Raw genomic sequence first — 115,343 nt, forward strand, 5'->3', positions numbered from 1 at the left:
TGGAAGCAGATGAAATATTATTGGCGAGATTTTCAAGTCATGACAGCTGATAAAATAGAGCAATGGGTGGAGAAAGTATCAAACCAATTCGGAAAAGAATACATGTTTACTTTTTAATGACAACTTAGATATTTCAGAATTAACATTATTAGCGCCTTGATAATCCCTTACATTAGATTCAAATATGTGTTTTACCAAAATTTTATTTTCATCTGTAATAAAACTAAAAAGTTCTTTAATATTTACAAGGCAAATATAGGAGCTCGTATTATTTGAAATAGTGTTTTCAACAAGATTTAGCTCAAAATCAGTATCTGGAATCTTTTGATATAGATCTATTAGTCTTTGTGCACCGATGAAATTTAAATCTGCTTTAGTATTAGTAATCTTTGATTCGATGATAGTTTTTAATTCATTAGCCTGTGCCTGAACATTAGGGTGAACATCAGATCCTTTTGAAGTGTAAAAAATATTAAATAAAACTTCACATCTTCTTGAAATTAAATTCAAAAAAATAGTTCTAAATACAGAAAATGCTTCGAGAATAGGAGAATTGTATCTATGTTTAAAATCATCAAGGTTATTATCAAGGTTAAGTAAATTACTTAAGGAGTCTTTTAGCTTTGTGATTGCTGCTTCATTGAATGAATTTTCCAATTTAGACTGAATGAGTACAACCTCTATTTCTATATTTTTCTTATATTTTTCCTTTATATACTTAACATTGATAGCAGATTCTTGACCTTCAGCATCTTCATTTTGTGATTCTGATATATCAAAAGAGTTCCAATCAATAAGATCTCCATTAATGAAAATATAAAAATTATCAATCCCCCCATCTAATGTACCATCAACATCACCCCTTTCTATTTCTTCATAACTTAACTCGTGATTTTTCAATAATTGGAGAGCTGAAAAATTCCCAAAAAATTTATTCAAACTCTGATCTATTTCTAAATCTTGTTTTTGATCTTCAATAATTTGTTGAAGAATGATATGAGCATTATTTGACATTTTTTAACCTTTTACGAAGATTCAAATTTATACTATATTGAAAACATTATACGAATTTTAAATTATTTATATATATTAGTCAGATAATATAATCTATAAAATATTTAGATTATTAAAAATTTTGCTTTTTTCAATGTTATTACTAACTCAATAATTCACTATACTATTCACGTAGACTATAAAAATCTTCTCTTTTAAAGAAATCCCTTCACATCATAGCCACCGCTCCCTAAATTTTGTAGAATAGCGTTTTTACCCCATGGTGCTTTTCTATGACCGCTTGGACTGCTCACGTCACTGTTGCGACAGTCGTTGAAAAAGACGGAAAATTCCTATTTGTTGAAGAACATACAGAAGGTGTGACCCATACTGTATTTAATCAACCTGCAGGTCATGTCGAAGCTGGCGAAACCATCATTGAAGCAGCCATTCGAGAAACCATGGAAGAAACCGGTCACGATGTAGAAATCACGAACCTTCTAGGCATGTACACTTATACTCCCCCGATGTTCCCTGATCGTACTTATTTCCGTTTCTGTTTCTTAGCTAAAGACATTCAGCACCATGCCGATGCACAGTTAGACACAGGTATTGTCGGTGCAGTATGGATGACGCTTGATGAACTCATTGAGTCTGCCCGTGCGCGCAGTCCATTAGTCATCAAAGCTGTGCAAGATGCTCTTTCAGGTCAAAAATTTCCTTTATCGCTCATTTACGAGCACCAAAATTCTCCCTTAATTTCAAATTTGGATGCTTAATCCTATGCAACAACGTGTCATCGTCGGTATGTCTGGTGGTGTAGATTCTTCTGTATCTGCAGCACTTTTACTTCAACAAGGTTATCAAGTTGAAGGTCTTTTCATGAAAAACTGGGAAGAAGATGACGGCACGGAATACTGTACGGCAATGGAAGATCTTGCCGATGCTCAAGCCGTTTGTGACAAAATTGGTATCAAACTTCATACCGCAAACTTTGCGATGGAATATTGGGACCGTGTCTTTGAGCATTTCTTAGAAGAATATGCCGCAGGTCGTACACCAAACCCAGATATTCTCTGCAACAAAGAAATTAAATTCCGCGCATTTCTAGACCATGCTGTCAACTTAGGTGCTGACTTTATTGCGACAGGCCACTATTGCCGCCGTGGTGAAACGCTAAAAAATTCACGTGGTGAAGAGTATGCACCTCTACTGCGTGGTCTAGACAACAACAAAGACCAAACCTATTTCCTACATGCAGTGCATGGTCGTGAAATTAACAAAACTTTGTTCCCTGTGGGTGAAATTGAAAAACCACAAGTGCGTAAAATCGCTGAAGAATTAGGTCTAATCACCGCGAAGAAAAAAGATTCAACAGGAATTTGCTTTATTGGCGAACGTCGATTTAATGACTTCTTAAAGCAATATTTACCTGCTCAACCCGGAAAAATCGTCCTAGACACGGGTAAAGAGGTTGGTGAACATCACGGCTTAATGTACTATACGCTCGGCCAACGTGGTGGCATCGGTCTTGGTGGTCTAAAAGGTGCTGAAGAAGGCGCTTGGTTTGTACTGCATAAAGATATCGAAGGTAATCGCCTAGTCGTTGGTCAAGGTCATGAACATCCACTCATGCAAAGCACCATTTTATGGTCTGAAGCGATTGATTGGGTGGCTGGTGAACAAGAGATTCCTGAATCAGGCTTCCGCTGCACAGCGAAAACTCGTTATCGTCAGCCTGACCAAGACTGTACAATATTTAAAGACCCTACAGCGCCAAATGGTGTGCGTGTCGAATTCGATGAGCCACAACGTGCTGTTACACCGGGTCAAAGTGTGGTGTTCTACACCGGTGAAGTTTGTTTAGGGGGTGGTGTGATTCATCATACCAATGCGCCTAAACCGGATTTTATTTCATAAGGATTGTTTCGGATGACAGAGTTACCGTTTCAACAGCCTCAAACTCTGAATACTCGCCAAAATCGCGCATTGGCGTTAGCTGCTGTTTTTCAAGCGACGCAGCTAACCCATATGACCGCATTGACGGGTACGCAAAGTATTGGTGAAAGCGGTAATTTTTATTTTGAACATCTCATCAAAGCCAGTTTGAATATCCGTCCTAAGTCGAATCAGTCTAGTCAGACGCTTGATTTTTTTAGTGGCTTGGCGGATATTTCGCTGGGATTAAAAACCTTAGAAAGTAGCATTACTCAACCCTTCAATACATCTCCCAAATCTAGACTTCCTAAACTTGCCAATACTAAGCTACCCATGACGTATGCGATGGCGTTATTGCAGTTAGAAAAGAAAGTCTATAGCAATCCTAAATTTGTCGAAATCATCGAACAATCCCAACAAAAAATTCTAAGACAGCTTTCCTTTTTTGATAATAATTATTTACATCCAAGTATCATTGCCAATTTAGCGCAAACCTATATTGAAACTGCAGGCCAAATTAATCCACGTATTATGGTTCGTGGTAATGCCGAAGCATTTAAAGACACTTCTCATACCAATCGCATTCGCGCCACCTTATTTACCGGCTTACAAATGGCACATTTATGGCGTCAGCACGGTGGTAGCTCATGGGGTATGATTTTCAGTAAGCGCAAGCTACTACAAGATATTCAAGATCTTGCCCGTTTACAGTATCAGGTGGTTTAACTGATGCAGTACGGGCTTTTTGTTTTACGTTTAATTCCAAAATTTAAGGAATCGCTATGAACGCTTTAACCGCACTTTCTCCATTAGATGGACGTTACGCAAGCAAATGTGATGCTCTACGTCCCTTCCTCTCTGAGTTTGGTTTAATCCATGCTCGTGTGACTGTTGAAGTGCGTTGGTTACAAGCGCTTGCAAACCGTCCTGAAATCACTGAAGTTCCAGCGTTCAGTGCTGAAACGAATGCTGCACTTGACGCAATCGTTGCAAATTTCTCTGAAGAAAATGCAAACCGCATTAAAGAAATTGAACGTACGACAAACCATGACGTTAAAGCGGTTGAGTATTTCCTGAAAGAACAAATTGCACATATTGATGAGCTTAAAAATGCAGGTGAATTCATTCACTTTGCATGTACATCTGAAGACATCAACAACTTGTCTCATGCTTTAATGCTTAAAAATGGCCGTGAAGTTTTAGTTGCAGCAATGCAGCAAATCATCGATTCAATCGTTGCTTTGGCTGAACAACACGCTGAACAACCAATGTTGTCTCGTACACACGGTCAAACTGCAAGCCCAACAACTTTGGGTAAAGAAATGGCGAACGTGGCTTACCGCCTTGCACGTCAAATCAAACAATTCAAACAAGTTGAATTACTTGGTAAAATCAATGGTGCAGTAGGTAACTACAACGCGCACTACTCTGCTTACCCTGAAATTAACTGGCCTGCTCATTCACAAGCATTTGTTGAATCACTAGGTTTAGAATTTAACCCGTACACCACTCAAATCGAACCACATGACTACATGGCGGAACTTTTTGATGCGCTACGTCGTTTCAACACTATTTTGATCGACTTTAACCGTGACGTTTGGGGCTACATTTCACTTGGGTTCTTCAAACAACGTTTGAAAGAAGGTGAAGTTGGTTCTTCAACTATGCCGCATAAAGTAAACCCAATTGACTTCGAAAACTCTGAAGGTAACTTGGGTATTGCAAATGCAGTACTTGCGCATTTAGGCGAAAAACTTCCTGTATCTCGCTGGCAGCGTGACTTAACTGACTCTACTGTTCTACGTAACATGGGCGTTGGTTTTGCACAAAGCTTGATCGCTTTTGAAGCTTGCTCTAAAGGTATTGGTAAACTTGAATTGAATGCTCAACGTATTCTTGAAGACCTTGACCATGCACAAGAAGTGCTTGCAGAACCGATTCAAACTGTTATGCGTCGTTATGCAGTTGAAAAACCTTACGAAAAACTTAAAGCCCTTACTCGTGGTCAAGCAATGACTCGCGACATGATGGTTGATTTCGTCAATGGTAATGAGCTTGAAGCTGTTCCTGCTGCTGACCGTGCACGTCTTGCAGAAATGACACCTGCAACTTATACAGGTAATGCATCAACTCAAGCAAAACAAGTTGCTGATTTAATTTCTAAGATCTGATTTCTAAAATCTAATTTTAGATAGATCAAAAAAACGAGGCTTCATGCCTCGTTTTTTATTTCCACCTATATACTTTATCTCTTTGGGATGAGGAACTTGCTCCGCAAGGAGATGTGGCTATCCATCTATCCCTTGCGAACTCAGAATATATTCTGAGGATTCTCATCTCCTATAAGGATAGAGGAAATTTAGAAGTAATTTATTCTGCAGGGCAATATTTCGCCCAATCATCTTTCATTCGTTGTAATTCACAACCCGTTAAAATATCTGAGTAATAAACATAATATGTGGCATTGGGATACTGAATTTCATGGCGAAACATCATGCCGCGCAAAGATACAGAGAGCTCTTCTGGAAAATCATCTGTTAAATTAAGTTCTTCAAACTCATAGTTAAAATAACAATTTTGAGTCGCAATAAATGCCTCAACAACGGCCATAGTTACTTCCAAATACTTAAACATCGATATTCATCTGAGTTTAATACAATCTTTTTAAAAATACATATCCCCAGCCGCAAACTAAAGACATTTGAAAAAATAATGCACAAATTCTAGCACCGTCTAACTAACACTTTTCATCGCATTATGGCTATACTTGCCGCGAATTATAAACATTGCACACCGATAAAAAATTTGAGCTTTGCCTTTTCATGATTGATTTCAAATTAAAACTTAAGCACATCTTAGCTTTTGCGTTATTAACTCTTGCCATTGTGATCGCCAGTATCCAACCTTTAGAAATGGAAGCATATATCCTCCATCAAATCGGCACAGCGTTTATGCTGATCGTGCTGCTCGTTTTCCTCTATAAAATAGGACTAACTTTCAGAACAGTTTGTCTGTATCTTGGCTTTTTACTGATTCATGTCATCGGTGCCCATTATTTATATTCTTATGTACCTTATTCTGAATGGACACAAGCTCTCTTCGGTTTCAACCTTGATCAAAGCATGGGATGGACCCGGAACATGTATGATCGGCTTGTACATCTTGCCTATGGATTGCTGCTCTACCCGTTCTTTTATCGCATATTTCAAATCTGGCTACCGCAGTTAAAAGCCGGAACACTCTTTTTATTGGTCGTACAATTCGTCATGGCGACCAGTTTATTTTATGAATGGATCGAATGGCTGATCGCCATTGGCTTATCACCAGAGGAAGCTGAAAATTATAATGGGCAACAAGGTGATATTTGGGATGCACATAAAGATATGCTGCTCGCAACACTTGGTGCGATGATCACTGGTGGTATTTGTTTAATGACATCAAATTTGTTGAATAACGCTAAACAAAAGCCTGAATATTTTTTATCTTAAATACTGATGTTACGCACCTAGAAGTAATTTCTCATTTTAAAAATGATTTTTAAGTCTATTCGACGGAGTCTTACATCTAGGAATTGAATAACGGGATTAGCCTTCGGCTGGAGGTACTTTTACGAAACGATGTTTCTCATTCGGCAAAATGAGAAGCGAAGCTTCGCAAGGAAACCATCTTGCGAAGCAATGCTCCTCACCGCAAAACTCGTTCGCTCGCGTCTACGTATTCAAAGTATCGCAAAAACATTTTTGATTAGAAGCAGCCCTGTCTCAAACACTTGCGGATGACGTTACCGCGTATCGTTGTTTTATTTGAATCAAATTGCACTTCTGGTGTTACTGCGTAACATCAGTTAAATATTTAAGCAGTCCATTGAATTAAGATTGAATCTGACATTTGCGGATTCAATTTTCGGTCATAATACTGAAAGCACGCTTTTGCTCCCGCTGGCATTTTTTGTAGATCATCATCTGTACGAAAATGCCGTGTATATTTTGTATGATTCACTAAAATTTCAACCCGCTCAAAAGGCTGTCTTTTATTTATATTTCCGCTACTCATATAACTCTGATAGGCCACAACAGTGCCGCAGGCTTCAGAGCGAACATCTACCTGTAGTGATGAACAATAAATATAGCCTGCCAACAGTGTTGCTGCTGGGCCAAACAGCGCAGCATACTGTTTCAGCACAGATTTTTTCACACTTTGAAAATGCAGCAAATATAGCCAAGGCCAAACCATTAGGCAAATGACACCACCTAAAATAAACAGAAAATTAGACATCATTATCATCAATATCTATGTACGCAACGCAATCTATCACAACAGCATCGTTTAGCATAAAAAAAGCTCACCGAACTGAGCTTTAAATACTTTATAAGCATAAAGATTTTAAAATTTTAGATCTTTTAATTGAACGATATTTGCATTAGCTTTGCTCAATGATTCCATCACTTTTGACATGACAGCAGGAACCAATGAATCCGCAATTTGTGCTGCTTGTAAGCCTAACTTCTCACCCAGTGTTGGTTTTTTGCGGGTTTCAATCATATATACATCATGTTGTGGCATAAGACTTAATAGATATTCATCTGACGTTTGGAGTTTATCGACCAAATTGAGATCCATTGCATCTTGACCATACCAATGCTCACCTGTGGCAACTTTATCGACATTGAGCTGAGGACGGTATTTTTCAACAAAGTGTTTAAACAAGTTATGGGTTTGCTGTAACTCTTCTTCAAATTTGGCTTTACCTTCAGCAGTATTTTCACCAAACATAGTTACGGTACGTTTGAACTGACCCGCGGTATACAGTTCAAAATCGATATGTTTTTCTTTCAATAAACGGTTAAAGTTCGGCACTTGTGCAACCACACCAATCGAACCCACCACAGCAAATGGTGCTGAAACGATTTCATTTGCAATGCAAGCCATCATATAGCCACCGCTTGCAGCAACCTTGTCCACGCAAATAGTTAAGTTAAATCCAGCATCGCGTAAACGTACCAATTGTGCAGCAGCTAGACCATAGCCATGCACCATCCCGCCTGGACTTTCTAAACGTAAAACTACGCGGTCGCGCCCAGCTTTTGCTGTCGCTAAGATTAGGGTAATTTCTTCACGTAGACTTGTCACCGCAGATGCAGCAGTATCACCATTAAAATCGATTACATAAATTTTTTGGTTATTCTTTTTACGTGCGCGCGCTTCTTTTGATAATTGTTGGCTTAGTTGCAGCAGCTCAAGTTTAGATGCAGTCGTTTGCGCAATTTTTTTTCGTTGTTCATTAATACGTGCATTTAAGTGACTTACACGAATTTCCGCAGGCAACTTAGGATTATGAAATAGCATAAAATTGAAACTCATTTAATTCATATTTATGTTGTATAACATGTGGGTTGCATCACAAAAATTCAATCTATTTTTTGAAAATAATTCTCATTGAGCCAAATTGAGCATTTTATTTCTATCAAGACGTCTCTACCTAATTATTAACTTCATAAAAAAAGAGCCTTTAGGCTCTATTTTTAAACAGACCAGTTTAACCAAAACGTCCGGTGATATACGCTTCTGTCAGCTGATGATCCGGTTGGGTAAAGACTTTTTCAGTGGAATTCACTTCAATCAAATCTCCCAAATGGAAATATGCGGTACGGTCAGATACACGCGCTGCTTGCTGCATCGAGTGTGTCACAATCGCAATGGTATATTGCGCTGAAAGTTCAGTGATGAGCTCTTCTACTTTTGCTGTTGCAATTGGATCGAGTGCTGAACAAGGTTCATCCATTAAAATCACTTCAGGACTGACAGCAATGGTTCGCGCAATACATAGACGTTGCTGCTGACCACCTGAAAGTCCTGTACCCGGTTGGTTCAAACGGTCTTTCACTTCATCCCAAAGGCCTGCTTTACGCAGACTATTTTCAACAATTTCTTCCATGTCGTATTTGTCACGTGCCAAACCATGCAATTTTGGACCATAAGCGACATTGTCAAAAATAGACTTTGGGAATGGGTTCGGCTTTTGGAAAACCATACCCACTTGGGCACGCAGTAACACCACATCGAGATTTGGATCATAGATATCTTGATTATCCATAAGCACTTGCCCTGTCACACGACAAGAATCAATCGTGTCATTCATACGATTGAGCGTACGCAGGAAAGTTGACTTACCACATCCAGACGGCCCAATAAAAGCGATCACTTCATTTTCATAAATGTTCAGATCAATGCCTTTGATCGCTTCAGATTCGCCATAGTACACATGCACATCATTGGTACTGATTTTCACATTGGTCGATTTCGCATCTTTTTTCACGCTAGATTGCGTATCGAATTGTGACACAAACGCAGTATTGGTTTGCTTTTGGCTGCCCTGTGCAGAGGTAAATTGTGTTTGTTCTGGATTCACGGACTTATCCTGATCTAAGGAATTCTTTTCTTTTGTAACGACGCTATTCATATAATGCCCTCAATTACCAGCGTACTTCAAATTTCTTACGTAACCAGATCGCTAAACTGTTTAAGCCGATCATGAGAGCAAGAAGTACAATGATTGCTGCTGCGGTACGCCCTTCAAAGAAGTTACGTAGTTCGTTACCTTGCCAAAGGAAAATTTGTACAGGTAATGCAGTGGATTGATCTAAAGGAGTGGCTGGTACACTTGCCACAAAGGCACTCATACCAATCAATAATAATGGAGCAGTTTCACCAAGGGCTTGCGCAACACCAATGATGGCACCGGTTAAGATACCCGGTAATGCCAGTGGCAAGACATGGTGAAATACAGTTTGTAAACGTGATGCACCCAAACCTAAAGCGGCTTGACGAATCGATGGCGGTACAGCTTTGAGTGAAGCACGTGTGGTAATAATGACCGTTGGTAGTGTCATCAAACTTAAGACTAAACCACCAACCACAGGTGCCGAAAGCGGCATGTGCATCCAACCAATAAAGATCGCAGCACCAAGTAAACCAAAGACAATCGAAGGAACCGCTGCTAGGTTGTTAATGTTGACTTCGACAACATCGGTAATCCAGTTTTTAGGTGCAAATTCTTCTAAGTAAATTGCGGATGCTACACCGATTGGAATCGAAATAATGATCACGATCAGCATCATGAAGAGTGAACCCATAAACGCCCCTGCTAAACCTGAAGTTGCAGGTGAGCTACGAGAGTCTGGATTTTTAAATATTTCAGTATTAAATGAGTTGGTGATAACACCGTCAGCCTTGAGTTTATCTGCGAGTTGGCGTACTTCTGGGCTCAATTGTTGCTGTTCATCAGGCAAGCTGCGGTCAATATTACCCGCTAACCAGACATCGACATTGGCATCTGCAAGGATTTTCAAATCTTGCTTTTGGCCAATCAATGATGGATCTGCCATAACCATGTCACGTAAGCGATATGCTTCTGAACTGGTATATAAACTGTTGAGATCATCACGTTGAGAGGCAATCGCTGGATCTTTTGCAATGATCCCATTCACAATCAGCGCATCCCAATCCACCATGCCCATTTCAGTTTGCCAAGCAATATAACGCTCTTGGAACTGTGCAGGAGATTCACCTTCTTTTTGAACCGGTTTCGCACCTATATTGACAATGCTTGGATCAAAAAACACAGGCACCGTCATCGAGCTTTGCCAGAATGCTGGTAAGCCTTTGGCTAAAATACTGCCAAACAATAGCACGACGAACAATAAGCCAGTCACTACTGCACTAAAGCCCAAGACACGGAAGGTATTTTCTTTACGGTGTCTTTTCGCCAATGAGTTTTCAATGATTTTCTTACGTTTTTCACGAAGCTCAGCGGCTGCATGTGAATCAAATTTTTGATCCATGTTTGATGTATTCGTAGTACTCATTCGTATTGCTCACGGTATTTACGCACAATGTACAGTGCAACAATATTCAGCCCTAAGGTAATCACAAACAGTGTTAAACCGAGTGCAAAAGCGACCAATGCTTGAGGACTCGCAAAGTCTGTATCACCTGTTAATTGGTTTACGATGGTAATAGTGACGGTAGACACCGCTTCGAGTGGGTTGATATGCAGTAAAGGACTGTTCCCTGCTGCAAGCACCACAATCATGGTTTCACCAATTGCACGAGATGCTGCCAATAAGAATGCACCGATAATGCCCGGCAATGCAGCTGGAATCACCACTTGACGAATGGTTTCTGATTTTGTCGCACCCAAACCAAGTGAACCATCACGAAGCGCGCGAGGCACTTGAGTAATGATGTCGTCAGATAATGATGAAACGAATGGGATAATCATAATCCCCATCACAAAGCCTGCTGTTAAAGCACTGGTTGCATTAATATCGAGTCCGATATATGCGCCGAGCTGTTTTGCAAAGGGTCCAATAATCATTAAGGCAAATACACCATAAACGATGGTTGGAATACCTGCGAGAACTTCAATAGCCGGTTTTGCCCAGGCGCGAAAACTTGGCTTGGCATATTCAGCTAAATAAATGGCAATCATCAAACCAACTGGAACAGCAACCAATAGCGCAATACCACTGACCATGAGTGTGCCCCAAAGGAGTGGCAGCAAACCATAACTACCTTCAGCATTCCCTGATGTACTAAAGCCGGGGTTCCATTCAGTGCCTAAGAAGAAATCTAGTGGACTAACAAAACTAAAGAAACGCATGGCTTCACTGAACATCGACATCACAATGCCAACTGTTGTCAGGATTGCGACACCCGAACACAGTGCCAATGCAATATTAATGACTTTTTCGACTTGGTTACGTGCACGATATTTTTCTGCGATGCGGCGTTTAGCCATGACTAAACCAATCAATCCCGCACAAATCACAATGGCCAATTTTGCATATGAGCCAATGTTTTCAATTTTCTTTAATTGTTCTGCTGCTGCAAGTTCATATGCAGCTGGCGTATCACTCACCCCAAAACCAGAAGCAATCGCTTGAACGCGGTCAACCATTACGCTCGTGCTTGCAGGATCTAAACTTAAACGAATATTTTCAGGGACATTATTTAAAATAACATGTTGAAAAATACTCGGTTCAACCAAGTTCCAAACAATCAAGATTAAAAAAGCGGGAATCCCACACCATAAAGCGACCAAAACACCATAGTAGCCCGGTCGTGAATGCAACATTGCTGAGTTATTGCCTTTACCTGCAAGTTTGCGACTTTTGGTCAGTCCAACTTGATAAGCGATTGCAATAATTGCGAGCAACACACCAATAAGTAGCAGATTCATGTAATCTCCACTGTTTTTTCAAAAGCCCTTCTTGAAAAAACTGTTTCTTTGCAAAAAGCCAATGGCAGGTCAATCCTGCCATTGGCTGTTTCAATCCAATTATTTAACTGCTTTACCCGCTTTAAAGTTTGCAAGAACTGCAGCGCGTTCTTTATCAGACATTGAAATTAAGCCTGCTTTTTCTAGCTTAGAACCTTTACCTGATACTTTTTTGCTAAGGAAGAATTCTGTGAACTCTTTTAAGCCTTTAATTGATTTTAAGTGCTCACCTTTTACGTAGAAGAACAATGGACGAGATACTGGGTATGAACCATTCAGAATTGTTTTCTCAGATGGCGCTACATTATTCACTGTCGCTACACGTAATTTGTCACGGTTTTGATCATAGAAACCTAAACCAAAAACACCGACTGCATTTGGAGATGTTTTTAAACGTGCGAGTGTTTCAGTGTAGTCACCAGCAATTTCAATTACACGGCCATCTTTACGGAATGTAGAACATGCCTTTTTCTTTGCATCTTTATCTAGCTTCGCAAATGCTTGGTAAGTTTCACAGCCAGCATCTACCATTTTCTCTTGGAACACTTCACGTGTACCATGGTTTGATGCAGGAATAACTAAAGTGATTGCTTCATTTGGTAAAGTTGGGTCGATTTGATTCCAACGAGTGTATGGGTTTGGAACCAATTTACCTTTTGATGGTAGTTCCGCAGCGAGTGCAGCAAATACATGCTGTGGGCGAAGTTTAAAAGCCGCTTTTTTCGCATTTGACGCAAATACGATACCGTCATATCCAACTTTAATTTCTAAGATTTGGTTAACGCCGGCTTTTTTACATGCAGCCAATTCAGTATCTTTAATTTTACGAGATGCATTTGCAACGTCAATTGTGTTGTCGCCAACACCATTACAGAATTGTTTCAAACCACCCGAAGTACCGCCTGAACCAACGACAGGTGCTTTAAATTGTGGGAATGTATTACCAAACTCTTCTGCAACAATACTTGCATAAGGCAGTACAGTTGAAGAACCAGCAATTTGGATCGTGTCACGAGCTGCATTTGCAGTTGTAGCGACTGTTGCCCCAGTAGTGAGTACCATAGCAAGTGCGATATGATTTAAGCGCATTCTCATCTCTCTTAATTGATGCATTTATTGGAGTACGCCACTTTTGTTTTTAAAGTCTTGTACTTTTTCGATATACGCATTTTGATTTTAGAGTATGACAGTTAGGTTACATCTTTATGACGCTTTTATGATAATTGATGATTGCACATTGATTTAAATATAATTCTTTATTTTTCAACATGTAATGAAATTTATCAAAGTATTGGTCTTATTTATTTCTACTTTGATATTCGTAAGAATTCATGTCCTTGTCATATTTTGTCTTATTTTCTTTTTTCAAATTCCCCTCTTTTTCTGAATGATGCAGATTTGCATGTTCTATTTTTTATTTCCTCGTATTCCAATAATTGAAATTTCATTACATTTTTAGTTCGCTCAATATGCAAGTTTACATAAAAACAGAGCCTAAAATGACCAGTAAAGCCATTGCGACATTTAATCCGGACTTGCCTGTGCATATGACTTTTGAAGAACATGACTGGCACTTACTTGCAGAATATTGGTATCCGATTGCATTAGCACGTGAAATCAGCGAACAACCTTATGGCACCATGCTTTTAGATATGCCGCTCGTCATCTATAAAATGGGAGAAGAACTGATTGTCGCTAAAGATGCCTGCCCACACCGCGGCGTACCCCTAAGTTTAGGTAAAAATGATGGTCTAGGCGTGGTCTGCCGCTATCATGGTTTACGCTTTGGTGAACACGGTCATTGCAATCGCATCCCTGCACATCCTGAGCACAAAATTTCACCTCGTTTCAACTTGCGTACTTATGCCGCTGTTGAGCGTTATGGACTGATATGGTGCTCGCTCACTGCACCTAAAGATGCTGCGCCAAACATTCCCGTCATGCCGAATTGGGATGAAGCCGAGTTTCAGCAATTGGTGTGCCCAACGGTCGATTTTCAGTGTTTTGCTGGCCGACAACTTGAAGGTTTTATTGATGTGGCTCATTTTGCATGGGTACATCCCGATACCTTTGGCGACCCTGAAAATGTAGAAGTGCCTGACTATAAAACCACAGAAACAGCAACTGGCTTTAATGCAAACTATTGGAGCAGTGTTGGGCGCTATCCAATTGGTTTAGAACAGCGCGGACAAGAGGGTTTCCAATGGCTGCGCCATTTTGAAATTCATCTGCCGTTTACCGCAACGCTGACGATTCATTTTCCAAATAACAGCAAGCAAGTGATTATGAATGCTGCTTCACCGATGACTGCTCGTTCTACCCGTCTATTTGCACCGATTTGCCGTAACTATGACAAAGACCTGCCTGTAGAAGATGCTTACGACTTTAACCTGAAAATATTTGAGGAAGACCGTTTAGTCTCTGAATCGCAAAAGCCTGAATATTTGCCTTTGGATTTAAGCATTGAAGCACATTTCCCAGCTGACCGTAGTTCGAGTATGTACCGCAAACTGCTGCGTAAGAAAGGTTTTAGTCCATTGTTTGCAGCATAACATCAATATCGTATTGCATTCACCTCACCCTAACCCTCTCCTACAAGGAGAGGGAAACTCCTTTACAAGCCTTATATTGGTTATAAATATTGTGGTATCTCACTCATCAAATGATAAACATCAATGACTATCGCGACTGGAGACAGGGATGTCACTATAAGGTAATGGTCACATGGATGTACCTTTTGCCTGAGAAGGATTTTAGTTACTTTGATCCCTCAAAGTAACAATCTGCCTACGCAGTAAACTATCATCTCTCAATGAAAAATTGCGGCCATGTAATAAATTAAGCGCCTTTTCATTTAAAACAAAAAAAAGGAGCTCAAATGAGCTCCTTCTTCTACAACTACAAAATGACAATTAGTCAATTGCAGGTATATATGTACCGTCAGCGATTGGGCCTTTGATACGGTCAGCTTCTGCAAGCACCAGAGCAAGCAAATTCTTCACGTTGTCTAAAGTCGCTACTGGGCTTAAAGTGGTCATTTTCAATGATTGAACTTGACCTACTTTAGTTACACCAATATTCGCTTCACCACGTGCAAATAATTCATCTGCTACGTTTTGGTTCAATGTATCTAACAATTCAGCTGGGTAACCTTCAGGGATCACACGGAACAATACCGATGCAAATTGCGGATCAACCAGCATTTCTAGACCGTCAGTTGCATTGATATAATCTGCAACATCACGTGTAAGACCTACACCATGATCGATCATCGAACCATAAAGCTCTTCACCTAGCGCCTCAACTGTCATCCACAATTTCAACGCATCAAAACGGCGAGTGGTTTGCAGTGACTTAGACACTAAGTTAGGTACACCATGCTCTTCATCATAAGCAGAGTTTAAGTACTCAGCTTCATAATGCATGAAACGATAGTTCGCTTCATCTTTAAGCAAGAATGCGCCACATGAAATCGTTTGGAAGTAATGCTTATGGAAATCAAGCGTTACTGAGTCAGACAGTTCAATACCGTCTAACATTGAACGATAGTCATTTGAAAGAATCAGTGCACCGCCCCATGCTGCGTCGATATGCATCCACGCGCCATATTTATTGGTGATTGCACGCACTTCTTTCAATGGGTCAATCGCGCCCGCATCAGTTGTACCCGCAGTTGCAACTACACATGCCACGATTTTGCCTTCAGCTTGAAGGTGCGCCATGGTTTTCTCAAGTGCATCCATGTCCATGCGTGCATTTGCATCTACAGGAACAGTGACAACAGATTGGAAACCCATACCCATCATGGCCATGTTCTTTTGCACAGAGAAGTGTGCATTTTCAGAACAGATCACTTTGACGTTACGCATTGCTTCTGCAGGTACGCCATCACGCTGAACAGACCATGGGTTACCGTTTTCGTCTTTCCAGTTTTTAGCAATACATGCATCACGTGCAAGCAAAACACCCATTAAGTTAGACTGCGTACCGCCAGAGGTGAATACACCTGCTTGACCTGCACCATAACCAACTTTTTGGCGAAGCCAGTCAATTAACTGAACTTCCATCAATGAACCGGCAGGGCTTTGATCCCATGAGTCCATAGATTGGTTTGTCGCGTTAATGAGCACTTCAGCGATTTGGCTTGTTACCATTGTTGGGCAATGCAAATGCGCTAAAGAATGTGGGTGATGTACTTTTAAGCTTTTGTTTAAGAACAGCTCAACCATACGGTCTAGGGATTTTTGTACACCCATACCTTCTTTTGAAGGATTGAATGCAATTGCACTACGAAGCTCTTTAATGCTACCGCCGGTGTACATTTTGTCATTTTGCAACCATGCAGAAACGGCTTTTACCGCTTCGCCCATTGCTGACTGATAGTCAGCAATGGATTGTGCATCATTGCAGAATAACGCTTTACGATGTTCTGCAAAATCTACCATGACTTATGCGCCTCGAGTTGCAACAAGTGCTTCAGCAAGTGCTTTCTTGAAGCGAACGATCACCTCAATACATTCAGCTTGGTTAATGATCAATGGGCAAAGTAAACGAATGACTGTACCGTTACGACCACCTTTTTCTAACAACAATTTGTTGTTGAAACATGCTGCTTGAATTGCTGCTGCCAATTGAGAATCACCTGGTAAAGACCCCATGTGATCTGCTTTTTGACGTTCATCAACAATTTCAACACCAATCATCAAACCACGGCCACGTACGTTGCCGATACATGGGAATTCTACCGCTAATTTTTTAATTTCAGCTTGTAAGAAGTCGCCACGCTCTTGTGCGTTTTGAGCCAAGTTTTGTTCTTTGATGGTTTTGATTGTTGCAAGACCAGTACCCATAGCAAGTTGGTTTCCACGGAATGTACCCGTGTGACCTGCTGGTTGCCATGCGTCAAACTTACGTTTAATACCCAATACTGCAAGTGGTAAGCTACCACCAACTGCTTTAGACATTACAACGACGTCTGGCTCAATACCTGCATGTTCAAAGGCAAACATTTTACCTGAACGTGCAAAGCCCGCTTGTACTTCATCAAGAATCAACACGATGTTGTGCTTTTCAGTCACTTCTCGGATTTTCTTTAACCATTTTACAGGTGCAGTCACCACACCGCCTTCACCTTGGATTGCTTCCAAGATTACAGCTGCAGGTTTTGTTACACCGCTTTCTACGTCTTCAATGAAGTTTTCGAAATAATACGTTAATGCGTCTACACCCGCTTCACCACCAATGCCTAATGGGCAACGGTATTCATGCGGATACGGCATAAATTGAACACCCGGCATTAAGCCGTTCACAGCATTTTTAGCAGACAAGTTACCTGTCATTGCTAAAGAACCGTGAGTCATACCATGGTAACCACCTGAGAAGCTGATTACTGAACTACGACCAGTGTAAGTTTTTGCTAATTTAATTGCTGCTTCTGTACCATCTGCACCAGACGGGCCACAGAACTGTAGACAATACTCTTCTTTACCACCAGGTAATTGCTCAAGTAGTGCTTCAGTAAAAGCATCTTTTAAAGGCGTTGTTAAATCCAAAGTATGCAATGGGAGGCCACTTGCAAGTGTATCTTGGATACTTTGAATTACCGCAGGATGATTATGGCCTAATGCCAATGTTCCTGCCCCAGCTAAACAATCGAGGTACTCTGTACCTTCAACATCGGTAACCCAACAACCTAAAGCTTTTGCTATCGCAAGTGGAAGTTTACGCGGATAGCTACGAACATTGGATTCCATCTGGCTTTGGCGAGTCAAATAGTATTCGTTAGTAGAATTAGTGGCAGGGTTTACAGAAGAAACGCTCATATCGAATTACCATCTCTGATATGGGTTGAAAGAAATAAGTCGGGTGACTTGCGGTCCTTTGACTCGGTGCTTTATGAGTTTCTAGTTAGTTTTAAGAGCTCTTTGTGTAATGGCTAACTAGACGGCGGATGATACAGACTTTTTCAATAAAATAAATCACTTTTATGATCAAATAAAAAGATAATTTAGAGAAAAAACAGATCTATGCCATGGATAACCTGAATTATCATCTTACAGTGTGACAAAACAAAGAAAACCTTTTTATTTTATGCTTTTTTACAATTTATGAATGATTATTGTAATCTTCAAACATTTACGCAATTAAGTATTGATTATTTGAAGCAATATTCATCAAGCACTGCATTTATTTTTCTTGAAAGATTTACAATCCCACCACAGATTTTCCTTTAATCCATCACAATCCCCTTTTAAGATAAGAGCATAAGCTAAATTAGTCATTCTGAAAGAAGAATAGGTCATAACAATGCGTAAAATTATCTTATCTACTGTTTTATTAGCATCCGGTCTAGGTTTGGCAGCAGCAACTCAAGCAGCCGACCCACTCAATTACAACATCGTGAACATTCAGGCGGATGCTACTCGCCAAGTGTCGAACGACCAAATGTATGCCGTTTTATATATTGAAAAATCAAATAAACAGCCGGCTGAACTTGCTACCCAAATCAACCAATTGATGACCCAAGCGGTGAACACAGCCCGTAAATACCCTGCGGTAAAAATCGAAACGGGATCTCAAAGCACCTACCCGATTTATGACAATGACAGTCGTAAATTGAAAGAATGGCGTGGTCGTGCCGAAGTGCGTTTAGAAAGTACAGACTTTAAAGCAGCTAGCCAATTGGTGAGCGAGTTACAACAAAATTTCCAAACTCAATCCATCAGCTTTAGTGTGTCAGATGCACAGCGTAAAAAAGTAGAAAATGAGTTGATGGTTGAAGCCTCTAAAAACTTTCAACAACGTGCCCAAGCGCTCGCTCAAGCATGGAATAAATCAGGCTACAACTTAGTTAATATTAATTTAAATACTAGCAATTATGGTGGACAGCCAGTACCGCGTATGGCGATGATGAAAGCTGCAAGTGCTGATGCTATTCCTGAACAAGAAATGGCAGGTGGTGAATCTAAAATCACGGTCAGTGCAAATGGCTCTATCCAGTTCAAATAATTAAATTCATTTTAAGAAACCGTGCTTTAGCGCGGTTTTTTAATTATAAAACCCACCTATTCTTTATTTAAATTAAAAAGTCTATTAGCTTAGTCAAATTCATAGTTTTAAATGATAATCATCCTTATTTAAATTTATCACACTCAAGATTATGATACGCACACTCTCTCCATTGCTCACACTTTTATGTATAGTTCAAGCAAAAAAGCTTCAAAACTTCCCTTTATTACCGCTGAGTATTGCCGTTGGTATAAGTATGGTTGCCACTATGGCTTCTGCTGCTGAAAATACAGATACCGCGCAGGCTAATGTTTTACCGACCATCACCATTGAAACTCAAGGGAACTGGCTGGAAAACGCCAATGAAAAAAAGGTGCAAAAGCATGCCGGTGCGCGGACCATTATTGACCGTAAACGCTTAAACGAAAGCGCAGCAACATCTCTAAAAAATGCGTTACGCCAAGTTTCTGGTGTTCAGGTTCAAGAAAATAATGGTACTGGCGGTAGCGATGTTTCATTAAATATTGGCGTTCGTGGATTAACTTCTCGCCTCTCTCCACGTTCAACTGTGTTGATCGATGGCATACCAATGTCATTTGCACCGTATGGCCAACCACAGCTTTCGATGGCGCCTGTCTCTTTAGGAAATATAGAATCTGTTGATGTAGTCCGTGGTGCAGGTTCTGTCCGTTTTGGGCCACAAAATGTCGGCGGTATTATCAACTTTGCCACACGTAGCATTCCTGAAGACTTTAAAGGTGCCGTGGCATTAAACTCTGAATATGCAACTGGTACGGATCAGGTAAAATTAAGTCCTAGTCTGTTTGTTGGTGGAACATTTGATAATGGTTTAGGTCTTGCCTTGCTTTATTCAGGTACTAAAGGCAACGGTTATCGTGAAGCGAACAATAAAAATGACATTGATGATGTCATGTTAAAAACCGCTTATGACATAACAGATCAAGATAAAATAGCGTTAAATTTCCATCACTACGATGGTACAGGTGAAATGCCTGAAGGTTTAAGTGCTGCTGAATTCGAAGTAAATCCATATCAAACGTCGCATTATCGTGACTTTTTCACTGGCCGTCGTTCAGATGTATCCCTACGTTATACACATAAAGATGACACGAACAACTTTGAACTTTTAAGTTATTACATCGATTCATTCCGTACCAGCAACCTTGAATCTACTTTAGCCAACGGCAATCATCGCTTAGATGCCTCACCGCGTGATTATAAAGTCTTTGCCATTGAGCCACGTTATTCACGTAGCTATAGTTTAGGTAGCACGCTGAATGAAGTGACTGTCGGCTACCGTTATATGGACGAAGAGAGCACCGAGTTCGCAGGCCGTACTGAATACGCAGCAGATGCAGAACCCGGTCAGTTTATAGCACGTACCCGTAGTGCGGGTGGCACCAAAGCGCATGCTGCTTATATCGATAACCGTATAGAACTGGGTAAATGGAATATTACACCCGGCGTTCGTTTTGAATCGATTGATACGCAAAACAGTTTTAGTGCCTATAAAAATGGCGTATTACAAAATACTGTTCATCCATCGATCCAATCAGATGAATTTTTGCCAAGTTTAGCTATCCTGTATAAAGCAACAGACCATTGGAATTTCTTTGCCAATGCCGGTGTCTCTTTTGGTCCACAGCAATATAACCAGTTAGCAACAACGCAAGGTACTACAGCGGTCACCACCTTAGATGGCTTACATCCTGAAAAGTCTAATAACTATGAAATTGGTACCAAATATTTAGGCAATGGTTTGAGTGCTGAATTGACTGCGTTTTATCTAGATTTTGACAAAGAACTGATTTTAGAACGTGATGCTGCAAACAATGGCATTTGGACTGACCTCGGTGCTACAAGTCATAAAGGGATCGAAACCGGTTTTAGCTATGACTTTGGACATTTAGCTGACAAGCTCAAAGGCTTAAAAGCCTATGGTAATTACACCTATACCAAAGCGGTTGCTGAAGCAGGTAACTTTAAAGGTAAAGATTTGCCCTTCTATTCACAAAATGTCGCAAACTTTGGCTTAGGCTATAAATATGATGCTTGGTCCATCAATGCTGACATGTACGCACAATCTAAGCAACGTGCTCCAGGTAACCAAGATTCGGGGATCTATCAAACTGAAGAAACTGCAAACGGTAAACTGAGCGATATTCCTGGCTATTCAACTTTCGCTGTACGTACAGGCTATGACTTTAGCGGTTCGCTGCAAGGGGTTAAAGTTGCCGCTGGCATCAAGAATGTATTTGATAAACAGTATTTCACCCGTTCATCAGATGCAACCGGTGGTAAATATATTGGTCAGCCACGAACCTTCTTCTTACAAATTTCATTCGACTTTTAAACTGGTCTAAATATAAAGATCCCACCATGTGTGGGATCTTTATTGAATAATATATATGGACATCCATATATTCATATGTAAAGATATATGAAAATCCATATATGCAGATAAACATGGAACAGACTGAATTTTTCAAATTACTTGCAGATGAGACTCGTCTGAACATCATCATGCTGTTGGCTTGTAAAGGTGAACTCTGCGTCTGCGAACTCACTGAGTCCCTTGAATTGAGCCAACCTAAAATTTCGCGTCATTTGGCATTACTGCGTTCATCAGGTGTGCTGAGTGATCAACGTAAAGGTCAATGGGTCTATTACTCCATTCACCCTGCACTGCCTACTTGGTGTACACAAATACTCGATGTCATGCGTCACCAAGAACGATTTAAACTCCCCGAAAGGCACTACCACATTGTGTGAAACGCTATGAATTTTTTATTTCTATGTACTGGCAATAGCTGCCGCAGCATTTTATCCGAAGTACTTTTTAACCAGCGTGCCCCTGAAGGTTTCCGTGCTTATAGCGCAGGCAGTAAACCTTCAGGACAAGTCCACCCATTTACCTTAAAAACCCTACATAACCTCAATCTACCGACTGAGGGCTTGTCGAGTAAAACCATCACAGCATGTGAACAATACCAACCCGATGTGGTAATTACTGTCTGTGGTTCTGCAGCTCAAGAAGCTTGCCCAATTTACTTAGGCTCTGCCATCAAAGCACACTGGGGTTTAGAAGACCCTTCCCATTTAGAGCTTGCAGATGACGTAAAACTTGCAGCTTTTCTTGATACCGTGGCGCATATTAACCGCCGTTTAGATGCTTTATTTGCGCTCGATTTTACGCAATTAAGTCGCGAAGAACTCAACCAAGAAATCCAAAATATTTCAGAGATCCAATAATGGCTGCTGCAAAACTGTCATTTCTAGACCGCAATCTAACGCTATGGATTTTTATCGCAATGGGGCTAGGCATTGCGATTGGCGTGTATATTCCAAGTGCTTCAAGGGCTTTAAATCAAATCAATATCGGTGATGTCAATATTGCGATTGCCATTGGTTTAATCCTGATGATGTATCCGCCTTTGGCGAAAGTGGATTACAAAGCACTGCCTGAAGTGTTTAAAGACAAACGCACCCTATACCTTTCACTGCTTCAAAATTGGTTAATCGCGCCTTGCCTGATGTTTATTTTGGCTATCGTGTTTTTACAACACTACCCTGAATACATGACCGGTTTGATTCTGATTGGTTTAGCACGTTGTATTGCAATGGTTCTGGTTTGGAATGATCTCGCTTGTGGGGATAACCAATACGTTGCAGCTTTAGTGGCATTTAACAGTATTTTCCAAATTGCATTTTTTAGTACCTACGCATGGTTCTTTTTGAGTTTTTTACCGCCTTATTTTGGTATAGAAGCACAAGTGATCCAAGTCAGCTTTTGGACCATCACACATGCAGTATTGGTGTATCTAGGCATTCCCTTCCTGCTCGGTTTCCTAACGCGTGCCATATTGGTAAAACAAAAAGGTCTGGATTGGTATAAAAATCAATTTATACCCAAAATCAGCCCCATCAGTTTAATCGCATTACTCTTTACTATTGTGGTGATGTTTAGCCTCAAAGGTGCAGATGTCGTGAGCCTTCCGATGGATGTACTGCGTATTGCCATCCCCCTCACGATCTACTTTGTGGTGATGTTTTTCATTAGCTTTTTGATGAGCAAATGGATGGGCAATAACTACGCCAAAACCACTGCGATATCCTTTACAGCAGCAGGTAATAATTTTGAACTTGCCCTCGCTGTTGCCATCGCCACCTTTGGCATTGCATCTCCGATTGCATTTACCACGATTATTGGCCCATTGGTTGAAGTGCCTGTGCTTATTGCATTAGTCAGTGTATCGCTATGGTTAAAACGCAAATGGTATAAAGAGAACTAAAATGAAGCTCCCCAATATTCAACTAGATCTACTTGAAACACCGCGTTTTGAACAAGTTCAAGCTAAAGCACTTGAACATCCGCCACGCATTCTGCTGCTATATGGCTCTAACCGTGAACGCTCATTTAGCCGCCTAACGGTATTGGAGGCGGGTCGAATCCTTGAACATTTTGGTGCAGAAGTCAAAATCTTTCATCCTAAAGGTCTTCCTCTGCCTGAAGATGCTGAAACATCACATCCCAAAGTTCAGGAATTACATGAATTGCTTACATGGTCAGAAGGCATGGTTTGGTGTTCGCCAGAACGACATGGTGCGATGAGCTCTATATTGAAAGCACAAATTGATTGGATTCCTTTAGCGGCAGGTGCCATTCGTGCTACTCAAGGTAAAACGCTGGCGTTAATGCAAGTCAGTGGTGGTTCGCAATCTTTTAATGCTGTTAACCAAATGCGCATCCTTGGGCGTTGGATGCGGATGATCACGATTCCAAATCAATCTTCCGTTGCAAAAGCATTTTTAGAGTTTGATGAAAATGATCGCATGAAACCTTCCTCCTATTACATTCGCATTGTCGATGTGATGGAGGAATTATACAAATTTACCCTACTCACACGTGGTCAATCTGCCTACCTCACAGATCGCTATTCTGAACGAGTTGAAAGTGCGGAAGAACTCTCTAAACGAGTTAATCAAAAGAACCTTTAATGAAAAACTCCTGCATCTGTGCAGGAGTTTTGGTCTAAAATATCCATCCGTTTCAACTTAAACTAATAATTTATAAAATAATGTCGTTGAATCTATTGTACCTGTATGGCTCAATGCAAATTGCGGAATGATCCCAGCTTTTATAAAGTTAAATTTTTCATATAGCTTTTCAGAGGCATCGCCTGTACGCGTATCAAGTACAAGTAATTTCAAGTTCAAGTGTTTTGCTTTATCTTCTGCAAGTGTGAATAGTTGGTGAGCAATGCCTTGCTGACGTACCTTTGGATGCACCATAAGTTTTTCAATCTCAGCACGATGCAGTGCATTGGCTTTGGTGGCACGAACCAATTGTACTGTGCCCACAATTTCACCGCTTTGTAGCGCCGTCCACAAAAAGGTTTTATGCTTTTGAATATCCTTTGTCACAGCAGACCAATATTCATCATAGTGCGACTTAGATTCTTTAGCTAAAAAAACCCAGTGATGCACCATCTTGCACACATTGTGCCAATAATTCACACAGTTGAGCCTGCTCATCTTTTAGATCTTGAATGTTTAAATATTGAATTTCGCTCATATTCTTCTCGTCTTATTACTATTTTTATCGTTATATTCAAATGGCATGCCATAAAAAATCCCGCTCGGAAGCAGGATTTTGATTTTCAATTTAGTAAATCGCCATATGATTGCGATGGATCATTTCAAGTGATCGGGCTTCCCCTAAAACTTGATGAACTTTATCGGAGGCCAAACCTTTGACGATTTCTGCCGAACGTGAACTGAAGTTTACACGACCGACGGCAACACGATGACCTTGTGTATCGACACATTCCACCACATCACCACGTTCGAAATGCCCTTCAACAGCTTTCACACCGACAGGTAATAAACTGCGGTGATTATCACGAATGGCTTTGACTGCGCCATCATCAATCACCAAACGTCCAGCTGTTTGTAAATGTGCAGCTAACCATTGCTGATGTGCAGTCACACGGTCATTATCAGTAATAAATAATGTACCGAGTAATTCACCTGCCATTACACGTGACAGCACATTATCACTATCACCGCTCGCAATCACGGTTGGACAACCTGACTTAGCAGCCAAACGTGCTGCACGAACTTTGGTTAACATGCCACCACGGCCAAATTTACCGCCGCCGCCAGCCATATCGAATAATGATTCATCCATTGCACGTACTGTATGGAACAGTTTTGCGTCTGGATTGGAACGAGGGTCAGAGTCGAACATACCTTCTTGGTCAGTTAAAATCACCAATAAGTCTGCATGTACCTGACCCGCCACCATAGCTGCCAAAGTATCGTTATCACCAAAGCGAATTTCATCTGTCGAAACAGTGTCATTCTCATTGATGACTGGAATGACACGCCAGTCGATCAAGTGTTGCAACGCATCACATGAGTTTAAATAGCGACGACGGTCTGCCAAGTCATCATGCGTTAACAACACTTGCGCTGTGCGTATCGAACGTTGTTCTAATACGCTAGACCAAGTATGAATTAAGCCCATCTGACCAATGGCAGCACAAGCCTGTAGACTGGGTAGATCTGTGGGTCGGTTGTCCAAATTCATACGAACCATCCCTTCAGCCACAGCACCGGAAGACACAAGAATGATCTCGTGTCCTGCATTGTGTAGTTCTGCAATTTGTCCCGCCCAATGCGAGATTGCATCCAGATCTAACCCTTTTCCGTTTGCTGTGAGTAGTGATGATCCGATTTTAACAACGATACGTTTACAACCCTTGAGCTGACGTTGCCCATCTACCACTTCTATCATCTTGTCCTCAGACTTGTTTGCTTTGACACTTATTCAGCAATTAACGTACGTAGTACGATTCTGCCTCATCATCACCGTCTTCAAATTCATCATCAAAGTCTTCACCTTGACCTGCCAGACGTTGTTGACGACGCATTTCACGATATGCTTCTTTCGCAGCAAGCGTTTGCTCACGTGTTTCAGCTTCAAGCTGATCACGGAATGCTTTAACTTCTGCAGCATATTCAGGATCTTCAGTTTCGCGTTCGCGCTGCTCTTCAATTTGATCCATCAGGTAATACACAACGTCTTTAGTACCTTCAAACGTTAAACCTGAAGTTTTGAATACAGGGCCTTTCCACTGCAACTCTTCGAGAATGTGATCACACCATTCATCACGCGTTTCAGCCGCCAATTGGTCTACTTTATTGAGTACCAATACAACAGGTAATTTTGAAAGTGTTGGGGAGAATTTTTTCAATTCTTCCAAAATTGCTTTTGCATTGTACGCAGGGTCAGAACCATCAATCGGTTGAACATCTACGATGTGCAATAAAATACGTGTACGCGCCAAGTGTTTCAGGAATCGAATACCTAGACCAGCACCTTCTGCAGCCCCTTCGATTAGACCCGGAATATCCGCCATTACAAATGAACGGTGACTATCGGCATCAACCACACCTAGGTTTGGCACCATTGTGGTAAATGGATAATCTGCAACTTTTGGTTTTGCTGCTGAAACTGCACGGATAAAGGTTGATTTACCCGCATTTGGCATACCCAACAAACCAACGTCTGCGAGTACTTTTAATTCAAGACGAATTTCACGATATTCGCCTTTTGAGCCGTGTGTACATTTACGTGGAGAACGGTTGGTTGAAGATTTGAAGTGAGTATTACCCAAACCACCTTCACCACCTGCTGCCACTAACACACGCTGACCGTCAGCCACTAAGTCGCCGATGATATCGCCAGATTCTGTATCTACAATTGTTGTGCCCACTGGAACGAGCAATACGGTATCTTCACCGCCACGGCCTGAGCAGTTCGCTCCACGACCATTTTTAGCACGTTCTGCACGGAATTTACGTGTATAACGATAATCTACTAGGGTACTTGTGTCGTTGTCGGCTTGAACGTATACGTTACCGCCACGACCACCATCACCACCATCTGGACCACCAAATGGTACGAATTTTTCACGGCGAAAACTGGCTACGCCATTGCCACCGTCGCCAGCCTCTACGGTAATGACTGCTTCATCAACAAAGCGCATGTTTGCCAATCCTCTAAAAACTTTAAAACCGCTTATTCTGCCATATTTTAAAGAATTTCTCGAACAATATTATTCAGCAATACTATAAATTTCATTCATCTTGGTGCTGATGCAAATTTTTAGGAAAATCCGCACCTAGCTCGAAAATCTTTAGCTCATCATCAAAATACCTTTGATAAATGGCAAACGAATTTCAATCCCCATTTCTGAAAGCTATTTACGTGCATTTTCCTTGGCTTCAATAATTTCAGGCAAGGTTCGTTCAACCCAACAAATCAGATGCATTAACTTTTCTGCAGCCTGCGAGCCCATTAAAGTCAGTTGATATTCAACTTTGGGTGGCACAACTGGATAGACTGTCCTTAAGATAAAACCATCTTGCTCGAGCATTTTCAGCGTTTGAGCCAGCATCTTTTCGCTTACCCCTTCGATCCGCTGCTTAAGTTCACTAAAACGGTGTACCCCTTCAGTCAAACAACGCAAAACTAATACTGACCATTTATTGGTGAGATGTTCCAATATTTCTCTAGATGGACAGTCCGTGGATAAAACTTGACCTAATAATTTACTTGTAGCGTATGTGTTCATTAAATCTTTCCTCAAAGTCACTAACTTACTTTTTGGTACGTACTTACATTTAGTAAGTTAACAGATTAAGATTCAACCATCAAGATCATTGATTCAACAATCAGAGGGTTTAAATATGAAAATCGCAATTACAGGTGCAACAGGTCAACTAGGCCAATTGGTCCTTCAATTTTTATTGAAAGAAACCGCGGCCGAAAACATCATCGCTTTAGTTCGATCACCAGAAAAAGCAGCATCTCTACAAGCTCAAGGCATCGAACTTCGTCATTTTGACTATGATCAACCAGATACACTTGTTCCTGCACTACAAGGTGTCGATAAATTATTACTCATTTCTGCCAATGAAATTGGTCGTCGTACTCCACAACACAAAGCCGTAATTGATGCTGCTGTAGAAGCAAAAGTTCCATATATTGCTTATACCAGCCTGTTACGTGCCGATACATCGCCATTGGGTTTATCTCAAGAGCATCGTGAAACAGAAAGTCTGATTCAAGCTAGTGGTTTAACCTATACCTTCTTACGAAATAACTGGTATGTCGAAAACTATCTTGCTGCTGCTGGGCATGTGGTTGAAACAGGTACCTTATTTGGTGCAGCAAAGGATGGAAAAATTAATGCAGCGACCCGTGCTGACTATGCCGAAGCAGCTGCAAAAGTACTTACAAGCGCTGGTCATGAGAATAAAACCTATGAACTTGCAAGCTCAGACAGTTTCACATTGGCACAGCTTGCTGAAACCCTACAGCAAGTTTCAGGTCAAAATGTTCACTATCAAAATTTAACTGCAGAAGACTACACGCAAGGCCTATTACAAGCGGGCTTACCCGCTGGTCTTGTAGATGTGATCGTCGATGCCGATATCAATAGCATTGACGGTGCAATGCAAAGTGATCGTAAAGACTTGGAACAGTTACTCGGTCACCCAACCACTTCTCTACGTAGTGCTGTTGAAGCTGCTTTAAAATAAGATCAAACCAACAAAAAAGCCCGAATTGATTCGGGCTTTTTTTTGAGTTAAATCTAACTTATGGATGTACATTTTTTATCGGCAAATCCATATTCATATCTAAATTTGCCTTGGTATTACGCTCTGCGTTATACATCGTGGCATTAAAGGTTGCGATTTTTCGCATGGTCATCGGGTCATTGAGTTTGAGTTGTGGTGCAAACTGATGTACCACATGCAAATCGACTTTTTCATTAAACTCAAAATACACTGGACCATTAAAATTTATTCGAATAGGAATGTTATAGGTTCTTTTCAAATGAAAAGGCACATCTAACTTGACAGGAATATCCATTTTTAAGGGAAATTTCGGCACTAGTTTATTTTTAATCACCAAATCTGTGGTCGCCTCAAGCGGCATCGTCTGGTTAATTTGAATATTGGTGGAATAATCAATATCAACAGAAATGGGAACCTCTACACTAAACTGCAAATCTGCCAGATATTTTCCCTTCAAGGGTAGTTGCAGCTTCCGATCTAAAGCAATCTGCGTATCCAACGTCCCGATGGACTGCGTTTGCAAATAATTACCAACGAAAATTTTGGTGGGTAGTGAATGCGACAATTGAATATCAGCATTTTTTGCACGCACTTGCATCGACGCATAAATATTTAAATACAACCAAAATAGCACCGCAACCAATAACGCAACTGCGATAAAACTTAAAATGATGCGCTTCGCCGATTGAAATATCCACATGGCTTACTCCTGAGCTTTCGCTTCAGTTTTGGCATGCTCTCTGTTGAGTCGCATTGTTTTTAGTGGAATCACCAATTCACCCTTTTTAATTTGAACGGGCAACGTATTTTGTACGTCCACTGTCGCTTTCAATGCCGTTTTAATTGGAACATTCAAATTACCTTCAATAGGAATGTTGGTTTTTAAATTTGCATTGAGTGGAATATGCAGGTTTTCTTTCAGCACGGTTTTGACTGGCGCATCAAATTTTAAATGTACTTTTTGCTCCAAAGGCACATTCATATTTACTGAAATATCCAATTGTATCGGGATATCACCTTTGAGTGGCAATGTCACATCCTGCCCCATGACTCTGACTTTCACTTTGGTATTCACAGGAAGGTTTTGATTCACTTTCAAAGTTTCACGCACTGGAATCGTGGTCTTGATCGGGACTTGATTATCAAAATACACCCGTGGTGTCAGCGTTTGAGTTAAGGGAATATTTAAATTTTCATGTATCGGAATTTCAGCATTCACCCGCCCTGTCACGTCCACATCCAAGGCATCATGAATTTTGACTTCGGCTTGTAATGGCTCTTGCAGGTCGATATTGACGTTTTGATTTTCTAGTGGGATATAAATATTAAAGTGCTTAAACACCCAAATGGCGATGAGTACACCACAGAGTGCAGCAAACACAATAAATGCCAATCCACTGAGCATGTGCTTTGCTTGCAAACTAAATTCCTTTTGCTTTTTATTTTTTACAGTCTCATTTTGAACACATTATACAAACCAGTTTGCAATTTTTTTGTATTTAATTCTTTAATAATTTCATTAACTTAAAACTTGAACATTTTAGTCAGCTTTTCATTATAAACGACTCACACTCATCTAACAGTGGCAGAAAAAACAAGAACTTTTGATGCTTATGATCAATCCATTCGTCATCTATGCCTTAAGTTTTTAACCCATACTCTTTAGATAAAAAAAGAGCCTCAAAAGAGGCTCTTTTTTTAGATGACTTCTACAAATTATGCATTTGTTTCAGCAGGAACTTTTGGATAGCTTACGCCGCCCATTTGTTCAGCAATGCGAAGTACCTGGCAGCTATAACCTACTTCGTTATCATACCAAACGTAGCAAGTTAAACGGTTGCCTGAAGTGATGGTCGCTTGAGCGTCGAATACACCTGCAGTACGTGAACCGATAAAGTCAGAGGATACAACTTCAGTTGAGTTTGTATAACCAATTTGACCTTGAAGGTTAGAGTTGATTGAAATTTGGCGAATGTATTCATTCACTTCTTCACGATCAACATCTTGACCTAAAGTAAGGTTCAAAATTGCAAGAGATACGTTTGGAGTAGGTACACGTACTGAGTTACCAGTCAATTTACCTTGAAGAGCAGGAAGCGCTTTAGCAACAGCTTTAGCAGCACCTGTTTCAGTAATAACCATGTTCAATGTTGCAGCACGGCCACGACGGTCAGCTTTATGATAGTTGTCGATTAAGTTTTGGTCGTTCGTGAACGAGTGAACTGTTTCAACATGACCATTGATCACTGTGTACTTGTCGTTTAACACTTTAAGTGTTGGTGTGATCGCGTTTGTTGTACAGCTTGCAGCAGAGATGATTGTATCTTCATCAAGGATGTCAGCTTGGTTCACACCGTATACAACGTTCTTCATGTCACCTTTACCAGGTGCAGTTAGAATTACACGTGCAGCGCCAGCGCATTTAAGGTGCTGTGCAAGACCTTCAGAATCACGCCATTTACCTGTGTTATCGATTACAAGTGCATTGTTAATACCGTAAGCAGTGTAATCAACTTCAGATGGGTTAGACGCATAGATCACTTTGATGAAGTTACCGTTTGCAATGATTGCTTCGTTTTCTTCATCAACAGAAATCGTACCTGCGAATGGACCATGAATAGAGTCACGACGTAACAAAGACGCACGTTTTTCTAAGTCACCGTCAGATGATTTACGAACAACGATTGCTTTAAGGTTAAGACCACGGCCTAGACCAGATTGGCTGATCATCAAACGTGCAAGGATACGACCAATACGACCGAAACCGTAAAGTACAACATCACGGTTTTCAACGTTAGTTGCATTGCCTTCAAGTGATTTAACAGCGTCAGCAACGAATGCGTCAACATCACCGCCTTTTTCTTTGAACTCAACAGCAAGTTTGCCAAGATCAATTTCAGCAGTACCGATGTTTTCGATTTTTGCCAAAGCTTCAAGAATTGGGAAAGTGTTCACAACTGAAAGTTCAACGTCAAGTACGCGAGTACGACGATGCGCTTTAAGAATTTGGATAACCGAACGGTTAATTAAAGAACGACCGTATACTGTAGCTACGATGTTTTTTTCACGATATAACTGACCCACTAGGGCAATCATACGTTCCGCGATTTCTTCACGGTTTTTCCAGCGACCTTGGTGCTCTGCATGTAGGGCAACGATAGTGTCTTTGCTCACAGATACGTCCTCTAATTAATTGTAAATCTAAGCATAAATTTCAAAACCCCACAATTGTAATGGAAAACTGAAAATTAATGAATCTAAAAGCAGATTTCGACAAGGTTATTTTGTTATATATTCACTATCAATTTTCAAAATAATCATGATTAGTATTATGATTTTATAGCCGAAAGTTGAAAAACCGGCTTTTTCGCAGATTTTTGTCACAAAATTTCAAATGTAGTTTTATCAACCAGATCTCTGCATATTTAGCTCAAAGATTAACGAATATTTATATTTTTCAAATTGCGGTGTTTTTTTATTTTGCTCAATTTATAGTATTTTTACTAATGTTAAGCTCGTAATAATAATTTCACATTTTTAAATGATTTTTATGACTATTCGACGGAGTCTTACATCGAAGGTTTGAATAAAGGGTTTAGCCTTCAGTTGGAGGTACTCTTACGAAACGTTGTGTCTCATTTGGCAAAATGAGAAGCGTGCTTCGTAAGGAAACCATCTTGCGGAGCAATGCACCTCACCGACAAAACTCGTTCACTACCGTCAATTTATTCAAAGTATCGCAAAAACATTTTTTATTAGAAGTAACCCTGTCTCAGACAATTGCGGATGACATTACCGCGTATCGTTCTTTTATTTGAATCAAATTACGCCTCTAATGTTACTGCCTAAAATTATTTAAAGTCAGATCTATATTTAAAATTCAGTTAATTTTTCAGATTCTCAGCAAATTTTTCCAGATTAAAATCAAAGAAATTTACACTCAGCTCAAATACTTTCGGTAGTGCATTTAAACCATTCTCTCCAGCACTAATCGCAAAATATCTCCGATCACTAAAAGACTGCACCTTTAAGGCATTTTCACATGGCTCAAAATCGAGATTGACGAGCTGTGACGCATGTTCCTTTAGCAACATTAAAACCTGCATATAAGTTTGTCGCTTTTTTTGCTGCTGCGCTTTTAAAGCATCGGCTTCAAGGCTTTCATAATCCCCTGTTTTCGTCATGCGTTTGGAAAATCCAACATGCGCGCCATGGGTACCCATATTTTCTACAGTTGCGTCTGTAGCAAAGATCTTCTGTTGATCATCGACCGGCTGCAAGAGCGCTTTCAACGCCGTATGAATTTGCTGTGACTGCTGATGATGTAACTCCCAATCATCTTCATTTTGAACATGAAAAATGTGCGTACGCCGTTTCAACAAAAGCACCTGCCAAGCCTGTAGTTGAAGTCGCAGTCGCTTTAACTCCAAACTTGCCTCAAACTTAGGGCAACTACTCAAGACGTTTAGACTCGTGATGAGCTTCTGAGATATTTGCATGCTATGGAAAAAGACAAAATCATGCTGTATCTGCTCACTCAGTTGATATTGAACAGTCTGATGTAAGGGCTTCAATATCAATGTATTGAACTGCTGCTCAAAAGCAGGTAAAGCCGTCGCTAATTGAGTAGCATCCTCTACATGCAGCATTAAAAGTAGATGCTTATCTAACCGTGTATAAAGTTGCTGCATTAAATTTTGCAGATTTAAATGTATAAAACCTGCAATAGATGCCAGCTTAGAGACTTGAATTTTTAATTGTTCTATCTGCTGATTTTCTAAAGCAGTAGTTAAATCTATGGCCACCCCATCAAAAACGTCGTCTGCTAAGGCCTCATTATGCTTTGTCGATAAAAACCGAGTTGCTGAATACTGCGTCGTCCAATCTAAATCAGGCGACAAAATATAAATAAACTCAGATGTTTGTACAATTTGTAAATATCGCGTTTTTTGTTCACGCTTTAAATAGTATTTAAAAATCGGATGTTGCCAAACCTCAGACGATTTCGGGATAGTGGCATCAAAAAATTGCCCCAACATATGTGACTTTAAGAAAATTTCGATCAAGAAAATTTTGACTTGCTGGGCAGTGAGTTCACGTGCATCACTCGGCGCAATCAAATCCATTTTACGGATGATTTGTGCAGCATTTAAAATGAAATGCCGATGTAATACGTTTTTTTCATGCTGTAATTCAAAATCTTCTTCGGCATCTATTTTATTGATATAGGCTAGGTTTTCTTCTAATTTTTGCGCAACTTGAATACTCATTGTCAATGTTCGAAGTTCTTCGAGCTGTGTTGCCAAATACTGTGCATGCTCACGCATGACATCATATTTTAATACTTTCATCAACATGCCCAAATTCATCGGCACATCAAGTTGATACGACCGTGATGAAGACTCCCAACGAATACCTTTTTGCGATAACACCTGCTGTATCTGCGCTAAATTGGATTGATCAAGATCAGTGCATACTTCAGACACAATACTCCGCCAATGCTGATCCAACACAGGCTCTAGCTGTAAAAGTTTAGCGCTTAGATGAAATGGGACAACCACTGACTGCTTCCTGTATCTTGGTTTTTTAATCAATCTTTTATCGATTTCAGTTTATTTTTATCTAAAATAAATATTTTTGTACACCATCATTCAATGCTGTTCTTCCTAAACAATGAATTGAATCATGGTGTGTTTTAGTTTTATAAGTTTAAGATTTTCTTAAAAAACAGCAAGCGTTAATTGTGAACTGATCAATTTATCGTACCAATATTTTCAGTCTAAGAATCGATTCGATCATTTAACGCTTTTACATTTTTAGCTAACGCACGTTCATTTTGCTTTTGTTTAAACAGATGCAAGATGCCTTCTATCACCAATAACAAAACGGCACCCCAAATTGGAATATAGGTCAGCCATTCTTCTGCTTCTACTCGCTCTCCCAATGCGATCGATGCAAATGCTAACAACACAGGTTCTAAATAACTCAACAAACCAAAAATCACAAATGGCAGATAGCGACTCGCCAACATATAGCTACCTAAGCCAAGCGCACTCAGAAAACCAAGTCCTAAAACCGCCAAAATCAGATGCGGGAATAACGACATCAGCGCTAAACTATCGCTATGAATAAATCCTAAATAAAATGCTACAGGCAGAATTAAGCAAAGATCCCACCAAAAACCACCCAAATGATCAGTTTTAAAGGTACGACGTAAAAAGAAATAAATTGGATAAGCCACAGCGACATAAACAGTTTCCCACGCGATACTGCCAATACGCCAAATTTCATGGCCGACACCTAAAATTGCCAGTGCCACGGCAGCCATCTGCCATTTAGAAAGTTTTTCTTTATACAGCACACATCCGACCAGAACCATCACTAAAGGCAGTAGAAAATATCCCAAAGAAACTTCTAGTCCACGGCCATTAATCGGCCCCCACAAAAACAACCAAAGCTGTGTAGTACATAAAAAAGAACTGATGATTAACCAAATCAGAAAGATCGGCTGTTTAACCACTCGCCAAAAAATTTCACTGACTTTGTTTAAATCTTTCATCCACCACATAAATAAGGTTAAAAATGGTAAGGTCGCCAACATGCGCCATGCAAAAGTTTGCTCGCTATCTAGAGGTTTTAAAAAGATGGTAAAGAAATACAAAATACCAAAAGTGACCGATGCCAATACAGACAATGCAACGCCTTTATACATCTTTCACTCCAGTCCAAATGACTACATAATCTTGATATTTTGCTTGATCAATCAAGCTTTTCGCATGGACATTCTAGCAAATAAAAAACCATGCACAGGCATGGTTTTTTAGCATTTGTTCAAATATTTAGGTTTATGGTTTTACTGTCTGCTTGGTATGAATAATATCTGATAAGTCATAACCGACAGATTGAGCATAATTCAGATATTCCTGAATCACTTCCTGATCTGGATGAGCCGAACGAGAAAGAACCCACATATATTTACGACGTGGCTCACCCACCAAAACTGTTTGATAGTCTTCATCGGCTTTGAGTACCCAATAATCACCACGCCCCACAGGCAACCAACGAATGGCTTCTGGTAAGAAACTAACTTTTAATTTCGAGTTAAACGGTGCATTTTGTACAAATGCCTCGCCTATTGATTGCTTCTTGGTACCATCTTTAGATACACAGCGATTATTTACATTAATGTTGCCATTTTCATTTAGCGTGTAAACCGCAATCACATCACGGTCACAGCTTTTTTGAAAAACCATAGGCTTACGAGCTACTTCATACCACATACCTAAATAACGATCGAGCTCGACTTTTTCCACAGTCTGTAACGGTTTCGTCTGTGCATAGGCCATTGTGGCTGCACCCAAACCAATTAACACTGCTGCACCAAGTGCAATTTTTGCGAGTTTAAAACCAGCTTTCGGAAGATTCGTTGTTGTCATTTTTATGCCTCATTTCGCTGCAAAATTATCGATAAAATAAAGTAGATTCTTTTCTCGTGATTTTACTCTAGCGGAAAAAATTGCTCTAAAAATCATTTTCTTGTCTGAATTATGTATGTCATTCAAACAATATTCCGCATCTTGTCTAACAAAATTATGAAATCATCTGTGCTTTTAAACGCAAGATTTCATCGCGTAAACGAGCCGCTTGTTCAAACTGTAATTCCTTAGACGCTTTTAGCATTTCTTTTTCCAACTTATTCATATGTTTTGCCAGAAGTTTTGGATCCGACATCAAATGACGTTCATCTGCAGTTAATGCCTTGGCCTGATCTGAAATTTTTTCATCGATTTCATCATCTGTCAGCACTTCACCTGTATCAATATCATTGACGTTTTGACGCACTGCACTGCGTGGCGTAATGCCATGTTCAAGGTTAAATGCAATCTGTAAATTACGACGACGATCCGTTTCATCAATGGCTTTTTGCATGGAGTCAGTCATACGATCTGCATATAAAATCGCTTTACCGTTTAAGTTACGCGCTGCACGACCAATGGTTTGAATCAAAGAACGCTCAGAACGCAAGAAGCCTTCTTTGTCTGCATCTAAAATGGCGACTAGAGACACTTCTGGCATATCTAAGCCTTCGCGCAGTAAGTTAATCCCAACAATTGCATCGTATACACCCGAACGCAATTCATGGATAATTTTAGTGCGCTCAACAGTGTCAATATCAGAATGTAAATAAGCGACCTTAATACCATATTCTTTCAAATATGAAGTTAAATCTTCTGCCATACGTTTGGTTAATGTCGTAACCAATACACGCTCATTTAAGTTTTTACGATTATTAATTTCTGACAATACATCATCCACTTGCGTTAACACTGGACGAATTTCAATTTCAGGGTCGACCAAACCTGTGGGTCGAACCACTTGCTCAACGACTTGTTCAGACTTTTCCATTTCATAATGTGCAGGCGTTGCACTGACATAAATGGTCGAAGGAATAATCCGCTCCCATTCTTCAAATTTCATTGGCCGGTTATCAAGCGCACTTGGTAAACGAAAACCGTAATTGACCAAATTTTCTTTACGTGAACGGTCACCTTTATACATAGCCCCAATTTGCGGAACGGTAACGTGCGATTCATCAATGATTAATAAAGCATCATCAGGTACATAATCAAACAAAGTCGGAGGTGCTTCACCTGAGGGACGACCTGACAAATGCCGTGAGTAGTTTTCAATACCATTGGTATAGCCAAGCTGCTGCATCATCTCTAAGTCATAACGTGTTCGCTGTTCGATACGCTGTGCTTCGAGTAATTTATCATTGGCGCGGAAAAAGCCGAGTCGTTCAGTTAATTCTTCTCGAATAGTCCCAATTGCACGCTGCAAGTTATCTTTAGGCGTCACGTAATGGCTCTTTGGATAAATCGTAATACGTGGCACTTTACGGACTAGCTTGCCCGTCAATGGGTCAAACCATCGAACTGAATCAACTTCATCATCAAACAACTCAATTCGAATGGCATTTTGATCAGATTCAGCAGGAAAAATATCAATAATTTCACCACGAATACGGTATGTGCCCCGTAAAAATTCGAGTTCATTTCGGGTGTATTGCATTTCCACCAAACGACGAATGATATCATCACGGCTAATACGGTCTCCTTCCACGATATGCAGAAGCATACTCATATAAGCATTGGGATCACCCAGACCATAAATAGCTGAAACTGACGCTACGATAATTGCATCACGTCGCTCTAATAATGCCCGTGTTGCCGAAAGACGCATTTGGTCGATATGATCATTAATCGATGAATCTTTTTCAATAAAAGTATCTGAAGATGGAACATAGGCTTCGGGTTGATAATAGTCATAATAACTGACGAAGTATTCCACGGCATTATGCGGAAAGAAGGCTTTAAACTCGCCATAAAGCTGCGCAGCCAAAGTTTTATTATGCGCCATAATAATCGTTGGACGTTGCGTGCGTGCTATCACATTTGCCATGGTATAGGTTTTACCTGAACCTGTTACCCCTAAGAGCAACTGATCATGCATTCCTTTTTCAATCCCCTTCACCAATTTCTCAATCGCTTGAGGCTGATCACCTGCCGGCTGATATTGTGTTACCAGTTCAAAAGGCTGTTCCTGCATCACACTCTTCTTCAACAGTTTTATATGGCTTTATTATGAGGGCAAAGTTGCACAAAACAACGCTAAATTTATGTAAATACCAGAGGCGTGTACGGACTGTAAAATTATAATTCAACATAAACCCATAGATTTTTTTCATGTTTGAAAAATAATTCGCCTGATTTCGCATGTTTTTCTTGAGGAAACTCTTGGCTCTAAAAAAACTCAAGAATAAAGCGTTCATTTATCCCTTATTGATACTTGACCTATATAAATTTCACCTGCAACATGAACAAAAGGACGCCACAGATCAAACTTATGACTTACCAATATCATGACGAAAGTATTGTTAAAAACCTACCCGAAGATACTATTTTTGTTTTTGGCAGCAATATGGCAGGTCAACATACTGGCGGTGCAGCGCGTACTGCCCTAGAGCATTTTGGTGCAATGAATGGTATTGGTCGTGGATGGGCTGGTCAAAGTTTTGCTATTCCAACGATGAATGAGCATTTACAACAAATGCCATTGTCTCAGATTCAACATTATGTTGATGATTTTAAAATCTATACCAAGAATCATCCGAAGACCAAATATTTCATTACTTCGATTGGCTGTGGTGTCGCTGGCTATAAAGTTGAAGAAATTGCTCCCATGTTTAAGGGGATTTCTAGAAATGTTATTTTTCCAATTTCATTCCGTCCTTTCGTTGAAAAAGCTTTACCTAAACTTACTTCGAAACTTCTACATACAATTTTTCAAGACTCGGTAATTTTTGCACCTTCGGCAGATGAATTGGTTGATGTTCTGGCCTTAACAGATAATGAAAAAAGTCTTGCGAAAATTGTGCTGAATACCCAAATGTACCCGACAGATAGCAATGGTCGTGACCGTATTTTTGAAATTGAAGATATTTTGCATGCCCTGAATGGGAAAATATTTGAGTTTCAAAGTAATTCTGAAGGCCCGATGATGTTTGGCGGCGTCATTTTAGCCCTACTTGAACTGTACAATATCAATGAAAAAGATTTTATTGATGTTTGGAAAGCTGAACGTGAAATCGCTGCACCAAAGCCTGAAAATAAAGCCCGTAAAGCCAGCCGCTAAAGACTATTTTCACCTCATTTCCCCCCAAAAAAGCCAAAGTCTACATTGGCTTTTAATCTAATGTGGATTAATGACTTTTAGCGACTTAAGTCACATTAAAAATAAAACTTATTTTACATATCACATTATTTTAATATCATTTTTTTCGTCTTATACTACTTGCTGACATTATCATAAAGAATGACGAGCACATAAAATAGACATGCTAGATTCTCCTTTTTTTGAGCTATCCCCCATTGCCATGTGGCTTGAAGATTACAGTGAAGTCAAAAAACAATTTGATCTCTGGCGTCAGCAAGGTGTGCAGGATCTCTCCACTTTTCTTCAACAAGATGAATCACGTATTCTGCAATGTGCGAGAAAAATAAAACTCTTACAGGTCAACGCAAAAACGTTGGAACTTTATCAAGCACGTGACTTTGAACATTTATGTCAAAACCTTGATTTAGTTTTTCAGGCGGAGATGTGTCAAACACATATTAGAGAATTGGTTGCATTATGGAATGGTGAAACACATTTTTCCCATTCTGCCGTGAACTATACGCTCAGTGGGCACCGTTTAGACATTCAACTCAAAGGCATCGTGCTACCGAGTCATGAGCAGGATTTATCCGCCGTCTTAATTACGACTGAAGATATCACGTCTTATACTCAAGCTTGCCGTTTACAAGAACAAAGTCGTCATTTGGCAGAAGCACGTTTTCATTATTCACCGACTTCACTTTGGGTCGAAGATTTTAGCCGGATTAAAATAAAATTAGATCAGCTACGCGCTTTAGAAATCGAAGACTTTGTCACTTTTTTGGATGTTCATCCCGATTTTGTACAAGAGTGCATTAAAGAAATACTGATCGTTGACGTCAATCAAGCCACGCTTGATTTATTTGGCGCTCAGAACAAAGAAATATTGCTCAAAAATGTACATAAAGTGTTTGCCAAAGAAATGCTGTAAACCTTTAAAGAACAGTTGATTGAACTTTGGAATGGCAATCTACATCATCAACGTGAAGCCGTAAATTATGCACTTGATGGCAGTATCCGCCACGTCTTGCTGCAATTTACCGTATTTCCCGATTATCTCGATGACTGGAGCACCGTGCAGGTTGCGCTGACTGATATTACCGCACGTAAAAAGGCTGAAAATTATCTTGAATATTTAGGTAAGCATGACGTACTGACCAAACTCTATAACCGTTCATTTTATATCGCAGAACTCAAGCGTCTCGAACGCAATCAATTACGTCCTGTTTCTTGTATTTTTATTGATTTAAATGGACTAAAAGAACTCAATGACAGTATTGGGCACGATGCTGGTGACAGTATCCTCAGACGTCTGGGCAACATTTTAAACCAACTTATTCAGCATACGCCCTATTCTGCTTCGCGCATTGGCGGTGATGAATTTGTCATTCTATTACCGGGTGCAGATGATGCAGCGCTGCAAAACTGCTTACAAAGTTTGAATGAGTTGTTATTGGTCGATAACCAATTTTATTCTAATCAACCGATGAGTATCTCGATTGGCTTTGCCACCAATGAGCTGAATGAGCGGATGGAAGATATGCTCAAACGTGCCGATCTAGACATGTATCGTCAGAAGAAAAAGTATTATCTCAATAAAGACCGAAGAATTCAGTCTGAAATACGCAATTAACATCAATAATTTGCAATAAAAAAGCCATGGTTTGAACCATGGCTTTTTTATTTAAATCTTTTAACGCTTACCCATCGAACGACGTGTACCGCGTGGTGGCATCCAAGTACGGTCAGCATAACGCTGAGGTTTTGGACGCATATCTTCAAAGATTTCATCCGAAGCATTATCTTCAGCTTTTTTAATCGGAAAAGGCAAATTGACTAAAGCCTTTTTCTTGGGAGGGTTTTGCGTACTCATACGAATAACTCAATTGAATCTGGCGCTATTGTACAAAAAAAATGGTTTTGGTGTAAAAGGCTTTGAGAGATTAGCCTCGATTGGCATATAAAGACTCAATGATTAGCTATGAATTTTTATATCTATAGAGGACAACAGCACAAAAAAGTGCTTTGAATATGGTTGTTTTAAACTATTTTACTGACCCAAATCAACCAACACACTGTCAATTATGTCAATAAATATTGAATATTTACAAATAGATAGAACCATTTCTAAATTTCAAAAATGTTCGATTTTTTTACACAAATACCTAATTAAAGCCTTCAAATAATACAAATCATCAAGAATGTTACAGGATTATTACGTTTATTCTTGTTTTCTATAACATTTTTTACGCACTAATTTTGAATAATGGGCACTTAGAAAAATTATTATCAATTTACGGACATGGAGTCCTTTAAAATGAAAAAAAGTGTATTGTGCATTGCTGCTTCTATGGCTGCCCTACCTATGCTCAGTCATGCAGACTCACCATATTTTAGTTTAAAAGATGGCGATGGCTTCAAACGTTTTTCTGTCTCTGTTGGTGCTCTACATGTTATGCCACAAGGTAAAGCACAACCATTCCATGTTGATACATCAGTAAAAAATGGTGAAACAGCCAAAGTTGGTGATATTTCAATTGACGCAGTAAAAGCCAATATGGATCCTGCTATGGATCCAAACATTTCTACTTGGTTTGTCGGTTTGCTCGATAAATTAGGTACGAGTACCTTACCAGCAGGGCTAAGCGGTACTGCTGAAATTAATGGCCTACAAAGTTGGGATAACCAAGGTACTGGCCTTGAAGCCGATGATGTAACCACACTAGGCATCATGACCAACTATTTCTTTACTGATAACATTTCTTTAGAAATGAAAGCCGGTATCCCACCTGAGGTAGACCTAAACGGCAAAGGAAAAATTTATGCGCCATTTGCAGCTATTGCGACACCTGAGTTAGGTATTATCGACCTACCTGAAATCGCAATGAAGAATAGTTTGCTGATTACAGATTTAGAAGCCTACGGCCCAGCGGCATCTGCTCGTGCATGGACCCCCGCTGCAGAAATCCAATATCACTTCGGTAAAACTGGCGTCAATAAATTCCGTCCCTATGTGGGTCTAGGCGTAATGTATGCATACTTTAATGAACTAGAAATTAATCCACGTACAGAAAAAGACCTGATTGCTGCTGGACATATGATTGCCAATATTAAAGAAGGCAATGCTGGTGCCGCACTTGACGGTAAACCAAGTAAAGCTAAGCCAAAAGTTGATTTAGAGGCAACTGATGTATTTGCTCCGGTTGCAACGGTTGGCTTCACCTATGATTTCAATGACAAATGGTTTGCTGTAGGTTCTGTCAGCTATGCACACCTACAGAATGAAACCACCATTACCGTTACAGATGCGACACATGGTGAACTGATCAAATCTAAAGCCGATATTGAAGTAAATCCAATTCTTGCGTATGCAGGTATCGGTATGCGTTTCTAATTAATAACCTGAATATAAAAAAGACGGCTACAGCCGTCTTTTTTATTAGGCTATATATGGTCTTTTATTCTGAGATATCTTTTAAATCTCTTTTAAACACTTTTGAATTTATGCTGAGGCAATTTCCTTTATTCATCCATAGTTACCTATAAAAAAAATTTATTGTTTGGTGAATTAAATTTAATCGCAACTCTGCGTTTATTCGAATACCATTGAGTTAAATTTAAAGAATGTAGACTGCTGTATGTCTGATACTCGTTTCTCGAAACCCCTGATTTATATGCTCATTGGCAGTGCTATTATTTTGGCATTGTCATTAGGGGTGCGTCATGCATTTGGCCTCTATCTCGTGCCGATGAGTGATGAATTCGGTTGGGGACATAACGTTTTTAGCCTTGCCATTGCCATGCAAAACTTAATTTGGGGTGCTGTGCAGCCGATTACAGGGGCTTTTGCAGATAAATATGGCAGTAAGATCGTGGTCGCCGTCGGTGGTGCATTATATGCCCTCGGACTATTACTCATGGCCATCAGCTCTACCGGTTTACTGCTTAATTTAAGTGCAGGTTTAATCCTGGGTTTAGCCCTCTCAGCCACATCTTTTCCAGTATTACTTTCTGCCGTAGGTCGTGCAGCGCATCCAGAAAAACGTAGTTTAGCCATGGGTATTGCCAGTGCAGCAGGTTCTTTTGGTCAGTTCATTATGCTGCCCTCTACATTACTGCTATTGCAAAAATTGGGTTGGTCTTCGGCTTTGGTGGTCAGCGCCATTTTAATTGCGCTAATTATTCCTTTAGCATGGATGTTAAAAGCACCAATGTATGTTGCACCAAATGCAACCAATACGCATGAAGCCTCTCTGAATTTTAAACAAATCTTGAAATTGGCTTGGGAGCATAAACCCTTTTGGTTTCTAGCACTTGGTTTCTTTGTCTGTGGCTTCCAAGTGGTGTTTATTGGCATCCATCTGCCGGGTTATTTAATTGATCATGGCTTTAATGCCACTACGGGCACTATTTTCCTAGCGCTCGTTGGACTATTTAATATTGTCGGCACCTACACAGCTGGTTGGCTCGGTGGCAAATATTCCAAACCAAAGCTGTTAATGGGACTGTATGGTTTACGTGGCATTGCCATTATTGCCTTTCTTTTGCTGCCTTTAAGCACATGGACAATCTATGCATTTGGCGTCATTATGGGTCTACTATGGCTTTCTACCGTACCGCTCACCAACGGTATTGTAGCCAATATGTTTGGCGTTAAATATCTCAGTATGCTAAGTGGTATCGTATTCTTTACTCATCAAGTCGGTTCATTTTTTGGTGGTTGGTTGGGTGGTGTGAACCACGATATAACCGGTAACTATAATGCCATTTGGATTTTTTCGATTGTCCTGAGTATTTTTGGAGTATTGGTACATTTCATGGTTAATGAGGAAAGTGTCATTCATGACTAATTCAACACTGTGGTTCCGGCTCAGTATTGGCATCAGTATTCTAGCCTTGTTGGCATTGTCCATCGGCTTATGGAGCCAAACGCCTGAATTATTCGAATACTTTAACCAAGCGTTTTGTGCACATTAAAGACGTATTGAAGCAATAATTCCAATTCAAACTGCTGTTTTATCAACACTACAACAGCAGTTTTTTAGCTATTTTCTACACGATTCAATAAAAGCTGCATTTTCAGCATATTAGTATTAATCATACGTTTTTTCATAAACTTAGCTTATTTTTTAATTTTCCATCCTGCGCTTTCTTCCATAGATTAAGTCTCAATAAAGAACAATTTGAGAACTTATGAAATGACCGCATTAACTCAACTTTCACAAGCCATCCATGATGCTCCACGTTGGCATCAAGCAGAACAATTTCAAGATGGCAATGAAATTCGTATTGAAGCGCAACATGACCAAGCTTTGGGGGCTGTGGTTTATGGTTTAGATGCGCGTAAAGCACAGTCTGGGGAAACCATCTACCGTTTAAAACAAGCGTTGGCAGAACACTTGATTTTAATTTTCAAACATCAAAGTCTAGATGATTTACAGTATCTCGCGTTTGCAAGTTACTTCGGTTCAATCTTCCGTCCCGATGCAGATATTCCTGTGCTGGCGTCACAAGATGATACCGGTACACCACCAGACGTCGTACCTGTGTCAAATGCAGTCGGTAAAGGAGACTATACTGGACATGGTGAATTGGCTGCGCATGCAGACCATCAGTGGACTCCACTGCCATCATTTGGTTCATTACTCTATGCCATTGAACTGCCACAAGACGGTGGACAAACCTCATGGTATAACACTATTAAAGCCTATGAAGCTTTAGATGAAGCGACACAAAAACATTTAGACCAACTTCAACTCATTACCTATAACCCATTTGTCCGTGCCAAAAATAATAAAGGCACAACGGGATATGGCGCTACACCGCTATATCGTTTCAAAGACCAACCGATTGTTGGACATGCTTATCCACATCCGCTTGTACGTACCCATCCAGAAAGTGGCCGTAAAGGGCTGTGGTTAAATGAACGATCTGAAGTGGAATTGGTTCACTACGATGATCAGTCAGGCAGTGAATTGATTGCATCTTTACGTGAACATTTATTGAAACCTGAGTTTCGATATGAACATCAATGGGAAGAAGGTGACATTGTATTTTGGGATAACCAAGCGACATTACACTCACGCCGCCCTTTCCCTTCAGACCAACGCCGCTTATTAAAGCGAATTAGCTTAGCAGGAGGACGACCATACTAATGTTGAACTTCATGCCAACAATAAAAAATAAATAACCCTGTAAAATCCGTGTTTGAGCAATAACCCAAAATAATTAGAATATGAAAACAATAAGAACACTGCTCAAATTACGGATGATCTATATCTAAGGCCTTAAAACCTGAAATCAAATGATCTAACATCGCACGTACACCCGGCAGCATACCTTGTCGTGTCGCGTATGCAACATGGATGACCCCTTGCGGCAATTGCCATTCAGGAAATAGCTCAATTAACTCACCACTTTTTAAAGCATCACGTACAAACACTTTGGGCAAAGAAGTGATTCCCACGCCAGAAATAGCAGCAGAAATCATCGCACCAAAACTGTCAGTTCTTAAGCGTGGATGAAATTCAATTTGTTGGGTTTCACTTTTTTCACGATGTCGAAAATCCCAAAAATGTTTAGGCCGATCAAAACCAATACACGGAAAATTTTGAATCTCAGCCAATTGCTGTGGCATTTCACGCTCGAAGAAAAGTTGTGGCGATGCCACTAAAACATGATCACAAGCATCTAAATCTCGAACGATCAAATCACTATCCATTAAAGGCATATTGCGCACACGAATGGCTAAATCTACGCCTTCCTCAATGACATCAACCCGATGATTGGTCGCCATCAGATGCACACTGATGTCTGGATATTGCTGCATAAAATCGGTGACCATTTTTGCAACAGGCATTTCCACCAAAGCCACAGGACAAGAAATTTTAATCTGGCCACAGAGTTGATCGTTCAACGTACTGAGCACAAAATTTTCCGTTTCGCTGACTTCCTCTAAAATTTTTAAGCAATGTAAATAGAACTGTTGTCCTATTTCAGTCACAGTAAATTTTCGCGTATTCCGCTGAATCAGACGTACACCCAAACGGGTCTCTAATTCTGTAATACGGCGTGATAGTTTAGATTTTGTAATACCCAATGCTTCACTGGCTTTGGTATAACCTTGGTATTTCACCAATTGCACGAAGTAGTAATAGTCATTTAAATTTTGCATGATTGTTTCATTTTTAGAATAATCTGTTGAGTTTTTCGCCCTGTCATTCCCTCACTATACCTCAATAATAGATCTCAGAAGCAATATATTGAGGGCTGAATTATGAATTCAATCAAACGTGTTTATCATAGTGATCGTAGCACTTGGGTGGGCGATGGCTTCCCAACAAACTCTATGCTCCCTATGCAAGAAATGGGCAATCAAACCAGTCCATTCCTCGTTATGGGCTATACCGGCCAATATCATTTCTCTCCAAGTCATCATCAACGTGGTGTTGGGTCACATCCACACCGTGGCTTTGAAACAGTGACCATTGTTTATGAAGGTGAATTGGAGCATTTTGACTCTAAAGGAAATCACGGCAGTATTGCCAAAGACGAAGTGCAATGGATGACCGCGGGTCGAGGCATTATGCATGAAGAACACCATTCTAAAGATTTTGCAAAAACTGGCGGAAATTTAGACATGGTACAACTTTGGGTCAATTTACCTAGTCATGCCAAAATTACTGAACCTCGCTACCAAGAACTGACTACAGCCAATATTGCTGAAGTTAAACTTGCACAAAATGCAGGCGTGGTACGCGTCATTGCTGGCCAATTTGAAGACACAATGGGTACAGCTGAAACCTTTAGCCCAATGAATGTCTTGGATGTGCGCTTGAATGCAAATGTTGAACAGGAATTTTCATTCAACCCACAGTGGAATAACATGATTTTTGTATTAAGTGGCGCGATCGAAATCGAAGGTCAACGCTTTGATGCGAAACAGACTTTATATGTCAGTGACCAAGTATCGTCCTTGAAACTTAAATCTTTTGAAGCAACCAAACTGCTTATTTTAAGTGGCGAAGCTTTAAATGAACCTATTGCGGCACATGGACCATTCGTCATGAATACTGAAGATGAAATACGTCAGGCATTTTATGATTTTCAACATGGTCATTTTGCTTAAATATTTCCACGATAAAGTCCCAATAAAAAAACCGCCTTCTGGCGGTTTTTTTATATCTATTTTGGTATGAATTACGCATCACGCTTTCAACAGATTATTGCGTGACTTTTTGATAAAACTCATCGATTGTATTGACCATTTGCTTAAGTCCCGGCTGTTCCAAAGGATAATATCCTGCATTTTTCAACAGCACGACATCGACTGGAACTTGGTGAATCCGTGCTAAAAATGGCTGACTTAAAGCCAAAGGCGTCCAGCGGTCTTGTTCAGGCTGCGTTAGTAAAATTGGGCAGACATCAAACTGCTCCGGTGGCGTGTCATTTTTATAATATAAATACGAATCTAGAAATTTAACCGATACACTATTCCCAGCTGACGTTTTATCTTTTAAAAAGACCTGCAATGCTGCGTCATTATTCACCAAGCGATGCATTTTACTTACCCACCGCATCGGCATTGGCAATGCTGAAAATGGTGTATGTGCTGTCACATGAGCCAGTGGGCTGCCCACGCGGCTCATAAATTTATTCAAAGAGACTTGATCACGCACAGTTTTATTTGAAGTGTCTAGAAAGGTCATACCGACGATACCTTTCACCTTTTTATTTTTTGCCGCCACGTGATAGGTCAACATACCACCTGCACTAAGCCCATACAAAACGATAGGACGATGATCTTTTTGTAGCTCGGCTTCAATGAGGTCATTACCTGCTTGAACCCAATCATCATAACGAATTTTTGAGCCCTTTTTGACTTGGGTGAGGCCATAACCGGGCATATCAATAGCGATAGTTTCATAGCCACGTTGTGCCAAAGGATGACCCAAAATCATCGACATTTGTCGACCATTTGTTCCCACACCATGAAACAGAATCACCTTCACTTTTGCCTGTGGATTCCGATAAGTATCTAAGTGAACAGTATGACCCTGCCAACTCCACCACTCTTCTTTGGGTCGCTGCGTTTCTGTTAAATGGTATTCTTTGGGTAGATAGTGCTGAATGCCCTGCCAACTGTTTTGATCTGTATAACTTGCTAATGCTTGTGAAGCAGGTAGCTGATCATCTGCAAATGCCATGATTGAAAGTAACGATGCAATGCCACTCATCAACCACTTCAATAAAGCGCTCAAAATTTCTGATAAGGTGTCTGATTTTGGAGAAGTCATTTTTAGACAAAATATTTTATGTGTAAATGCTGATGCTAATCAGCGGCAGAAACCGATGCCATGTGTATGTGGGACAGTACTATGTCACTTTATCCAATTATCGTTTTCTCTGCAAAGTGCTTCAGAATATATTTGAAGCAGGATTTACATACTCCTGCAATAATCAGCCTTTAAGATCTTTTAACTTTAATAATTTTATCCTTTAGAAATTCATAACCTTACTTTTGATTTTAAATATTGGTAACGCATGAGCCAGTCCATACCACAACGAAACCTTGTCATCTTTCTCACCTTTTTAAGATTAGGGTGTATTGCATTTGGTGGACCTGCTGCGCATTTAGTGTTGTTTTTTCAATATTTTGTGAAACAAGAAAAATGGATAACGGAGCATGAATATGCGCATTTGCTTGCCTTGACTCAAGTCCTTCCAGGCCCAACCAGTAGCCAGCTCGGCATGGCGATTGGATTTCAACTCAACCGCTATCAAGGTGCTTGTTTGGCGTGGTTAGGCTTTACTTTACCATCCGCCCTGCTGATGTGTGCCGCGGCGATTTTAAGCTTAAAACTTAGCGATCAACTCTCAACACAGTTCTTTCATGTTATTCAGTTGATTGTCCTTGCTGTGGTTACATGGGCATTTTGGCAAATGATGCGAAGCTTCTGTAAAACAAAATTTCAGTATCTAGTCATGCTTTTAGCTGCATTTTTTATTTATTTCTTTCAATTTTCTCTAAATCAAGTTTTGGTGATTTTATGCGCTGCAATTATCGGTTTAGTTTTATCGTCAAATCAATTACGCAGCCAAAAGCCAAATATCACCGAAACAGTTCCACCCAAACATGACAATTTTAGCCAGAATGCATATGAAAATACTCGCACCTCTTGGCTATGGCTTCTCGCCTTTATCAGCCCTTTTTTCGTTCTGCCATTCTTCGATATACAACATAGCAATATATTGTCTTTCAGCTTAGAAAGCTTCTACCGCACAGCATCCCTCGTCTTTGGTGGTGGACATATTATTTTGCCATTTTTACATCAGGACTTTGTCTCTACAGGACTGATCAGTAATGAAAATTTTGACTTAGGCTATGCCCTTGCACAACTCATGCCGGGGCCCTTGTTTAGTTTCGCCACCTATCTCGGCACACTTTTACCCATGACCGATGTGCCAATATTGAATGCCTCACTCGCGACATTGGCGATTTACTTCCCATCGTTTTTATTATTGTGTGGCTTATTACCGTTTTGGAATAAGTTGATGAAATGCCCGATGCTTTTTGGCACCTTAAAAATGATCAATGCGGCTGTCGTCGGTCTATTACTGTGTCTACTATTTCAAATGAGCCAGAAATACATCATTCAATGGACAGACTGTATATTTGTTGCCGTCATTATTGCTTTACTTCGCAGCAAACTGCCAGTTTGGTTCAGCTTAATAAGTAGTTTTATCGGCTATTATGCTTTTTTATCTTTTCTGCCTTTTTAAGCTAAAACAAAAAACTAGAGCTAAATGAATAATCTAATCCTCATCGATTAAGCTTGCGCCCTTGACCACGGTCTTCCCCTCGACCTGATCTAGTTGATAATGCTGCACATCACTATACTGTTTGATCATTTCAACCAGCTCATTGGAATGTGTGGTCAACCAAAGCTGTGTATAGCGACTTGCTTCAGCAATCAGCAGCGCCAAGGCAGGTAATAAATCGGGATGTAAGCTATTTTCTGGCTCATTCAGTGCCATAAAATTTGGGGGTCTTGGACTCAATAAAGCCACAGCTAAACACAAAAACCGTAAAGTCCCATCTGAAAATTCGGCACTTTCCAAAGGTCTTAAGATCCCTTGCTTTTGCATCATCATTTGAAAGCGCCCACCCATTTCCTGCACATAAAATTGGGTCTGCGGAAAGGCTTTTTCTAGTACTTCAAACAAGGTTTCACTGTTGCCACGCTCACGTAAAGTTTCAAAAGCCGCAGCTAAATTTGTACCATCATGCGCTAAAACTGGCGAACGAATGCCCACCTGTGGGACACGGATCGGTGAATTTCCACTGACAGAAAACTCATGATAAAAGCGCCAGTTTTTCATGGTCTCACGCACTTGTGAAACTTCGGGGTATAAATGTGGATCGGACAATTGTCCAAACACCGACTCTTCAGGTGTTAAAGACATCGGATAAGCAATCCGTTCTTCATCAACATTTTTAAGAAATGCCGCTTGGTTGGTTCTCTCTAACAACTCGCTCATTTTTCGACGTTGATAACCGCTTAACCAAATTCCTTCTACTTTGACCAAAGGATCGAGTGCAAACAAGGTGATGAGCGGTTCAGGAAAACCTATTTCAAGTTGATATTCATAATGCTCCATCTCCACTGCAAGCTTCATGCGCTTAGGGTCTTTCGATCGATCACCCGCACGGTGACCACCTGCCCACATGATTTTTTGAATCCCGCCCTCATTTGCAATAGCTTGGGATAATTGGCCATTTGCAGCTTCATGCAGGAGACGTACAGCTTTATATAGATTGGATTTACCACAACCATTCGGACCACTGACGATATTCAGACGCGATAAGGTCAGATTCATATGATGAATAGATCGAAAACCTTGAATGGTCACTGAACGGATCGTCATAAGCTACCTAAAATGAGTTGGAAATGCTGATGATTATAAGTGGATTGAATGTATATTTTGCATACACTTTATTCTTACCATAAAAAACCCGCAAGCCGAAACTTACGGGTCTTTCATTGTACATTCTAAGTTCAATTTAGCCTTAGAATAAACGGTTCATACCATTCAATGTTGCCACACGGTACGCTTCCGCCATAGTCGGATAGTTAAATGTGGTTTCTACGAAATATTTAATCGTATTGTTCGGGCTGTTCATCACGGCCTGACCAATGTGAATAATTTCCGCAGCATTATTACCGAAGCAATGAACGCCTAAAATTTCTAAAGTATCACGATGGAACAAGATTTTAAGCTCGCCCACGGTATCACCGGTAATTTGTGCACGTGCCAAATGACGGAAAGATGCCTGACCCACTTCATACGGAATTTTTTCTTCAGTTAACTGTTGTTCAGTTTTACCAATCGAAGAAATTTCAGGAATTGTATAAATACCTGTAGGAATATCCGTTACAGGTGCAATTCCTTCTTCACCGCTCATGTTAGAACCGGCACAGCGACCTTGGTCATATGCAGCAGATGCAAGTGAAGGCCAACCGATTACATCACCCGCAGCAAAGATATTCTCTACTTCAGTTTGATATTGATCATTCACGGTTAATTGACCACGGCTGTTTGGTTTGATGCCTACATTTTCTAGGCCTAAACCATCTGTATTACCAGAACGGCCGTTACACCACAAAATCGCGTCGGCTTTAATTTTCTTACCACTTTGCAAGTGCAGAACCACATGATCATCATGTGTTTCAAGATGATCAATCTGTTCGTTGTGGCGAATCAATACACCCTGCTCACGTAAACGATATGACAATGCATCTGAAATTTCATCGTCTAAGTAGCTGAGTAATTTGTGTTGTGTATTGATCAAGTCAACTTTGTGGTCTAGACCAATAAAGATAGACGCATATTCACAACCAATCACACCTGCACCATAAATGATGATTTTTTGGATTGAATAATCCAGATCCAAAATTTTGTCTGAATCAAATACGCGAGGATGATTAAAGTCTAAAGCAGCTGGACGGTAAGGACGTGAACCTGTAGCAATCACTAATTGCTGGAATACTAAAGTTTCCGTCATACCTTCATTGCTAAAAATCAAAACAGTGTTTTGATCTTGGATATACGCACGGCCGTGGAAAATATCAATTTTATTACGGTCATAAAAACGTGAATGAGTTTCAACTTGTTGTTGAATCACTTTATGCGCATTACGTAACACCTGTTTCATCGTGAACTGTTTCCATTCACCGACTTTTTGGAACATAGGGTCACGTTGGTAACGTAAAATGCTTGAAACGGTCTGACGCAATGCTTTACTTGGAATTGTTCCTACATGGGTACAGTTACCACCAAGCTGTTCACGCATATCTACAATTGCAACTCGCTTACCTGATTTAGCAAGTTTCATTGCAGCGCCTTCACCCGCAGGGCCAGAACCCAGAACTACCGCATCGTATTTCACGAAAGTTCCACTAACGACCTCTTTCTTACGTGGCATTCAACGCTCCTTTACAAATATTCTTTAATCTAGGCTGTATTATGACGTATATCCTAACTTTTTTGGATATTTAGCTCACATATATTATGTGATAACCACATTTATTATATGAATATCGTTTTCCCCCTATTTAAGCTCAAGTCCGCTATAATGATTGAGCTAATTTTTTGAATATCTCCTCGTCAAAAACAGTGGAAAAGTTGAATATGTCTGAGAACCGTAAACCTGTACAGGGTGTAAAACTTCGTGGCGCAGAAAAAGTCGCTCGCATACCTGTGAAGGTCGTGCCAACGGTTGAAACGCCTCGTAAGCCTGACTGGATTCGGGTCAAAATGGCTGCCCCTGATGAAGTTCAACGTATTAAAACAACTTTGCGCGCACAAAAATTACATACCGTGTGTGAAGAAGCGGCTTGCCCGAACTTACCTGAATGTTTCGGTGGCGGTACTGCAACCTTTATGATTATGGGCGATATCTGTACTCGTCGTTGCCCATTCTGCGACGTTGCGCATGGTCGTCCCAATGCTCTTGACCCAGATGAACCACGTCACATGGCAGAAACCATTGCCAATCTTGGTTTGAAATATGCCGTAATTACGTCGGTCGACCGTGATGACCTAGTTGATGGCGGCGCACAGCACTTTGTTGACTGTATTAAAGAAGCTCGTGACTTGAGTCCAAAAACACTTTTGGAAATTCTAGTTCCTGACTTCCGTGGTCGTATGGATGTTGCCCTTCGTATTATGACGGAGTGTCCACCTGATGTGTTTAACCACAACATTGAAACCGTGCCACGTTTGTATAAAGCAATGCGTCCGGGCTCTGACTACCAACACTCTCTAAACTTATTAAAAATGTTTAAAGAATACTGCCCAGATGTTCCAACCAAATGTGGTTTGATGGTCGGTATTGGTGAAACTGAAGAAGAAGTGATCGCGTTATTAGACGACTTAAAAGCACACGATGTTGACTATGTCACCATTGGTCAGTACTTACAGCCCTCTAAAGAACATGCACCGATCGATCGTTTCGTTACACCTGAAGAGTTTGATCGTTACACAGCACATGGTCAAAAGCTTGGTTTCAAAAACATTTGGGCTGCACCAATGGTCCGTTCTAGCTACTTTGCTGACCGTCAATACTATGGTGAGCCAGTACCTGCGGTACGTCGTAAAACTGATCCTGCAAAGAAAATTGCAGTGCAAACGATTGAAGCCTAATCACGCAAAGATTTAAAACATCGCAAATTAAAGCCCTCATTGATTGAGGGCTTTTTTTGTGGCTTTCACACACTCAGCCGAATTCGTTTCCCAATATAAGATCTTTCGAAAATAGTGCGTTCCTTAAACGTTATCCAATATATCGAATCATCCAAGTTTACGTAATGTGACATTTCTTTGCCCGATAGGGATTGTGTTGTGATTATTTATTAATCAATCTATTGATAACACTTTATTTGCGCTTTCATTATATTCGCGCAATTGTCCAATCATACTCACCAGCCGAGTGATGCCATTTTGACAGTCTCATGCACTTTAAAATCAGAAAGACAAAAGATGAGATCATTTTTAAACGCATGTAGGCTGTTTTAAACGCATAACGCTCTGGCCCTTGTCACTGGAGCCATAACAAATGCTATTTATACTCAGTGCAGTACTCTTTATTTTTGCTCTTTGGGCCGTTTTTTTCTTTGAACTTTCACGAGCTGTAGGCGCAATAACACTGATATTTGTTTCAATTGCACTCGCCTTTTTAAGCCCATGGTCATTAATACTTGGCATCCCGCTTATTGCTTTAAGTTTAGTTATGTTGATTGACCCACTGCGGCTCAATCTGCTCACCAAACCTGCCTATAAAACCTTAGCAAATGCAATGCCGAGTATGAGTATTACGGAACGTGAAGCATTAGATGCAGGAACAAGTTGGTGGGAAAAAGAGCTATTTATGGGCGCGCCTGATTGGAAAAAATTTGAGGCTTATCCCTACCCTCAGCTCAGTGCTGAAGAACAATCCTTCATTGATAATGAAGTCGAACAACTTTGTGCCATGCTCAACGAGTGGGATATTCACCATAAACATAAAGACCTCCCACCAGAGGCTTGGCAATTTATTAAAGATAATGGTTTCTTAGGACTGGTGATTCCAAAATCTTACGGGGGCCGTGAATTTAGCTCATTTGCACAAAGCCGTGTCATGAGCAAGATTGCATCTCGCTCACTGACTGCCGCAGTCAGTTGTATGGTGCCCAACTCTCTTGGACCTGGGGAATTGCTTCTACACTATGGTACCGAAGCACAAAAAGACCGATACCTCCCTGGCCTTGCCAAAGGTGAAGAAATTCCATGTTTTGGACTCACCAGCCCTGAAGCAGGCTCAGATGCAGGCGCTATTCCAGATACAGGTGTCGTCTGTTATGGCACTTTTGAGGGACAACAGGTGCTCGGCTTAAACATGAACTTCTCCAAACGCTGGATTACTCTTGCACCAATTGCCACCGTCATTGGTCTTGCATTTAAGTTATACGATCCAGATGGCTTATTGGGAGATAAAAATAAAACGGAATATGGTATCACCTGCGCGCTGCTACCGGCGAGTCATGACGGTGTCATTACAGGTCCACGTCATAATCCAGGCTCTCCGTTTATGAATGGTACAGTTGAAGGCAAAGATGTCTTTATTCCCTTAGACTGGATCATTGGAGGGATTGAAAATGCCGGCAAAGGCTGGCGTATGCTGATGGAATGTTTAGCGGTTGGTCGTGGCATTTCACTCCCAGCTTTGTCAACGGCAGCCGGAGAAATGGCATATTTAAATGTTGGTGCATTTGCCAAAGTTCGTCAGCAGTTTAAAATTTCTGTGGGTAATTTTGAAGGTGTACAAGAAGCTTCGAGTGATATCGCATCAGACGCATATATGCTTGAAGCATTTCGCTATTTGGTGACTTGTGGTTTAAACCAAGGCGGCAAACCTGCTGTAATGACTGCAATGGCCAAATACTATGCCACTGAAACCATGCGGAAAGTGGTGAATCATGGCATGGACATCGTCGGTGGACGTGCCGTGCAAATGGGACCTCGTAATTTTTTAGCTTTGAATTATCAGGCCATTCCTGTGTCAATTACTGTCGAAGGTGCCAATATTCTAAGTCGCTCTCTGATGATTTTTGGACAAGGCTCAATGCGGTGCCATCCATATTTATTTGAAGAGCTACAATTACTTCAAGCCGAAGATAAAAACACTGCACTCAATACATTCAACGAAATGCTCTTTAAGCACTTGGGCTATACTTTTAACCGAACTGCACGTGCCTTTGCTTATGCGTTCACAGGTGGCCCATCCGACTCACCTGCTTCAGCAGATGAATTTAGCAGTCCCTACTATAAAAAAATTAATCGATTCAGTGCCGATTTCGCGCTGACTGCAGATATGTGTCTTGGCCTTTTAGCCGGCGATATTAAACGTAAAGAAATGCTCTCTGGCCGACTTGCAGACATTCACTCTTATTTATTTATAGCAACGGCTATTCTTAAATTTTATGAACAAGGTCAAAGAAGCGAAGCTGAACAATTACATGCACAACTTGCCTTAGATAAAGCTTTGTACAATGTTGAAGAAGCATTCCATGGCTTATTTGATAACTTCCCAATGCGACTAGCAGCAAGCGTAGTAAAAATCATCTGCTTTCCGTTTGGACGAGTTGTTGCTAAACCGACAGACCGTTTAAAACGTGAAGTTGCCACTCAAATGATGCTAGACAATACTTTCCGCCAAGAACTGAAAAAGCACGTGTATTACAGCACTGCAGCAGATGAAGTTTCTGGTCGTATGGAAAATGCCTTTTTACAATTGTTGAAAATTGAACCGCTGTGGAACCAATTTAAAAAAGCTGAATCTAAAGGCCAATTCAAAGGTTTAACTTTTGAAGCACATATAGAAGATGCGATTGCACAAAAAGTCATTACAGCCTCTGAAGCTGAACAGCTCAGCACTTACAACATTCAACGCTATGACAGCATGCTCACAGATGTATTTGACATGCAGCTCATCCACGAACTTGAGTTATCCAATCCACATTTAACCGTTACACCAGGAGTGAAAAAGCAACAACACACCGATGATGAACCAGAAGCATTTCTGCGTTATTAATCAGCTTCTGCATCGCTTTTAAACTTAATTTTACTCAAAATAAAAGCCATTCCACTGTTAAACAATAGGATGGCTTTTTTATACGACCATCAGCCAATGGTATAGCAGAGTCAAAGGTATAGGCTGTACTGCAAAATTACATCACAGAGGGTTTGCTGCATGTCAAAACAAGATTATGAAAATGGCTTAAAAGTTCGTACTGAAGTTATGGGTGAGAGTTTCGTCAAACGTGCGCAAGACAATACCGTGCCATTTACTCAACCTTTGCAAGATTGGATTAATGAGCATGCATGGGGTTCAACTTGGCAGCGTGAAGGCGTTTTACCCCGTAAATATCGCTCACTGATTACCATTGCATTTTTAACTGCACAAAAAAGTCCAACAGAACTCAAGGGTCATGTCCGAGGTGCTTTAAATAATGGGGCGACTGTAGAAGAAATTCAGGAAGTGTTACTTCATAGTTTGCCATATTGTGGCGCACCGGCGACTCAAGAAGCCTTTCGTGCGGCACTTGAAGTCATTAATGACTATCAAAAATCTGAATAAGTTACTGCGTTATAAAACGGCTTTAGAAAACTACGCTTATCGTGGTTTTCTAAAGGTTTTCATCTTGTTTTTTAACTTAGGACCTTAAATGTCGTGAATCCCGAATCAAATCCAGTAGACATTAAAATTATAAAAAAATTCATTCACTTCAAATCGAACTTGATATCCCAATTCTGTAAGCTCAGCAGATAGACTTCGAATCTCTTCTAAAGCTAAGTGCTTGGGTAAAACCGTAAATACGGCGGTATTCCCCTGTTTGGCATTTTCTTCAATCAGCAAAGCCAAACGTGCCTTATATAAGGCGATATCTAAATTGGCTTGACTGGATAAAACTTTGGCATGTTCTGCGGGTAAAAAGCTCATATTCTTATACGCTTATCTGATTATTATTGCTTATAAATTAAGCCAAATTCAGCAAAGCGTGCAATGCATTTTTGTAATTGATATTTCAATTACAAAGCACATTGTTTGGCCCAAACGATGCACGTCAAAGCGTTGTGCAAAAAAGAATTCAAAAAAAATCCCTCATGAAGAGGGATTTTCTATACTAACGTGGTAATGGAATATATTGCGAGTCACTGTTTTGAGTTTGCGGTTTACGCTCTCCTACTTGTACCGGCAATGTCATCGCCTTACCATCTCGCTCAATCTCAATTTGCATAGTGCTCAATGGCGCTTGCTGTGCAACGTAGTTGATTAAATGCGAAGTCGAGGTAATTAGCTCATTATTCACTTTCATGATTTTATCACCACGTTTTAAACCTGCTTGTGCTGCAGGTCCATTGCGAATGACATCTGCGACAATCACGCCATTCACCCGTGGATCTAAAATATTTTCTTGTTTAATTGGAAGTAAACTAATACCTAACCAACCACGTACCACTCGCCCATCTTTTAAAATAGCGTTCAGCACTTGTTGGCACACTTTTGCAGGAATGGCAAAACCAATCCCCAAAGAGCCACCTGACTGCGAGAAGATCGCGGTATTTACACCAATTAAGTTCCCTGCAACATCAATTAAAGCACCACCAGAGTTGCCGGGGTTGATCGCCGCATCTGTTTGAATAAAGTCTTCGTAAGTGTTGATTCCCAAATCTGAACGACCTGTAGCTGAGATAATCCCTTGCGTAACCGTCTGACCCACGCCAAAAGGGTTACCAATCGCTAGGACGACATCACCGACTTCATTGCCACTTAGCTTAAATGGCAAAACCGGTAATTGACTCATTTCAATCTTAATCACAGCTAGGTCTGTATCTGGGTCTGTACCCACAACTTTCGCTTCAGCACGACGACCATCATGTAAAGCCACAACGATCTGATCGGCCTGTGCGATCACGTGGTTATTCGTCAAAATATAGCCATCTGGACGAACAATCACACCTGAACCTAAACTATTTTCGTTTTGATTGGTTTGATCTGGAAGTTGATTACCAAAAAACTCACGGTAAACAGGATCATTTAATAAAGGATGATCCAATTGTTTCACTTTTTGCGTAGTGAAAATATTGACAACCGCTGGAGCAGCAACTTTTACCGCAGCACTATACGAAACTACACCGCCTGTACGCGACGTATCAATGAGGGGCTCAACCTTTTCTGCAGGCATTTTAACCCCATCTGGGGCAATGGGTGCTTTAGGTTTTTGAACCTGTTGCCATGTAAAGAAACCGATGATCACAAGTATTAATAATACCCAAGGTAACCATGTAAAGGTCCGACGCACGTCTATATCCTCTAAATTTTATAATTCATTGATGGCTAAATAATTTATATCGTATTGTAATGTAATCTTTTCAACAAAATTAAAAATAAATACAGAGATTTGTGATTCTTTAGTTACAATTTAAACAATCGTAAATTTTGATGCATCTCTTTGAGATTTTGGACAGTATATGGCTCAGTTAAGTGAAATTATTCAGTGGTGTGACAGCACACTCAAAGCACATGAATTTAAGGACTATGCTCCCAATGGCTTGCAAATTGAAGGCTCAGCAGAAGTGCATAAAATTTTATGTGCAGTTACCGCATCTCAAACAGCGATTGAAGCCGCAATCGCAGCAAATGCTGATTTGCTATTGGTACATCATGGTTATTTTTGGAAAGGTGAAGCTTACCCAATCACTGGTATGCGCGGCAAACGCATCAAAACCCTGATCAAAAAAGATATTTCACTCGTAGGTTATCACTTACCTTTAGATAGTCACCCTACTTTAGGTAATAATGCAGCGATAGCAGATTTGCTCGAATTAGAGAATATTGAAGCCTTAGATCCTACTGAGCGCAATCCTATTGGTAATGTTGGTTATTTAAAACAAGCCATGACTCCAACAGCGTTTAAAGAATACGTTTCTGAAAAATTAGGATTTGATGCCATTCACCTACCAGCAGATAAACCATCTATTCAAAAAATTGGTTTTTGTACGGGCGGCGCACAGGACTTTATTGGCAAAGCCGCTGCATTAGATTGTGATGCGTACATTTCAGGTGAAGTGAGTGAACGTACTTTTTACGAAGCTGAAGAATTAAATGTGCATTATTATGCATGTGGACATCATGCAACTGAAAGATATGGTGTACAACGACTCGCAAAAGCTATTTCAGAACAGTTCAATATTGAGTATAGTTATTTCGAATTAAACAACCCGATTTAATTTAAATCGTCTTGGTCTTTGACTCAGTCCTTATACGTATATTTTCAGGCTTTATTCTGTATTGTTATTTATAAGCAATGCGCATTTTACTGCAAGAATCTATTACAATAACGGCACTTAATGTCAAAACCCAGCAAAATGCAAGGAATTGAAAACATGACAACGATTACTTTACCAGCGTTACCTTACGGTTACGAAGATCTTGCTCCTCATATCAGCAAAGAAACTTTAGAATACCATCACGACAAACACCACAATACTTATGTGGTTAACCTAAACAAAGCAATTGAAGGTACTGACCTTGCTGGCAAAACTTTAGAAGAAATCATCACTGCTGTTAAAGGCGATGCTTCTAAAGCTGGTATCTTCAACAATGCAGCTCAAGTATGGAACCACACATTCTACTGGAACTGTATGGCTAAAAACGGTGGCGGTAAAGCTACTGGCGCTTTAGCAGCTAAAATCGACGAAGCTTTTGGTTCTTACGAAAAATTCGCTGAAGAATTTGCAAATGCTGCTGCAACTCAGTTCGGTTCAGGTTGGGCTTGGTTAGTTGCTGACGAAGTAAACGGCAACCTTTCTATCCTTAAAACTTCAAATGCTGACACTCCACTTGCTCACGGTAAAGTTGCTGTGTTGACTATCGACGTTTGGGAACACGCTTACTACATCGATTTCCGCAACGCTCGTCCTAAATACATCTCTACTTTCTTAGAAAGCCTAGTGAACTGGGACTATGCAAACGCTAAGTATGCAGGTCAAGCTGCTGGCGTTGAAAAATAAGTTTTAAAACTTATTCTAAAGTCAAAAAAATCACCCTTTTAGGGTGATTTTTTATTTATTACGTAAAACTAAAAAAGTGTGAACCATGGTCTATATATTGATCATATAACGTGATAAATCTATTAAAAATTATAAATCCGTATTTCTGGAGTTTTAATGCAAATATAAAATATTGAAATTTATTAATAAATTAAATAAATTTCGTATAGCGTGTATTATGTTAATTGTAGCAAAGCTTAATCTTAAATAATTGATTCTGTTGCCTTAAGGATTCCAAATCAAGAAGCTTAGCTAAGATCTATATTAGTCAATCAATTGACAAATTAATCCTACGGAATTTAATTTGTATGAATAATATTGGGGGATAGACAATGAAAAAGGCAAGTGAATCTTTTAAAAACATGCATCCTTTAAATTTAAAGGAGGAGCGAGTTGGTGATCAATGGTGGAATTTTTATCGAGTGAATATTGATGGTTGTTATGATGGAACATACGATCTTAATAAGTGGCAACATGCTTATGATCCTGCGAAATGGTGGAAAGATAATGCTAACAAAATAACGTTATATTTTAACGGTTGGAATTTTTTAGGTGGTCCAGAGTTTGGATTCTATGTTCCTGTTTTTGTGGGGCAAGTAAATTGGGAAGGGAGGGTTTTTAGATTTTATTCTAATATTTTTAAAACACCACAAATCGCAAAATTCTCAGATCCTAAAAAAGCACATTGGATGACTTTTAAAATAGAGTTAATTGAAGGCTTGGAACCTGATGATTTAGAAATAATCAAAAAATTAATTGAAAAAATTGTGAAAAATATTAAGCATAAAACAACATTAAAAAATATAGAAGAAGGCTACGTACATTTTGTTTCTGAGCGGTTTGAAGAATATCCACAAGAATTATTAGGAGAATAACATGAGAAATTTAGGTCTATCACATTAAGGTTTCTGTAAAAAAATAGCTGAATAACTGCCAATTCTGTAGACACTTTTTAGGTAAATATAATTCCATTTAACATAATGGCGGTTATACGAAATTCGGTTGCTATAAACAAAATCATTCATATTTTTGATCGATATTTTTAAGCTGATTTTTATAACGGTTAGTATCAGAATTAAACTTTTCTGACAGCAACCATTTTTGTCTGTACTTACGAATTGAAATTAATTGACAATCCTCATAACCGAATTCAACATTACAACATTCACAAATTTCAAAAGATGGGGTTTTTCCATCCTCCCCCCAAGGAAAAAAAATTGCATTCATATAACCACAAACACGACAAGTATTTAACATAAAACCTCTTATACAAAATTACGGCACACAGCACTCAAACGATGTTCATAGCTAAAAAAGCAACTACTGTTACGCCCCCGCATCTAACCATAAAAGCTAAAGTATTATGACAACTTTTAATACAGTAAAAGCCTAAAAGAATCAATAAATAAGCAACGCAACAGGCTTTGGATAATAAAAAAACATTTAAGCTCTTAATCTTTCATTTTTACTTGACCCATTGCAGTTTCATCCCTAAAATGCGCATCAGATTCTCCAATAGCTCAGTCGGTAGAGCGACGGACTGTTAATCCGCAGGTCCCTGGTTCGAGCCCAGGTTGGAGAGCCATCTATTCTTCCATAGCTCAGTCGGTAGAGCGACGGACTGTTAATCCGCAGGTCCCTGGTTCGAGCCCAGGTGGAAGAGCCAGATTCTAAAAAACCCACTCATTACGAAGTGGGTTTTTTATCGCCAACTATTTAACAAAGCATACCTACTTTTTTGTTTTTGCTTTCCTAAAAAGTATCCATATATGTACCAAGTTGTCTGATTCGGCTATTTTTAAAACACTTAATTTGAATTTTCTGTATTTTATTTAAATCAGGCTTGACCACCCTCCCATACATCTTTAGAATCCACTTCAGATTCTCCAATAGCTCAGTCGGTAGAGCGACGGACTGTTAATCCGCAGGTCCCTGGTTCGAGCCCAGGTTGGAGAGCCAAATTCTAAAAGCCCACGCATTATGTCGTGGGCTTTTTTTATGCTCTGACTTTTGTTTTAAGATAAGTATAACTTGCTCTATGACCTAAGCTATTCACTTAGCTCTCCGACCACATTAGAAAGAATAGTCAGAGCTTAAGTTTTAAAAACGCTTTATATTAAAGGTGTTTATATTTAATACATTCAGCCTAAATTTCCTTATTTTTTGCAATTCTGACTTGACCTCACTGCATTTGCCCCATAGAATGCGTGCAGATTCTCCAATAGCTCAGTCGGTAGAGCGACGGACTGTTAATCCGCAGGTCCCTGGTTCGAGCCCAGGTTGGAGAGCCAAATTCTAAAAAGCCCACGCATCATGACGTGGGCTTTTTTCATATATGTAGTTTATTTCGTGCCAAATCTCAGTCAGTTTACATTTTTTATTATTGGTTGCTTGGCAACTTTTGCCCTTGTCTGCTTAGTCTTTCCGAGACTGTTTAGAAGCAAACAAAAGTTTTTCCCACGTCGTGTAATCACTGCCTTTGAAAGTAAGATGTTTCATCGTTTAAATGAAGCATTTCCGAACTACCACATTTTAGCCCAAGTGGCTTTTAGCGCACTGATCACCAATCAAAATTACAAAATCAGAAATAGATTTAATCGAAAAGTCACTGATTTTGTCATACTTGACCAAACTTATGAGGTGCTTGTGATTATCGAACTGGATGACCCCAGTCATATAGGCAAAGAGCAAGAAGATGCTGAACGTGATGCAATGCTTGAAGAAGCTGGCTACCGTGTAATCCGCTATACCAGTATTCCAACAGTTCACACTCTCAGGCATGATGTAAATAAATAGTTGTTAAATACGTAAAGTACAATCGAACATTGAGTGAATGCGCATTGCATTCACATCCATAATGTAAGCAGAATTTTATTGAGCATTTGACTCTTGAGCTGCCAGCACTTCTGATACTGCTTGGTCAGCCTCAGCAGCCAAAGCCTCATCTTGTGCTTCTTTTGCTTTAATACGCTCAATCATCTCAGCTTGTTGTTGCTTATATTTTTCTTGGTTTTTGGCATCACTATTGACTGCAAGAAAAGCCATACTGACCAAAAATATAGGAATCAATAGCCCAAGTGCCATCAAAATGATCATCTTTTTGGTATTGGGCTTTGGCTTAACTTCAGACATAACGATTCTTTCATTTACATAAATAATTCGACGCCCAATATAGCAAAAAACAAAATTCGCTCAAGCCTTCATATCATTCTTTACTCTAACCAACTATACCCCCTCATTTTCACGGATTGAATGATTAACAATCCAATATTCAATAAAAAAAGGAGACATGCTCCTTTTTTATTATTTAAAAACTTAGCTTGAAGCAGCTATACCCTTACAATGTGGACTTTGGCTCGCATCTTTTTGCTCATTGGTTAAATCAATACCTGTACCTGCAGACATTTTAGCTTGAATAAATTCGACCGCTTGCGCATTTCTACAGATAATCGCCTGTGTATGACTTGCATTTGGCACAACGTCTAATTGATAACCTTCAGCATAATTTGCCTCTGGGAAATACTTCGTCGCTTGCGTTTTCATATTTGCAAATAGCGCTTGCGTAACCACAGGAATAACGGCCTTATCATTTGCACCTTGAATAATATAAACAGGTGCTTTAATCACTTTATCAGCGCTTGCATTCGTCGCTGGCTGATTATCATTTAAAAATTTCTGAACAACGGGATCGGTATCGATTTTATTCAAATCAATTCCGTACTGTGAAACCATATGCGTTGGATCTTTTAAGAATTCAATCACAGCTGCTTTAAAATGTTCTTGCAAACCATTTGCGCCATTTGGATCGGCATAACTTAAACATGCACCATCATCCCCTGTACGTCCATAGGCTTTTTCTGCAATAACACCAGCATCTGCAGTAAAGATATTTTTTAAATCATAATTTGGCTCATAGGCTTTAATACCCGAACTGGTCAATGCAGCATATGCCAAAAGCTCAGCATAGCCATCTGCAAGTTGCCCCATTAACGCATCTGCTTGCTGTGCATTGATTATGTTATTTGCAAGCGCGTAACGAATTTGAAGCAATTGTTCATCTAAGATATTGACGCCCTTACTCACGCCGTTGTCATCCAGATTTAAAGCAGGATCAAGATAGATCTTAATAATCGTCCCCAAACTCGATGCAGGTGCGGCTGCCACTGCCCCTTTATAGTTTGTATCCGTATTTGCAAATTCCGCCGTCCCTAAGGATGCATGACCACCTTGCGATTGACCGATCGACATCCACTGACCATTGAGTTGCTTACCATAATGTTCTTTTGCCGCTTTAACCGCAGTAAGTGCCGAATTTGCCGCACTCGATAAATTGAGGTATGGATGCACCCCCTTCGTACCTAAACCTTCATAGTCTGGTGCCACAATTACATAACCTGCCGCCATAAGCGTATTAGCTAGAATTTTAAAACGTGGATGAATTAGATTTTTACTTGGCGCACATTCATCTCCAGCCCCGACTGTTCCATGCTCCCATACCACAACACGATACCCATCTTTAGGTTGTGTAGCTTTTGGAAATAATACTAAGGCTGTTGCTGTTGCTGCTTTCCCCTGCACATTGGTCATGTTATACGTCATGACTTTAATGGACGATGTATTGTCTACAGTATCTAAAGCATAATTTGCTTCAGACACAAATGTTGATTTTTGATTCGAAGATGATGAGTCATTATCATCATCATTACACGCGGTTAAAGACAGCATAGAAACTGCAACTGTCAGAGCTAATGCTATTTTTGAACGTTTCATAAAATATCCTTTTTAATCATTATTCTTTAAGCATGAAACTACATGCCTTTTTATTAATGCATAAAAAAAAGCACCCGAATAGGATGCTTTAGCTCATTTTAAACAGTTTCAGATCAATGACATTAAAGCGTCAGTGCCATGAAAATTCCAATAAAAATCATAAGCCCTACCCAACGGTTATGGCGAAACGCCCAAAAACATAACTGAGGATCACGGCCTTTGGTTTTAGTCCACTGGTAAATAAAATCGGCAGCCACAGCCAACATTGCAACTAAACCAAATGGCATCAAGAGATCTTCTAAATACAACGCAGAACCAATCAGTACAATGCTTAGCGCCTGTAATAAAGAAATGATTTCTATATCATATTTACCAAATAAAATCGCAGTTGATTTCACGCCAATTTTCAAATCATATTCACGGTCAGTAATGGCATATTGTGTGTCATATGCAACGGTCCACGCCAAATTACCAAAGTACAATAACCAGCAAGTCAAATCAGGTGTTTGCCCCACAGCGGTATAAGCCATAGGAATCGACCATGAAAATGCCGCGCCTAAAAATACTTGTGGCAGATGCGTGTAGCGTTTCATAAAGGGATAAATGAACGCTAAAAACAATGCACCAAAGGACCAATAAAAAGTTTCTATCGGTAAAAAGAACAACATACATGCGCTAGCAAGCACCAAGATCAAGAACACATATATGGCTTCTTTAGCACTAATCACTCCAGTGGCTAAAGGACGATGTTTGGTTCTTTCCACAGCACCATCGACTTTACGGTCAGCAAAGTCATTAATCGCACAACCTGCTGCACGCATAAATATCGTGCCCAAAATCATGGGAATCAAAATACTGAATTGCGGTGTTCCTTGATTGGCAATCCACAGTGCCCACATGGTTGGCCAAAAAACCAGTTCCGTGCCAATTGGCTTATCGAAGCGACATAAATAGTAATAAGCTTCTAAACGCTGCTGCCAAGTAATCTGTTGCACCACGGCCATGACTGTCCTTCATCTGGTAATGTTATTTCTGCAAATATTGCTCAAAACTCGCTAAAAAAGTTTCCTGAACTATAAATTTACAACCATGCCAAGTATAACAGCTCTGACGTGTCCAACCATCGTCTAGCCACAATACACGCCGCTCACACTTCGGATTGGTACGCTGAAATAAAAAATGTCCGATGGGTTTTTTACCAATATGCTGAAAAATCCGCGCACGCCCTTGTATGCTGAGTATTGGAAATATACTTTTTGCCTTGACCCACGGCTCAGCTTCACAGCCATATAAATAGCTTTCACGTACCCAAGCTGTGTGCTGTATTGGCATTTGCAGCCACTGTGCATCTTGAAGCGTCATACGTTGAAATTGCTCAATACTCGGCTCAACTTTAAATACGCCTTGAGCAAAATCTGTTAATTGTTGGGTTAATGAACCCGAAGCATACAACCATGTTCTTAATTCAGGAGACATTCTTTTATCCCGCATTTCGCATGCTTGACGCTGCATATTTCATTTCCCTTATAAGCATTAGCTGAGTATAGCGAATCCTTAGTGTAACCAACTCAACATCGTTTTTCATGACCCATAGCTTGTTTTAAGTAAAATGAACAAAACCAAAACGGCTTAAGTACTTCATTACATTTGCAATCAACACAAACCTCTCTTACACAGTATGATGTCGTGGATAACAACTGAATTACACCAACATAATGTTTCCATATAACCCACTACATGTTTTTATTTTTTTCGTTTTACTTTGTGCCAATATCACGGCTCAAGCAAAATCTCTTGCACTGAGTTTTGATGATGGATTAAATCCAGCGTTTAACGCACAAGCGGAACAAATCAATGCTCAAATTTTAAAACATCTGCATGATCAACAAATCAAAACTATTGTTTTTCCGAGCCTGATTAAAATTGGTGATTATCAAGGCAATCAACTGATTCAAGCGTGGGGACAATCCGGCCATCTGATTGGCAATCACAGCGCATCGCACCAAAACCTGAATAAAGAAAATGTATCCGCAAAAGATTATATAAAAAAGCATTGAACAGGCAGATACCGTATTAAAAACACTGCCGAATTACATACGTATCTACCGATATCCATTTTTAAAGGAAGGTAATAGCGCTGAAAAACGTGATGCTGTCTATCAATGGTTAGAGCAACATCAATACCGCATTGGTGGTGTGAGTATTGATGCCAGTGACTGGTTTTATAACCGAAAATATCTCGACTTTGCCAAACTGCAAGATCAGGACAAATTAGACCGCCTAAAACAAACATATATCGCTCACCTGCTTAACCGTGCAGATTATTATGACCAACTTGCACAGCTCACCATAAATCGTTCGCCGCAGCATGTTTTACTTTTACATGTAAATACCATTAATGCTGCATTTTTAAAGGATGTCATTACCGCATTTCAGCAACATGGCTGGACTTTTATTTCAGCAGCAGACGCCCTACAAAACCCACTATATACGCAGCACAGTCAAAACATCCCTGCGGGTGAAAGTGTGATTTGGTCGATTGCCAAAACAAAAGGATTAGAAAACTTACGCTACCCTGCCGAAGATGCACCATATGAAATCGACAATTTAAAACAGCATGGTTTGCAATGACGATTGGTAAATTGACAGATGCTCAATAAAAAATGACCTGCAACGTTGTAGGTCATTTTTTCAGTTCAATTTTTTTTAGTATTGAATTAAAAGTTATCTGTCTTGGCAATGGCTTCAAACTTGCCTTGCGGCGTTTTTATTAAAACCAACCCTTCGGTCGTAATATAAAAACTTTCAGGGTAATCAAACTCCAATGCCAGCTCTGGGTTTTTCAGCTCGACAAATTGAGCCTGTTTATAACCTTCAACTGTTATGCCCACTTCCAAATAAGTTACTTCTGAGAAGTTAAGTTTAAATCCCTTTGCCTGATCTGCTGGATCAATCCAAGGGAAAAAACCGGTATGTTTTTTTCGCGGTTTTGCCATGTTTAGATATTCATTCAACTCTTTGCCTTATCTTAACCCATCCCATAAAAAAACCCGCACAAGGCGGGTCTTTTTACAGTGAAATTCTGTACAGAATTACAAGCTGTAGTACATGTCGAATTCAACTGGGTGAGTAGTCGTGTTAAGACGACGAACTTCTTCAGTTTTAAGTTCGATGTAGGCATCAAGCATTTCTTTAGTGAACACGCCACCTTTAAGAAGGTAATCATGGTCAGCTGCAAGAGCTTCAAGCGCCATATCTAAGCTATGAGCCACTGTAGGGATTTTAGCTTCTTCTTCAGGAGGAAGGTCGTACAAGTTCTTGTCAGCAGCTTCACCTGGGTGGATCTTGTTTTGGATACCGTCAAGACCAGCCATAAGAAGCGCAGCGAAACCTAAGTACGGGTTCATCATTGGATCTGGGAAACGTGCTTCGATACGTTTGCCTTTAGGGCTAGAAACATAAGGAATACGAATAGAAGCTGAACGGTTACGTGCTGAGTAAGCAAGCATAATCGGCGCTTCGAAATGTGGAACTAAACGTTTGTACGAGTTAGTTGATGGGTTTGTGATTGCGTTCAATGAACGAGCGTGTTTGATCACACCGCCAATGAAGTACAACGCCATTTCTGAAAGACCAGCGTATTCATCACCAGCAAACAAGTTCTTGCCATCTTTAGAGATTGACATGTGAACGTGCATACCAGAACCGTTATCGCCAACCATTGGTTTAGGCATAAACGTAGCAGTTTTAGCATATTGGTGAGCAACGTTCCAAACAGCATATTTGAACTGTTGAACTTCGTCCGCTTTACGAACCATAGTGTTGAAGCTTACACCGATTTCAAGCTGGCAAGATGCAACTTCATGGTGATGTACTTCTACACGACCTGGACCCATGATGTCTTCGATTTTTGCACACATTTCTGCACGCATATCTTGTGAAGAATCTACAGGAGGAACTGGGAAGTAACCACCTTTCACACGTGGACGGTGACCAGAGTTACCTGCTTCGTAATCTTTACCAGTAGACCAAGCAGCTTCTTCAGCGATTAATGTGTGGCGCGCGCCAGACATATCGATGTCCCATTTTACTTCGTCAAATACGAAGAATTCTGGTTCTGGACCAAAGAAAGCAGTATCACCGATACCAGTTGATTTTAGGTATTCTTCCGCACGGCGAGCAATAGAGCGTGGGTCACGTTCATAACCTTGACCAGTTGAAGGTTCGATAACGTCACAAGTCACAACAACTGTAGCTTCTGCAAAGAACGGGTCGATAAAACAAGTTTCTGCATCTGGACGTAAGATCATGTCAGATGCTTCAATGCCTTTCCAACCAGCAATTGAAGAACCATCAAACATTTTGCCATCTTCAAACGTATCTTCGTCGATTGAATCTGCTGGGTAAGTTACGTGTTGTTCTTTACCCTTAGTATCAGTAAAGCGAAAATCGACCCATTTTGCGCCACTTTCTTGGATGAGTTGAAGGACCTTGTTCGCCATGCTCATTTTGCTCCGATGATTTTTTTGTGCACACTGAAGTGCGTGTTAGTAGTTGGTAGTTATTAAGCAATTACCGTACCAACTTTTAAAAGCCAAGCTAAAATATTGAATTCCTTATCAGAATAGAAGATTTTAACTCCTTGCTTTTCGACTATTATACTGTGTGCAACAGTAAATGCACCATATTCAGACACTCTTCATCACTTTTGTTTAAAAACTTCTCGCAGGTGTATCAAAATAGTGCAACTTGGTTTTGCACCAGTATTCACCAAAATGATTAATCGCTTTCAACGATAAAATTATTGGGATTTTATTAAAGCATTAGTATCAAATTTAAATGCGATAGAAACTAATGGTTTAGCTAGTTATGGATAATAATACACCTACGATACAACTGAATTAATGATCGATATTTAGGTTTTTTTTAGCGCATAAGACACCCTTTAATTGAAGTAAATTTAACCGTTTTGTTTTAATTTTAATCAATCTGCCTTTGCATTAATTGTGCTCCATTTTGGTGATTTTGCTTCAAAACGGTTCATATTTTTCCAGCTAGAGCCTGAATTGCTATTTTTAACAACAGCAAGCAGATCTTTTTAAAATATCAATTGAACACATTTTAAACACTTAAATTCAGCCGATTGCTTTGTTCAACTTAAATCCTAAATTTATAAGTCGATAATTTGCTGAAATGATTCCAGTTGCGATGAACTTTGGCGAAATTGTTCAGCAGAAATTGAATAATATTTGCTATGATTGGCTGCATTCTAAATATTTCACTATTTTTCTATTAAAAATATCCACACGATATTTGGGTCAATATACAACTATTTAGAATCATTTCGGACTATTCAAAGCACAGTTAAGTGCATAAATTTCAAAGGTTAATACGCTCATGCTTTTGATGATCGACAATTATGACTCTTTTACCTACAACATCGTCCAATATTTTGGCGAGTTAAATCAGGAAGTAAAAGTTGTACGTAACGATGCCGTGACATTGGAAGATATCGAGCGATGGCAACCGAAGTATTTAGTCATTGGTCCTGGCCCTTGTTCGCCAAGTGAAGCAGGTATTTCAATTCCTGCGATTCAACACTTTGCGGGAAAAATTCCTTTACTCGGTGTGTGTTTAGGCCACCAAGCCATAGGACAAGCTTTTGGCGGCGATATTATTCGCGCTAAAAAAGTGATGCACGGTCGTTTATCTGACATGTATCACAGCGATCAAGGCATTTTCAGCAACCTCCCTTCGCCATTTTCCGCAACGCGTTATCACTCTTTGGTGATTGATCAAGCGACTTTGCCTGAATGTTTAGAAGTGACCTGCTGGACCAATGAAGAAGATGGCACGATGGAAGAAATCATGGGCGTAAAACATAAGACATTGCCTGTCGAAGGCGTGCAGTTTCACCCTGAATCAATTCTTAGTGAACATGGCCATCAAATCTTTAAAAACTTCTTAGAAATTTACGCTTAATCGAGTGCAAAAAATATTATGAATATTCAACAAGCTTTAAATAACATCACTAAAAATATTGAACTCACTCAACCTCAAATGGAAGAAGTGATGCGTACCATCATGCAAGGTGAAGCGACCGATGCGCAAATTGGCGCACTCATGATGGGCTTACGCCAAAAAGGTGAAAGTATTGATGAAATCACTGCCGCAGCACGTGTAATGCGTGAGTTTGCGATCAAAATCGATGTCAGTGATCTGCCACATTTGGTGGATATCGTTGGTACAGGTGGTGATGGTCAAAACTTATTTAACGTTTCTACTGCGTCTAGTTTTGTCATTGCAGCAGCAGGTGCAACCATTGCTAAACATGGCGGTCGTGGTGTTTCATCAAAATCAGGCTCTTCTGATCTTTTAGAACAAGCTGGAATTAACCTTGACCTGAACATGCAGCAAACTGAACGTTGTATTCGTGAAATGGGCGTTGGTTTCCTCTTTGCACCTAATCATCATAAAGCCATGAAATATGCTGCTGGTCCACGTAAAGAATTGGGCTTCCGTAGTATTTTCAACCTACTTGGCCCGCTTACGAATCCGGCCGGCGTAAAACGTTTTGTGATTGGTGTTTTCTCTACAGAATTATGTCGTCCTATGGCTGAAGTTTTAAAACAACTCGGTGCAGAACATGTCTTGGTGGTGCATTCAAAAGACGGTTTAGATGAAATTAGCCTTGCATCAAGTACTTATGTTGCAGAACTTAAAGATGGCGAGGTCACTGAATGGGAAATTCAACCTGAAGCTGTAGATATCGAGTCGCAAACCTTAACAGGTCTATCTGTAGATAGTGCTGCGGAAAGTCTAAAATTAATTAAAGATGCTTTAGGTAAAAATAAATCTGCACTCGGTGATAAAGCCGCGAATATGATTGCCCTAAATGCAGGCGCAGGCATTTATGTTTCAGGCTTAACCAAAAGCTATAAACAAGGTGTTGCATTAGCACATGACATTATCTATGGCGGTCAAGCTCTAGAGAAAATGGGCATTTTGTCAGAATTTACGAAAACTTTAAAAGAATACGAAGCTTAAGATTAGGACTCAAATCATGGTAGATATCGCCAATACAATTTTAGGTAAAATTGTTGACCGTAAAAAAGAAGAATTTGCAGCCCGTCTTAAACAACGTAGCTATAAAGATGTCGAAGAGCTAGCTCAAGCAGCTACACCCGTTCGAGGTTTTGCACAAAACCTCGGCTCTAAACGTCCGGGGGTGATTGCTGAAATTAAAAAGGCATCACCATCGAAAGGCATCATTCGTGAAAACTTTAACCCTGCTGAAATTGCGCAGCAGTATCAAGATGCTGGTGCGGCATGTTTGTCTGTTCTCACCGATGTGGATTTTTTCCAAGGTGCCGATGAAAACATTCAGATTGCACGTAAGAACTGTGACTTACCTGCGCTGCGTAAAGATTTTTTAATTGATCCTTATGGCGTAATTGAAGCACGCGCTTTACATGCGGACTGTATTTTATTAATCGTGGCTTGTTTGTCTGATCAACAACTCGAAGAAATGTCGAAAACTGCTTTTGAGCACAATCTCGACGTGTTGGTTGAAGTACATGACGAAGAAGAACTTGAGCGTGCAATGCGTCTTTCTGACAACTGTCTACTTGGCGTCAATAATCGTAATTTAAAAACCTTTGATGTTGACCTCAACACATCATTACGTTTGAAAAAGTTACTCGAGCCTTCTCGCCTGCTGGTGACAGAAAGCGGTATTGCAACACCTGCAGATGTTGCCATGATGCAAGAACATGATATTCATGCCTTCTTGGTCGGTGAAAGTTTTATGAAGCAGCCACGTCCTGATCAGGCGTTTAAGGAGCTGTTTGGTGTGCCTGATAAAATATAAATGAAATATGTAGGGTGAGTTCGCTCACCCTTTTTCTCCTTTGCATCCATATTAAAAAATTACACATCCTTTTTATAATTTTTATTCAATTGAGAATTAAAAATAATGAAGTCGATTATTGCTTCTACTCTTCTATTCATTTCATTAATCTTGGTTTCACTACACCAGATAAGTTGGGCAAAAAATATAACTCTGTATACAGGCTCACCGTATCTTATTGACCAAAATCATATCCTCTACTTTAATATTTCCACTATGCCCGAAGGCATCATTGCTGCTCAGATTGACCTAAATCAAATTTTTCCAAATATAAATACTAACGTGCTAAAGGGCAAAAATTATGATTTCAATAAGAATCAAATTGAAATCATTAGTTATCAAGGCTTACCAATAGTCATTAATTTCTCAATCAATACTAAAAACAAGAATATTGAAAATTCAACTTATTTTTCTATTTCTAAAGGACATAAAAATTCTTTATCAAAACCAATCAATATTAAATCTCACCCTATTTCCATGGAAAAATTAAATCATTTTGAACAGACTTTTTATAAAGATAATTCTCATTTATTGAAAAAGAATTTAGCTGATGAGCCATATTTAATAAATATATTCATGTTCCATGCAGCAATAAATGATTTTGATGATATGAATGATTTTTTCCAAAATGCGATAAAGAACCTGACACAGAAAAATGATATTGATAATTATGAAAAAGCCAAAAATTTGTATCTTGAATATTTAAATTTTGGTGAAAACAATGAATTTTATGATACCACCTTAATTATGGCGGCTATCGAGCACACAGATATTTCTTTCATCAAAAAAATGAAGCTGAGAAAAATAAATGAACTTGTAGTAGATGAAGTTGAACCACAAACATATTATTTCACTAGATGCTCCCCATTAGGTAAAGCTATTCGCCTAAATCAATATCAGATAATTTCTTATTTACTTGAAAAAGGCGCTTCAACCGAAATCGTGTGTATTTCTAAATTTAATGAAGAACAATCAGCATTAGCTCTTGCAGAACAATATAAAAATAAAAAAGTTATTAAATTAATTAATTCAACTTTGAAGCCCAAATAGGACTTGTAATGAATTAAGAGATCTTCTTTATATAAAGTCTTTCCAGTTCAAATCAGTGCCATTTAAGGCTATAATTGCACTAAATTTTTGTATATTTCCCGTTTTTTCATTATGAGCAAACACGATTCTTCGCTTTCAAAAGATCAGTACAACCTACTGAAATCTTTTAAAAAGCAAATTACGAATCCACATTCCTCTACGATTGCTAAACAGCCTGAGCCAACGCCAAAGACTGTTGAACAAGAGCAGGAAGAAGACTTCGCGCTTTTCCAAAAGCAAATGCAAGGTGTTCAAAAAATGAATGCAGGAAATACTGCAAAAATGGAAAAAGTGGGTCGTAAAAAACCTGATGCGCAAACGTTGGCTAAACGTGCTGCTGCAATTGGTCCTATGGAAACAGATGATGCATTACTTTCTGATACGCAAGCGATGCTCAACCCTGTTGCCAGTCAAGCTGCTTTAAGCTATCGCATTGCAACCTTACAACATAAAGTTTTTGAAGATTTAAAAGCTGGTAATCTACGTTGGTTTGAAGCTGTCGACTTACACGGTTGCACTGTTGAAGAAGCCCGTTCTGCCGTGCTGCAAATTATTCAAATGGCGAAAGATGACAATCAAAACGTCATTAAAATTGTGCATGGCAAAGGTCCAGAAGCAATTTTAAAAACTTATGTAAATAGTTGGTTACGTCAACATCGTGATGTATTGGCATTTGTGAGCGCCCCAGAAAAACAAGGCGGCACAGGTGCTGTACTGGTTCTGCTTAAACGTGCAGAAAAGAACCCACAGTTTAAACAATAATCGGATTTAACTCCAAAAGAAGGCATTGTAATAGTTTTCTGCTACAATGCCGTCCTTGTTCAATCTCTCAGTGTAAGTGAACACGTCTTATGTCTATGCAGCAATCCTACGCAAATATCCTAACTGCCGTTGGTGAAGATCTGAATCGCCCGGGTCTTAAAGATACGCCTATGCGTGCTGCTAAAGCTTTTTCATATCTTACTTCTGGTTATAGCCAGACACTTGAAGAAGTGACCAACAATGCGGTTTTCCCATCAGATAACCGTGAAATGGTCTTAGTTAAGAATATCGAATTCTATTCTTTGTGTGAGCACCATTTATTACCTTTTTATGGTCGCGTACATATTGCTTATCTCCCAGAAGGCAATGTTTTAGGTTTATCAAAATTTGCACGTATTACAGAAATGTTTGCCCGTCGCTTACAAATTCAGGAAAACCTCACTCAGCAGATCGCTGAAGCTGTGGCTGAAGTGACTGGTGCACGTGGTGTTGCTGTGGTGATTGATTCAGCTCACATGTGCATGATGATGCGTGGTGTAGGTAAACAAGAGTCTACAACACGTACCGTTTCTTTTGTCGGTGACTTTAAAACCAATAAAGAAGAACGCCGTGAATTCTTAAGTGCTGTGCCTGAAAGCTATTAATAGAACATTCAGCGTTAGCACTCATAAAAAAAGCCTCGAGCTCTTGAGGCCTTTTTTATTTGTGTTTTAATGTCGCAAATCGTTTGCTTTGATAGCAAAGCACTATTTTCAGGATGAATCATGTCAGATGTATATATTGCCGGTCAGGGTTTAGCGCAAGCCAAACACAGCATAGACTTCCCTCGCCCAGACCGTTTGGTTCAGGGCAATCCTAAACGTGAAACTGCAAGCCTGTATGTACACCCCAATATGGACTGCGGGATTTGGCAATGTGAAGTTGGCGCATGGAATATTGTCTTTGCACCGAACAAACAAGAGTTTTTTACTATCCTTGAAGGATTAGTACGTATTCATGATCAACAAGGCGGATATATCGAGGTTTCCGCTGGCCAAGCGGGCATTATTCCCCCATCGTTTCAGGGCAAGTTTGAAGTTGTCGAAGCCGTCAAAAAATACTATGTGGTTGTCGAAGTTTAAATTACGGTACATCTCGCATAAAGCGTATTTACCCATAAAAAAAACTCCCATATGTGGGAGTTTTTATTCTCAGGATGAATTAGATATACGACAAATGCTTTGTGACTTGAATACAGTTTCGACCATTATTTTTTGCTGCGTACAAGGCATGATCTGCTGCATCTAAAAAGCGCTGATAGTCAGGATGTCCATCATACTGCACACAACCAATACTTACGGTAAAACTAAATTGCTGACCTTGTGCCGTTCGGATCAGGCCCTTTTCAATATATTGGCGAATATTTTCTGCAATTTTCATCGCACGGTTTACACCAGTATCCACCAAGAGTAATAAGAACTCTTCCCCACCGATACGGAATGCATAATCGCTACCTTGACTATAACGCTGTAAGGCTTCGGCAATAAATTTAAGTGCAAGATCACCTGCCGCATGACCAAACTTATCATTGATCATTTTAAAATAATCCGCGTCAAAGGCGAGCAAAGACAACGGCGTTTCATTTTGCCGCGCAAAGGTAATTTCACGTGAAATAATCGTACTGAGATAACGACGGTTCAGAAGTTGAGTTAAAGAATCATTGCCAGACTCAATATATTCAGCCACTTGAAATAGTTGATCGACTAAATGCTGAATTTCACGGTTCAATTCACGAATCTGTTGAATCAACTGTTGCAGCTGATCTTTTTCCGTCATCTGCATCGTTTGCTGGGTTAATTGATCGACTTCATAAATTCGGTCAATAATCAGTTGCACCTGATCTGAACCTGAAAAAGCATATGCCGCTTTATGAATGAACCATAGCCCAAACTCTGATTTTGAAAATAAGGGATGATAAAAACCAACATTGCCCGAAAAGATTTTAAACATCAGTTCATTTTCCCAATCGAGCAATGAACCACGTTGTTTATCTTTATGCACTGCTACATCTTGCATCGCAGAAAATAAGCGATAATTGTGTTTTGTTTCTTGGTTTTTTTCCGTATTGATCTCATAAGATCGGCACATGATTTCAGTGCTGAACCCCATAATTTGTACAATATAACTACACATATGGAGAATATTTTGTGTTTGGTTTAACTCTAAAATTTCAAATATTTTACGTTCTATTTCACGCACACCACGTATGATGAACCATGACGGAATACCAACACGCGCGTGTACCATTCCAACTTTCTGCTGTCTTTTGACTGAGCTTTCAAATTCACCATTCAGTGCGACATTAAACGTTTCTAACAACCATTTTCTTAAAGTGTCGATGAGCCTTTTTTGAATGATATCGTCTTTAAAAAATTCAGCTGACTCTGGCTCACGTGACATTTGTTCATAAAAAACAGTAACTAAATGTTCAACATGCCTTTGGATAAATTGCAATGCTGCAAGATGTTCATTTTCAGTATATTGATCACAAATATCTTTCCAAGCCTGACTTAGACCTGTAATACATTCTTGATTCATTCGGTGACACAAACCACAGCTATTACAAAGCTAGCAATCATACCTTGCTTTACTTACATAAAAAAAACAAATTTATTTGATATTTCATATTTTATCTATCTTAAAAATTAATAGAAAAATACATAACTCAATTTCAATTTATTCCAATCTTGATCATCTTGCTGCTGGTATTCATAGCCTAGTTTTAAAGCATTTTGTTGGTTGACGATATATTGTAATTCAGCATCGAGTTTCAGATTCCATTGATGTGTGTCTTCCCAATACGGAAGCTCTGCCTGAACCAAACTATTTAATTTTTCTGACCAAATATTTTGGCAACCCAATGTCGGCCCAAGGCCCACTCGCCATCCATCATCTAGTGACTTGCCGCCCTGCACCTGCATTTGAGACTGCACATAACACAAATGTGTGCGTTCCTGATTGGCCCAGCTATATCCAGATTGCGCTTTTAATTCAGCTACACCATGTTGTTCCGTTTCGCTAAATTGACCTGCATCTACTGACACTTGCTGCCAGCCAAAATTAAAACCCCAGCTTAGCGGTGTTTTAAATGGCGTGATCGGGTTGTAAGAATTGACCGATAAAAAATCAAAATGATTGAGTTTGAGTTGGTCGTCTCGATATTGGATCGAGCCATCCCAAAACATCAACTGCGTACCAATCCGAAAGCCACCTTGCGGATCGATCAAGTCATGATATGCCTGACGATGCCCGAGTTCGATATATTTTTCACCTTGAACTTCGCCTACTGCGGCTGAAAAATTTCGCGCATGATGTCCATTGACTGGGTCTAGACTTGGCTGCTTAGGTTCAGTCCGTTGTTTGGGTTGTGAAGATTGGCTACGTAAGGCCAAGATTTGACGCAATTTAGGCTGCGTTTCTTCCGCACTCACCTTTCGACCAATCAGTAATAAATACAGATGGTCGTACGCCATTTCCAATATTTTCGCTTGCTCTGCTTCATTAAACTGAGCGACTGCTGTCGACATGTTATCAGGTTCAATTTCAGCGAGCTTATGCGCTTCACGTGCTAAACGATATCCATGTTGCTGCGCTTGTGATAAAAGCTGCGTTTCTAATGCAGGACGATACACCGCTGCTTGAATCAGTTGTTCATCATTGATCGCTTTAATCGTTTCAACAGGAATGGAAGCGACTTTAAATTTTTCGGTTAAATTCAGTGTCGGGCGAACCAAATCCATTAGGCCCAATAATCGATATGCACAGTTATCACTGGCAAAATAATAGGGAAAACTGACATTTTGCATTTCCCAAAGATGTTTAACCAAATAACTGGTTTCTTGCTCGGTCAGTGCTAGCTCATATTCCCACAAATCACGACTTTCAAAATCACCATATTCTTTCACCTTTCGGTAGTACGGCATCAAGGAATATTCACCAGGATATTGCCCTGTTAAGCCTTTCCATGCATAAGACCAGTTATCTTCACCTGCAACTGTCGCAGCATAGTTAATGGCATAGGACACCAAATTTAGCTCTTTCTGATCTTTCGGATCGAGACGCAACAAGGTATGTCCAAACATAGAACTTGGATTCCCCATAAAGTCTGTGGCGTAAATTAATGTCGCTTTATACGGCTTAATTTTCCCAAACCATTCATCAAACTCAGGGCAACTCACTACTGGTAACTGCTCTGAACGGATGGATAATTCTTGCATCAACCACTGACTACGCGCAGGGAAACGACAACGAAAGGCTTGATTATGTTCGGCGGTTTGAAACAGTGCAGCGACATCTGCCTCTAATTCGGCTTGGGCATTTTGACGGCCATTTTCAGCTAGAAAGTAACCTGAAAAAGCAACTTCACTTTGTCCTTTATGATCTGTATATAAAAGTCGTTGCCAACTGATGTGTTCAGACAGTTTTTTTGATTGTGCAAGTTCAATATATCGCTGTAGCTCTACGGTTTTAGAGAGGTTTGGATCTACAACTTGCTGAGCATATAAGATGCTCGGAATCATAAAGGTACAAAATAAAGCAATTGATTTCATTCAGTTATATTCAAATCCATTTTTATATATTTTAGATAATAAAAAACCCTGCCAAGAGACAGGGTTTTGAAAGCATCGATTAAACGTATGCTTTAAGTACTTCATCTTTCGCCATTACGCTTTGTAATGAAGCAAGTACTTGTAGAGAAGACTGGTTTTCAGCTGAATAGATTTCAGCAAAATTTGCTTTAGACACAGCAAAGAAACGTGCTTTATCTGTTGATTGGATGTTTAAAAGCTCAGCCAAAACATTCAGGCTCTCACCTTGACCAACTGCCATATCACGAGCAAGTGATTCAGCATTTTCATTGGTAAATGTTACCGCTTGAGCAGTCACTGTACCTGTACCGCTACAACCTAAAGTACCAAAGGTAATACCAAGTAACTGGTTAGTAAAAATACCGTTGGTAGTCGCAGCTAAAATTTTAGGAATTTTACCTGATTGACCAGCCCAAACTTGAGAACCAACACCACAACCTACGTCACGGTCAGCAAAAGCAGCTGTAGAACCTAGTGCAACGACTGCAACTAAAGCTAATTTTTTTAACATAGCACTTCTCCAGGGAATTTTATTCCATTGTTTTTAATTATTAAAACATGTGTAATTTTGATTACACACCTGTAGATTAACTTGATCTTTCAGAGAAGGCAAAACATTTTCATCTAAAACTTTTGGCTAAAAATAATACATTCTTTTTCACTATTTTTTGAGCAACCAAGTACCATTTTCATCACGTTTTCCAAGGATTTTGAGTACTAAAACCAGACTGAGTAATAACAGCAAATACCAAGAACCGAGTTTACCCCACCCGACCATATGCCATGCATCAACTTGACTTGGATATAACCAAATTTGATAGAAGGTACTGATATTTTCTGCGATCCAAATCAAAAATGCCAAAATCAACAATACCGGTAACATCGGCAACTGAATCACATGATTTTGTAATTGAAAACTGAGCTTGGTTTTCCAAAAGATCACCACACTCCAAGCAAACAAAAGCATACGAATATCTGGCACAAAAAATTTGGTCATAAAATTAAAATATGACAAAACGGCTAAGCACAGCATATTGCCAAAATGCGGTAAGTTACTAAACGATACCTGATATAGACGTAACGAACGTGCAAAGAAACTCCCCACCGCCGAATACATGAAACCTGCAAACAATGGCACGGTCAGCAGTTTGAAAACCGCAGGCTGCGGATATTGCCATGAGGCAATGTGTGGATGGGTGAGAAATATTTCCATCCCCATAGCCAGCAGATGAAACAGTGCTATGACTTTCGCTTCCGCCCAAGACTCGAGTTTTAAGCAGAGTAAACACACTTGAATGATCAGTGCATAAAACAATAAATAGTCATAACGGAAAAAGCCAAAATATTCCTGACTTCCCATTGCTGCAGTGAATGCAAAAGCGATCAGCAGTAATATCCCAAATAAGGCAGCCGAAGCTGCCTTATAAGAGAACTCAAAACATGATTTTATCATCTTGACCACGGTTGAATCCTAAACCTATTTCCCTGAAGCCTTATAAATACTTGGCACTATATTCGTGTACCGTATCAATAAAGGCTTTCGGATTGGTTGGATCTACCCACTGGGTAATACCATGGCCTAAGTTCGCCACATAACCGGTTTTTTCACCATTGGCATATGCGTCATCTAACATAGCACGCGTCGCTTTCGCAATTGCTTCAGGCGAACCATACAATGTTGCTGGGTCTAAGTTACCTTGCAATGCTGCACGGCCTGCGACTGTTTGACGTGCCACATTTAATGGCGTAGTCCAATCTAAACCAAAGGCATCTGCACCCGTTGCAATCATTGGCTCTAACCATTGACCACCACCTTTGGTAAACAAAATCACAGGGACTTTGCGTCCATCTTTTTCACGCTGTAAACCTGCCACGATTTTTTGCATGTAGTTCAGTGAAAATTCAATGTATTCACGGTGTGCTAATGCCCCACCCCAACTATCAAAGATTTGTACGGCTTGCGCACCTGCATCAATCTGCGCATTGAGATATTCAGTCACCGCAACAGCCAAACGGTCTAATAAGGCATGCAGCACTTCAGGTTGTGCATACATCATTTGTTTCGTAAAACGGAAATCTTTGCTTGAACCACCTTCCACCATATAGGTTGCCAATGTCCAAGGACTGCCTGAGAAGCCAATCAAAGGAACTTGTCCGCCCAATGCTGAACGAATCGTAGTCACAGCATTCATGACATAATCTAAGTCAGATTTGGCATTAAACTTAGGTAAATTCAGTACATCTTGTTCGGTACGTACAGTTTTATGAAACTTCGGACCTTCACCTGCTTCAAAATACAGTCCCAAACCCAACGCATCAGGTACAGTCAAAATGTCTGAAAATAAAATGGCAGCGTCTAAGTCATAACGACGCAAAGGTTGTAAAGTAACTTCACAAGCAAATTCTGTATTTTTACAAAGGGATAGGAAATCACCCGCTTTTGCACGTGTTTCACGATACTCTGGTAAATAACGGCCAGCCTGACGCATCATCCAAACCGGAGTGGCATCTACCGGTTCACGTAATAAGGCATGCAAGAAACGATCATTTTTTAAGGTCGTCATTCACTTTCCCAACTTAATTCGATATTCGCATCATCATATCAAAAAGGTTGTAAATATAATAACTTCTCAAGCATTTAAAAACCGATCATGTTGAGTGCCAAAAATGATATTTACACAAAACAACTACTGCATCTCCACTTTTTTTCTGTAATACTTAGCCAGTTTTTAATACACAGTAAATGAATAATTCTTAAGGTTGAATTACATGTTCGTTCGCACCATGCTCGCACTGAGCCTAAGTTGCATATTTGCTGGTACAGCTATTGCCGCATCTACTGCTGAACAACCATTAACGCCAAAAAAAGTGACTAATGTTGCAGTCCAGGATCCCATTGATCCGTTAGCGACTGAAGCTTCATCTGCAACTAGCCAGATTAGCGCTCAAGAACAAGAAGATCTGAACCAAGCATCGCAAACTTTAGACAGCTTGCAACAATCAGAAGATGTTAAAGCCGACATCGGTGCTGCACCTGCTACAGCGACTGCTACAACTCCAACATCAACTTCGCCTGCTGCCAAAGTTGCTTGGGGTTTAAATGACCTAAATAATGCTCAGTGGTATGACAACATTGGTAAAGGTCAACTCCCTGTTTATGCACGTGCGCATGTCATGCTCAATAATGCACATGCTTCACCGGGTGCAATTGATGGTACCAGTGGTAAAAATACCCTAAAGGCGATCGCTTCATTCCAACAAATGAATAGCTTGAAACCTACAGGGACTTTAACTAAAGAAACTTGGGATGCGCTGATTGCGAAACAAGGTTCTAAACCTGCATTCATTGAATACACGTTGACTGATGCAGACTTGAAAGGTCCTTATGCAGCATCAATTCCACACGACTATGCATTACAAGCAAAAATGAAAGGCTTGTACTACACACGTGTGACTGAAATGTTAGGTGAAAAATTCCACATGGACGAAGACTTTTTGAAAAAGTTGAATCCAAAAGCGACATTTAAAAAAGCTGGTGAAAAAATCTTAGTAGCGAATATTCGTAACGAAGTTCCTGAAGATATTCACCTGATCGTTGCACATAAAGGCGCGAAACAACTTTACTTGTTTAATAGCCGCAACCAAATGATCGGTTCATTCCCGGCAACGATTGGTAGTTCAGATACACCATCACCTACAGGTACATATAAAGTAACAGGTGTTGCACCAAACCCTTGGTACAGCTACTCACCTTCTAACTTTGTTCAAGGCAACAACAGAAAACCATTGTCTTTACCACCTGGTCCAAATGGTCCTGTTGGTAATATCTGGATTGGTTTGAGCAAAAAATCATTTGGTATACACGGTACTCCGAACCCATCTGCAATCTCTAAAACTGCGTCACACGGTTGTATTCGTTTGACCAACTGGGATGCAAATGACTTAGGTAAGAAAGTGAAATCTGGTGTGACTGTTAAATTCTTAGAATAATTTTAGTCATATTTAAAAAAGCCTGCTTCGTGCAGGCTTTTTTTATAGTTGCGCCTTTATGCATAACAAAAGACTCAATCTTGGATGAGCGTTGCAAAAATAGGATGAATTGTCGCTAAAAAACTATATATCCCGATTTAGTTCAATCCTAAAATAGGCATATGTTCAATAATTAAGATAAGGATGAATGCCATGAATGCTTTTTTACATCCAAGTGAAAACCGTGGTCACGTAAAAATGGGCTGGCTTGAGTCTAAACACAGCTTTTCTTTTGGTAACTGGTATGACCCGAAATACATGGGCGTTAGTGCGCTTCGTGTAATTAATGATGACTTAATTGCAGCCCATGAAGGTTTTGGTCAACACCCACATGACAACATGGAAATTTTAACCTGTGTGTTAAAAGGCACCATTACGCATAAAGACAGCATGGGCAACCATGGTGGCATTTCTGCGGGTGAATGGCAGCTCATGAGCGCAGGTACAGGTGTGCGCCATAGCGAAATGAACCAAGGTGATGAAGATGTGCATTTACTACAAATTTGGATCGTTCCAAATGAACGTGATGCTGAACCGACCTATCAACAAATTAAATGTGATCCACGTGATCAACCCAATCAATGGCATTTAATTGTCGGTCCAAATGACAATGCAGCTATGCATATTCGTCAGCAGGCGGAAGTTAAATCTGCATTTTTGACTAATGGTCAAGCTTTAGACATCCATGCAACGCAGCATATCAACTATATTCATGTTATTTCAGGTTCAGTGCAAATTGCTGAACATAAAGTTGAAGCTGGTGGTGCAATTGCGTTCTTAGAAGATAGCCAAATTGAAGCGCTTGAAGATGCTCAAGTGATTTGGTTTGATTTACCCGAAGTAAAATAACAAAACAGCCCTCAAATGTGAGGGCTTTTTTTATGCCGCTTGGCTTAGGCGTTCACTGCGTTTATACAACCACATCAACACAAAGACGGAATGATAAATCCTGCAGCCACCATGATGCCATGTAGGATTGAGGCATAAGGTTCAGCAAGCATGGCCAAATGTTTCATTGGAGATGTCAATGGATGGAATCACTTTAAAAGTCTCGAAATCAAGCATTTTGAGATGTTTTTAAATGACGCTCAGTAGCTCAACATTTAGATAAAATTCATCAATCAAAGGTGATTTTATTCTATTGCTGATGCAATCTATCTAATCAGCCTTCAGTTTCCACGCGATAAAAATGATTTTGCATAAAGACGCCAAACATAGAGGCAAATAATTGCCGATCTTGTTCAATTTGAAAGATGCCCCCGAAATAGTCCCGATCTGTGGTTAAAATTAAATCGAAGAACGTTGCTTGGTTAGGAACCACTCCCTTTCTTTGGCAATATGCAAAATATGCGCTGACACCTTCAAATAAATTCCACCATTCCTGTGGACTTCCAATCTGAATACCACCTAATGAATGTTCCAGATCAAACATCGCATTGAGCAGATACTGAAAATTTTGCTGTGAACATTGAAATTGAAATCTCGGATAATCTGTTGTTAGATTTAATTCGATCAGATGTAAATGGATTCTCCAAGCACGCTCTAATCTACATTTAACTTTTAAATATTGTTGATAACGACGTCGATCTTTTGCTGTGACCGTTGTTAGGCGGGATAAATCCATATTGTCGTGTAAATCACTGAGTTTTACTTCACACGCTATTGCATTTTTAGCAGTACGCTGCGCAGCTTGAAATCGGTTCTCACCTGCTGTTTTAGTCAGTGCCAGTATCGCGTCAATAATATGCGCTTGAAAACCCATAGCACGAAGCTCATCCGTCGTTGTCGCAGTATCTTCTAAAATGTCATGTAATACAGCGACGATTTTAGCGTCGGGATGTTGCACATTTTGCATCACACGAAGTGGATGTTGAATATAGGCTTGTCCCGCTTTATCGACTTGTCCGAAATGGCGTTCAGTCGCCAAAGAAATCGCATTTTCTAAAGTTGAAATAAAGAATCTCCCCTTCGTGGTCTTTTTTATTTTTCTCCATCATATTAACCAATGAATACAGATATTTGTAACTCTAAGCGCTACTCGAACGACACAGATTGACTCGTAAAATACATATCTACCGTGAATTATCGTGAGGTAGATCTTTTGCAAATACTTCTATGCCATTCGCGCCAACATTTCCAAAGTAATTTTTTTCACCTCTTCTTTACTTTGCTGAATATGGCTGCGCATTTTCTCCAATGCCGCTGTCACATTATGTCCAAAGATCAATTGTAAAATTTGTTGATGCTCTGCATAAGTGGCTTCAATTCGATAATCTTTAGAAAAATCTAAACGTCGAATAATACGGATTTTTTCACTCACATCCCGATGCACCTTTGCTATTTCACTATTGCCTATTGCTTCAACCAATTGACAGTGAAATGCTTCATCTTGCATCGATAAAGTTTTTAAATCATGCAAATACTGCTCAGGCTGAATACACCACAGATTCACCAAGTCTTGTAAAGCCTGTTTGAGTTGTTCTGTTTCCATTTTGCAGAGCTGCTCAATGGCATAGCATTCAAGCAAAATCCGCAAATCATACAGTTCTTCATAAGCTTTAAAGTTCAGCGGCTTCACCTCCCAACCGCTACGAAAATGTACTCTTACATAGCCATCTTGCTGTAAACGGTATAAAGCCTGACGTACGGGTGTACGGCTCACTTCATACAACTCGGCAATTTCAGATTCGGTAAAACGTGCGCCCGGTTTGAGCTGGAAATCAAAAATATCGTTTTTTATTTTTTGGAAAACCAGCTCAGACAAGTTGTCTGAGCTTTTCCCAACAATGGTGGTTGTGGTCATGTTTATTCCATATAAACCAGCGGCTCACCGCTATGTACCGTTTGTCCTGCACGGCAGATAATCGCTTTCACGATACCATCATCATCGGCATAGACTGGAAGCTCCATTTTCATCGCTTCAATAATGGCTACAGTCTCACCTTTCTTCACAGACTGTCCCGCTTCGACAAAAATTTTCCAAATGTTGCCGGTCATCGATGCATTCAAGGCTGCATACTGGCTATAGTCGGTATCATCTTGCAGGATTTCCATTTCCGCAGGCGCATCAAACTCATCTTTCCAGCGTTCAACTTCAGTTGTAAATGCCTGCAGCTGCTGCGCTTTAAATTCGGTAATACTGTCCTTTTCTGTTTCTAAAAAGGCTTGATAGGCTGCAAAATCAAATTCAGTTTCTTCAATTTTGATTTCCGCCACACCATTGGCAAAGTCAGCACGGAATTGATCCAGTTCAGCTTCGGTTACTTCATAATATTTAATTTGATCAAAGAAGCGTAAGAACCATTGCTGATCGCCAAACTGTTTGTTCTTTTTAAACTTATTCCAAATAGGCAGTGTACGGCCAATCAATTGATAACCGCCTGGTGAGTCCATGCCATAGATACACATGTACATACCGCCAATACCCACTGTGCCTTCTGCAGTAAAAGTACGTGCAGGGTTATATTTCGAGCTGAGCAAACGATGACGCGGATCAATTGGCACTGCACAAGGTGCAGTTAAATACACATCGCCCAAACCTAAAATTAAGTAATTTGCATCGAAAATGATGTCTTTGACTTGCTCACGGCTGTCTAAGCCATTAATACGCTGAATGAAATCGACGTTATTTGGCAACCATGGCGCTTTGGCACAGACACTTTCTTGATAACGTTCCACAGCACCTAAAGTTGCCGAATCCTCAAATGCCATCGGCAAGTGAATAATACGGGATGGAATTTTAATTTGGCTCAAATCGCCCATCTCATTTTCGAGACCCAATAAGAACTGAATCAAATTCGCTTGGCTGAAACGCAATCCATCATATTTAATTTGCAGTGAACGTACACCTGGTGAAAGCTCTAAGATGCCATCAATATTCGCTTCACGAATCAGCTGCATCAGTCGATAAACACGTAAGCGCAATGCAAGGTCGAGAACGTTTTCGCCATATTCCAGCAAGATGTAACTGTCACCTGCCTGACGATATATAGCTTTCGGCGCATACGCATCTGCTTCACGCACTGCCAATATCCCTTCTGGCTTACATTCAAAAGTTGCCGCCTGTTTTGCTTCAGGTGCTTGAGCAAAGTTTTGGATATCGGCAATTTGTTGAACTTCCAAGGCATTGGCTTGTTCAACACTCATCGGATAGAAACTGATGCTGTCATCTGCTTTAAGCTGACCAATCTTCCAAAGTTCTGCTTTGGCAATGGTTACTGGGCAAACAAAGCCACCGAGGCTTGGGCCATCTTTAGCCAAAATCACAGGGAAATCACCGGTGAAGTTAATCGCCCCAATGGCATATTCACAATCATGCACATTGGATGGATGTAAACCTGCTTCACCGCCATTTTCACGTGCCCAGCTTGGTGTCGGACCTGTTAGGCGAATACCTAAACGGTTTGAATTAAAGTGCACATTCCATGTTGAAGCAAAGAATTCTTCAATATATTCAGGTTTAAAGAAATCGGGTGCACCATGCGGACCATACAGCACGCCAATTTTCCATTCTTTGCCATAGCTTGGAATACGCTCTGCTGCCAAAGCTTGTGGTGCTGCTGTAGCAATTTCCAATCCATCCAAAGGCAGGCTAGGGTTGACCATTTTAATCATGTCGCCTGCGCGCAGCACTCGCCCTGCATGACCGCCAAAATTACCCAATGCAAAGGTTGAACGACTGCCTAGATATTTAGGTACATTTAACCCATTGCGGATTGCAAGATATGTACGGCAACCCGATTCAACTTGTCCTAGTACCAAAGTTTGCCCAGCTTTGATGTTGATCGGCTGCCAAAAATCGACATTTACTCCATCTAGAGCCGCGCTGCATGGCGCACCTGCTAAGGCTACGATGCTGTTGGCATGAAATTTAAGACTTGGTCCTTGTAAGGTAAATTCAAAGCCTGCTGCCGATTTTGGATTACCCACAACTTGATTGGCCAACTGAAATGCATAATCATCCATTGGGCCTGATGGCGGTACACCAATATCCCAATAGCCCACACGCCCCGGATAATCCTGAATCGTACTTTGTGTACCTGGTTGCAGCACCTCAATCACATTTGGCACATATTTAAAATCATCCAGCAGGCGTGTCCAAATTTGCATATTTTCAAAGCGTGCATCAGACACTACGGTATGCGCATAGTCTAAGTTGGTGCTGATGCCATTCAAGCGGGTTTCAGCCAAGGCTGTTTTTAACTTGGCAATCGCACTGTCTCGGTCTGCAGCATGCACAATAATTTTGGCAATCATCGGGTCAAAATATTGTGAAATTTCAGTACCTGTAGACACCCAAGTATCCACACGAATATCTTCAGGGAAATACACATCCGTCAACACACCCGGACTTGGCTGGAAGTTTTTCACTGGATCTTCCGCATAAATTCGCACTTCAATGGCAGCACCATTGGGTTGAATATTGCTGAGTTTTTCCCAATCTAAAGCATCACCTGCCGCCACTTTCAGCATGCATTCAATCAGGTCTAAGCCCGTCACCATTTCAGTGACTGGGTGTTCAACCTGCAAACGGGTATTCACTTCAAGGAAATACACTTCATCACGGGCAGCATCATAGATAAACTCAACCGTACCTGCGCTGCGGTATTTCACCAATTGACCAAGCTCTACAGCAGCACGGTGCAATTTTTGACGGGTTGCTTCTGGTAAGTGCGGTGCAGGTGTTTCCTCAACGACTTTTTGGTTACGGCGCTGCAATGAACAATCGCGCTCCCCAAAGGCAACGACTTGACCTAAACCATCACCAAAAATTTGTACTTCTACGTGACGGGCTTTATCGACAAAACGTTCGAGGAAAACACCTGCATCCTTAAAGAATTGCTCGCCTAGACGCTTTACACTTTCATACGCATCTTTTAATGATTGTTCATCATCACAGCGGGTTAAACCAATTCCGCCACCACCTGCGGTGCTTTTCAGCATGATTGGATAGCCAATCTCTGCAGCAGATGCGAGTGCTTCATCCAAACTTGCCAATAAACCTGTGCCTGGTGTCATGGGTACATTGGCGGCCGCAGCCAATTCACGTGCACGATGCTTCAAACCAAACTCTAAAATTTGTTCAGCCGTTGGCCCCATAAAAGCAATGTTATTTTCCTCACATGCACGGGCAAAGTCGGCACTTTCAGATAAAAAACCATAACCGGGAAATATTGCTTCAGCGCCAGTTTGTTTGGCTGCTTGAATCAATTTTTCAATACTTAAATAAGTTTCTGCAGGTTTAACACCTTCAAGTGAAACCGCTACATCTGCATCTAACACATGCTGTGCATAACGGTCGGTCTCTGAATACACGGCAACAGATTTCACACCTAATTTTTTTAGAGTACGAATCGCACGAACAGCAATTTCACCACGGTTTGCAATTAAAACTGTTTTAAACATGATTATTTCCCCGATTTTTTTAATTTGATTTTGCTGTTGTTGCTTGCAGTGATTGGATATAAGCGCGCCAGCCGCCAAATTCACTGATATTTTTTGCACCGTTTAGGCCATAAGGTTCACAAATAAAGCCTTTCACCCAACGTCCATCGGCAAGCTCGACATTGCCCATACCTAGTGGTGTTGGAATTTCGGCGACAAATTCACCAAAGCGTGCTTTTGGAATATCCCAAAGCTCGACAATAATTTTTTGACCCGCTTCCTGACGCGCTAAACCTGGTTTCGGCGGTACTGTGCCCGGCAGTGCATAAAGAGTGTAATCAGCAGAAGTGGTTGTGGTTTCAACATGCACGGCTTGGCGTGTTGTCAGTTGGAAATTGAGTGGCATACCTGTGAGATGTGCGCCTACAACAGCAACACGAAAATGCTGTGCTGATGGTGCAGAAATGACTGAAGCTGCGTCAGGCAATGTTTTAGCTACTGCACCCAGCGATAATTGCAGGTGCTTTTGCCATTTTTCTGCAAAGTCTGCTAGAGCCGTATCGTGCCAAGCCGGCGCAATGAATGTGATTCCAAAAGGCAGCCCGTCGGCACGAAAGCCTGTAGGTACAGCGATGGCACTGAGGTCAGCTAAATTAGTAAAGTTGGTATAGGTGCCAAAGTGGCTATTATTTTCAATTGGCGCTTCTGCCATTTCAGCCAGTGTGTGAATGGTTGGCGAACTTGGCACCACTAAAGCATCAAATTGCGCTAAGGTTTGCTGAATTTGGCGTGCCAAATCTTGCTTTAAATATTCGGCGTTATAAGCATCCACCGCAGTGTACTGCTGCCCTTTTTGAATAATTTCTAAAACTGTTGGATCAAAGTCATCTGCATGGCTGTCTAAAATTTCAGCTACGGCTGCCGTACGCTCTGCTACCCATGACCCTTGATACAGTTGTGCAGCCAATTTTGCAAAAGGACTGAAATCAATTTCAGTTAGTACTGCACCTAAGTTTTTTAATTCAGTTAGTGCTTGCTGAAATGCATCAGCAGATTGAGCATCGCCAAAAAATTCTAACTGTTTTGGAATGGCTAACTTTAATTGTGCGCTGAACTTTGCAGGCGCTGTTGCTGGGTTCACACGTGAATAGCTGTCGGTTACATCAAAACCTTCCATAACTTCTGCCACTGCAGTTGCATCAGCGACGGTTAAGGCAAAAATTGAAATACAATCTAAGCTCTTACAGGCAGGCAATAAGCCTGTATTTGAAAAGCGACCTTTGGTCGGCTTTAAACCGACAATATTATTGAAAGCTGCAGGGATTCGTCCTGAACCTGCAGTATCTGTACCGAGTGCAATCGGGACTAAACCACGTGCTACTACACTGCCTGAACCAGAGCTTGAACCACCGCTTACATAGTCAGGATTAACAGTATTCGGCACGGCACCAAATGGCGAACGCGTACCGACTAAACCAGTAGCGAATTGATCTAAATTGGTTTTACCTACAATGATGGCACCTGCTTGTTTTAAGCGCTGCACCACAGAGGCATCTTCAGTTTTAATGTCCGTAAATAATTTAAACGCAGCCGTCGATGCAAAGCCCACCACATCAATATTATCTTTCACTGCAATAGGCACACCAAATAAAGGTAAGGCCGTAGCATTTTCAATTTGTTTTAAAGCTTCAATCTGCGCAGTTAATTGCTCTATAGATGCAATGGAAATCCATGCTGGGTCTACGCGATCAAATTGCTCGACCAAGGCATATAAGTCTTCAAGTTGAATTGTGTTATTCGTGTAGGCCGCTTTCCATTCCGCTAAGGTCCAGCCTAAAGTTTTTATTGAGTTCATTGATGTGCTCATTCTTGTATCCAAGTTTGAATACTGTGTTGCACACATCATGCCAACTCTAATTATTATTTATTTTTCAATATCTTAATATATTTTATCAATCATTTGCCTATTTTATTTAGCCAGTACAAAAGGATAAATGTTCTATTAAGTTTCCAAGCTCCACTATTTTGGTGCATGACTTTTATAATCGTGTTTTCAATAGATTCTTTTCATTTAGATGCAGATATAAATACAGTGAACTTTCTATTTTCACTCTTTATAAGCTTTCAATTTAGATGTTTTGTATGACTTTGAACTTAGAATAAAAAGAACTGAGAAATATTTTGAATTTTATATATAGAAAAAGATACATCAATGATGGCTAAAGCAATATTGGGCTTTGAGATTGATCGGGTTGAATAGAAAAGTAGTAATAATAAAAGCTATTGATTCGCAAAATTTAGTTCAACAATCAAAACTAAAAAATGGTGCGCTCAGCGGGACTCGAACCCACGCCACAGGCTTCGGAGACCTGTACTCTATCCAGTTGAGCTATGAGCGCTTATTTTGGATTGCGCACATCATAACAAAAAAAACTGTAAGGTAAAGCAACTATATAGATGTTAGGCTTTTTTCTGCTTAAGCTTTATACAACGTTCTATTTATAAAATGCAGAATTCCATACGATTTACTTGGTTTATTTGCCCCGATATCGCACAATACTCACACTATTTATAGAGTGAATTATTTATGACTGATGCACTAACGTTAAAGCAGCTGTCAAAAACCTATAAAAATGGGTTTCAGGCGCTTAAAGGTATTGATTTAACAGTACCCGAAGGTGAATTTTATGCACTTTTAGGTCCCAATGGTGCAGGAAAATCTACCACGATTAGTATTATCAGTTCACTTACCCGTAAAACTTCAGGTACTGTCGAAATTTTTGGGCACAATTTAGATACCCATCCCTCGCATGCAAAGCAGTGTTTGGGCGTTGTACCTCAAGAATTTAACTTTGGTCAATTTGAAAAAACATTTGATATTTTGGTGACTCAAGCTGGTTATTACGGTATTTCTAAAAAGATAGCAGAGAAACGTGCAGAGGAATATTTAGAAAAGCTTGGCCTTTGGGAAAAACGTAGCACCCAAGCACGCATGCTATCGGGCGGTATGAAACGCCGTTTAATGATCGCTCGTGCCATGATGCATGAACCTAAACTGCTGATTTTAGATGAGCCGACTGCTGGTGTTGATATTGAACTACGCCGTTCGATGTGGGATTTCCTCACTGAAATGAACGAAAAAGGCACGTCCATTATTTTAACGACACACTATTTAGAAGAAGCTGAAATGTTGTGCCGTCGAATCGCAATTATTGATCGTGGTGTGATTAAAGAAGACACCAGCATGAAAGGTTTCCTCAGTCAGTTGAATGAAGAAACATTTATTTTCGATCTAGCCGAACCCATTGAACCGATCCATATTGAAATTATTGGTGTCCGTTTCAACTTAGTTGACCCCGTCACTTTAGAGGTCACTATGGATAAAGCCCATACCTTAAATGATCTATTCCAACTCATGGAATCTCAAGGTATTCAGGTTCGTAGTATGCGTAATAAATCTAACCGACTAGAAGAACTGTTTGTCCGTATGGTCGAAAAAAATCTTGAAGGTGCAGCACAATGAATTTTAACCAACTGTGTATTGCCCTCTACACCTTAGTGTATAAAGAAATTCGCCGTTTCATGCGTATTTGGCCGCAAACCCTTCTTCCACCGGCGATCACCATGAGTTTGTACTTTGTGATTTTCGGTAATTTAGTCGGTTCACGCATTGGGCAAATGGGTGGTTTTAGCTACATGCAGTTCATCGTACCCGGCTTAATTATGATGGCAGTCATTACCAACAGCTATGCCAATGTGTCATCAAGTTTCTTTAGTGCAAAATTTCAAAAAAGCATCGAAGAATTAATCATGAGCCCGGTGCCGTTACACATGGTGCTTTGGGGTTATGTGATCGGTGGTGTTTGCCGTGGTGTTTTAGTCGGCTTTATTGTCACTGCGATGAGCCTATTTTTTACTGAATTACACCTGACCAATATCTTCGTAACTATATATACAGTTCTCATTACTTCGCTGCTGTTTTCTCTTGGCGGATTTATTAATGCTGTTTATGCAAAATCTTTTGACGACATTTCGATTATCCCGACTTTCGTCCTGACTCCGCTGACTTATTTAGGCGGTGTTTTCTATGCCATCTCATCACTGAGTCCTTTTTGGCAAAATCTCTCTTTAATCAACCCTGTCGTGTATATGGTCAATGCATTCCGCTACGGTATTTTAGGTCATAGCGATGTGAATGTCGGCATTTCACTGACAGTTATTACTGCATGTTGCGTTGTACTTTATGGCGTGGCGTATCATTTACTTTCTCGTGGTTCAGGAATGCGTGAATAATGAGTGTAGAACAATCCCTTTTAGGTAAAGACACCAACTACCCTACAGAATATCAACCCGATATTCTGTTTCCGATTGCACGTGCCACTGCACGTGAACAATATGCCCATGTGGAAGGCATCCGCCAAGGTACAGACTGGTGGCATGTTTTTGAAATTTCTTGGTTAAATGCTTCTGGTGTGCCTCAAGTCGCTATTGGCCGTTTAACTTTGCCTGCAAGTTCAGACAACCTCATCGAATCGAAATCTTTAAAGCTCTACTTTAATAGTATGAACTTTACCAAATTTGATTCTCAGGCAGCGTTTAAAGCAACCGTTGAAAAAGACTTATCTGCTGCAGCCAATGCCGCTGTGACTATTGATCTATTTCATGTTGATGAAGTTGAAATTTCAAAACCGCAAGGCATCTGTATTGATGACTTAGAACCCACCCAGTTAGAAAATCATCCAAATGCAGATTTACTCTCGTTAGATGAAGATGCAGCGCAAGATGAAGTTGAAATTCAACTTTATTCACATTTATTAAGAAGTAACTGTCCAGTCACGGGTCAACCTGATTGGGGAACGGTATTTATAAGGTATAAAGGCACTAAGCCTTGTTATCGTAGTATTCTGGCTTATATTATTTCTTACCGTCAGCATAATGGTTTCCACGAACAATGTGTGGAGCAAATGTTTGCCGATATTTGGCAACATTTAAAACCAAGTCAGCTGATGGTATATGCTGCCTATACACGCCGTGGTGGATTGGATATCAACCCTTGTCGTGTATCGGATTTAACATGGATGCCTCGCCCCATTCGATTGGCGCGACAATAAAAAAATTGAGGTTAGTGATGCCATTTTTTGGTTTTATTCCTTCTGAGGAACTTCTAAGCAGTATCCAAACTGGTCACGCGAAAAAAAATTCGAGTGAACCACTTTATCCTTTACGTGATAAAACAGCTTTGCTGATTAATGAAGAAATCATTGGTGCAACTATATTAGCTCCTGTTCATCTGTTTCCTGCAAGCGACAAGCGCGACACAGCAGAAAAACTGGCTGGCTATGTCAAATCAACAGTCGCTGTATTGTTAAAGCAGCTACTGGGTAAATCTCCGAATGATGTGGTGAAACAATCCATTGAATTTTCAGAACGAAGTTTATTTCAGGACACAGTCGGCGCTCATCGTGTAGGTCTGAGCTTAGATGCTGGACTGGTCACTAACCTTAAAAACAGTTATGCCGAAATTAAATCAGGTGTAGATGTCAATAAAGCTGCTTTTGGTGAGCTGTATAAACAGTTTGCTGAAGCTGCAGTACGTCATTTTATGAATGACTTTAATAAAACACTCGATTTAGGCATGATTAAACGTAAAGCAGCCGATATCGGTTCTTCTGCCGTGATTAAAGCAATTCATATCGCGATTGATAAGATTTTCCCAAATCTAACCAAAGAAGAGCTAGGTGCCCTTGCAGAAGCACATGATGCGATGTTTAACAAGTAAATCGCGCTATTCGTCAAAACCTAGCTTCGGCTAGGTTTTTTTTTATGGCTAAACTCATAAAATCGAATCTCAAAATAATGACTATATATAGTCATACAAATTCAGTTCTAGGATTTGAAACGATCCCTATTACAAGGCAGTATATTTATATGTACAATTTTGAAAAATACACACAGAAAAGAAAGAACCTGATTACAGATCAAATTTTAATGTTTGCCGTCATTTTGGCTTAAATTTCAATGCGTCCATTTTAAAATCCAATCTCTTTCTTTTTTATCATTCAGTCTATATTTCTACTTTATATAGCAACCTTTTCAAGTGCTTTGAAGCGTTAACGAAAACACCAATGAGGTGAATAAACCACCACCTTCACATGGGTCTTTTTAGACCTGTACTTTTCTAATCCTGCCTCTTAGTTTTTAGATCACACACTGCAACATTCGTAGCTACATAAACAGCATTTAGTAACGCTATAAAAGTTTATTCGTTCTGCGTTTTTATGACGCATGAGTTTTAGAGTCATCTTATTTCAAATGATTTGTGAATTTTTGCAAGTTATGTAAATGAATATGTCACTTTTCAATATGTTAACTGCGAAAAAACCCCTTGCTTTGTCTTTTTTTGTATATCTATTTATGAAAGCATGCACTGTCAGTGGTATCTTAGTTGCTATTGGTAACCTTTACCTTTAATGAGCTATGAAACCAGAAGGTCATCACAATTTTCAGGATCTTTGCCCCTCGAAATTTTGTTCATACTCATCGCTAAAGCAACTGGAAATTTTTTATTTATGCTAAATCGAAATTTTTATAAAAAACTAACACATATTGCCATTATGGCCGGTTCACTTTCACTGACTAGTTTTTGTCAGGCCAACGACTTCCAATCTCATCCGGCATATGCGAGCTTTAAACAAAATGCAATGCAAACCTATGGTCTGAGTGAAAATCAAATTGATTGGGCAATGCAAGGTAGTAAAAACCTACCCAACATTATTAGCATTATGAATAGACCAGGCGAATCAAAGCCTTGGTACCAATACAAAACCAACTTTTTAGCTGAAAGTACAATTCAACGCGGTGTTCGCTTCAAAAATCAGTATGCCGACACTTTAAATCGTGCAGAACAACAATTTGGTGTGCCTCAATCCGTGATTTTAGGCATTTTGGGTGTTGAAACAGGCTACGGCAGCAATAAAGGTAATTTTATCACCCGTGATGCTTTGGCGACCCTTGGTTTTGGCTATGAACGCCGTGCGCAATATTTCCAAGATGAACTTGCTGCACTGATTGCTTGGTCATATAAAGATGGTGTTCCAACCAACTCTGTCGTCGGTTCATATGCTGGTGCTGTGGGTTATCCTCAATTTATGCCAAGTAACATTCCAAAATTTGGTGTGGACTACGATGGCAATGGTCATGTTGACCTGCGTAATTCGGCTGTCGATGCCATTGGTTCAATTGCAAATTATCTAGCAAATTATGGTTGGCAGCGTAATCAACCGATTGCTTTTGCTGCTCGCTATAGTGGAAACAACCCAGATGCTATTATTGCAAAGGATTTAAACCAGCCAACACCCTATGGTGTACTCAAGGCTCAAGGTGTAACCCCTATGAATCCATTGGTAAAAATCGATGATCTCGATTTGGTCAATGTCATCCAATTGCAAGATAGTTATGGACCAATTTATTACATCACTTATCCAAATTTTCAGGTCATTACAACCTATAACAAAAGCCGTATGTATGCGACTGCGCTATGGCTTTTAGGCACTGAAGTTACCAGTCGATAAGACTGGTTTTTTAATATAGAGCAAAAAAGTCAACAAATATTTTCATCAAAATGAGTATTTATTCGGCATTTTAAACACCTTGTTACATTATTGATTATTTTTCAACCAACTATTGTTAATTTTTTAGACATTTTCAAAGTATTTTAATTAAACACTAGACAGCCTATCGATGGCATGAATATTATCCATCTCGTTAAATGTAGTTGCAAAAGTGAAATATCAGACGTGTTTACATGGATATCAGCGACTTAGTTGAACCAGTAAATATGCCATTGGGAGATAAACAATGCAGTCATCAATTATTAAATATGCCTTAGCGGTTGCCACGGCAGTTGCGCTAAGTCAGTCACAAGCTGAGATGGTTCAGTCGTCATCATTCAATCATGATAATGACAACTCGCGTCTTGCAGCTCGTGTATTGAATAAAGAAGCTCAAAGCTTCAATTCAAACTTTACGAATTTAAGTAGCCTTTCAATCACTGAGCGTTCTGGCGATAAAATTCGTCGTCAAACCATCGCTGCTAAAATCGAAATCCCTGAAGATGAGCCTTCAGTGATTGAAAAGTTAAACACTGTCGCTTCGAATACTGTTCGTAAGTTCACTCAAACAGGTACTGCTTCTTGGTATGGTCGTCAATTCCACGGTCGTAAAACAGCAAGCGGTGAAACGTTTGACATGAACGCACTTACAGCAGCACATCGTAGCCTGCCACTTAATTGTTTTATTCGTGTTACGAATCGCAATAATGGTAAAAGCGTCGTGGTAAAAGTAAATGACCGTGGTCCATTCCATGGCAACCGTGTTCTCGATTTATCTTATGGCGCTGCTAAGCAATTGGGTATTACCAGTGCCGGTACTGCAAATGTGAGCATTGAACGCGTAGACGGTCCAAATTCTTAATTCTCCAATGAAGTGACTGCATTTAACAGACCACGCCTAGCGTGGTTTTTTATTTGTAGCCTCTTAGCCTTTCTAATCTTCAGTAACCCTGATTTTGACCCTTCCCCCATTCTTGTTTATATTAGAGTCTTTCCCCATGATTAAGGACTATCATGAAAACAATCAACGAATGGTTTGATGAATACAGCGAAAGTCATCAAAATAAAACCAATAAAATGATTCACTGGATTTGCGTACCCACGATTTATTTTTCAATCGTTGGCATATTGGCACATTTTAGCGCGCTACTTACTGCTGTCTTACTTGCCTTAGCATTTATCTTTTACGCACGTTTAGACATTGTGCTTGCTGTTGCAATGGCCGCGTTAACGTTAATCATGGCATGGCTAATTTGGGTGTTACCAGTTGGATATGGCTTTTATATCACGCTCTTTGTATTCGCATGGATTGGTCAATTTTATGGCCATAAAATTGAAGGTAAAAAGCCCTCTTTTTTCAAAGATCTCCAATTCCTCCTCATTGGCCCTATTTGGTGTTTAGATACATTTGCAGGAAAAGTACTTGGTAATTGGAAAGCACGCCATAAATCGCAAATAAAGAGCATTTAAAGCATGATTAATTTCATAGATCTCTTTTTCACTTCTTCCACATCGGTTTTCTTCATATTCGATGCTTAAAACCCTATTGTTTATAGGTGTATTTATCTCTGGTATTTCCAATCATTTTTTCTATTTATACATCCAAAAAGCCAGTGTTTAAACACTGGCTTTTACTCAATATGGTTAATCCAATTTTATGTTGATAGCTTCATCTGAATCATGATCATTTAAATGACTAAAGTTAAAAATGACTACGTGATTTTTATTGATAGGTTTTACCTTGATGCTTTAACCAACCATCCTGATGACGTCCATTCGGATCGTGATGTGTCCAGTGCATCACACCTCCCTTATCTGAATATTCGTATTCACCGTAAAATTGAACTGTATCGCCTTTTTGCAAGTCGTCAATTCGTGGAGCAAGATCGATATTATGCGCGACCAAAAGCGTTTGACCATTATTTAAGGTCAAAATGAACTTTTGATGGCGACTACCTTCATTATCATCTCGTAGTACCGCTTTCACTTGACCTGCACCTTCAACCTGAACATTACTGAGTTTACTTTTAAATGCATGCGCAATGATATCTTCAGCACTCTGCCCTTTTTGTTGAGCATCTGCGGGTTGTACTGGTTCTATTTGTGGCTGTGAGTTTTGTTCAGCTGTCGTCTGAACTGGTGCAGTTTTTTGTTGTTGTAAATCGATTCCGAAATAAGCTGCTGCAAGCGCAACAATAATTCCGCCGATGGTTAAGTTTGTTTTGTTTGCCATAAGATAGTTTAAATCTAAATTTTCAACTCATTATAGTCATTAAAATTGATAAAAATAGAATCTGTGAACAACAATGTACACAATATAAAGTTTAAATAGCTTTGAAATCAGTAAAGCTACAGCCATAAAAAAAGCCCTCTAAAACGAGGGCTTTTTTCTACAAATAATCAGAGATTATTTTGCAGCAGCTTGAGCAGCAGCAACTTCTTCAGCGAAAGAAAGTTCAGCTTTTTTCTCAATACCTTCACCAACTTCGAAACGTACGAAGTTAGCAACAGTAGTACCAGTTGCTTTAAGAACTTCTGCAACTTTCTTATCGTTGTCGATAACGTACATTTGGTTCTCAAGAACAACTTCGTTCAAGTATTTCTGAACTGAACCAGTTACCATTTTTTCAACGATGTTTGCTGGTTTACCAGATTCAATTGCTTTCGCTTCAGCAATTTCTTTTTCTTTAGCGATAAGTTCAGCAGAAACGCCAGCTTCGTTTACAGCAACTGGGTTGAATGCAGCGATGTGCATAGCCAAACCTTTACCAGTTTCAGCATCACCAGCGTATGCAACTACAACACCGATTTTTAAACCGTGTTTGTAAACTGCAAGGTTGTCGCCTTCAACGATTTGAGCACGACGCACTTGGATGTTTTCACCGATTTTTTGAACAAGCGCGATACGAGCTTCTTCTACAGTAGCACCATCTTCAAGTTTCAATTCAGCAATTTGAGCAACGTCAGTTACACCAGCAGCAAGCGCAGCAGCAGCAACTTTAGCAGAGAAACCAGCAAAGTTTTCGTCTTTAGCAACGAAGTCAGTTTGACAGTTAACTTCTACAAGGATTGCTTTGTTGCCTTCTTGAGCGATAGTGATCGCGCCGTCAGCAGCAATGTTACCCGCTTTTTTAGCAGCTTTAGCTTGACCAGATTTACGAAGGTTGTCGATCGCTAATTCGATGTCACCGCCCGCTTCTGTTAATGCTTTTTTACATTCCATCATTGCAAGACCAGTACGATCGCGCAATTCTTTAACCATGCTTGCTGTAACTGCAGTCATGTTAATCTCCTAAATACGGTAGAAAATGAATTCTTTTTAGAACAGAAACGGCCCAGAGCTGTCTCTTGGGCCGTCTGCATACATGACGCTTACTTTGCCACCATCACGTGTCGCAAAAATGACAAGCTTACGTCAAACGCATTAAGCCTCAGAAGCAGGAGCTTCTTCGCCTTTAGCTTGTGCATTTGCTTGTGATTGAGCATATTCTTTACCAGCAAGAATCGCATCAGCCATAGCAGAAGCGTAAAGAGTAACTGCACGGATCGCATCGTCGTTACCAGGGATAACGTAGTCTACGTTGTCTGGGTTAGAGTTTGTATCAACGATACCGATAACAGGAATACCAAGGTTTTTAGCTTCTTTAATTGCAATTGCTTCGTGATCAACATCGATTACGAATAATGCGTCAGGTAAACCACCCATGTTTTTAACGCCGCCAAGAGCGCGTTCAAGTTTTTCCATCTCACGAGTACGTTCTAATGCTTCACGTTTAGTAAGTTTAGCGAAAGTACCGTCAGTAGATTGAGTTTGAAGGTCTTTTAGACGGTTGATTGACTGGCGAAGAGTTTTCCAGTTAGTCAACATACCACCCAACCAGCGGTGATCAACATATGGTTGACCTGCACGTTGAGCTTGTTCACGGATGATTGCAGAAGCTGCACGTTTTGTACCAACGAACAAAACTTTGTTCTTTTTGCTAGCCAAGTTGTTAGCAAAGTTCAAAGCATCATTTAACGCAGGAACAGTGTGCTCAAGGTTGATGATGTGAATTTTGTTGCGCGCGCCGAAGATGTATTCGCGCATTTTTGGATTCCAAAAACGTGTTTGGTGACCGAAGTGTGCGCCTGCTTGAAGAAGGTCGCGCATGCTTACGTTGTAATCTGCCATTTTCTTTACCTTAAAGTTTGGGTTAGGCCTCCATATACCCGCATTCTCCACCTAAAAAGGCACCCAGAGAAATGTGTCGATATATGTGCGGATTTTATTGCCCCATCGCACAAAGCTCGTGAAAGATATTCACGAAAAAGCATTTGATAAAATGGGCGGCTATTTATACCATAGTCACATACAAATTTCCAAAAGTTTTTAGAGATCATGAACAGTACTTACGAAGCTCCACGTCGATTAATTAAAACGCCTGACGAAATTGAAAAAATGCGCGTCGCGGGTCGACTGGCGGCAGAAGTTTTGGATATGATCAAACCGCATATTGTTCCAGGTGTGACTACCCTAGAACTTGATACGATTTGTCATGACTACATTGTCAATAAACAAGAAGCTATTCCTGCTTGTTTAGGTTATGGTGCTGCGCCGGGTCGTCCAGCGTTCCAGCACGTGATCTGTACTTCAGTGAACCATGTGGTGTGTCACGGTATTCCATCTGAAAGCAAAAAGTTAAAAAAAGGTGACATCTTAAACATCGATGTCACTGTGATTAAAGATGGTTACCACGGTGATACCAACATGATGTATATCGTAGGCGGTGAAACATCTATTTTAGCGAACCGTTTATGTAAAGTTGCTCAAGAAGCCATGTACCGTGGTATGGCTGTGGTAAAACCAGGCGCAACCATGGGTGATATTGGTAATGCCATTCAACAATATGTTGAATCAGAACGTTTTGGTGTTGTACGTGAATATTGTGGTCATGGTATTGGTACTGTTTTCCATGACGAACCACAAGTTTTACACTACGGTCAACCCAATACAGGCATGATCTTAGAAGAAGGCATGACCTTTACCATCGAACCAATGGTGAACGGTGGCGACTGGAAAACCAAACTTCTTGGTGATAAATGGACTGTCGTGACTAAAGATCATAGCTTGTCTGCACAGTACGAACACACGCTACTTGTAACAAAAAATGGTGTAGAAGTGCTAACTGCTCGCCCCGAAGAAGATCTATCGCGTTTTGTTCAATAAGCAAAGTATTTGAAGTACAAAATTTCATTAAAAATGGTCACACATGTTGTGGCTTTTTTATACCCTATTTTTGTCCGTGACTTTAAGAATTTGCCATAAAATTTGATTAAAAATTTAAGTAACTCAATGTAAATTTTCTCAATTATAGGGTTAGGATGGAATATCACACTTTTTTGCACATTGTTGATTTTGCCACTCCCCATTACTGTGCATTTAAGCTAAGATAGTGTGCTTTTTATTTTTTAATCCCTATAAGAAGGAATACTGCCGTGGACGTACGTCTGTCTGATCGTGTAAATAGCATCAAACCGTCCCCTACACTTGCTGTTACTAACAAAGCTGCTGAATTGAAAGCTGCTGGTAAAAACGTAATTGGTTTAGGCGCAGGTGAACCGGATTTCGATACCCCACAACACATCAAAGATGCTGCAATTGCTGCTATCAACAATGGCTTCACTAAATATACAGCTGTTGACGGTACTCCAGGTCTAAAAAAAGCAATTATTGCTAAATTAAAACGCGACAATAACCTTGATTACGCTGCAAACCAAATCTTGGTTTCTTGTGGTGGTAAACAATCTTTCTTTAACTTGGCACTTGCTTTGTTAAACAAAGGCGACGAAGTAATTATCCCTGCTCCTTACTGGGTAAGCTACCCAGACATGGTGATCATTGCTGAAGGTACTCCTGTAATCGTGAAATGTGGTGAAGATCAACGTTTCAAAATTACGCCTGCTCAATTAGAAGCTGCAATCACTGACAAAACTCGTTTAGTGGTTCTAAACAGCCCTTCTAACCCAACAGGTATGATCTACACTAAAGAAGAATTACTTGCTTTAGCTGACGTTCTACGTAAATACCCAGAAGTTTTAGTTGCTTCTGATGATATGTACGAACCAATCCGTTGGGACGACGAATTCTACAACATCGCAACAGTTGCACCAGACCTTTACGATCGCGTAATCGTTCTTAACGGTGTATCTAAAGCTTATGCAATGACTGGCTGGCGTATTGGCTACGCAGCGGGCCCTGCTAAACTTATTGGTGCGATGAAAAAAATCCAATCTCAATCAACTTCAAACCCAACTTCTATTTCACAAGTTGCTGCTGAAGCTGCATTGAATGGTCCTCAAGACGTTCTTGAGCCAATGATTGAAGCATTCAAACGCCGTCACGACCTAGTTGTGAAAGGCTTGAACGACATCAACGGTATCACTTGCCTTCCTGCTGATGGTGCATTCTATGCATATGCAAACATCCGTCCATTGATTCGTGCAAAAGGTTTAAAATCTTGCACAGAATTCTCTGCATGGTTATTGGAAGAAACTGGTGTTGCCGTAGTTCCTGGTGATGCGTTCGGTCTAGGTGGTTACATGCGTATTTCTTATGCAACTGCAGACGAAGTTCTTGTAGATGCGCTTGCACGTATCAAGAAAGCTGCTGATTCAATCGAAGGCGTAGACGCTGCGATTGCTTCAATTGCTGCTGAAAAATAATTTGATCTAGAGATCAAATCAAAAAAAAGCCCGCGAATTTCGCGGGTTTTTTATACTCATCAAAAGAATAAATTAATACTCTTCACTTCAACACGCTTTTGATCAATTTTTTTCGCGGTTCAAACTAAATAACAAAGCTCATCCAGCCCATTTGACTTCCTTCAAATCGACTTAAATATTAAAAAACCAAACGATAAAACCTAAAACTAACCTTCATATTCAAATCCTTGGTTTGCATTCTTTTTACATTTTCAGCTATGTTATTTAAATAAGTTTCATTTTAGAACCCAGAACAACCACAAAACTAACCTATCCAGAGATCTACCAATGAACATCAAAGAAATGACTGGACTAGAAATTTTAAAGGCAATGATGCAAGGCCAAATTCCTCCAGCAAGTATTAGCGAAACTATTCCTATGCAGCCTTATGAAGTATCTGAGGGCAGTATTAGCTTTAAGGCTAAAGCAGATGCACGACACATAAATCCGCTAGGCGGCGTGCATGGTGGCTTTGCTGCTACGGTACTCGACTCGGTGACAGGTTGTGCCATTCACACGCTATTAGAGGCAGGTGTAGGTTATGGCACCATCGACTTAAATATAAAAATGTGTCGCCCAATCCCAAAGGATGTTGAACTTACAGCGATAGGAACAGTCATTAATATCAGTAAAAATTTAGGGATTTCTGAAGGGAAAATTATTGATGACAATGGCAAACTTTATGCACATGCAACTGCAACCTGCATGATTATACGTCCTTAATATTTTATTTTTCTGCTCGCAATTCAATGCGAGCAGATGATGATTCAAACTTAAATTGCTGAATGTAAGGCACGAATTAATTGGCCTTCACTTAGATCAATGCGATTACTGCCCTTTTGAAAGCAATAATATTTTAAAGCACTATCTAACTCAACACGAAGTTCCCGTTGTTCTGAAATAGACCATACTTTAGAACGATTTGAGCCTGATAACGCATTACCTGCCAATTGGTATAAATACAAATCTTGCTTGCGTTGCAAAGGCACACGACGACCATCATCTTGATGTTCAAAACGTAAATGACATGGCGCGTTGATCAACCATTTTTCACTAAACCACAGTTGTAATAAATCACCCAATGCTAAGTCACGTTGACCCAAAGGCCAAACGTCAACGTACGCCCCTTCGACAGGTGTTTGATATTGCTCTTGGTTACTGATAATGGAAAGATAGTTTTCTTGATAAAAAGAAAAGTTTGAAAAAATCTGAGAAATAGTCAGCGTATTCATTCGCTTTCTCCTGTTTAGCCATTTTAGTGCTGGCAAGTTGGGTTTAAATCCACACTGTTTAAACATATGTTTAAACGCTCTGTTGTTGCATTCAGACTATCAATTGAATTTTTTCTTTGCAAGCCTAAGATTCATTTTTTCTAAAAAATCCTTCTTTTTGTTCAAATAAAAAACATCTATCACGCATTTCTCCTCATATTGGTATTTTTAGCTTGACCCTCTTCAAAATCTGCTTATAATCGCATTCAGATTCTCCAATAGCTCAGTCGGTAGAGCGACGGACTGTTAATCCGCAGGTCCCTGGTTCGAGCCCAGGTTGGAGAGCCAAATTCTAAAGCCCATTTATTTAAATGGGCTTTTTTAATGCCTTTGATTTACATATAATCTATAAGTCATTGTCATTAAAATAAAAAAAATGTTCATTCAAGTTGATGCTGAATCAAATAAAACTGCCTTAAAACACTACCTCACTGCATTCATTTTTCTTTTAATTTTTATCAGTCCATTTGCAATTTATTTGGTGAGCTGCACACCCGAAAGTGAAATTGAACAACACTTCAAAACACCACCCAATTTATATAATAGTGAATCGAACACCCTTCTTGACAGCAACCTACAATGGTTGATTCCACCTCAGCAGATTCAAAATCACAATACTATTCCGGAAATATCTGAATCTGTATTGGACGAGATGACAGAAGGACAATATTGGTCAAGCACACCGATTACGCTGCAAAACCAATCTGATCAGTTATATGTTCATATCGATTTTGCAGGTCAGCAACAAACTCGAAAAGATCTTGAAATTTCGGTACTGCCGTTATGTATTGTTCACGAAAAAGAAACACCATGTATGAAAGCTGGGTTAAATGCAAGTGGACAACTCTTTAACATCTCAACTCAAAAAAATACGCAATATCACACATTGGAGACCAATAAATCTTGGATCTTTTATGGCCATGAATTCCAAGAAAATTATATTATCCCACCACAAGCCACTCTCAAATTTTTAGTTAAAGCCAACATCCCTGAACACTTAACCCTACAATGGCTTAGGCTAAGCATCAGTACTAGCCCCATTGTTGAGAAACAGCAAAATTTTATGCTCATGACGCAAAACAGTATGAAAATAAAATATGCACTTGCTCTATTACCACTCTTCATATTAGCTTTGATGCACATTTTTCAAGGGTTTGAAAGCCTTCGTAATTTATCTATCGGCGCACTTTCAGCACTTTTATTTGCTATCAACACCATCATTTGGGATATCCACTATATGGTGATTGGTTGCTTGATTTTATGTTTTGCAAGTGTCTTTTATTGTTTTGAAAGCCGATATTATCGACTGCTCTATTTAACGGGGTATTTACTGATCGCAGGCTATTCGCAGCAATATTATGGTGGTTTTAATAAACACTTTTTCACTCAAACCAGTTTAATTTTATTGATAGGTTTATCGATGTTTTATCTTGAACCTAAAGATAGCTAAATCATTTTCATAAAAAAGCTCCGCAAATCGCAGAGCTTTTTCTCTTTTAATCACCTTAGATTACATTAAAGCTCAAAGTATATTTATATCGTTTTAATGTATCGCCTTTCATTTCAAAAGGCTGTTGATAATCGATTTTCAGTAAATACTGACCACGATCTGATAGGCTAAAATTCAAGTTTCCATCTTGATCAGTTTTAAGCGTTTTATAAACTTTTCCTTCACGGCTGTAATCCGTTGTTTGCTGCAAAATTTCAATCTGCAAACCCGCAACCGCTTTTTTCTGATCTAGCACTTTCAGTTGGACAGGCTCATTTTGCATAATGGCATTCGGATGGGTTTTAAATTGCACATCAAAGCCTTCATGTAAATGATTCACCACATGTGTAGACGTTACACGGCGTGATACAAAAGTTTCAATGATTTCCTGGGTTTGAATACTTTTGATTTGCGACTTTTTAGTCAACTCGGCTGTATAAATGACATTTGCATTCGCAGTTTTTTGAGGATCACGCACACCATTGATTAACGCTTTCCACTGCTTTTGATCATAAGCAAAACGCGCTGTACTTCCCTGCTTTTCACCGCGAATACGATACGTGCCATCTTGCTTATTTTCTAAACTATAGCTGCTGACTGTTTGCGTTTTTGCCCAATCAGTTTCCGTTAAATGCAGCTTTTCACCAGACGGTGTATGTACATGGAAATTAAAATTTTTAATGGCTATTTCAGAAACAAACGGATTGTCATAAAAACCAGAAAGAATGGCACTATGATTATTAAATGTTTGATAGTTTAGAGGTGCAACATAAGGATAATGCGCTTCAGCCTGACCAACCGCACACAAAGCGATACAGAGTAAAGTGAATTGTAATTTCATATTAAATAAGTGAGCTTAAATTGTTTGATTCATAGAGATCGTTTCATTTTAGATTCACCCAAGACAATTGTAAATAATTCTTATTATCGTTTATTTTAAGTGCATAAAAAATCCCCCATTTTGGAGGATTATTTTATCAAGCTGCTTTGACTGGCACACCACTATGAAAGCGGAATAAATCATCTGGGCTGCTAATCAGATTTTTTTCAACTTCACGAATATGCTCAATACGCATCTGAATATCTTCTTTCGGGTTCTTTAGCTTATTGGTCATCGCCACATCCGTGGCCAATGCTAAATAGTCCTCATAATGGCGTGATTCAGACTTTAGCAAATAGCGGTAGTAACGCCCCAACTCTTCATCCACATGTGGTGCAAGCGCATAGAAACGCTCACATGACCGTGCTTCAACAAATGCGCCAATCACCAAGATATCAATTAACGCTTCTGGCTCGTAAGTCCGCACTTCTTTACGTAGACCACCTGCATACCGACCAGCAGTGATTGCAGTCCATTCCTGACCACGTTTTGCCATCAGTTCCAGCACTTGCTCATAGTGCAGCATTTCTTCACGTACTAGCTGTGCCAGTTTGATTTGTAAATCCGAGAAAAAACTATAACGAAACATCAAATTCATTGCTGTACTTGCTGCTTTCTTTTCACAATTGGCATGATCCTGCATCAGGATATCCAAATTATTTAAAGCTTCATCTAGCCATGCTTTTGGTGTTTCACACCCCAAGAAGCCAATGACTGGCTTCATTAGGGCATCATAATCAATATTTGACATATACTTTACTTAAAAATTAACGTGCAGATTTAATCGCAGCTTTCATTTGTTTTACAGACTGTGCCAATCCAATAAATACAGCATCAGCAATAATCGAGTGACCAATATTTAGTTCATGAATTTGAGCAATGCGCGCAATCGGAGTGACATTGTCAATATTTAAGCCATGACCAGCATTCACAATCAATCCTTTAGATGCCGCATATTCAGCACCTCGAATAATACGTTCCAGCTCTGCTTTCTGCGCTTCAGGTGTTTCAGCATCTGCATATGCACCTGTATGCAACTCAATCGTAGGCGCACCACAGGCAATCGCTGCATCAATTTGAGCAAAGTCAGCATCAATAAATAATGAAACTTCGCAACCAATCGCCGCGAGTGCTTGAGTCGCGTTTTTTACATCTTCAAAATGCCCAACCACATCTAGACCACCTTCAGTCGTGACTTCTTCACGCTTTTCAGGAACAAAGCATACATGATGCGGCTGAATCTCTTTGGCAAATTCAACCATTTCATTGGTCACTGCCATTTCAAGGTTCATATGGGTTTTTAATACAGAACGCATTCGACGTACATCATCATCTTTAATATGGCGACGATCTTCACGTAAATGCAGCGTAATCCCTTCCGCCCCCGCTTGCTCACAAATAATTGCGGCATTCACAGGATCTGGATAAGTTGTCCCACGTGCATTTCGTAGTGTTGCCACATGGTCAATATTTACACCAAGCAAAGCTGCCATAATTCTTTCCTAATGACGTTGAGTTTGAGAATTCTGTATCCACAATTGACGACTTTTTAATGGACGATCGCCAAGCAAGGAAGTAATCATTTGTCGGTACAACTTAGACAGTAATTGTAACTGTTCAGAATTAAATTCCCCACCTTTTTCATAATCACACATACTTAAAATATGTTGACCTGACAATGTTGCGCGTGAGGCTTTAATGACAGGTTGAAAACCTTCATTTAAATGAAATTGATAATTTTCATGAAGCTGAATTTGCTGTTGATTTGCATCAGTTGAATAATCTAGCGCATAACCCAATTCTTCAAGCAACTCATGCTCAAACTGTCTAAGGATTTGTCGCAAAAAAAGATCAGGATTGTCCTGCGCAGACATGCATTGGAGTTGTTCTAAGGTATGCGCATATTGAGCAAATGTCTCAGGCATCTCGACCTCTAAAGGACATAACCTCAATAAAACTTCATTTAAATAAAAACCTGAAAAAAAAGCATCCCCAAAAAAGAAAATGGGTTGATTCACAATTTCAAGTTTACTGAAATTTTTAAGCTCAGACTTGCCGGATGCTTGCAAGCAAATCGGTTGATACTGAGGCGGAGGTGTTTGTCTGAGAATACCGTCAACTCGGCCATGCTCCTGCGTAAACAGGTGCACGATATGACTTTTTTCACGATATTTACGATGGTGAATTAAATAACCATGCAGTATCTCATTACGCATGATTTAAAATATTAATCCTTGTCTTTCTTTTTCTTTTCGTCTTCATCTTCTTCATCATCCCCATCTGGAATGACTGCACCCACAACTGCAGCAGTGCCTTTGACCACGCCCTTTGTGGTTTTATAAGCCACTTTGACAGGAACAGTAACGATTTTATGAATACACCCTTGTAGAAACAAAACACATGCCACTACAGCTAATACTCTCATCATTACTCTTCCCTCAAAGTTTTAAATGTCCAGCAATTAAATATCGCTATAACCCAGGCTTTTCAATGCACGCTCATCATCAGACCAACCACCTTTGACTTTCACCCAAAGTGTCAGCATGATTTTTTGCTCGAACATTTTTTCCATATCCACACGTGCATCCATACCGATTTTCTTCAGTTTGGCACCTTTTTCACCAATCACAATGGCTTTTTGGCCAGAACGATCGACAAAAATCGTCGCATCAATATAGGTACACGCCGCTTTAGGACGACCCGTTTTTGGATTAACCGTTGCTTCTTCTGTTTTAAACGACTCAATTTGAACCGTTAAATCATAAGGCAGCTCTTCACCCAATTGACGCATGATTTTTTCACGGATAATTTCAGACGCAAGGAAGCGCTCTGAACGATCCGTTAATTGCTCAAGTGAATACAGTGGTGGTTGGAATGGTAAATATTTCTCAATCGTGCTGCGCAAATGATCTAAATTTGCACCACGTAATGCTGATACAGGAACAATTTCTGCAAAATTCATTAATTTTGCACGCTCTTGTATCAATGGTAATGCATGGTTTTTATTCTCTAGTGTATCAATTTTATTGATCACAAGAATCACTGGCATATCGGCTTTTTTTAGCTTCTCTAACACTAAATCATCATTCTGTGTCCATTTGTCTGCATCAATCACAAACAAAACTAAGTTCACATCACGAAGTGCAGAATGTGCCGCACGGTTCATCATTTTATTGATGGCACGGACTTCTTTTTTGTGCATCCCCGGGGTATCTACAAATACCGCTTGAGATTTTTCGCGTGAGTCAATACCCACAATTTTATGACGTGTGGTCTGTGGTTTACGAGAGGTAATGGAAAGTTTTTGACCCAAAATATGGTTCATCAACGTTGATTTACCCACGTTTGGACGACCAACAATCGCCACAAACCCACTTTTAAAATCGGCAGGAATTTCAGTGCCTTGTGCACTAAAAAACTGACTAATTAAATCGTTACTGTCGCCTTGCGACTCGTGATCAGCATCTACGTGATCGGAATGAGTAGTCATTAAGACTTTTTCTCCAAAATTTCTAAGATTTCTGCCGCTACTGCCTGTTCAGCAAAGCGACGGCTTGAACCTTCACCGTATTTAACAGGGAGCCCTTCAACTGTACATTCAACTTTAAAATGTTGGTTCGGAGCATCACCCTGAATATCTACAACCTCGTAAACCGGGAGAGGTTTTTTACGTGCTTGTAAATACTCTTGCAAACGTGATTTAGGATCTTTCAGTTGATCAGTTGGTTCAATATGATCTAAATATGGCACATACCATTTAAGAACAATCGGTTCCAGAATTTTTAAATCCTGACAATCGACATAGATTGCACCAATGATCGATTCAACGGTATCCGCAAGTATAGACTCACGATGATGACCGCCAGATTTCAACTCACCTGTACTCAAGATTAATTCTTGACTGAGTTTTAAGTCATTGGCAATTTTTCCTAGCGCTTCCTGACGAACCAGTGTCGCACGCATACGCGTTAGACGCCCTTCATTTTCATGCGGGTAGGCATGGTACAGATAATTGGCAATTATCATACCCAATAATGAATCGCCCAGATATTCTAGGCGTTCATAATTGTATTTATGGCTCACCGATCGGTGGGTCAAGGCCAGTTGTAACAATTCAGGTTGTTTAAACTGATAACCGATACGACTTGCTAAACGAGCTTCATTTAGCTTGGACTGAGCTTTGATCAAAACTTTTCTCGAACTTCAACACAATATCAATATTCAATAAGAAAGGTTTTCTTATTTCATAATCTGTTTTCACTTGTAGACCATCTACATTAGTGACTTGAGCAATATCTTTAAAATTTAAATCACGTACACCATTCATATCTAAACGCTGTGACATTTGTGACTCAAACTTACTCGGAGCAATATTTTTAGGACTGCTCTTCATCAATTCTTCAATTTCATTGTTGACGAGACGATCGTCAACATACGGTCCCCAAACCGCAATTAAAGCTTTAGCTAAAAAAGCAAAACCAATCACAGCAATTAAAATTGCAATATAAGACGTTCCCCGTTGATGTCTCATTTTATTTTCCTGATGTAAGACTAATCAATACTGCCATTACGACTAAATGAAGGCAGTTTTAAACCGGGTTCCTTATGCATCCACTTGTAAAAAGCACGTCCAGTGAGGTTTTCTTCAGGCACAAAGCCCCAAAAACGACTGTCCGCACTTTGATCGCGATTATCCCCCATCGCGAAATAGTGACCTTCAGGAACCTTAACTTCCCAATATAAACCATTTTCTGTTGAATATTTACCATTTTCAACATAGTTGATAAATGGTGCTTGGCGCGCAACATTGACGCCTTCAAGCTCACGCATGGTAAACGTATGCTTACCCATGGTTTCTTTATGATAAATCGATGTAGGTGTATCAAGTTGATCTTTTTCACGGCTAAATTCTACAGGAACTTTTGCCACCTTTTGACCATTCACACTCAGTTGACCATGATCGTAAATAATATGATCACCTGGTAAACCGACCACTCGTTTAATATAGCTGATGGTTGGTTGTGGTGGATAACGGAATACAATGACATCACCACGCTCAGGTTCACCGACATCAAGAATTTTTTTATTGACGATAGGTAAACGTACGCCATACTGATATTTATTCACCACAATAAAATCACCTGTCTCTAAAGTTGGAACCATAGAGTCTGATGGAATATTAAATGGCTCATATAAGAATGAACGCATTACCAAAACTATCGCTAGAATCGGCCAAAAGTCATAAGCCCATGCGATAACGACATTTTCATTCCCTTTACCTTTGGTCTGTCGTTGTTTCCAGACAAACTTATCCAACAGCCAAATTAAGAAAAAAATGACTGTGGCAGGAACAAGGATCAAATTAAAGTCAAAATCCATGAGCTCATAAACCTCTATTTATTATCTTTCTACTTTCAATACCGCAAGGAACGCTTCTTGTGGGATTTCGACGCTGCCCACTTGTTTCATACGTTTCTTACCTTCTTTTTGTTTCGCAAGAAGTTTCTTCTTACGCGACACGTCACCACCATAACATTTAGCCAAAACGTTTTTACGCATCGCTTTTACAGTTGAACGTGCAATGATTTGCGCGCCAATTGCTGCTTGAATAGCCACATCAAACATTTGACGTGGAATCAAGTCTTTCATTTTTTCAACTAAAGCAATACCACGGTGACGAGCATCTTGGCGGTGACAAATCATGGCCAAGGCATCAACCTTCTCACCATTAATTAGCACATCCACCTTAACCAAAGATGAACTCTCAAAACGGACAAAGCTATAGTCAAGCGATGCAAAGCCACGTGAACATGATTTCAACTTATCAAAGAAATCCATTACCACTTCAGCCATTGGAATTTCAAACGTAATGGCCACTTGGTTCGCCATGAACTTCATATTCTTTTGAACGCCGCGACGTTCAACACATAAAGTCATCACATTACCCAAGTATTCTTGCGGTACTAAAATGTGACATTCAGCAATTGGCTCACGTAAGTCTTCAACTGTTGAACCATCCGGCATTTTAGAAGGACTATCGATATAAATGGTTTGACCATTTTTCATCACCGCTTCATAAATTACGGTTGGTGCTGAAGAAATCAGGTCCAGATCATACTCACGTTCTAAACGTTCTTGTACAATTTCCATGTGCAGCATACCCAAGAAGCCACAACGGAAGCCAAAACCAAGTGCATCTGAACTTTCAGGTTCAAAGAACAACGCTGAGTCATTAATTTGCAGTTTGTGCAGCGCCTCACGGAACGGTTCAAATTCACTTGAATCGATTGGGAATAAACCTGCATAGACCTGTGGTTTCACTTTTTTGAAACCCGGTAAGCTTTCAACTTCTGGTGTAGTTGCCAAGGTAATCGTATCACCAACTGGAGCACCAAAAATATCTTTAATACCCGCGATCACGAAACCAACTTCACCTGCTTCGAGCATGTCAGTTTCTGTATGTTTAGGATTAAAAATACCTACTGAAGTAATGATGTGCGTTTGACCTGTTGATTTCATC

104 protein-coding genes, 6 tRNA genes and 4 pseudogenes (1 of these 114 running past the window's edge) are annotated in these 115,343 nt (G+C 39.9%); 55 read left to right on the top strand and 59 right to left on the bottom strand.

Annotation, left to right across the window (positions count from 1 at the left end):
- Positions 1 to 117: pseudogene (locus FTV37_RS06860) on the top strand (transposase); the annotation flags it as partial.
- Here FTV37_RS06860 and FTV37_RS06865 read toward each other — a convergent pair.
- Positions 79 to 1,014: a hypothetical protein gene (locus FTV37_RS06865; protein WP_180063363.1), complete on the bottom strand. Its 936-nt coding sequence runs from the start codon at positions 1,012 to 1,014 to the stop codon at positions 79 to 81. The pseudogene FTV37_RS06860 and the gene FTV37_RS06865 overlap by 39 nt on opposite strands.
- Positions 1,015 to 1,286: 272 nt before the next feature.
- Here FTV37_RS06865 and FTV37_RS06870 point away from each other — a divergent pair, with 272 nt between their 5' ends.
- From FTV37_RS06870 to purB, 4 genes are read left to right on the top strand one after another with little or no spacing between them, the layout of a single operon-like run.
- Entirely contained in the window at positions 1,287 to 1,772 is a 486-nt protein-coding gene (locus tag FTV37_RS06870; RefSeq protein ID WP_078190179.1) for an NUDIX hydrolase, read from the top strand.
- 4 nt (positions 1,773 to 1,776) lie between these two features.
- Positions 1,777 to 2,913, top strand: a complete 1,137-nt coding sequence (gene mnmA, locus FTV37_RS06875; protein WP_180063364.1) for a tRNA 2-thiouridine(34) synthase MnmA — start codon at positions 1,777 to 1,779, stop codon at positions 2,911 to 2,913.
- Positions 2,914 to 2,925: 12 nt separating this feature from the next.
- Positions 2,926 to 3,657 (top strand): high frequency lysogenization protein HflD, encoded by a 732-nt coding sequence (gene hflD / locus FTV37_RS06880; RefSeq protein WP_218947568.1) that lies wholly within the window; start codon positions 2,926 to 2,928, stop codon positions 3,655 to 3,657.
- A 56-nt stretch (positions 3,658 to 3,713) separates the two neighbouring features.
- Positions 3,714 to 5,102, top strand: coding sequence for an adenylosuccinate lyase (purB, locus tag FTV37_RS06885; protein WP_180063366.1), 1,389 nt, complete (start codon positions 3,714 to 3,716; stop codon positions 5,100 to 5,102).
- 199 nt (positions 5,103 to 5,301) lie between these two features.
- Here the strand turns inward: purB and FTV37_RS06890 are convergent, their stop codons facing one another.
- Entirely contained in the window at positions 5,302 to 5,541 is a 240-nt protein-coding gene (locus tag FTV37_RS06890) for a hypothetical protein (RefSeq protein WP_180063367.1), read from the bottom strand.
- Positions 5,542 to 5,753: 212 nt separating this feature from the next.
- Here FTV37_RS06890 and FTV37_RS06895 point away from each other — a divergent pair, with 212 nt between their 5' ends.
- Positions 5,754 to 6,419, top strand: a complete 666-nt coding sequence (locus FTV37_RS06895; protein ID WP_180063368.1) for a DUF2238 domain-containing protein — start codon at positions 5,754 to 5,756, stop codon at positions 6,417 to 6,419.
- Between the two features lie 364 nt (positions 6,420 to 6,783).
- Here the strand turns inward: FTV37_RS06895 and FTV37_RS06900 are convergent, their stop codons facing one another.
- The 6 genes from FTV37_RS06900 to FTV37_RS06925 all read right to left on the bottom strand — a co-directional run bounded on the left by FTV37_RS06900 (position 6,784) and on the right by FTV37_RS06925 (position 13,300).
- A complete protein-coding gene (locus tag FTV37_RS06900) occupies positions 6,784 to 7,209 on the bottom strand; it encodes a hypothetical protein (RefSeq protein WP_257224236.1) in 426 nt (141 codons plus the stop codon).
- A gap of 105 nt (positions 7,210 to 7,314) precedes the next feature.
- The gene (gene sohB, locus FTV37_RS06905; RefSeq protein ID WP_180009607.1) at positions 7,315 to 8,277 is read right to left on the bottom strand and encodes a protease SohB; all 963 of its coding nucleotides are present in this window, start codon (positions 8,275 to 8,277) and stop codon (positions 7,315 to 7,317) included.
- Between the two features lie 190 nt (positions 8,278 to 8,467).
- Positions 8,468 to 9,391 carry a phosphate ABC transporter ATP-binding protein PstB gene (gene pstB, locus FTV37_RS06910; RefSeq protein WP_218947569.1) on the bottom strand — a complete coding sequence of 308 codons (924 nt, stop codon included), beginning with the start codon at positions 9,389 to 9,391 and terminating at the stop codon, positions 8,468 to 8,470.
- Between the two features lie 13 nt (positions 9,392 to 9,404).
- Positions 9,405 to 10,796 carry a phosphate ABC transporter permease PstA gene (gene pstA, locus FTV37_RS06915; RefSeq protein ID WP_180063369.1) on the bottom strand — a complete coding sequence of 464 codons (1,392 nt, stop codon included), beginning with the start codon at positions 10,794 to 10,796 and terminating at the stop codon, positions 9,405 to 9,407.
- Positions 10,793 to 12,172, bottom strand: a complete 1,380-nt coding sequence (pstC, locus tag FTV37_RS06920; RefSeq protein WP_180063370.1) for a phosphate ABC transporter permease subunit PstC — start codon at positions 12,170 to 12,172, stop codon at positions 10,793 to 10,795. The genes pstA and pstC overlap by 4 nt, the downstream gene beginning before the upstream one ends.
- A gap of 99 nt (positions 12,173 to 12,271) precedes the next feature.
- Positions 12,272 to 13,300: a substrate-binding domain-containing protein gene (locus FTV37_RS06925; RefSeq protein WP_180063371.1), complete on the bottom strand. Its 1,029-nt coding sequence runs from the start codon at positions 13,298 to 13,300 to the stop codon at positions 12,272 to 12,274.
- Positions 13,301 to 13,710: 410 nt separating this feature from the next.
- Here FTV37_RS06925 and FTV37_RS06930 point away from each other — a divergent pair, with 410 nt between their 5' ends.
- Entirely contained in the window at positions 13,711 to 14,763 is a 1,053-nt protein-coding gene (locus FTV37_RS06930) for a Rieske 2Fe-2S domain-containing protein (RefSeq protein WP_180063372.1), read from the top strand.
- A gap of 360 nt (positions 14,764 to 15,123) precedes the next feature.
- Here the strand turns inward: FTV37_RS06930 and FTV37_RS06935 are convergent, their stop codons facing one another.
- Complete coding sequence (locus FTV37_RS06935; RefSeq protein WP_180063373.1) at positions 15,124 to 16,656, bottom strand: aspartate aminotransferase family protein; 1,533 nt, start codon at positions 16,654 to 16,656, stop codon at positions 15,124 to 15,126.
- A 3-nt stretch (positions 16,657 to 16,659) separates the two neighbouring features.
- On the bottom strand, positions 16,660 to 18,033 hold the full coding sequence (locus FTV37_RS06940; protein ID WP_180026310.1) for a diaminobutyrate--2-oxoglutarate transaminase: 1,374 nt from the start codon (positions 18,031 to 18,033) through the stop codon (positions 16,660 to 16,662).
- A 484-nt stretch (positions 18,034 to 18,517) separates the two neighbouring features.
- On the opposite strand from FTV37_RS06940, the gene FTV37_RS06945 reads away from it, so the two are divergent.
- From FTV37_RS06945 to arsH, 6 genes are all read left to right on the top strand, one after another.
- A complete protein-coding gene (locus FTV37_RS06945; RefSeq protein WP_078191855.1) occupies positions 18,518 to 19,219 on the top strand; it encodes an SIMPL domain-containing protein in 702 nt (233 codons plus the stop codon).
- A 151-nt stretch (positions 19,220 to 19,370) separates the two neighbouring features.
- Positions 19,371 to 21,593: a TonB-dependent receptor family protein gene (locus FTV37_RS06950; RefSeq protein ID WP_373683562.1), complete on the top strand. Its 2,223-nt coding sequence runs from the start codon at positions 19,371 to 19,373 to the stop codon at positions 21,591 to 21,593.
- Between the two features lie 113 nt (positions 21,594 to 21,706).
- On the top strand, positions 21,707 to 22,012 hold the full coding sequence (locus tag FTV37_RS06955; RefSeq protein WP_180063375.1) for a metalloregulator ArsR/SmtB family transcription factor: 306 nt from the start codon (positions 21,707 to 21,709) through the stop codon (positions 22,010 to 22,012).
- 6 nt (positions 22,013 to 22,018) lie between these two features.
- Entirely contained in the window at positions 22,019 to 22,492 is a 474-nt protein-coding gene (locus FTV37_RS06960) for an arsenate reductase ArsC (RefSeq protein ID WP_180063376.1), read from the top strand.
- Positions 22,492 to 23,532: an ACR3 family arsenite efflux transporter gene (arsB, locus tag FTV37_RS06965; protein WP_180063377.1), complete on the top strand. Its 1,041-nt coding sequence runs from the start codon at positions 22,492 to 22,494 to the stop codon at positions 23,530 to 23,532. The genes FTV37_RS06960 and arsB overlap by 1 nt, the downstream gene beginning before the upstream one ends.
- Position 23,533: 1 nt before the next feature.
- Complete coding sequence (gene arsH, locus FTV37_RS06970; RefSeq protein WP_180026316.1) at positions 23,534 to 24,238, top strand: arsenical resistance protein ArsH; 705 nt, start codon at positions 23,534 to 23,536, stop codon at positions 24,236 to 24,238.
- Between the two features lie 57 nt (positions 24,239 to 24,295).
- On the opposite strand, the gene FTV37_RS06975 is transcribed toward arsH, so the two are convergent.
- The 4 genes from FTV37_RS06975 to FTV37_RS06990 form a co-directional block, all read right to left on the bottom strand.
- Positions 24,296 to 24,730, bottom strand: a complete 435-nt coding sequence (locus FTV37_RS06975) for a GNAT family N-acetyltransferase (RefSeq protein ID WP_180040466.1) — start codon at positions 24,728 to 24,730, stop codon at positions 24,296 to 24,298.
- 175 nt (positions 24,731 to 24,905) lie between these two features.
- Positions 24,906 to 26,039 carry a glutamate 5-kinase gene (gene proB / locus FTV37_RS06980; RefSeq protein ID WP_078191872.1) on the bottom strand — a complete coding sequence of 378 codons (1,134 nt, stop codon included), beginning with the start codon at positions 26,037 to 26,039 and terminating at the stop codon, positions 24,906 to 24,908.
- 40 nt (positions 26,040 to 26,079) lie between these two features.
- On the bottom strand, positions 26,080 to 27,294 hold the full coding sequence (gene cgtA, locus FTV37_RS06985; protein WP_078190204.1) for an Obg family GTPase CgtA: 1,215 nt from the start codon (positions 27,292 to 27,294) through the stop codon (positions 26,080 to 26,082).
- A 213-nt stretch (positions 27,295 to 27,507) separates the two neighbouring features.
- Positions 27,508 to 27,882: a helix-turn-helix domain-containing protein gene (locus FTV37_RS06990; RefSeq protein WP_180063378.1), complete on the bottom strand. Its 375-nt coding sequence runs from the start codon at positions 27,880 to 27,882 to the stop codon at positions 27,508 to 27,510.
- Positions 27,883 to 27,997: 115 nt separating this feature from the next.
- Here FTV37_RS06990 and FTV37_RS06995 point away from each other — a divergent pair, with 115 nt between their 5' ends.
- Entirely contained in the window at positions 27,998 to 28,852 is an 855-nt protein-coding gene (locus FTV37_RS06995) for an SDR family oxidoreductase (protein WP_180063379.1), read from the top strand.
- 58 nt (positions 28,853 to 28,910) lie between these two features.
- Here the strand turns inward: FTV37_RS06995 and FTV37_RS07000 are convergent, their stop codons facing one another.
- The 7 genes from FTV37_RS07000 to uvrB all read right to left on the bottom strand — a co-directional run bounded on the left by FTV37_RS07000 (position 28,911) and on the right by uvrB (position 38,503).
- Positions 28,911 to 29,591: a hypothetical protein gene (locus FTV37_RS07000; RefSeq protein ID WP_180063380.1), complete on the bottom strand. Its 681-nt coding sequence runs from the start codon at positions 29,589 to 29,591 to the stop codon at positions 28,911 to 28,913.
- A gap of 3 nt (positions 29,592 to 29,594) precedes the next feature.
- Positions 29,595 to 30,296 (bottom strand): MFS transporter, encoded by a 702-nt coding sequence (locus FTV37_RS07005; RefSeq protein ID WP_218947574.1) that lies wholly within the window; start codon positions 30,294 to 30,296, stop codon positions 29,595 to 29,597.
- A gap of 311 nt (positions 30,297 to 30,607) precedes the next feature.
- Positions 30,608 to 32,065, bottom strand: a complete 1,458-nt coding sequence (locus FTV37_RS07010; RefSeq protein ID WP_180063381.1) for a glyceraldehyde-3-phosphate dehydrogenase — start codon at positions 32,063 to 32,065, stop codon at positions 30,608 to 30,610.
- A 710-nt stretch (positions 32,066 to 32,775) separates the two neighbouring features.
- Complete coding sequence (locus FTV37_RS07015; protein ID WP_180063382.1) at positions 32,776 to 34,452, bottom strand: hypothetical protein; 1,677 nt, start codon at positions 34,450 to 34,452, stop codon at positions 32,776 to 32,778.
- 218 nt (positions 34,453 to 34,670) lie between these two features.
- A complete protein-coding gene (rarD, locus tag FTV37_RS07020; RefSeq protein WP_180063383.1) occupies positions 34,671 to 35,603 on the bottom strand; it encodes an EamA family transporter RarD in 933 nt (310 codons plus the stop codon).
- 133 nt (positions 35,604 to 35,736) lie between these two features.
- On the bottom strand, positions 35,737 to 36,327 hold the full coding sequence (locus tag FTV37_RS07025; protein WP_180063384.1) for a lipocalin family protein: 591 nt from the start codon (positions 36,325 to 36,327) through the stop codon (positions 35,737 to 35,739).
- 154 nt (positions 36,328 to 36,481) lie between these two features.
- Positions 36,482 to 38,503 carry an excinuclease ABC subunit UvrB gene (gene uvrB, locus FTV37_RS07030; protein ID WP_180063385.1) on the bottom strand — a complete coding sequence of 674 codons (2,022 nt, stop codon included), beginning with the start codon at positions 38,501 to 38,503 and terminating at the stop codon, positions 36,482 to 36,484.
- 294 nt (positions 38,504 to 38,797) lie between these two features.
- Between uvrB and FTV37_RS07035 the strand changes: the two genes are divergently transcribed.
- Both FTV37_RS07035 and FTV37_RS07040 read left to right on the top strand, forming a co-directional pair.
- Positions 38,798 to 39,586, top strand: a complete 789-nt coding sequence (locus FTV37_RS07035; protein ID WP_180023438.1) for a hypothetical protein — start codon at positions 38,798 to 38,800, stop codon at positions 39,584 to 39,586.
- Between the two features lie 196 nt (positions 39,587 to 39,782).
- Positions 39,783 to 41,240: pseudogene (locus FTV37_RS07040) on the top strand (diguanylate cyclase domain-containing protein).
- Between the two features lie 60 nt (positions 41,241 to 41,300).
- Here FTV37_RS07040 and FTV37_RS07045 read toward each other — a convergent pair.
- Positions 41,301 to 41,480 (bottom strand): hypothetical protein, encoded by a 180-nt coding sequence (locus FTV37_RS07045; protein ID WP_078190224.1) that lies wholly within the window; start codon positions 41,478 to 41,480, stop codon positions 41,301 to 41,303.
- A 444-nt stretch (positions 41,481 to 41,924) separates the two neighbouring features.
- Between FTV37_RS07045 and FTV37_RS07050 the strand changes: the two genes are divergently transcribed.
- The 4 genes from FTV37_RS07050 to FTV37_RS07060 all read left to right on the top strand — a co-directional run bounded on the left by FTV37_RS07050 (position 41,925) and on the right by FTV37_RS07060 (position 45,762).
- Positions 41,925 to 43,001, top strand: a complete 1,077-nt coding sequence (locus tag FTV37_RS07050; protein ID WP_180063386.1) for an OmpW family protein — start codon at positions 41,925 to 41,927, stop codon at positions 42,999 to 43,001.
- A gap of 244 nt (positions 43,002 to 43,245) precedes the next feature.
- Positions 43,246 to 44,457 (top strand): MFS transporter, encoded by a 1,212-nt coding sequence (locus FTV37_RS07055; protein ID WP_180063387.1) that lies wholly within the window; start codon positions 43,246 to 43,248, stop codon positions 44,455 to 44,457.
- Complete coding sequence (locus tag FTV37_RS17855; protein WP_257220694.1) at positions 44,450 to 44,584, top strand: hypothetical protein; 135 nt, start codon at positions 44,450 to 44,452, stop codon at positions 44,582 to 44,584. Before FTV37_RS07055 ends, FTV37_RS17855 begins: the two co-directional genes overlap by 8 nt.
- A 221-nt stretch (positions 44,585 to 44,805) precedes the next feature.
- The gene (locus FTV37_RS07060; RefSeq protein ID WP_180063388.1) at positions 44,806 to 45,762 is read left to right on the top strand and encodes a TauD/TfdA family dioxygenase; all 957 of its coding nucleotides are present in this window, start codon (positions 44,806 to 44,808) and stop codon (positions 45,760 to 45,762) included.
- A 107-nt stretch (positions 45,763 to 45,869) separates the two neighbouring features.
- On the opposite strand, the gene FTV37_RS07065 is transcribed toward FTV37_RS07060, so the two are convergent.
- Complete coding sequence (locus FTV37_RS07065; RefSeq protein WP_180063389.1) at positions 45,870 to 46,781, bottom strand: LysR substrate-binding domain-containing protein; 912 nt, start codon at positions 46,779 to 46,781, stop codon at positions 45,870 to 45,872.
- A 102-nt stretch (positions 46,782 to 46,883) separates the two neighbouring features.
- On the opposite strand from FTV37_RS07065, the gene FTV37_RS07070 reads away from it, so the two are divergent.
- A complete protein-coding gene (locus tag FTV37_RS07070; RefSeq protein ID WP_180063390.1) occupies positions 46,884 to 47,735 on the top strand; it encodes a pirin family protein in 852 nt (283 codons plus the stop codon).
- Positions 47,736 to 47,829: 94 nt separating this feature from the next.
- Here the strand turns inward: FTV37_RS07070 and FTV37_RS07075 are convergent, their stop codons facing one another.
- A complete protein-coding gene (locus tag FTV37_RS07075; protein ID WP_257224248.1) occupies positions 47,830 to 48,813 on the bottom strand; it encodes an alpha/beta hydrolase in 984 nt (327 codons plus the stop codon).
- A gap of 337 nt (positions 48,814 to 49,150) precedes the next feature.
- Here FTV37_RS07075 and chrA point away from each other — a divergent pair, with 337 nt between their 5' ends.
- Positions 49,151 to 50,389: a chromate efflux transporter gene (gene chrA, locus FTV37_RS07080; RefSeq protein ID WP_180007674.1), complete on the top strand. Its 1,239-nt coding sequence runs from the start codon at positions 49,151 to 49,153 to the stop codon at positions 50,387 to 50,389.
- A 33-nt stretch (positions 50,390 to 50,422) separates the two neighbouring features.
- Here the strand turns inward: chrA and FTV37_RS07085 are convergent, their stop codons facing one another.
- Both FTV37_RS07085 and sthA read right to left on the bottom strand, forming a co-directional pair.
- Positions 50,423 to 51,535: an AAA family ATPase gene (locus tag FTV37_RS07085; RefSeq protein WP_180007673.1), complete on the bottom strand. Its 1,113-nt coding sequence runs from the start codon at positions 51,533 to 51,535 to the stop codon at positions 50,423 to 50,425.
- A 142-nt stretch (positions 51,536 to 51,677) separates the two neighbouring features.
- Positions 51,678 to 53,093 (bottom strand): Si-specific NAD(P)(+) transhydrogenase, encoded by a 1,416-nt coding sequence (sthA, locus tag FTV37_RS07090; RefSeq protein WP_078190237.1) that lies wholly within the window; start codon positions 53,091 to 53,093, stop codon positions 51,678 to 51,680.
- A gap of 206 nt (positions 53,094 to 53,299) precedes the next feature.
- Between sthA and lipA the strand changes: the two genes are divergently transcribed.
- The 3 genes from lipA (at position 53,300) to FTV37_RS07105 (ending at position 57,785) form a co-directional block, all read left to right on the top strand.
- Entirely contained in the window at positions 53,300 to 54,313 is a 1,014-nt protein-coding gene (gene lipA, locus FTV37_RS07095) for a lipoyl synthase (RefSeq protein WP_180004941.1), read from the top strand.
- A gap of 412 nt (positions 54,314 to 54,725) precedes the next feature.
- A complete protein-coding gene (locus FTV37_RS07100) occupies positions 54,726 to 57,239 on the top strand; it encodes an acyl-CoA dehydrogenase (protein WP_180063392.1) in 2,514 nt (837 codons plus the stop codon).
- A 159-nt stretch (positions 57,240 to 57,398) separates the two neighbouring features.
- Positions 57,399 to 57,785: a carboxymuconolactone decarboxylase family protein gene (locus FTV37_RS07105; RefSeq protein ID WP_180010435.1), complete on the top strand. Its 387-nt coding sequence runs from the start codon at positions 57,399 to 57,401 to the stop codon at positions 57,783 to 57,785.
- 105 nt (positions 57,786 to 57,890) lie between these two features.
- On the opposite strand, the gene FTV37_RS07110 is transcribed toward FTV37_RS07105, so the two are convergent.
- Together FTV37_RS07110 and FTV37_RS07115 are read right to left on the bottom strand one after the other, a co-directional pair.
- Entirely contained in the window at positions 57,891 to 58,148 is a 258-nt protein-coding gene (locus FTV37_RS07110; protein WP_078190243.1) for a hypothetical protein, read from the bottom strand.
- 184 nt (positions 58,149 to 58,332) lie between these two features.
- Entirely contained in the window at positions 58,333 to 59,511 is a 1,179-nt protein-coding gene (locus FTV37_RS07115; RefSeq protein WP_180010436.1) for a S1C family serine protease, read from the bottom strand.
- 169 nt (positions 59,512 to 59,680) lie between these two features.
- Between FTV37_RS07115 and FTV37_RS07120 the strand changes: the two genes are divergently transcribed.
- The 3 genes from FTV37_RS07120 to FTV37_RS07130 all read left to right on the top strand — a co-directional run bounded on the left by FTV37_RS07120 (position 59,681) and on the right by FTV37_RS07130 (position 62,136).
- Positions 59,681 to 60,439 carry a Nif3-like dinuclear metal center hexameric protein gene (locus FTV37_RS07120; RefSeq protein ID WP_180063393.1) on the top strand — a complete coding sequence of 253 codons (759 nt, stop codon included), beginning with the start codon at positions 59,681 to 59,683 and terminating at the stop codon, positions 60,437 to 60,439.
- Between the two features lie 156 nt (positions 60,440 to 60,595).
- Positions 60,596 to 61,222 (top strand): superoxide dismutase, encoded by a 627-nt coding sequence (locus tag FTV37_RS07125; RefSeq protein ID WP_078192384.1) that lies wholly within the window; start codon positions 60,596 to 60,598, stop codon positions 61,220 to 61,222.
- A 371-nt stretch (positions 61,223 to 61,593) separates the two neighbouring features.
- Positions 61,594 to 62,136 carry a hypothetical protein gene (locus FTV37_RS07130; protein ID WP_180063394.1) on the top strand — a complete coding sequence of 181 codons (543 nt, stop codon included), beginning with the start codon at positions 61,594 to 61,596 and terminating at the stop codon, positions 62,134 to 62,136.
- 142 nt (positions 62,137 to 62,278) lie between these two features.
- Here the strand turns inward: FTV37_RS07130 and FTV37_RS07135 are convergent, their stop codons facing one another.
- Complete coding sequence (locus FTV37_RS07135; protein WP_218947571.1) at positions 62,279 to 62,518, bottom strand: hypothetical protein; 240 nt, start codon at positions 62,516 to 62,518, stop codon at positions 62,279 to 62,281.
- A gap of 252 nt (positions 62,519 to 62,770) precedes the next feature.
- Between FTV37_RS07135 and FTV37_RS07140 the strand changes: the two genes are divergently transcribed.
- The 5 genes from FTV37_RS07140 (at position 62,771) to FTV37_RS07160 (ending at position 64,057) form a co-directional block, all read left to right on the top strand.
- Positions 62,771 to 62,846, top strand: a tRNA-Asn gene (locus FTV37_RS07140).
- A 5-nt stretch (positions 62,847 to 62,851) separates the two neighbouring features.
- Positions 62,852 to 62,927: transfer RNA gene (locus tag FTV37_RS07145), tRNA-Asn, on the top strand.
- Between the two features lie 217 nt (positions 62,928 to 63,144).
- Positions 63,145 to 63,220, top strand: a tRNA-Asn gene (locus FTV37_RS07150).
- Between the two features lie 256 nt (positions 63,221 to 63,476).
- Positions 63,477 to 63,552, top strand: a tRNA-Asn gene (locus FTV37_RS07155).
- Between the two features lie 22 nt (positions 63,553 to 63,574).
- Positions 63,575 to 64,057, top strand: a complete 483-nt coding sequence (locus FTV37_RS07160; protein ID WP_218947572.1) for a DUF2726 domain-containing protein — start codon at positions 63,575 to 63,577, stop codon at positions 64,055 to 64,057.
- 75 nt (positions 64,058 to 64,132) lie between these two features.
- On the opposite strand, the gene FTV37_RS07165 is transcribed toward FTV37_RS07160, so the two are convergent.
- The 4 genes from FTV37_RS07165 to FTV37_RS07180 all read right to left on the bottom strand — a co-directional run bounded on the left by FTV37_RS07165 (position 64,133) and on the right by FTV37_RS07180 (position 67,543).
- Positions 64,133 to 64,393, bottom strand: a complete 261-nt coding sequence (locus tag FTV37_RS07165) for a hypothetical protein (protein ID WP_168379169.1) — start codon at positions 64,391 to 64,393, stop codon at positions 64,133 to 64,135.
- A gap of 183 nt (positions 64,394 to 64,576) precedes the next feature.
- The gene (locus tag FTV37_RS07170; RefSeq protein WP_180063396.1) at positions 64,577 to 66,031 is read right to left on the bottom strand and encodes a S9 family peptidase; all 1,455 of its coding nucleotides are present in this window, start codon (positions 66,029 to 66,031) and stop codon (positions 64,577 to 64,579) included.
- Positions 66,032 to 66,153: 122 nt separating this feature from the next.
- Positions 66,154 to 67,035 carry a 4-hydroxybenzoate octaprenyltransferase gene (gene ubiA, locus FTV37_RS07175; RefSeq protein ID WP_180004818.1) on the bottom strand — a complete coding sequence of 294 codons (882 nt, stop codon included), beginning with the start codon at positions 67,033 to 67,035 and terminating at the stop codon, positions 66,154 to 66,156.
- 22 nt (positions 67,036 to 67,057) lie between these two features.
- Positions 67,058 to 67,543 carry a chorismate lyase gene (locus tag FTV37_RS07180; protein WP_078190257.1) on the bottom strand — a complete coding sequence of 162 codons (486 nt, stop codon included), beginning with the start codon at positions 67,541 to 67,543 and terminating at the stop codon, positions 67,058 to 67,060.
- A 203-nt stretch (positions 67,544 to 67,746) separates the two neighbouring features.
- Between FTV37_RS07180 and FTV37_RS07185 the strand changes: the two are divergent.
- Positions 67,747 to 68,662, top strand: a pseudogene (locus FTV37_RS07185) (polysaccharide deacetylase family protein).
- Between the two features lie 86 nt (positions 68,663 to 68,748).
- Here FTV37_RS07185 and FTV37_RS07190 read toward each other — a convergent pair.
- The gene (locus FTV37_RS07190; protein WP_180004871.1) at positions 68,749 to 69,027 is read right to left on the bottom strand and encodes a hypothetical protein; all 279 of its coding nucleotides are present in this window, start codon (positions 69,025 to 69,027) and stop codon (positions 68,749 to 68,751) included.
- A gap of 96 nt (positions 69,028 to 69,123) precedes the next feature.
- The gene (glnA, locus tag FTV37_RS07195; protein WP_180004821.1) at positions 69,124 to 70,539 is read right to left on the bottom strand and encodes a type I glutamate--ammonia ligase; all 1,416 of its coding nucleotides are present in this window, start codon (positions 70,537 to 70,539) and stop codon (positions 69,124 to 69,126) included.
- 889 nt (positions 70,540 to 71,428) lie between these two features.
- Here glnA and FTV37_RS07200 point away from each other — a divergent pair.
- The 7 genes from FTV37_RS07200 to FTV37_RS07230 all read left to right on the top strand — a co-directional run bounded on the left by FTV37_RS07200 (position 71,429) and on the right by FTV37_RS07230 (position 76,912).
- Positions 71,429 to 72,013 carry an aminodeoxychorismate/anthranilate synthase component II gene (locus tag FTV37_RS07200; protein WP_078190263.1) on the top strand — a complete coding sequence of 195 codons (585 nt, stop codon included), beginning with the start codon at positions 71,429 to 71,431 and terminating at the stop codon, positions 72,011 to 72,013.
- Positions 72,014 to 72,031: 18 nt separating this feature from the next.
- Positions 72,032 to 73,078: an anthranilate phosphoribosyltransferase gene (gene trpD / locus FTV37_RS07205; protein WP_168379163.1), complete on the top strand. Its 1,047-nt coding sequence runs from the start codon at positions 72,032 to 72,034 to the stop codon at positions 73,076 to 73,078.
- A gap of 16 nt (positions 73,079 to 73,094) precedes the next feature.
- On the top strand, positions 73,095 to 73,901 hold the full coding sequence (gene trpC / locus FTV37_RS07210) for an indole-3-glycerol phosphate synthase TrpC (RefSeq protein WP_180026398.1): 807 nt from the start codon (positions 73,095 to 73,097) through the stop codon (positions 73,899 to 73,901).
- 105 nt (positions 73,902 to 74,006) lie between these two features.
- On the top strand, positions 74,007 to 74,990 hold the full coding sequence (locus FTV37_RS07215) for a hypothetical protein (RefSeq protein WP_180063397.1): 984 nt from the start codon (positions 74,007 to 74,009) through the stop codon (positions 74,988 to 74,990).
- A gap of 111 nt (positions 74,991 to 75,101) precedes the next feature.
- Positions 75,102 to 75,791 carry a Smr/MutS family protein gene (locus FTV37_RS07220; RefSeq protein WP_078190270.1) on the top strand — a complete coding sequence of 230 codons (690 nt, stop codon included), beginning with the start codon at positions 75,102 to 75,104 and terminating at the stop codon, positions 75,789 to 75,791.
- A gap of 95 nt (positions 75,792 to 75,886) precedes the next feature.
- A complete protein-coding gene (gene folE / locus FTV37_RS07225) occupies positions 75,887 to 76,435 on the top strand; it encodes a GTP cyclohydrolase I FolE (RefSeq protein WP_171262632.1) in 549 nt (182 codons plus the stop codon).
- Positions 76,436 to 76,555: 120 nt separating this feature from the next.
- Positions 76,556 to 76,912 carry a cupin domain-containing protein gene (locus tag FTV37_RS07230; protein ID WP_078191972.1) on the top strand — a complete coding sequence of 119 codons (357 nt, stop codon included), beginning with the start codon at positions 76,556 to 76,558 and terminating at the stop codon, positions 76,910 to 76,912.
- A gap of 79 nt (positions 76,913 to 76,991) precedes the next feature.
- On the opposite strand, the gene FTV37_RS07235 is transcribed toward FTV37_RS07230, so the two are convergent.
- The 5 genes from FTV37_RS07235 to hemE all read right to left on the bottom strand — a co-directional run bounded on the left by FTV37_RS07235 (position 76,992) and on the right by hemE (position 82,983).
- Entirely contained in the window at positions 76,992 to 78,368 is a 1,377-nt protein-coding gene (locus tag FTV37_RS07235) for a diguanylate cyclase (protein WP_180042362.1), read from the bottom strand.
- Positions 78,369 to 78,475: 107 nt separating this feature from the next.
- Positions 78,476 to 80,350, bottom strand: coding sequence for a DUF4105 domain-containing protein (locus FTV37_RS07240; protein ID WP_373683564.1), 1,875 nt, complete (start codon positions 80,348 to 80,350; stop codon positions 78,476 to 78,478).
- A gap of 109 nt (positions 80,351 to 80,459) precedes the next feature.
- Complete coding sequence (locus FTV37_RS07245) at positions 80,460 to 80,930, bottom strand: DUF3015 family protein (protein ID WP_078190276.1); 471 nt, start codon at positions 80,928 to 80,930, stop codon at positions 80,460 to 80,462.
- A gap of 150 nt (positions 80,931 to 81,080) precedes the next feature.
- A complete protein-coding gene (locus FTV37_RS07250) occupies positions 81,081 to 81,872 on the bottom strand; it encodes a DUF817 family protein (protein WP_180063439.1) in 792 nt (263 codons plus the stop codon).
- A gap of 40 nt (positions 81,873 to 81,912) precedes the next feature.
- On the bottom strand, positions 81,913 to 82,983 hold the full coding sequence (gene hemE, locus FTV37_RS07255; RefSeq protein WP_180063399.1) for a uroporphyrinogen decarboxylase: 1,071 nt from the start codon (positions 82,981 to 82,983) through the stop codon (positions 81,913 to 81,915).
- Between the two features lie 205 nt (positions 82,984 to 83,188).
- On the opposite strand from hemE, the gene FTV37_RS07260 reads away from it, so the two are divergent.
- Both FTV37_RS07260 and FTV37_RS07265 read left to right on the top strand, forming a co-directional pair.
- Positions 83,189 to 84,409: a L,D-transpeptidase gene (locus FTV37_RS07260; RefSeq protein WP_180063400.1), complete on the top strand. Its 1,221-nt coding sequence runs from the start codon at positions 83,189 to 83,191 to the stop codon at positions 84,407 to 84,409.
- Positions 84,410 to 84,601: 192 nt separating this feature from the next.
- Positions 84,602 to 85,297 (top strand): pirin-like bicupin family protein, encoded by a 696-nt coding sequence (locus tag FTV37_RS07265; protein WP_180063401.1) that lies wholly within the window; start codon positions 84,602 to 84,604, stop codon positions 85,295 to 85,297.
- 703 nt (positions 85,298 to 86,000) lie between these two features.
- Here the strand turns inward: FTV37_RS07265 and FTV37_RS07270 are convergent.
- The 5 genes and pseudogenes from FTV37_RS07270 to FTV37_RS07290 form a co-directional block, all read right to left on the bottom strand.
- Positions 86,001 to 86,402, bottom strand: a pseudogene (locus FTV37_RS07270) (guanosine-3',5'-bis(diphosphate) 3'-pyrophosphohydrolase); the annotation flags it as partial.
- A gap of 159 nt (positions 86,403 to 86,561) precedes the next feature.
- On the bottom strand, positions 86,562 to 87,251 hold the full coding sequence (locus FTV37_RS07275; RefSeq protein WP_180063402.1) for a GntR family transcriptional regulator: 690 nt from the start codon (positions 87,249 to 87,251) through the stop codon (positions 86,562 to 86,564).
- A gap of 2 nt (positions 87,252 to 87,253) precedes the next feature.
- Positions 87,254 to 90,853 (bottom strand): urea carboxylase, encoded by a 3,600-nt coding sequence (gene uca / locus FTV37_RS07280; protein WP_180007653.1) that lies wholly within the window; start codon positions 90,851 to 90,853, stop codon positions 87,254 to 87,256.
- 19 nt (positions 90,854 to 90,872) lie between these two features.
- Positions 90,873 to 92,687, bottom strand: a complete 1,815-nt coding sequence (atzF, locus tag FTV37_RS07285; protein WP_180063403.1) for an allophanate hydrolase — start codon at positions 92,685 to 92,687, stop codon at positions 90,873 to 90,875.
- A 468-nt stretch (positions 92,688 to 93,155) separates the two neighbouring features.
- Positions 93,156 to 93,231: transfer RNA gene (locus FTV37_RS07290), tRNA-Arg, on the bottom strand.
- Positions 93,232 to 93,419: 188 nt separating this feature from the next.
- Here FTV37_RS07290 and FTV37_RS07295 point away from each other — a divergent pair.
- The 7 genes from FTV37_RS07295 to FTV37_RS07325 all read left to right on the top strand — a co-directional run bounded on the left by FTV37_RS07295 (position 93,420) and on the right by FTV37_RS07325 (position 99,912).
- Positions 93,420 to 94,355, top strand: coding sequence for an ABC transporter ATP-binding protein (locus FTV37_RS07295; protein WP_111883996.1), 936 nt, complete (start codon positions 93,420 to 93,422; stop codon positions 94,353 to 94,355).
- On the top strand, positions 94,352 to 95,125 hold the full coding sequence (locus tag FTV37_RS07300; RefSeq protein ID WP_078190306.1) for an ABC transporter permease: 774 nt from the start codon (positions 94,352 to 94,354) through the stop codon (positions 95,123 to 95,125). The genes FTV37_RS07295 and FTV37_RS07300 overlap by 4 nt, the downstream gene beginning before the upstream one ends.
- The gene (queF, locus tag FTV37_RS07305; protein ID WP_180063404.1) at positions 95,125 to 95,943 is read left to right on the top strand and encodes an NADPH-dependent 7-cyano-7-deazaguanine reductase QueF; all 819 of its coding nucleotides are present in this window, start codon (positions 95,125 to 95,127) and stop codon (positions 95,941 to 95,943) included. The genes FTV37_RS07300 and queF overlap by 1 nt, the downstream gene beginning before the upstream one ends.
- 17 nt (positions 95,944 to 95,960) lie before the next feature.
- Positions 95,961 to 96,611 carry a hypothetical protein gene (locus FTV37_RS07310; RefSeq protein ID WP_078190308.1) on the top strand — a complete coding sequence of 217 codons (651 nt, stop codon included), beginning with the start codon at positions 95,961 to 95,963 and terminating at the stop codon, positions 96,609 to 96,611.
- 790 nt (positions 96,612 to 97,401) lie between these two features.
- Positions 97,402 to 98,403 (top strand): lytic murein transglycosylase B, encoded by a 1,002-nt coding sequence (gene mltB / locus FTV37_RS07315; RefSeq protein WP_180003226.1) that lies wholly within the window; start codon positions 97,402 to 97,404, stop codon positions 98,401 to 98,403.
- Positions 98,404 to 98,689: 286 nt separating this feature from the next.
- On the top strand, positions 98,690 to 99,304 hold the full coding sequence (locus FTV37_RS07320) for a septal ring lytic transglycosylase RlpA family protein (protein ID WP_078190310.1): 615 nt from the start codon (positions 98,690 to 98,692) through the stop codon (positions 99,302 to 99,304).
- A 152-nt stretch (positions 99,305 to 99,456) separates the two neighbouring features.
- Positions 99,457 to 99,912, top strand: a complete 456-nt coding sequence (locus FTV37_RS07325; RefSeq protein ID WP_180063405.1) for a DUF962 domain-containing protein — start codon at positions 99,457 to 99,459, stop codon at positions 99,910 to 99,912.
- A gap of 253 nt (positions 99,913 to 100,165) precedes the next feature.
- Here FTV37_RS07325 and FTV37_RS07330 read toward each other — a convergent pair whose 3' ends face one another.
- The 3 genes from FTV37_RS07330 to rpsB form a co-directional block, all read right to left on the bottom strand.
- A complete protein-coding gene (locus FTV37_RS07330) occupies positions 100,166 to 100,675 on the bottom strand; it encodes a DUF3465 domain-containing protein (protein ID WP_168378020.1) in 510 nt (169 codons plus the stop codon).
- Positions 100,676 to 100,849: 174 nt separating this feature from the next.
- Entirely contained in the window at positions 100,850 to 101,725 is an 876-nt protein-coding gene (gene tsf, locus FTV37_RS07335) for a translation elongation factor Ts (protein ID WP_078190313.1), read from the bottom strand.
- Positions 101,726 to 101,866: 141 nt separating this feature from the next.
- The gene (rpsB, locus tag FTV37_RS07340) at positions 101,867 to 102,613 is read right to left on the bottom strand and encodes a 30S ribosomal protein S2 (protein WP_078190314.1); all 747 of its coding nucleotides are present in this window, start codon (positions 102,611 to 102,613) and stop codon (positions 101,867 to 101,869) included.
- A gap of 207 nt (positions 102,614 to 102,820) precedes the next feature.
- On the opposite strand from rpsB, the gene map reads away from it, so the two are divergent.
- The 3 genes from map to FTV37_RS07355 all read left to right on the top strand — a co-directional run bounded on the left by map (position 102,821) and on the right by FTV37_RS07355 (position 105,906).
- Entirely contained in the window at positions 102,821 to 103,648 is an 828-nt protein-coding gene (gene map / locus FTV37_RS07345; RefSeq protein WP_168378021.1) for a type I methionyl aminopeptidase, read from the top strand.
- A 269-nt stretch (positions 103,649 to 103,917) separates the two neighbouring features.
- Positions 103,918 to 105,144 carry a pyridoxal phosphate-dependent aminotransferase gene (locus tag FTV37_RS07350; protein ID WP_111883988.1) on the top strand — a complete coding sequence of 409 codons (1,227 nt, stop codon included), beginning with the start codon at positions 103,918 to 103,920 and terminating at the stop codon, positions 105,142 to 105,144.
- A 327-nt stretch (positions 105,145 to 105,471) separates the two neighbouring features.
- On the top strand, positions 105,472 to 105,906 hold the full coding sequence (locus FTV37_RS07355) for a PaaI family thioesterase (RefSeq protein WP_180059223.1): 435 nt from the start codon (positions 105,472 to 105,474) through the stop codon (positions 105,904 to 105,906).
- Positions 105,907 to 105,956: 50 nt separating this feature from the next.
- Here the strand turns inward: FTV37_RS07355 and FTV37_RS07360 are convergent, their stop codons facing one another.
- Positions 105,957 to 106,415 (bottom strand): hypothetical protein, encoded by a 459-nt coding sequence (locus FTV37_RS07360; protein WP_078190319.1) that lies wholly within the window; start codon positions 106,413 to 106,415, stop codon positions 105,957 to 105,959.
- 251 nt (positions 106,416 to 106,666) lie between these two features.
- On the opposite strand from FTV37_RS07360, the gene FTV37_RS07365 reads away from it, so the two are divergent.
- A tRNA-Asn gene (locus tag FTV37_RS07365) sits at positions 106,667 to 106,742 on the top strand.
- A gap of 88 nt (positions 106,743 to 106,830) precedes the next feature.
- Positions 106,831 to 107,904 (top strand): hypothetical protein, encoded by a 1,074-nt coding sequence (locus FTV37_RS07370; protein ID WP_180063406.1) that lies wholly within the window; start codon positions 106,831 to 106,833, stop codon positions 107,902 to 107,904.
- A 55-nt stretch (positions 107,905 to 107,959) separates the two neighbouring features.
- On the opposite strand, the gene FTV37_RS07375 is transcribed toward FTV37_RS07370, so the two are convergent.
- The 10 genes from FTV37_RS07375 to lepA form a co-directional block, all read right to left on the bottom strand.
- Positions 107,960 to 108,784 (bottom strand): DUF4198 domain-containing protein, encoded by an 825-nt coding sequence (locus FTV37_RS07375; protein WP_180063407.1) that lies wholly within the window; start codon positions 108,782 to 108,784, stop codon positions 107,960 to 107,962.
- A gap of 136 nt (positions 108,785 to 108,920) precedes the next feature.
- Complete coding sequence (locus tag FTV37_RS07380) at positions 108,921 to 109,574, bottom strand: tRNA-(ms[2]io[6]A)-hydroxylase (protein WP_180063408.1); 654 nt, start codon at positions 109,572 to 109,574, stop codon at positions 108,921 to 108,923.
- Between the two features lie 16 nt (positions 109,575 to 109,590).
- Positions 109,591 to 110,316 carry a pyridoxine 5'-phosphate synthase gene (gene pdxJ / locus FTV37_RS07385; RefSeq protein ID WP_111883982.1) on the bottom strand — a complete coding sequence of 242 codons (726 nt, stop codon included), beginning with the start codon at positions 110,314 to 110,316 and terminating at the stop codon, positions 109,591 to 109,593.
- Positions 110,317 to 110,325: 9 nt separating this feature from the next.
- Positions 110,326 to 111,042: a DNA repair protein RecO gene (gene recO / locus FTV37_RS07390; protein WP_180063440.1), complete on the bottom strand. Its 717-nt coding sequence runs from the start codon at positions 111,040 to 111,042 to the stop codon at positions 110,326 to 110,328.
- A gap of 8 nt (positions 111,043 to 111,050) precedes the next feature.
- Entirely contained in the window at positions 111,051 to 111,251 is a 201-nt protein-coding gene (locus FTV37_RS07395) for an NF038104 family lipoprotein (protein WP_180063409.1), read from the bottom strand.
- A 33-nt stretch (positions 111,252 to 111,284) separates the two neighbouring features.
- Entirely contained in the window at positions 111,285 to 112,313 is a 1,029-nt protein-coding gene (gene era / locus FTV37_RS07400) for a GTPase Era (protein ID WP_180063410.1), read from the bottom strand.
- Positions 112,313 to 113,011, bottom strand: a complete 699-nt coding sequence (gene rnc / locus FTV37_RS07405; RefSeq protein WP_111883979.1) for a ribonuclease III — start codon at positions 113,009 to 113,011, stop codon at positions 112,313 to 112,315. The genes era and rnc overlap by 1 nt, the downstream gene beginning before the upstream one ends.
- A complete protein-coding gene (locus FTV37_RS07410; RefSeq protein WP_078192003.1) occupies positions 112,983 to 113,354 on the bottom strand; it encodes a DUF4845 domain-containing protein in 372 nt (123 codons plus the stop codon). The genes rnc and FTV37_RS07410 overlap by 29 nt, the downstream gene beginning before the upstream one ends.
- A 20-nt stretch (positions 113,355 to 113,374) precedes the next feature.
- The gene (gene lepB, locus FTV37_RS07415; protein ID WP_111883978.1) at positions 113,375 to 114,202 is read right to left on the bottom strand and encodes a signal peptidase I; all 828 of its coding nucleotides are present in this window, start codon (positions 114,200 to 114,202) and stop codon (positions 113,375 to 113,377) included.
- Positions 114,203 to 114,223: 21 nt separating this feature from the next.
- Positions 114,224 to 115,343: the 3' portion of a translation elongation factor 4 gene (gene lepA / locus FTV37_RS07420; protein WP_168378033.1), read on the bottom strand. The gene runs 698 nt beyond the window's last position; 1,120 of the gene's 1,818 nt are visible here — the last part of the coding sequence; its start codon lies off the right edge, out of view — the gene reads right to left on this strand; the stop codon is at positions 114,224 to 114,226.

Source organism: Acinetobacter sp. YH16042, assembly GCF_013417245.1.
In the GTDB taxonomy this organism is placed as follows: Bacteria; Pseudomonadota; Gammaproteobacteria; order Pseudomonadales; family Moraxellaceae; genus Acinetobacter; species Acinetobacter amyesii.

Bases quoted from the DNA above. Each gene is read 5' to 3' on its own strand.
- FTV37_RS07330 (WP_168378020.1), bottom strand. From the start codon at position 100,675: ATGGCAAACAAAACAAACTTAACCATCGGCGGAATTATTGTTGCGCTT.
- FTV37_RS07220 (WP_078190270.1), top strand. From the start codon at position 75,102: ATGAGCAAACACGATTCTTCGCTTTCAAAAGATCAGTACAACCTACTG.
- FTV37_RS07190 (WP_180004871.1), bottom strand. From the start codon at position 69,027: ATGGCAAAACCGCGAAAAAAACATACCGGTTTTTTCCCTTGGATTGAT.
- FTV37_RS06900 (WP_257224236.1), bottom strand. From the start codon at position 7,209: ATGATGTCTAATTTTCTGTTTATTTTAGGTGGTGTCATTTGCCTAATG.
- hemE (WP_180063399.1), bottom strand. From the start codon at position 82,983: ATGACGACCTTAAAAAATGATCGTTTCTTGCATGCCTTATTACGTGAA.
- FTV37_RS07120 (WP_180063393.1), top strand. From the start codon at position 59,681: ATGGCTCAGTTAAGTGAAATTATTCAGTGGTGTGACAGCACACTCAAA.
- FTV37_RS06890 (WP_180063367.1), bottom strand. From the start codon at position 5,541: ATGGCCGTTGTTGAGGCATTTATTGCGACTCAAAATTGTTATTTTAAC.
- FTV37_RS07025 (WP_180063384.1), bottom strand. From the start codon at position 36,327: ATGACAACAACGAATCTTCCGAAAGCTGGTTTTAAACTCGCAAAAATT.
- FTV37_RS07005 (WP_218947574.1), bottom strand. From the start codon at position 30,296: ATGCTCAGTGGATTGGCATTTATTGTGTTTGCTGCACTCTGTGGTGTA.
- FTV37_RS07125 (WP_078192384.1), top strand. From the start codon at position 60,596: ATGACAACGATTACTTTACCAGCGTTACCTTACGGTTACGAAGATCTT.
- FTV37_RS07135 (WP_218947571.1), bottom strand. From the start codon at position 62,518: ATGTTAAATACTTGTCGTGTTTGTGGTTATATGAATGCAATTTTTTTT.
- pstC (WP_180063370.1), bottom strand. From the start codon at position 12,172: ATGAATCTGCTACTTATTGGTGTGTTGCTCGCAATTATTGCAATCGCT.
- FTV37_RS07410 (WP_078192003.1), bottom strand. From the start codon at position 113,354: ATGAGACATCAACGGGGAACGTCTTATATTGCAATTTTAATTGCTGTG.
- FTV37_RS07100 (WP_180063392.1), top strand. From the start codon at position 54,726: ATGCTATTTATACTCAGTGCAGTACTCTTTATTTTTGCTCTTTGGGCC.
- FTV37_RS07050 (WP_180063386.1), top strand. From the start codon at position 41,925: ATGAAAAAAAGTGTATTGTGCATTGCTGCTTCTATGGCTGCCCTACCT.
- FTV37_RS07230 (WP_078191972.1), top strand. From the start codon at position 76,556: ATGTCAGATGTATATATTGCCGGTCAGGGTTTAGCGCAAGCCAAACAC.
- FTV37_RS07160 (WP_218947572.1), top strand. From the start codon at position 63,575: ATGACGTGGGCTTTTTTCATATATGTAGTTTATTTCGTGCCAAATCTC.
- hflD (WP_218947568.1), top strand. From the start codon at position 2,926: ATGACAGAGTTACCGTTTCAACAGCCTCAAACTCTGAATACTCGCCAA.
- FTV37_RS07130 (WP_180063394.1), top strand. From the start codon at position 61,594: ATGAAAAAGGCAAGTGAATCTTTTAAAAACATGCATCCTTTAAATTTA.
- queF (WP_180063404.1), top strand. From the start codon at position 95,125: ATGAGTGTAGAACAATCCCTTTTAGGTAAAGACACCAACTACCCTACA.
- FTV37_RS06865 (WP_180063363.1), bottom strand. From the start codon at position 1,014: ATGTCAAATAATGCTCATATCATTCTTCAACAAATTATTGAAGATCAA.
- FTV37_RS07180 (WP_078190257.1), bottom strand. From the start codon at position 67,543: ATGCAGCGTCAAGCATGCGAAATGCGGGATAAAAGAATGTCTCCTGAA.
- FTV37_RS07085 (WP_180007673.1), bottom strand. From the start codon at position 51,535: ATGACGATCCGTTCAGTGACCATTCAAGGTTTTCGATCTATTCATCAT.
- FTV37_RS07215 (WP_180063397.1), top strand. From the start codon at position 74,007: ATGAAGTCGATTATTGCTTCTACTCTTCTATTCATTTCATTAATCTTG.
- FTV37_RS07275 (WP_180063402.1), bottom strand. From the start codon at position 87,251: ATGACCACAACCACCATTGTTGGGAAAAGCTCAGACAACTTGTCTGAG.
- FTV37_RS06960 (WP_180063376.1), top strand. From the start codon at position 22,019: ATGAATTTTTTATTTCTATGTACTGGCAATAGCTGCCGCAGCATTTTA.
- map (WP_168378021.1), top strand. From the start codon at position 102,821: ATGAACAGTACTTACGAAGCTCCACGTCGATTAATTAAAACGCCTGAC.
- FTV37_RS07375 (WP_180063407.1), bottom strand. From the start codon at position 108,784: ATGAAATTACAATTCACTTTACTCTGTATCGCTTTGTGTGCGGTTGGT.
- cgtA (WP_078190204.1), bottom strand. From the start codon at position 27,294: ATGCGCTTTGTTGATGAAGCAGTCATTACCGTAGAGGCTGGCGACGGT.
- FTV37_RS07310 (WP_078190308.1), top strand. From the start codon at position 95,961: ATGCCATTTTTTGGTTTTATTCCTTCTGAGGAACTTCTAAGCAGTATC.
- pdxJ (WP_111883982.1), bottom strand. From the start codon at position 110,316: ATGGCAGCTTTGCTTGGTGTAAATATTGACCATGTGGCAACACTACGA.
- FTV37_RS07165 (WP_168379169.1), bottom strand. From the start codon at position 64,393: ATGTCTGAAGTTAAGCCAAAGCCCAATACCAAAAAGATGATCATTTTG.
- FTV37_RS07065 (WP_180063389.1), bottom strand. From the start codon at position 46,781: ATGCAAAATTTAAATGACTATTACTACTTCGTGCAATTGGTGAAATAC.
- FTV37_RS07380 (WP_180063408.1), bottom strand. From the start codon at position 109,574: ATGTCAAATATTGATTATGATGCCCTAATGAAGCCAGTCATTGGCTTC.
- FTV37_RS07250 (WP_180063439.1), bottom strand. From the start codon at position 81,872: ATGATAAAATCATGTTTTGAGTTCTCTTATAAGGCAGCTTCGGCTGCC.
- arsB (WP_180063377.1), top strand. From the start codon at position 22,492: ATGGCTGCTGCAAAACTGTCATTTCTAGACCGCAATCTAACGCTATGG.
- sthA (WP_078190237.1), bottom strand. From the start codon at position 53,093: ATGCCACGTAAGAAAGAGGTCGTTAGTGGAACTTTCGTGAAATACGAT.
- rarD (WP_180063383.1), bottom strand. From the start codon at position 35,603: ATGTATAAAGGCGTTGCATTGTCTGTATTGGCATCGGTCACTTTTGGT.
- mltB (WP_180003226.1), top strand. From the start codon at position 97,402: ATGCTAAATCGAAATTTTTATAAAAAACTAACACATATTGCCATTATG.
- FTV37_RS07260 (WP_180063400.1), top strand. From the start codon at position 83,189: ATGTTCGTTCGCACCATGCTCGCACTGAGCCTAAGTTGCATATTTGCT.
- FTV37_RS07265 (WP_180063401.1), top strand. From the start codon at position 84,602: ATGAATGCTTTTTTACATCCAAGTGAAAACCGTGGTCACGTAAAAATG.
- ubiA (WP_180004818.1), bottom strand. From the start codon at position 67,035: ATGGCCGTGGTGCAACAGATTACTTGGCAGCAGCGTTTAGAAGCTTAT.
- FTV37_RS06940 (WP_180026310.1), bottom strand. From the start codon at position 18,033: ATGAGCGTTTCTTCTGTAAACCCTGCCACTAATTCTACTAACGAATAC.
- FTV37_RS07075 (WP_257224248.1), bottom strand. From the start codon at position 48,813: ATGGCATTTGCAGATGATCAGCTACCTGCTTCACAAGCATTAGCAAGT.
- FTV37_RS06935 (WP_180063373.1), bottom strand. From the start codon at position 16,656: ATGGTAGATTTTGCAGAACATCGTAAAGCGTTATTCTGCAATGATGCA.
- FTV37_RS07070 (WP_180063390.1), top strand. From the start codon at position 46,884: ATGAATTCAATCAAACGTGTTTATCATAGTGATCGTAGCACTTGGGTG.
- FTV37_RS07110 (WP_078190243.1), bottom strand. From the start codon at position 58,148: ATGAGCTTTTTACCCGCAGAACATGCCAAAGTTTTATCCAGTCAAGCC.
- pstA (WP_180063369.1), bottom strand. From the start codon at position 10,796: ATGAGTACTACGAATACATCAAACATGGATCAAAAATTTGATTCACAT.
- FTV37_RS06895 (WP_180063368.1), top strand. From the start codon at position 5,754: ATGATTGATTTCAAATTAAAACTTAAGCACATCTTAGCTTTTGCGTTA.
- FTV37_RS07395 (WP_180063409.1), bottom strand. From the start codon at position 111,251: ATGATGAGAGTATTAGCTGTAGTGGCATGTGTTTTGTTTCTACAAGGG.
- lepB (WP_111883978.1), bottom strand. From the start codon at position 114,202: ATGGATTTTGACTTTAATTTGATCCTTGTTCCTGCCACAGTCATTTTT.
- FTV37_RS06870 (WP_078190179.1), top strand. From the start codon at position 1,287: ATGACCGCTTGGACTGCTCACGTCACTGTTGCGACAGTCGTTGAAAAA.
- tsf (WP_078190313.1), bottom strand. From the start codon at position 101,725: ATGACTGCAGTTACAGCAAGCATGGTTAAAGAATTGCGCGATCGTACT.
- glnA (WP_180004821.1), bottom strand. From the start codon at position 70,539: ATGAGCATGGCGAACAAGGTCCTTCAACTCATCCAAGAAAGTGGCGCA.
- FTV37_RS07170 (WP_180063396.1), bottom strand. From the start codon at position 66,031: ATGAAACGTTCAAAAATAGCATTAGCTCTGACAGTTGCAGTTTCTATG.
- FTV37_RS06945 (WP_078191855.1), top strand. From the start codon at position 18,518: ATGCGTAAAATTATCTTATCTACTGTTTTATTAGCATCCGGTCTAGGT.
- FTV37_RS07360 (WP_078190319.1), bottom strand. From the start codon at position 106,415: ATGAATACGCTGACTATTTCTCAGATTTTTTCAAACTTTTCTTTTTAT.
- FTV37_RS07320 (WP_078190310.1), top strand. From the start codon at position 98,690: ATGCAGTCATCAATTATTAAATATGCCTTAGCGGTTGCCACGGCAGTT.
- FTV37_RS07355 (WP_180059223.1), top strand. From the start codon at position 105,472: ATGAACATCAAAGAAATGACTGGACTAGAAATTTTAAAGGCAATGATG.
- FTV37_RS07240 (WP_373683564.1), bottom strand. From the start codon at position 80,350: ATGATTCCGAGCATCTTATATGCTCAGCAAGTTGTAGATCCAAACCTC.
- FTV37_RS07300 (WP_078190306.1), top strand. From the start codon at position 94,352: ATGAATTTTAACCAACTGTGTATTGCCCTCTACACCTTAGTGTATAAA.
- FTV37_RS07105 (WP_180010435.1), top strand. From the start codon at position 57,399: ATGTCAAAACAAGATTATGAAAATGGCTTAAAAGTTCGTACTGAAGTT.
- era (WP_180063410.1), bottom strand. From the start codon at position 112,313: ATGACTACTCATTCCGATCACGTAGATGCTGATCACGAGTCGCAAGGC.
- trpC (WP_180026398.1), top strand. From the start codon at position 73,095: ATGGTAGATATCGCCAATACAATTTTAGGTAAAATTGTTGACCGTAAA.
- FTV37_RS07245 (WP_078190276.1), bottom strand. From the start codon at position 80,930: ATGTTAAAAAAATTAGCTTTAGTTGCAGTCGTTGCACTAGGTTCTACA.
- FTV37_RS07045 (WP_078190224.1), bottom strand. From the start codon at position 41,480: ATGAGTACGCAAAACCCTCCCAAGAAAAAGGCTTTAGTCAATTTGCCT.
- trpD (WP_168379163.1), top strand. From the start codon at position 72,032: ATGAATATTCAACAAGCTTTAAATAACATCACTAAAAATATTGAACTC.
- FTV37_RS06995 (WP_180063379.1), top strand. From the start codon at position 27,998: ATGAAAATCGCAATTACAGGTGCAACAGGTCAACTAGGCCAATTGGTC.
- FTV37_RS07035 (WP_180023438.1), top strand. From the start codon at position 38,798: ATGACTTACCAATATCATGACGAAAGTATTGTTAAAAACCTACCCGAA.
- arsH (WP_180026316.1), top strand. From the start codon at position 23,534: ATGAAGCTCCCCAATATTCAACTAGATCTACTTGAAACACCGCGTTTT.
- folE (WP_171262632.1), top strand. From the start codon at position 75,887: ATGCAGCAATCCTACGCAAATATCCTAACTGCCGTTGGTGAAGATCTG.
- chrA (WP_180007674.1), top strand. From the start codon at position 49,151: ATGAGCCAGTCCATACCACAACGAAACCTTGTCATCTTTCTCACCTTT.
- FTV37_RS06950 (WP_373683562.1), top strand. From the start codon at position 19,371: ATGATACGCACACTCTCTCCATTGCTCACACTTTTATGTATAGTTCAA.
- FTV37_RS07000 (WP_180063380.1), bottom strand. From the start codon at position 29,591: ATGTGGATATTTCAATCGGCGAAGCGCATCATTTTAAGTTTTATCGCA.
- FTV37_RS06930 (WP_180063372.1), top strand. From the start codon at position 13,711: ATGACCAGTAAAGCCATTGCGACATTTAATCCGGACTTGCCTGTGCAT.
- pstB (WP_218947569.1), bottom strand. From the start codon at position 9,391: ATGAATAGCGTCGTTACAAAAGAAAAGAATTCCTTAGATCAGGATAAG.
- FTV37_RS07295 (WP_111883996.1), top strand. From the start codon at position 93,420: ATGACTGATGCACTAACGTTAAAGCAGCTGTCAAAAACCTATAAAAAT.
- FTV37_RS06955 (WP_180063375.1), top strand. From the start codon at position 21,707: ATGGAACAGACTGAATTTTTCAAATTACTTGCAGATGAGACTCGTCTG.
- purB (WP_180063366.1), top strand. From the start codon at position 3,714: ATGAACGCTTTAACCGCACTTTCTCCATTAGATGGACGTTACGCAAGC.
- FTV37_RS06990 (WP_180063378.1), bottom strand. From the start codon at position 27,882: ATGAACACATACGCTACAAGTAAATTATTAGGTCAAGTTTTATCCACG.
- FTV37_RS07370 (WP_180063406.1), top strand. From the start codon at position 106,831: ATGTTCATTCAAGTTGATGCTGAATCAAATAAAACTGCCTTAAAACAC.
- FTV37_RS07200 (WP_078190263.1), top strand. From the start codon at position 71,429: ATGCTTTTGATGATCGACAATTATGACTCTTTTACCTACAACATCGTC.
- FTV37_RS07235 (WP_180042362.1), bottom strand. From the start codon at position 78,368: ATGAATCAAGAATGTATTACAGGTCTAAGTCAGGCTTGGAAAGATATT.
- mnmA (WP_180063364.1), top strand. From the start codon at position 1,777: ATGCAACAACGTGTCATCGTCGGTATGTCTGGTGGTGTAGATTCTTCT.
- FTV37_RS07325 (WP_180063405.1), top strand. From the start codon at position 99,457: ATGAAAACAATCAACGAATGGTTTGATGAATACAGCGAAAGTCATCAA.
- FTV37_RS06925 (WP_180063371.1), bottom strand. From the start codon at position 13,300: ATGCGCTTAAATCATATCGCACTTGCTATGGTACTCACTACTGGGGCA.
- FTV37_RS07055 (WP_180063387.1), top strand. From the start codon at position 43,246: ATGTCTGATACTCGTTTCTCGAAACCCCTGATTTATATGCTCATTGGC.
- proB (WP_078191872.1), bottom strand. From the start codon at position 26,039: ATGATAGAAGTGGTAGATGGGCAACGTCAGCTCAAGGGTTGTAAACGT.
- rpsB (WP_078190314.1), bottom strand. From the start codon at position 102,613: ATGGCAGATTACAACGTAAGCATGCGCGACCTTCTTCAAGCAGGCGCA.
- FTV37_RS06975 (WP_180040466.1), bottom strand. From the start codon at position 24,730: ATGGTGCATCACTGGGTTTTTTTAGCTAAAGAATCTAAGTCGCACTAT.
- uca (WP_180007653.1), bottom strand. From the start codon at position 90,853: ATGTTTAAAACAGTTTTAATTGCAAACCGTGGTGAAATTGCTGTTCGT.
- FTV37_RS17855 (WP_257220694.1), top strand. From the start codon at position 44,450: ATGACTAATTCAACACTGTGGTTCCGGCTCAGTATTGGCATCAGTATT.
- lipA (WP_180004941.1), top strand. From the start codon at position 53,300: ATGTCTGAGAACCGTAAACCTGTACAGGGTGTAAAACTTCGTGGCGCA.
- FTV37_RS07060 (WP_180063388.1), top strand. From the start codon at position 44,806: ATGACCGCATTAACTCAACTTTCACAAGCCATCCATGATGCTCCACGT.
- sohB (WP_180009607.1), bottom strand. From the start codon at position 8,277: ATGCTATTTCATAATCCTAAGTTGCCTGCGGAAATTCGTGTAAGTCAC.
- atzF (WP_180063403.1), bottom strand. From the start codon at position 92,687: ATGAACTCAATAAAAACTTTAGGCTGGACCTTAGCGGAATGGAAAGCG.